127 protein-coding genes, 1 tRNA gene and 3 pseudogenes (2 of these 131 only partly in view) are annotated in these 114,804 nt (G+C 41.8%); 42 read left to right on the forward strand and 89 right to left on the reverse strand.

Annotated features, from left to right (window positions below; translation table 11 throughout):
• Positions 1–262, forward strand: the final stretch of a protein-coding gene (bshB2, locus tag FED51_RS16845; RefSeq protein WP_053430442.1) for a bacillithiol biosynthesis deacetylase BshB2. Its footprint begins 422 nt before the window's first position; the window shows 262 of its 684 coding nt (coding positions 423–684); the start codon falls outside the window, past its left edge; the stop codon is at positions 260–262.
• 99 nt (positions 263–361) lie between these two features.
• Here the strand turns inward: bshB2 and ssuE are convergent, their stop codons facing one another.
• From ssuE to FED51_RS16865, 4 genes are all read right to left on the reverse strand, one after another.
• Positions 362–898, reverse strand: a complete 537-nt coding sequence (ssuE, locus tag FED51_RS16850; protein WP_053430441.1) for an NADPH-dependent FMN reductase — start codon at positions 896–898, stop codon at positions 362–364.
• Positions 899–1,114: 216 nt separating this feature from the next.
• Complete coding sequence (locus FED51_RS21615) at positions 1,115–2,050, reverse strand: peptidoglycan-binding protein (protein WP_053430440.1); 936 nt, start codon at positions 2,048–2,050, stop codon at positions 1,115–1,117.
• A gap of 441 nt (positions 2,051–2,491) precedes the next feature.
• Positions 2,492–2,776 (reverse strand): polysaccharide deacetylase family protein, encoded by a 285-nt coding sequence (locus FED51_RS16860; RefSeq protein ID WP_053430439.1) that lies wholly within the window; start codon positions 2,774–2,776, stop codon positions 2,492–2,494.
• A 140-nt stretch (positions 2,777–2,916) separates the two neighbouring features.
• A complete protein-coding gene (locus FED51_RS16865) occupies positions 2,917–3,630 on the reverse strand; it encodes a GntR family transcriptional regulator (RefSeq protein WP_010899464.1) in 714 nt (237 codons plus the stop codon).
• Between the two features lie 302 nt (positions 3,631–3,932).
• Here FED51_RS16865 and FED51_RS16870 point away from each other — a divergent pair, with 302 nt between their 5' ends.
• Positions 3,933–5,324: a nucleotidyltransferase family protein gene (locus FED51_RS16870; RefSeq protein ID WP_010899465.1), complete on the forward strand. Its 1,392-nt coding sequence runs from the start codon at positions 3,933–3,935 to the stop codon at positions 5,322–5,324.
• 52 nt (positions 5,325–5,376) lie between these two features.
• Positions 5,377–6,105 (forward strand): SIS domain-containing protein, encoded by a 729-nt coding sequence (locus FED51_RS16875; protein ID WP_053430438.1) that lies wholly within the window; start codon positions 5,377–5,379, stop codon positions 6,103–6,105.
• Between the two features lie 178 nt (positions 6,106–6,283).
• On the opposite strand, the gene FED51_RS16880 is transcribed toward FED51_RS16875, so the two are convergent.
• The 6 genes and pseudogenes from FED51_RS16880 to FED51_RS16905 all read right to left on the reverse strand — a co-directional run bounded on the left by FED51_RS16880 (position 6,284) and on the right by FED51_RS16905 (position 10,624).
• Positions 6,284–7,243 (reverse strand): acetylxylan esterase, encoded by a 960-nt coding sequence (locus FED51_RS16880; protein WP_010899467.1) that lies wholly within the window; start codon positions 7,241–7,243, stop codon positions 6,284–6,286.
• Positions 7,244–7,548: 305 nt separating this feature from the next.
• Positions 7,549–7,883 (reverse strand): annotated as a pseudogene (locus FED51_RS16885) (anion permease); the annotation flags it as partial.
• A 24-nt stretch (positions 7,884–7,907) separates the two neighbouring features.
• Positions 7,908–8,570, reverse strand: coding sequence for a molybdate ABC transporter permease subunit (modB, locus tag FED51_RS16890; protein ID WP_053431924.1), 663 nt, complete (start codon positions 8,568–8,570; stop codon positions 7,908–7,910).
• Positions 8,570–9,352 carry a molybdate ABC transporter substrate-binding protein gene (modA, locus tag FED51_RS16895; protein ID WP_053430437.1) on the reverse strand — a complete coding sequence of 261 codons (783 nt, stop codon included), beginning with the start codon at positions 9,350–9,352 and terminating at the stop codon, positions 8,570–8,572. The genes modB and modA overlap by 1 nt, the downstream gene beginning before the upstream one ends.
• 80 nt (positions 9,353–9,432) lie before the next feature.
• On the reverse strand, positions 9,433–10,068 hold the full coding sequence (locus FED51_RS16900; RefSeq protein WP_053430436.1) for an N-acetyltransferase: 636 nt from the start codon (positions 10,066–10,068) through the stop codon (positions 9,433–9,435).
• On the reverse strand, positions 10,061–10,624 hold the full coding sequence (locus FED51_RS16905; RefSeq protein ID WP_053430435.1) for a hypothetical protein: 564 nt from the start codon (positions 10,622–10,624) through the stop codon (positions 10,061–10,063). Before FED51_RS16905 ends, FED51_RS16900 begins: the two co-directional genes overlap by 8 nt.
• A gap of 126 nt (positions 10,625–10,750) precedes the next feature.
• Here FED51_RS16905 and FED51_RS16910 point away from each other — a divergent pair, with 126 nt between their 5' ends.
• The gene (locus tag FED51_RS16910) at positions 10,751–11,341 is read left to right on the forward strand and encodes a TetR/AcrR family transcriptional regulator (RefSeq protein ID WP_083445462.1); all 591 of its coding nucleotides are present in this window, start codon (positions 10,751–10,753) and stop codon (positions 11,339–11,341) included.
• Positions 11,342–11,385: 44 nt separating this feature from the next.
• Here the strand turns inward: FED51_RS16910 and FED51_RS16915 are convergent, their stop codons facing one another.
• Complete coding sequence (locus tag FED51_RS16915; RefSeq protein ID WP_053430433.1) at positions 11,386–12,558, reverse strand: glycoside hydrolase family 55 protein; 1,173 nt, start codon at positions 12,556–12,558, stop codon at positions 11,386–11,388.
• A 292-nt stretch (positions 12,559–12,850) separates the two neighbouring features.
• On the opposite strand from FED51_RS16915, the gene FED51_RS16920 reads away from it, so the two are divergent.
• From FED51_RS16920 to FED51_RS16930, 3 genes are all read left to right on the forward strand, one after another.
• On the forward strand, positions 12,851–13,453 hold the full coding sequence (locus FED51_RS16920; RefSeq protein ID WP_053430432.1) for an SCO family protein: 603 nt from the start codon (positions 12,851–12,853) through the stop codon (positions 13,451–13,453).
• Positions 13,454–13,617: 164 nt separating this feature from the next.
• Positions 13,618–14,085, forward strand: coding sequence for a YndM family protein (locus tag FED51_RS16925; protein ID WP_053430431.1), 468 nt, complete (start codon positions 13,618–13,620; stop codon positions 14,083–14,085).
• 190 nt (positions 14,086–14,275) lie between these two features.
• On the forward strand, positions 14,276–14,584 hold the full coding sequence (locus FED51_RS16930) for a hypothetical protein (RefSeq protein ID WP_053430430.1): 309 nt from the start codon (positions 14,276–14,278) through the stop codon (positions 14,582–14,584).
• 83 nt (positions 14,585–14,667) lie between these two features.
• Here the strand turns inward: FED51_RS16930 and FED51_RS16935 are convergent, their stop codons facing one another.
• The 3 genes from FED51_RS16935 to FED51_RS21210 form a co-directional block, all read right to left on the reverse strand.
• Entirely contained in the window at positions 14,668–15,468 is an 801-nt protein-coding gene (locus FED51_RS16935) for a hypothetical protein (protein WP_053430429.1), read from the reverse strand.
• A gap of 99 nt (positions 15,469–15,567) precedes the next feature.
• Positions 15,568–15,643, reverse strand: a tRNA-Ala gene (locus FED51_RS16940).
• A 52-nt stretch (positions 15,644–15,695) separates the two neighbouring features.
• Complete coding sequence (locus FED51_RS21210) at positions 15,696–15,857, reverse strand: hypothetical protein (RefSeq protein ID WP_010899480.1); 162 nt, start codon at positions 15,855–15,857, stop codon at positions 15,696–15,698.
• A 99-nt stretch (positions 15,858–15,956) separates the two neighbouring features.
• Between FED51_RS21210 and FED51_RS16945 the strand changes: the two genes are divergently transcribed.
• The gene (locus tag FED51_RS16945; protein WP_138090727.1) at positions 15,957–16,973 is read left to right on the forward strand and encodes a potassium channel family protein; all 1,017 of its coding nucleotides are present in this window, start codon (positions 15,957–15,959) and stop codon (positions 16,971–16,973) included.
• Here the strand turns inward: FED51_RS16945 and FED51_RS16950 are convergent.
• Positions 16,947–17,375, reverse strand: coding sequence for a YugN-like family protein (locus FED51_RS16950; protein WP_010899482.1), 429 nt, complete (start codon positions 17,373–17,375; stop codon positions 16,947–16,949). The two genes, FED51_RS16945 and FED51_RS16950, sit on opposite strands and share 27 nt — an antisense overlap.
• 169 nt (positions 17,376–17,544) lie before the next feature.
• Here FED51_RS16950 and FED51_RS16955 point away from each other — a divergent pair, with 169 nt between their 5' ends.
• Complete coding sequence (locus FED51_RS16955) at positions 17,545–17,853, forward strand: hypothetical protein (RefSeq protein ID WP_010899483.1); 309 nt, start codon at positions 17,545–17,547, stop codon at positions 17,851–17,853.
• A 45-nt stretch (positions 17,854–17,898) separates the two neighbouring features.
• Here FED51_RS16955 and FED51_RS16960 read toward each other — a convergent pair whose 3' ends face one another.
• Positions 17,899–19,251 (reverse strand): glucose-6-phosphate isomerase, encoded by a 1,353-nt coding sequence (locus tag FED51_RS16960; protein WP_010899484.1) that lies wholly within the window; start codon positions 19,249–19,251, stop codon positions 17,899–17,901.
• A 135-nt stretch (positions 19,252–19,386) separates the two neighbouring features.
• On the reverse strand, positions 19,387–20,550 hold the full coding sequence (locus FED51_RS16965) for an iron-containing alcohol dehydrogenase (protein WP_010899485.1): 1,164 nt from the start codon (positions 20,548–20,550) through the stop codon (positions 19,387–19,389).
• Positions 20,551–20,732: 182 nt separating this feature from the next.
• On the opposite strand from FED51_RS16965, the gene FED51_RS16970 reads away from it, so the two are divergent.
• Positions 20,733–20,960: a DUF378 domain-containing protein gene (locus tag FED51_RS16970; RefSeq protein WP_010899486.1), complete on the forward strand. Its 228-nt coding sequence runs from the start codon at positions 20,733–20,735 to the stop codon at positions 20,958–20,960.
• Between the two features lie 94 nt (positions 20,961–21,054).
• Here the strand turns inward: FED51_RS16970 and FED51_RS16975 are convergent, their stop codons facing one another.
• The 7 genes from FED51_RS16975 to FED51_RS17005 form a co-directional block, all read right to left on the reverse strand.
• Positions 21,055–21,729, reverse strand: a complete 675-nt coding sequence (locus FED51_RS16975; RefSeq protein ID WP_138090730.1) for a sugar phosphate isomerase/epimerase family protein — start codon at positions 21,727–21,729, stop codon at positions 21,055–21,057.
• Positions 21,730–21,900: 171 nt separating this feature from the next.
• Entirely contained in the window at positions 21,901–23,118 is a 1,218-nt protein-coding gene (locus tag FED51_RS16980) for an ISL3-like element IS651 family transposase (protein ID WP_138090733.1), read from the reverse strand.
• Between the two features lie 183 nt (positions 23,119–23,301).
• Complete coding sequence (gene yugI / locus FED51_RS16985; protein ID WP_010899488.1) at positions 23,302–23,718, reverse strand: S1 domain-containing post-transcriptional regulator GSP13; 417 nt, start codon at positions 23,716–23,718, stop codon at positions 23,302–23,304.
• 98 nt (positions 23,719–23,816) lie between these two features.
• Positions 23,817–24,986, reverse strand: a complete 1,170-nt coding sequence (locus FED51_RS16990) for a DEAD/DEAH box helicase (RefSeq protein ID WP_134230297.1) — start codon at positions 24,984–24,986, stop codon at positions 23,817–23,819.
• A 20-nt stretch (positions 24,987–25,006) separates the two neighbouring features.
• The gene (gene thiM / locus FED51_RS16995) at positions 25,007–25,792 is read right to left on the reverse strand and encodes a hydroxyethylthiazole kinase (protein ID WP_053430425.1); all 786 of its coding nucleotides are present in this window, start codon (positions 25,790–25,792) and stop codon (positions 25,007–25,009) included.
• A gap of 601 nt (positions 25,793–26,393) precedes the next feature.
• Positions 26,394–27,575, reverse strand: coding sequence for an aminotransferase (locus FED51_RS17000; RefSeq protein ID WP_010899491.1), 1,182 nt, complete (start codon positions 27,573–27,575; stop codon positions 26,394–26,396).
• Positions 27,575–28,069, reverse strand: coding sequence for an Lrp/AsnC family transcriptional regulator (locus FED51_RS17005; protein WP_010899492.1), 495 nt, complete (start codon positions 28,067–28,069; stop codon positions 27,575–27,577). Before FED51_RS17005 ends, FED51_RS17000 begins: the two co-directional genes overlap by 1 nt.
• Before the next feature lie 257 nt (positions 28,070–28,326).
• On the opposite strand from FED51_RS17005, the gene FED51_RS17010 reads away from it, so the two are divergent.
• Positions 28,327–28,767, forward strand: a complete 441-nt coding sequence (locus tag FED51_RS17010) for a YueI family protein (protein ID WP_053430424.1) — start codon at positions 28,327–28,329, stop codon at positions 28,765–28,767.
• A 68-nt stretch (positions 28,768–28,835) separates the two neighbouring features.
• Here FED51_RS17010 and FED51_RS17015 read toward each other — a convergent pair whose 3' ends face one another.
• Positions 28,836–29,312, reverse strand: coding sequence for an S-ribosylhomocysteine lyase (locus FED51_RS17015; RefSeq protein ID WP_010899494.1), 477 nt, complete (start codon positions 29,310–29,312; stop codon positions 28,836–28,838).
• A 59-nt stretch (positions 29,313–29,371) separates the two neighbouring features.
• On the reverse strand, positions 29,372–29,812 hold the full coding sequence (locus FED51_RS17020; protein WP_010899495.1) for a hypothetical protein: 441 nt from the start codon (positions 29,810–29,812) through the stop codon (positions 29,372–29,374).
• Positions 29,813–29,967: 155 nt separating this feature from the next.
• On the opposite strand from FED51_RS17020, the gene FED51_RS17025 reads away from it, so the two are divergent.
• From FED51_RS17025 to FED51_RS17035, 3 genes are all read left to right on the forward strand, one after another.
• On the forward strand, positions 29,968–30,786 hold the full coding sequence (locus tag FED51_RS17025; RefSeq protein ID WP_010899496.1) for a YihY/virulence factor BrkB family protein: 819 nt from the start codon (positions 29,968–29,970) through the stop codon (positions 30,784–30,786).
• A 176-nt stretch (positions 30,787–30,962) separates the two neighbouring features.
• Entirely contained in the window at positions 30,963–31,235 is a 273-nt protein-coding gene (locus FED51_RS17030; protein WP_010899497.1) for an HU family DNA-binding protein, read from the forward strand.
• Positions 31,236–31,399: 164 nt separating this feature from the next.
• Positions 31,400–33,037 carry an IS1182 family transposase gene (locus FED51_RS17035; protein WP_138091084.1) on the forward strand — a complete coding sequence of 546 codons (1,638 nt, stop codon included), beginning with the start codon at positions 31,400–31,402 and terminating at the stop codon, positions 33,035–33,037.
• A gap of 68 nt (positions 33,038–33,105) precedes the next feature.
• Here FED51_RS17035 and FED51_RS17040 read toward each other — a convergent pair whose 3' ends face one another.
• Both FED51_RS17040 and FED51_RS17045 read right to left on the reverse strand, forming a co-directional pair.
• Positions 33,106–33,534, reverse strand: a complete 429-nt coding sequence (locus FED51_RS17040) for an RDD family protein (RefSeq protein ID WP_010899498.1) — start codon at positions 33,532–33,534, stop codon at positions 33,106–33,108.
• 171 nt (positions 33,535–33,705) lie between these two features.
• A complete protein-coding gene (locus tag FED51_RS17045; protein ID WP_010896456.1) occupies positions 33,706–35,061 on the reverse strand; it encodes an IS1182-like element IS656 family transposase in 1,356 nt (451 codons plus the stop codon).
• 277 nt (positions 35,062–35,338) lie between these two features.
• Between FED51_RS17045 and FED51_RS17050 the strand changes: the two genes are divergently transcribed.
• On the forward strand, positions 35,339–35,932 hold the full coding sequence (locus FED51_RS17050; RefSeq protein ID WP_010899499.1) for a biotin transporter BioY: 594 nt from the start codon (positions 35,339–35,341) through the stop codon (positions 35,930–35,932).
• A gap of 370 nt (positions 35,933–36,302) precedes the next feature.
• Here the strand turns inward: FED51_RS17050 and FED51_RS17055 are convergent, their stop codons facing one another.
• Entirely contained in the window at positions 36,303–37,625 is a 1,323-nt protein-coding gene (locus FED51_RS17055; protein ID WP_053430423.1) for a Na+/H+ antiporter family protein, read from the reverse strand.
• Between the two features lie 231 nt (positions 37,626–37,856).
• Positions 37,857–37,985 (reverse strand): hypothetical protein, encoded by a 129-nt coding sequence (locus tag FED51_RS21620; RefSeq protein WP_276403781.1) that lies wholly within the window; start codon positions 37,983–37,985, stop codon positions 37,857–37,859.
• 155 nt (positions 37,986–38,140) lie between these two features.
• On the opposite strand from FED51_RS21620, the pseudogene FED51_RS17060 reads away from it, so the two are divergent.
• Positions 38,141–38,434 (forward strand): annotated as a pseudogene (locus FED51_RS17060) (IS5/IS1182 family transposase); the annotation flags it as partial.
• Between the two features lie 55 nt (positions 38,435–38,489).
• On the opposite strand, the gene FED51_RS21625 reads toward FED51_RS17060, so the two are convergent.
• The 12 genes from FED51_RS21625 to FED51_RS17115 form a co-directional block, all read right to left on the reverse strand.
• Positions 38,490–38,618 (reverse strand): hypothetical protein, encoded by a 129-nt coding sequence (locus FED51_RS21625; RefSeq protein ID WP_276403782.1) that lies wholly within the window; start codon positions 38,616–38,618, stop codon positions 38,490–38,492.
• Positions 38,615–39,730: a Rap family tetratricopeptide repeat protein gene (locus FED51_RS17065; RefSeq protein WP_053430422.1), complete on the reverse strand. Its 1,116-nt coding sequence runs from the start codon at positions 39,728–39,730 to the stop codon at positions 38,615–38,617. Before FED51_RS17065 ends, FED51_RS21625 begins: the two co-directional genes overlap by 4 nt.
• A 733-nt stretch (positions 39,731–40,463) precedes the next feature.
• Positions 40,464–40,661 (reverse strand): hypothetical protein, encoded by a 198-nt coding sequence (locus FED51_RS17070; RefSeq protein WP_053430421.1) that lies wholly within the window; start codon positions 40,659–40,661, stop codon positions 40,464–40,466.
• A 158-nt stretch (positions 40,662–40,819) separates the two neighbouring features.
• Positions 40,820–41,389: a hypothetical protein gene (locus tag FED51_RS17075; RefSeq protein ID WP_053430420.1), complete on the reverse strand. Its 570-nt coding sequence runs from the start codon at positions 41,387–41,389 to the stop codon at positions 40,820–40,822.
• A gap of 18 nt (positions 41,390–41,407) precedes the next feature.
• A complete protein-coding gene (locus tag FED51_RS17080) occupies positions 41,408–41,902 on the reverse strand; it encodes a hypothetical protein (protein WP_138090736.1) in 495 nt (164 codons plus the stop codon).
• Positions 41,903–42,073: 171 nt separating this feature from the next.
• Complete coding sequence (locus FED51_RS17085; protein WP_053430418.1) at positions 42,074–42,640, reverse strand: hypothetical protein; 567 nt, start codon at positions 42,638–42,640, stop codon at positions 42,074–42,076.
• A 21-nt stretch (positions 42,641–42,661) separates the two neighbouring features.
• Positions 42,662–43,156: a hypothetical protein gene (locus FED51_RS17090; protein WP_053430417.1), complete on the reverse strand. Its 495-nt coding sequence runs from the start codon at positions 43,154–43,156 to the stop codon at positions 42,662–42,664.
• A gap of 171 nt (positions 43,157–43,327) precedes the next feature.
• Positions 43,328–43,891 carry a hypothetical protein gene (locus FED51_RS17095; protein ID WP_138090739.1) on the reverse strand — a complete coding sequence of 188 codons (564 nt, stop codon included), beginning with the start codon at positions 43,889–43,891 and terminating at the stop codon, positions 43,328–43,330.
• Positions 43,892–43,909: 18 nt separating this feature from the next.
• Positions 43,910–44,401, reverse strand: a complete 492-nt coding sequence (locus FED51_RS17100; protein WP_053430415.1) for a hypothetical protein — start codon at positions 44,399–44,401, stop codon at positions 43,910–43,912.
• 27 nt (positions 44,402–44,428) lie between these two features.
• On the reverse strand, positions 44,429–46,291 hold the full coding sequence (locus FED51_RS17105) for a ribonuclease YeeF family protein (RefSeq protein ID WP_138090742.1): 1,863 nt from the start codon (positions 46,289–46,291) through the stop codon (positions 44,429–44,431).
• A 14-nt stretch (positions 46,292–46,305) separates the two neighbouring features.
• Entirely contained in the window at positions 46,306–46,569 is a 264-nt protein-coding gene (locus FED51_RS17110; RefSeq protein WP_053430413.1) for a DUF5344 family protein, read from the reverse strand.
• Complete coding sequence (locus tag FED51_RS17115; RefSeq protein WP_053430412.1) at positions 46,569–46,979, reverse strand: YwqH-like family protein; 411 nt, start codon at positions 46,977–46,979, stop codon at positions 46,569–46,571. Before FED51_RS17115 ends, FED51_RS17110 begins: the two co-directional genes overlap by 1 nt.
• Positions 46,980–47,211: 232 nt before the next feature.
• Between FED51_RS17115 and FED51_RS17120 the strand changes: the two genes are divergently transcribed.
• Positions 47,212–47,415, forward strand: a complete 204-nt coding sequence (locus FED51_RS17120) for a hypothetical protein (protein ID WP_053430411.1) — start codon at positions 47,212–47,214, stop codon at positions 47,413–47,415.
• A gap of 97 nt (positions 47,416–47,512) precedes the next feature.
• Here FED51_RS17120 and FED51_RS17125 read toward each other — a convergent pair whose 3' ends face one another.
• From FED51_RS17125 to FED51_RS17135, 3 genes are read right to left on the reverse strand one after another with little or no spacing between them, the layout of a single operon-like run.
• Positions 47,513–48,811: an FtsW/RodA/SpoVE family cell cycle protein gene (locus FED51_RS17125; RefSeq protein WP_233443924.1), complete on the reverse strand. Its 1,299-nt coding sequence runs from the start codon at positions 48,809–48,811 to the stop codon at positions 47,513–47,515.
• Positions 48,804–49,232 (reverse strand): PadR family transcriptional regulator, encoded by a 429-nt coding sequence (locus FED51_RS17130; RefSeq protein WP_010899502.1) that lies wholly within the window; start codon positions 49,230–49,232, stop codon positions 48,804–48,806. Before FED51_RS17130 ends, FED51_RS17125 begins: the two co-directional genes overlap by 8 nt.
• Positions 49,229–49,780, reverse strand: a complete 552-nt coding sequence (locus tag FED51_RS17135; protein WP_010899503.1) for a sigma-70 family RNA polymerase sigma factor — start codon at positions 49,778–49,780, stop codon at positions 49,229–49,231. The genes FED51_RS17130 and FED51_RS17135 overlap by 4 nt, the downstream gene beginning before the upstream one ends.
• Before the next feature lie 237 nt (positions 49,781–50,017).
• On the opposite strand from FED51_RS17135, the gene FED51_RS17140 reads away from it, so the two are divergent.
• Genes FED51_RS17140 through FED51_RS17155 form a run of 4 tightly spaced genes read left to right on the forward strand, consistent with a single transcriptional unit; the run spans position 50,018 to position 53,022 of the window.
• Complete coding sequence (locus FED51_RS17140) at positions 50,018–50,761, forward strand: sugar phosphate nucleotidyltransferase (RefSeq protein WP_138090745.1); 744 nt, start codon at positions 50,018–50,020, stop codon at positions 50,759–50,761.
• On the forward strand, positions 50,758–51,723 hold the full coding sequence (rfbB, locus tag FED51_RS17145) for a dTDP-glucose 4,6-dehydratase (protein ID WP_053430406.1): 966 nt from the start codon (positions 50,758–50,760) through the stop codon (positions 51,721–51,723). The genes FED51_RS17140 and rfbB overlap by 4 nt, the downstream gene beginning before the upstream one ends.
• Positions 51,723–52,574 carry a dTDP-4-dehydrorhamnose reductase gene (rfbD, locus tag FED51_RS17150; RefSeq protein ID WP_053430405.1) on the forward strand — a complete coding sequence of 284 codons (852 nt, stop codon included), beginning with the start codon at positions 51,723–51,725 and terminating at the stop codon, positions 52,572–52,574. The genes rfbB and rfbD overlap by 1 nt, the downstream gene beginning before the upstream one ends.
• Entirely contained in the window at positions 52,567–53,022 is a 456-nt protein-coding gene (locus FED51_RS17155; RefSeq protein ID WP_053430404.1) for a dTDP-4-dehydrorhamnose 3,5-epimerase family protein, read from the forward strand. Before rfbD ends, FED51_RS17155 begins: the two co-directional genes overlap by 8 nt.
• A gap of 2 nt (positions 53,023–53,024) precedes the next feature.
• Here the strand turns inward: FED51_RS17155 and FED51_RS17160 are convergent, their stop codons facing one another.
• A complete protein-coding gene (locus tag FED51_RS17160; protein WP_138090748.1) occupies positions 53,025–53,783 on the reverse strand; it encodes a glycosyltransferase family 2 protein in 759 nt (252 codons plus the stop codon).
• Between the two features lie 124 nt (positions 53,784–53,907).
• Between FED51_RS17160 and FED51_RS17165 the strand changes: the two genes are divergently transcribed.
• On the forward strand, positions 53,908–55,032 hold the full coding sequence (locus tag FED51_RS17165; protein ID WP_053430402.1) for a glycosyltransferase family 61 protein: 1,125 nt from the start codon (positions 53,908–53,910) through the stop codon (positions 55,030–55,032).
• Here the strand turns inward: FED51_RS17165 and FED51_RS17170 are convergent.
• The 6 genes from FED51_RS17170 to FED51_RS17195 all read right to left on the reverse strand — a co-directional run bounded on the left by FED51_RS17170 (position 55,029) and on the right by FED51_RS17195 (position 60,704).
• Entirely contained in the window at positions 55,029–55,688 is a 660-nt protein-coding gene (locus FED51_RS17170; protein WP_053430401.1) for a sulfotransferase family protein, read from the reverse strand. The genes FED51_RS17165 and FED51_RS17170 overlap by 4 nt on opposite strands.
• Before the next feature lie 103 nt (positions 55,689–55,791).
• Positions 55,792–56,556, reverse strand: coding sequence for a sulfotransferase family 2 domain-containing protein (locus FED51_RS17175; protein WP_053430400.1), 765 nt, complete (start codon positions 56,554–56,556; stop codon positions 55,792–55,794).
• On the reverse strand, positions 56,549–57,316 hold the full coding sequence (locus FED51_RS17180; protein WP_010899512.1) for a sulfotransferase family 2 domain-containing protein: 768 nt from the start codon (positions 57,314–57,316) through the stop codon (positions 56,549–56,551). Before FED51_RS17180 ends, FED51_RS17175 begins: the two co-directional genes overlap by 8 nt.
• Before the next feature lie 220 nt (positions 57,317–57,536).
• Positions 57,537–58,343, reverse strand: a complete 807-nt coding sequence (locus FED51_RS17185; RefSeq protein ID WP_197525662.1) for a PHP domain-containing protein — start codon at positions 58,341–58,343, stop codon at positions 57,537–57,539.
• Positions 58,344–58,462: 119 nt separating this feature from the next.
• A complete protein-coding gene (locus FED51_RS17190; RefSeq protein WP_138090754.1) occupies positions 58,463–59,773 on the reverse strand; it encodes a glycosyltransferase in 1,311 nt (436 codons plus the stop codon).
• 73 nt (positions 59,774–59,846) lie between these two features.
• Positions 59,847–60,704, reverse strand: coding sequence for a sulfotransferase family protein (locus FED51_RS17195; protein WP_175414334.1), 858 nt, complete (start codon positions 60,702–60,704; stop codon positions 59,847–59,849).
• 160 nt (positions 60,705–60,864) lie between these two features.
• Here FED51_RS17195 and FED51_RS17200 point away from each other — a divergent pair, with 160 nt between their 5' ends.
• The gene (locus FED51_RS17200) at positions 60,865–61,596 is read left to right on the forward strand and encodes a sulfotransferase family 2 domain-containing protein (RefSeq protein WP_053430397.1); all 732 of its coding nucleotides are present in this window, start codon (positions 60,865–60,867) and stop codon (positions 61,594–61,596) included.
• Positions 61,597–61,641: 45 nt separating this feature from the next.
• Complete coding sequence (locus FED51_RS17205; RefSeq protein WP_053430396.1) at positions 61,642–62,754, forward strand: glycosyltransferase family 4 protein; 1,113 nt, start codon at positions 61,642–61,644, stop codon at positions 62,752–62,754.
• A gap of 123 nt (positions 62,755–62,877) precedes the next feature.
• Here the strand turns inward: FED51_RS17205 and FED51_RS17210 are convergent, their stop codons facing one another.
• From FED51_RS17210 to FED51_RS17220, 4 genes are all read right to left on the reverse strand, one after another.
• Positions 62,878–64,095 (reverse strand): glycosyltransferase family 4 protein, encoded by a 1,218-nt coding sequence (locus FED51_RS17210; RefSeq protein ID WP_053430395.1) that lies wholly within the window; start codon positions 64,093–64,095, stop codon positions 62,878–62,880.
• A gap of 76 nt (positions 64,096–64,171) precedes the next feature.
• Positions 64,172–64,294, reverse strand: a complete 123-nt coding sequence (locus tag FED51_RS21630) for a hypothetical protein (protein ID WP_276403783.1) — start codon at positions 64,292–64,294, stop codon at positions 64,172–64,174.
• A gap of 49 nt (positions 64,295–64,343) precedes the next feature.
• Positions 64,344–65,312 (reverse strand): hypothetical protein, encoded by a 969-nt coding sequence (locus tag FED51_RS17215; protein ID WP_053430394.1) that lies wholly within the window; start codon positions 65,310–65,312, stop codon positions 64,344–64,346.
• A 126-nt stretch (positions 65,313–65,438) separates the two neighbouring features.
• Complete coding sequence (locus FED51_RS17220; RefSeq protein ID WP_053430393.1) at positions 65,439–66,149, reverse strand: glycosyltransferase family 2 protein; 711 nt, start codon at positions 66,147–66,149, stop codon at positions 65,439–65,441.
• Between the two features lie 248 nt (positions 66,150–66,397).
• On the opposite strand from FED51_RS17220, the gene FED51_RS17225 reads away from it, so the two are divergent.
• The 3 genes from FED51_RS17225 to FED51_RS17235 all read left to right on the forward strand — a co-directional run bounded on the left by FED51_RS17225 (position 66,398) and on the right by FED51_RS17235 (position 68,209).
• Complete coding sequence (locus tag FED51_RS17225) at positions 66,398–66,655, forward strand: sulfotransferase family 2 domain-containing protein (protein WP_138090760.1); 258 nt, start codon at positions 66,398–66,400, stop codon at positions 66,653–66,655.
• Positions 66,637–67,104: a sulfotransferase family 2 domain-containing protein gene (locus FED51_RS17230; RefSeq protein ID WP_138090763.1), complete on the forward strand. Its 468-nt coding sequence runs from the start codon at positions 66,637–66,639 to the stop codon at positions 67,102–67,104. The genes FED51_RS17225 and FED51_RS17230 overlap by 19 nt, the downstream gene beginning before the upstream one ends.
• Before the next feature lie 193 nt (positions 67,105–67,297).
• A complete protein-coding gene (locus tag FED51_RS17235; RefSeq protein ID WP_053430391.1) occupies positions 67,298–68,209 on the forward strand; it encodes an NAD-dependent epimerase/dehydratase family protein in 912 nt (303 codons plus the stop codon).
• 158 nt (positions 68,210–68,367) lie between these two features.
• On the opposite strand, the gene FED51_RS17240 is transcribed toward FED51_RS17235, so the two are convergent.
• The 5 genes from FED51_RS17240 to wecB are packed head-to-tail and all read right to left on the reverse strand — an operon-like array spanning position 68,368 to position 72,856.
• Positions 68,368–69,054 (reverse strand): glycosyltransferase, encoded by a 687-nt coding sequence (locus FED51_RS17240; protein ID WP_053430390.1) that lies wholly within the window; start codon positions 69,052–69,054, stop codon positions 68,368–68,370.
• A gap of 9 nt (positions 69,055–69,063) precedes the next feature.
• Positions 69,064–69,963, reverse strand: coding sequence for an NAD-dependent epimerase/dehydratase family protein (locus FED51_RS17245; RefSeq protein ID WP_053430389.1), 900 nt, complete (start codon positions 69,961–69,963; stop codon positions 69,064–69,066).
• Entirely contained in the window at positions 69,947–70,786 is an 840-nt protein-coding gene (locus FED51_RS17250; RefSeq protein ID WP_053430388.1) for a dTDP-4-dehydrorhamnose reductase family protein, read from the reverse strand. Before FED51_RS17250 ends, FED51_RS17245 begins: the two co-directional genes overlap by 17 nt.
• Positions 70,786–71,772, reverse strand: coding sequence for a polysaccharide biosynthesis protein (locus FED51_RS17255; RefSeq protein ID WP_053430387.1), 987 nt, complete (start codon positions 71,770–71,772; stop codon positions 70,786–70,788). Before FED51_RS17255 ends, FED51_RS17250 begins: the two co-directional genes overlap by 1 nt.
• Positions 71,765–72,856 carry a non-hydrolyzing UDP-N-acetylglucosamine 2-epimerase gene (gene wecB / locus FED51_RS17260; protein WP_053430386.1) on the reverse strand — a complete coding sequence of 364 codons (1,092 nt, stop codon included), beginning with the start codon at positions 72,854–72,856 and terminating at the stop codon, positions 71,765–71,767. The genes FED51_RS17255 and wecB overlap by 8 nt, the downstream gene beginning before the upstream one ends.
• Before the next feature lie 271 nt (positions 72,857–73,127).
• On the opposite strand from wecB, the gene FED51_RS17265 reads away from it, so the two are divergent.
• The 5 genes from FED51_RS17265 to sat all read left to right on the forward strand — a co-directional run bounded on the left by FED51_RS17265 (position 73,128) and on the right by sat (position 78,416).
• Complete coding sequence (locus tag FED51_RS17265) at positions 73,128–74,189, forward strand: glycosyltransferase family 4 protein (protein ID WP_053430385.1); 1,062 nt, start codon at positions 73,128–73,130, stop codon at positions 74,187–74,189.
• 311 nt (positions 74,190–74,500) lie between these two features.
• A complete protein-coding gene (locus tag FED51_RS21215) occupies positions 74,501–74,674 on the forward strand; it encodes a hypothetical protein (RefSeq protein ID WP_166740094.1) in 174 nt (57 codons plus the stop codon).
• A 186-nt stretch (positions 74,675–74,860) separates the two neighbouring features.
• Positions 74,861–76,630: an SLC13 family permease gene (locus FED51_RS17270; protein ID WP_138090767.1), complete on the forward strand. Its 1,770-nt coding sequence runs from the start codon at positions 74,861–74,863 to the stop codon at positions 76,628–76,630.
• A 23-nt stretch (positions 76,631–76,653) separates the two neighbouring features.
• A complete protein-coding gene (cysC, locus tag FED51_RS17275) occupies positions 76,654–77,280 on the forward strand; it encodes an adenylyl-sulfate kinase (RefSeq protein WP_053430383.1) in 627 nt (208 codons plus the stop codon).
• A complete protein-coding gene (gene sat, locus FED51_RS17280) occupies positions 77,277–78,416 on the forward strand; it encodes a sulfate adenylyltransferase (protein WP_053430382.1) in 1,140 nt (379 codons plus the stop codon). The genes cysC and sat overlap by 4 nt, the downstream gene beginning before the upstream one ends.
• A 28-nt stretch (positions 78,417–78,444) precedes the next feature.
• On the opposite strand, the gene FED51_RS17285 is transcribed toward sat, so the two are convergent.
• On the reverse strand, positions 78,445–80,610 hold the full coding sequence (locus tag FED51_RS17285) for a DNA topoisomerase III (RefSeq protein WP_053430381.1): 2,166 nt from the start codon (positions 80,608–80,610) through the stop codon (positions 78,445–78,447).
• 242 nt (positions 80,611–80,852) lie between these two features.
• Positions 80,853–81,983 carry a saccharopine dehydrogenase family protein gene (locus FED51_RS17290; protein ID WP_053430380.1) on the reverse strand — a complete coding sequence of 377 codons (1,131 nt, stop codon included), beginning with the start codon at positions 81,981–81,983 and terminating at the stop codon, positions 80,853–80,855.
• Between the two features lie 254 nt (positions 81,984–82,237).
• Here FED51_RS17290 and FED51_RS17295 point away from each other — a divergent pair, with 254 nt between their 5' ends.
• On the forward strand, positions 82,238–84,256 hold the full coding sequence (locus FED51_RS17295) for a penicillin-binding transpeptidase domain-containing protein (protein WP_053430379.1): 2,019 nt from the start codon (positions 82,238–82,240) through the stop codon (positions 84,254–84,256).
• 129 nt (positions 84,257–84,385) lie between these two features.
• Here FED51_RS17295 and FED51_RS17300 read toward each other — a convergent pair whose 3' ends face one another.
• The 10 genes from FED51_RS17300 to FED51_RS17345 form a co-directional block, all read right to left on the reverse strand.
• Entirely contained in the window at positions 84,386–85,447 is a 1,062-nt protein-coding gene (locus tag FED51_RS17300; protein ID WP_010899531.1) for a TRAP transporter substrate-binding protein, read from the reverse strand.
• 48 nt (positions 85,448–85,495) lie between these two features.
• The gene (locus FED51_RS17305; protein ID WP_010899532.1) at positions 85,496–86,764 is read right to left on the reverse strand and encodes a TRAP transporter large permease; all 1,269 of its coding nucleotides are present in this window, start codon (positions 86,762–86,764) and stop codon (positions 85,496–85,498) included.
• Between the two features lie 78 nt (positions 86,765–86,842).
• Positions 86,843–87,370: a TRAP transporter small permease gene (locus FED51_RS17310; RefSeq protein ID WP_083445454.1), complete on the reverse strand. Its 528-nt coding sequence runs from the start codon at positions 87,368–87,370 to the stop codon at positions 86,843–86,845.
• Positions 87,371–87,687: 317 nt separating this feature from the next.
• Positions 87,688–88,683, reverse strand: a complete 996-nt coding sequence (gene dhaQ, locus FED51_RS17315; protein WP_053430378.1) for a DhaKLM operon coactivator DhaQ — start codon at positions 88,681–88,683, stop codon at positions 87,688–87,690.
• Complete coding sequence (dhaS, locus tag FED51_RS17320) at positions 88,680–89,240, reverse strand: dihydroxyacetone kinase transcriptional activator DhaS (protein ID WP_053430377.1); 561 nt, start codon at positions 89,238–89,240, stop codon at positions 88,680–88,682. Before dhaS ends, dhaQ begins: the two co-directional genes overlap by 4 nt.
• Positions 89,241–89,341: 101 nt before the next feature.
• Positions 89,342–89,728 carry a dihydroxyacetone kinase phosphoryl donor subunit DhaM gene (dhaM, locus tag FED51_RS17325; RefSeq protein WP_053430376.1) on the reverse strand — a complete coding sequence of 129 codons (387 nt, stop codon included), beginning with the start codon at positions 89,726–89,728 and terminating at the stop codon, positions 89,342–89,344.
• Positions 89,725–90,315, reverse strand: coding sequence for a dihydroxyacetone kinase subunit DhaL (dhaL, locus tag FED51_RS17330; protein WP_053430375.1), 591 nt, complete (start codon positions 90,313–90,315; stop codon positions 89,725–89,727). The genes dhaM and dhaL overlap by 4 nt, the downstream gene beginning before the upstream one ends.
• 17 nt (positions 90,316–90,332) lie before the next feature.
• Complete coding sequence (dhaK, locus tag FED51_RS17335) at positions 90,333–91,325, reverse strand: dihydroxyacetone kinase subunit DhaK (RefSeq protein WP_053430374.1); 993 nt, start codon at positions 91,323–91,325, stop codon at positions 90,333–90,335.
• A 180-nt stretch (positions 91,326–91,505) separates the two neighbouring features.
• On the reverse strand, positions 91,506–92,477 hold the full coding sequence (locus FED51_RS17340; protein ID WP_175414335.1) for a phosphotransferase enzyme family protein: 972 nt from the start codon (positions 92,475–92,477) through the stop codon (positions 91,506–91,508).
• 433 nt (positions 92,478–92,910) lie between these two features.
• The gene (locus FED51_RS17345) at positions 92,911–94,338 is read right to left on the reverse strand and encodes a M17 family peptidase N-terminal domain-containing protein (protein WP_053430371.1); all 1,428 of its coding nucleotides are present in this window, start codon (positions 94,336–94,338) and stop codon (positions 92,911–92,913) included.
• 282 nt (positions 94,339–94,620) lie between these two features.
• Between FED51_RS17345 and FED51_RS17350 the strand changes: the two genes are divergently transcribed.
• Complete coding sequence (locus FED51_RS17350; RefSeq protein WP_010899543.1) at positions 94,621–95,097, forward strand: divergent PAP2 family protein; 477 nt, start codon at positions 94,621–94,623, stop codon at positions 95,095–95,097.
• An 18-nt stretch (positions 95,098–95,115) separates the two neighbouring features.
• On the forward strand, positions 95,116–95,937 hold the full coding sequence (locus FED51_RS17355) for a cobalamin-binding protein (protein WP_053430370.1): 822 nt from the start codon (positions 95,116–95,118) through the stop codon (positions 95,935–95,937).
• A 74-nt stretch (positions 95,938–96,011) separates the two neighbouring features.
• On the opposite strand, the gene FED51_RS17360 is transcribed toward FED51_RS17355, so the two are convergent.
• The 4 genes from FED51_RS17360 to FED51_RS17375 all read right to left on the reverse strand — a co-directional run bounded on the left by FED51_RS17360 (position 96,012) and on the right by FED51_RS17375 (position 99,072).
• Complete coding sequence (locus FED51_RS17360; RefSeq protein WP_053430369.1) at positions 96,012–96,716, reverse strand: 3D domain-containing protein; 705 nt, start codon at positions 96,714–96,716, stop codon at positions 96,012–96,014.
• Positions 96,717–96,906: 190 nt separating this feature from the next.
• Complete coding sequence (locus FED51_RS17365; protein ID WP_010899546.1) at positions 96,907–97,224, reverse strand: YuiB family protein; 318 nt, start codon at positions 97,222–97,224, stop codon at positions 96,907–96,909.
• Between the two features lie 140 nt (positions 97,225–97,364).
• Complete coding sequence (locus FED51_RS17370) at positions 97,365–97,517, reverse strand: YuiA family protein (protein WP_010899547.1); 153 nt, start codon at positions 97,515–97,517, stop codon at positions 97,365–97,367.
• Positions 97,518–97,869: 352 nt separating this feature from the next.
• A complete protein-coding gene (locus FED51_RS17375; protein ID WP_010899548.1) occupies positions 97,870–99,072 on the reverse strand; it encodes an NAD(P)/FAD-dependent oxidoreductase in 1,203 nt (400 codons plus the stop codon).
• A 346-nt stretch (positions 99,073–99,418) separates the two neighbouring features.
• On the opposite strand from FED51_RS17375, the gene FED51_RS17380 reads away from it, so the two are divergent.
• The gene (locus FED51_RS17380) at positions 99,419–100,411 is read left to right on the forward strand and encodes an NAD(P)/FAD-dependent oxidoreductase (RefSeq protein WP_053430368.1); all 993 of its coding nucleotides are present in this window, start codon (positions 99,419–99,421) and stop codon (positions 100,409–100,411) included.
• A 44-nt stretch (positions 100,412–100,455) separates the two neighbouring features.
• Here FED51_RS17380 and FED51_RS17385 read toward each other — a convergent pair whose 3' ends face one another.
• Both FED51_RS17385 and FED51_RS17390 read right to left on the reverse strand, forming a co-directional pair.
• Positions 100,456–100,809: a HesB/IscA family protein gene (locus FED51_RS17385; RefSeq protein ID WP_010899550.1), complete on the reverse strand. Its 354-nt coding sequence runs from the start codon at positions 100,807–100,809 to the stop codon at positions 100,456–100,458.
• 104 nt (positions 100,810–100,913) lie between these two features.
• A complete protein-coding gene (locus FED51_RS17390; RefSeq protein ID WP_233443847.1) occupies positions 100,914–101,120 on the reverse strand; it encodes an aspartyl-phosphate phosphatase Spo0E family protein in 207 nt (68 codons plus the stop codon).
• Positions 101,121–101,494: 374 nt separating this feature from the next.
• Here FED51_RS17390 and mqnE point away from each other — a divergent pair, with 374 nt between their 5' ends.
• Entirely contained in the window at positions 101,495–102,589 is a 1,095-nt protein-coding gene (mqnE, locus tag FED51_RS17395) for an aminofutalosine synthase MqnE (protein ID WP_053430366.1), read from the forward strand.
• Between the two features lie 186 nt (positions 102,590–102,775).
• Here the strand turns inward: mqnE and dapF are convergent, their stop codons facing one another.
• From dapF to FED51_RS17410, 3 genes are all read right to left on the reverse strand, one after another.
• The gene (dapF, locus tag FED51_RS17400; RefSeq protein WP_053430365.1) at positions 102,776–103,636 is read right to left on the reverse strand and encodes a diaminopimelate epimerase; all 861 of its coding nucleotides are present in this window, start codon (positions 103,634–103,636) and stop codon (positions 102,776–102,778) included.
• Between the two features lie 8 nt (positions 103,637–103,644).
• Positions 103,645–103,884, reverse strand: coding sequence for a hypothetical protein (locus tag FED51_RS17405; RefSeq protein WP_053430364.1), 240 nt, complete (start codon positions 103,882–103,884; stop codon positions 103,645–103,647).
• A 102-nt stretch (positions 103,885–103,986) separates the two neighbouring features.
• On the reverse strand, positions 103,987–104,223 hold the full coding sequence (locus FED51_RS17410; protein ID WP_010899554.1) for a YuzB family protein: 237 nt from the start codon (positions 104,221–104,223) through the stop codon (positions 103,987–103,989).
• Positions 104,224–104,413: 190 nt separating this feature from the next.
• Between FED51_RS17410 and FED51_RS21450 the strand changes: the two are divergent.
• Positions 104,414–104,575: pseudogene (locus tag FED51_RS21450) on the forward strand (TetR/AcrR family transcriptional regulator); the annotation flags it as partial.
• A gap of 411 nt (positions 104,576–104,986) precedes the next feature.
• Positions 104,987–106,054, forward strand: a complete 1,068-nt coding sequence (locus FED51_RS17415) for an NAD(P)/FAD-dependent oxidoreductase (RefSeq protein ID WP_041821812.1) — start codon at positions 104,987–104,989, stop codon at positions 106,052–106,054.
• A 69-nt stretch (positions 106,055–106,123) separates the two neighbouring features.
• On the opposite strand, the gene FED51_RS17420 is transcribed toward FED51_RS17415, so the two are convergent.
• Positions 106,124–106,429, reverse strand: a complete 306-nt coding sequence (locus FED51_RS17420) for a YuzD family protein (protein WP_053430363.1) — start codon at positions 106,427–106,429, stop codon at positions 106,124–106,126.
• Between the two features lie 161 nt (positions 106,430–106,590).
• Here FED51_RS17420 and FED51_RS17425 point away from each other — a divergent pair, with 161 nt between their 5' ends.
• Complete coding sequence (locus FED51_RS17425; RefSeq protein ID WP_010899557.1) at positions 106,591–106,830, forward strand: NifU family protein; 240 nt, start codon at positions 106,591–106,593, stop codon at positions 106,828–106,830.
• Positions 106,831–107,278: 448 nt separating this feature from the next.
• On the opposite strand, the gene FED51_RS17430 is transcribed toward FED51_RS17425, so the two are convergent.
• Complete coding sequence (locus tag FED51_RS17430; RefSeq protein ID WP_053430362.1) at positions 107,279–107,770, reverse strand: hypothetical protein; 492 nt, start codon at positions 107,768–107,770, stop codon at positions 107,279–107,281.
• Between the two features lie 184 nt (positions 107,771–107,954).
• On the opposite strand from FED51_RS17430, the gene FED51_RS17435 reads away from it, so the two are divergent.
• The gene (locus FED51_RS17435) at positions 107,955–108,746 is read left to right on the forward strand and encodes a TraX family protein (RefSeq protein WP_053430361.1); all 792 of its coding nucleotides are present in this window, start codon (positions 107,955–107,957) and stop codon (positions 108,744–108,746) included.
• A 204-nt stretch (positions 108,747–108,950) separates the two neighbouring features.
• Here the strand turns inward: FED51_RS17435 and thrB are convergent, their stop codons facing one another.
• The 4 genes from thrB to yutH all read right to left on the reverse strand — a co-directional run bounded on the left by thrB (position 108,951) and on the right by yutH (position 113,497).
• On the reverse strand, positions 108,951–109,880 hold the full coding sequence (thrB, locus tag FED51_RS17440; protein WP_053430360.1) for a homoserine kinase: 930 nt from the start codon (positions 109,878–109,880) through the stop codon (positions 108,951–108,953).
• Entirely contained in the window at positions 109,877–110,941 is a 1,065-nt protein-coding gene (gene thrC / locus FED51_RS17445) for a threonine synthase (RefSeq protein ID WP_053430359.1), read from the reverse strand. The genes thrB and thrC overlap by 4 nt, the downstream gene beginning before the upstream one ends.
• 1 nt (position 110,942) lies before the next feature.
• Entirely contained in the window at positions 110,943–112,238 is a 1,296-nt protein-coding gene (locus tag FED51_RS17450; RefSeq protein WP_053430358.1) for a homoserine dehydrogenase, read from the reverse strand.
• A 200-nt stretch (positions 112,239–112,438) separates the two neighbouring features.
• The gene (gene yutH / locus FED51_RS17455; RefSeq protein WP_053430357.1) at positions 112,439–113,497 is read right to left on the reverse strand and encodes a spore coat putative kinase YutH; all 1,059 of its coding nucleotides are present in this window, start codon (positions 113,495–113,497) and stop codon (positions 112,439–112,441) included.
• A gap of 129 nt (positions 113,498–113,626) precedes the next feature.
• On the opposite strand from yutH, the gene FED51_RS17460 reads away from it, so the two are divergent.
• Positions 113,627–114,136 carry a phosphatidylglycerophosphatase A family protein gene (locus tag FED51_RS17460; protein WP_053430356.1) on the forward strand — a complete coding sequence of 170 codons (510 nt, stop codon included), beginning with the start codon at positions 113,627–113,629 and terminating at the stop codon, positions 114,134–114,136.
• A 135-nt stretch (positions 114,137–114,271) separates the two neighbouring features.
• Here FED51_RS17460 and FED51_RS17465 read toward each other — a convergent pair whose 3' ends face one another.
• Positions 114,272–114,804 carry the end of a sensor histidine kinase gene (locus FED51_RS17465; protein ID WP_053430355.1) on the reverse strand. Its footprint extends 1,231 nt past the window's final position, so only the last 533 of its 1,764 coding nucleotides appear in the window; its start codon lies beyond the right edge, outside the window — the gene reads right to left on this strand; its stop codon occupies positions 114,272–114,274.

Genomic DNA, 114,804 nt, shown 5'->3' on the forward strand with positions numbered 1-114,804 from the left:
AGAGAAAAGCATGCGTCCGAAACTATATGGTGTTGCCTTTTCTAATGGACATCAGGAAGAGCTAGGAGATCCTGATATTGTGTTTGACATTTCTCCTGTAGCCGAGCAGAAAAAAGCAGCGATCCGTGCCCATATTTCACAGACGGCTTGGATGCTAAAAGACATGGAACCGAAGTGGACAGCGCAAGATCCCGAAGCATTAAAATGGTTGCATTTGGAGCAGTTTTACTCCTATCAATGGGAATCGGATCATGTGACATGATGCCCTCTAGAAAGCCATCGTTCTTATACGTTAATCCCTTATAGCTTTTTAAAAGCGAGACCTTTTGTAAAAGGCCTCGCTTCTGTTTGAAAAGAAGCACTATCCTTTCATTGCAGTCATTAAGTCCTTCGTTGCCTTGTCTAGCCGAAGCTTAATTTCTTCCGCGATTCGGAATGTCCCAGCATCTTTATCTTGCCATTCAAGCTGTGTGTCCAAAGCGTACACACCACCTAAAATGTGACGGGCTCCTAATGAATTTAGCACCGGTTTCATTCCATAATCAATCGCTAACAAGTGACCGAATGTTCCACCACTCATCAGCGGCAAAACCGCTTTATTTCGCAAACCATCTTGCGGTAACAAATCTAAATAGGTTTTCAAAATCCCTGTGTAGGAAGCCTTATAGACAGGAGAAGCGACAATCACACCGTCTGCTGCAGCTACCATACTATGGGTACGCTTTAACGGTTCACTTTGAAAATTGACATGAAGTAAATCCTCTGGCGGGAGATCGCGAACATAGATCGTCTCAACGTCAACGCCCGCTCCCCGTAATGCTTTCTCTACATATCGAGTCAAAATTGAGGTTCTTGATGTAATGGCTGGACTTCCAACAATGCTGACGACTTTTTTCATGTTCACCACCACTTTCTTCATTTGTTGTCAAATGTTCCTTTGACTTTGACTCTACTCCCTTATCATACGTCTGTCAAATTCACTAATGCGCTTAACTTGTTAAAAATCCTGAAAGAGCGTTGACTATTTTTACTCTTTCGTTTCTATTTCCTTTTTGATCCGTCATTAAACGTAGCAAAAAGACCCTCCACCCGAAGGGAGAGAGCCTTTATATGATTAATCCAAAATGGTAACTGTTACGTTTTGGCGACCAAAGTTAATCGCATCTTCTTTTGTTGCCATATGCAAATCGATTTTATTTCCTTGAATGCTTCCACCCACATCAGCGGCTACTGCTTCTCCATAGCCTTCTACATGGACCCGCGTACCGAGCGGAATGACAGACGGATCTACAGCAACTACTTTGGCCTCACGATTATTACGTAAATCCATCCCTGTAGCGGTTACGCCTGAGCAGCCTTCACAATCGGCCGTATATGCTGTTGCTTCCATTTCGATGACAGTATCTCCTGATGTGCTTGCGGCCTCCTCTTCATGAGCCACTTGTTCGACTGTTTCCGTTCCTTCTTCTGTTTCCCGCGCTTCTTCACCGGCTGGCTCTGTTGACACTGGTGGTTCTGTCGTAATCTCATCATCTTTCAAGTAAGAATAGAACAACTGTCCAAATGTCTCAGGACCAGCGACCCCATCCACTTGAAGGTCCAGCTTTTCTTGGAACTCGCGAACCGCTTCAGTTGTATCCTCATCATATTGTTGATCCAACGTTCCTTCAAAAAGCTTTAACTCTTCTAGCTTCGCCTTCAAATCGACGACAACTTCATGTTCATCCCCTTCTCGAAGGACGAGAAGCGCTCCGAGAGTTTGCGGCCCAGCAATTCCATCAACGACCAATTCATGGTCCTTTTGAAATTGCTTAACGGCTTCTTCCGTTTCTGTATGGAAAACCCCTTTTTCGAAATCGTCTAAGTATCCTTCTGTTTCTAATAGTTTCTGAAGCTCCGTTACGCTCTCTGATTCTACACCTTCATGCAGTAAGACCGGTCCTTTTTCTGCTGCACTCGAGACGTGAGGCGCAGCAAACAAGACAAAACCTGCTGTAGCGACAGTCACTCCCATTGTTCGTAAAACACTCGATGAACGTTTATTGTTCATGTTGAAAAACCTCCTTTGTGTTTCCACGCTTTGAATCGTATCAGCCTACAACCTACGATTCAATGGAAACAGAGGCGTTTTAAACGAACCCTTATCAATTTGAAACAGTAGTAATGTGAGTGTAATAAAAAACGAGAGAATGAGACAAAAATGCAGGGGTTGTCAGAGACTATCACACAACGATCAACAGTTCTTCACATTGTCAATCGTTGCATCTTTTAGGAGAACGTTGCGCGTTTTTAAGGATTTTTGTTAATAAATCAAGATTATTAGAGGACTTGCTATGATTTAGCACTCTATTATCATATCGAAAACAGGAGTAGTATGTAAAGAATAACAAGCTGAACAAACCAAAAAAATTTAAGCTCGTTCATTCCCTCTACTAGGGTAAAGGTTGCCTTCGTCGTTTTCGGGTCCATCTGTCCAATAAACGGAAGATGATTATAATAATATCTTGAAGAATTTCAACTGAATTTCGTACTCATAAACTGCAGCTATTTTCTTGCGGTCAATTATGATAGAAAATTCTCGGATTCGTAGAAAATTATATGAACTAAGACCTAACAGTTGTTCGTTAACGAAACCTGGCTCACACATCATTTCTATTGGGCTCTTTCTTGCACGTTTGAATATACCCAATAGGGTTTCGTATGAAGCATCATCTTGATGAAAGGCGGAATAAAACTCTGGAATTGGTTTTGATTTATTAAATAATTGCTCTTTCATTAGTCATATGAACTCACCTCCAAAATTAACGAGTATACCAATATAAAAATTGGTATTTATCAATTTGTGATAAGTCTATATACTGCTGTTTTGTCAAAAAACAGACGGATTAAACAATGAATCCGTCTATTAAAAGAGGCTCAGCGATAGATTTCCGTCTCTATTTCATATCGGTCCCCCCTATAAACTGAATGGGCAACCTCAAAAATAGTATCATTTTGATCAAAAGTTACCTGTTTAAAATGAAAAACTGGTATCGTGTAATTTATATCAAGTAATTCTGATTCCTGAGGTGTCGGCATTCTCACTTCAATTTTTTGTTGAGCCTTTGTCATTTTAATATTGTATTCTTCCTCTAATATTTCATAGAGTGACTCATTTTCAAAATTTCTATTTTCAAGGCTAGGGAATCTATTAATTGGAAGCAAACTTGTCTCTATCGCCATAGGCTCGAGATCTGCTAACCGTAAACGTTTTAACATGAATAGCTTTCCCTCTGATTTTAGTTCAGCCGCCATATTCGCTGAAGGACTTAAAACAATTTTTTTCTCACAAAGTTTAGACCCAGGCAACATTCCTCTTAAACGCATCTCTTCACTAAAGCTTTTTAATTTTTTCCCTTGTGGAATTTTATGTTCAGCCACATATGTTCCACTACCATGTCGCCTAATAAGAACGTATTCATTAACAAGTTCAGAAATCGCTTGTCTAACCGTCATACGACTCATATTAAATATCTTTGCAAGTTCTCTTTCAGGAGGTAATACATCACCTGGTTTTAACTCTCCTCTTTCAATTTTTTGAATTAATTCCTGTTTAAGCTGTTTATATAAAGGTCTTTTTTTAACATTCAATTCATTCACATTCCTTTAATTTAAACTTATTCTATTGACATTATAACCAAAAGTTTATAATATTTAAAGCGAATTGGTATATATCAATTATAAAAGGAGGTATGTACATATTTGGCATAGTCATGAAACGGAATAGACTTCGTCAAAAATTTCTAAGTTTTGATTGTAATGATTTCCATATCATTGTGAATGGTCGTTAAAATGTTTGATAATCCGAAATATAAAATAAAAGTTATTCTGATCAGTTATTATGGACGGTTACTATTGCTATACGCTAACGAATCGAACATGGAGTGATTAATGTGAAAACAGCCATTATACTAGCAGCTGGTAAAGGCAAAAAAATGTGGCCATATAACGATTATTGGCCAAAAGCTGCTTTACCAATAGGAAACCAAGGAAACATTGTTCATTTAGTAAATCATCTTAAAAGTTTGGCATTTGAACGAATTATTATTACCACATGTTATTTAAGTCGGAGAATTAAATCTCTTATATACGATGTTGAAGGTGTTGAAATCATTGAACTTTCTGCTACAGAAGGAACAGCAGACACATTAGAAAAGGTTGTGTATGACCTTCAAGATAGTAACCTTTTTATTTTATATGGAGACATATTTATTACCCGAGAACGATTAAGCAGTTTTATTGAAGCTTATGAAAAACAACGTGAAACGATGGATGCCGTTATTTTATCTAAGCCAATAGAAAACGAGCACGCCCAAGATTGGTTTGGAATCAAAGTTGGGAAGGATAACCGTGTAGAAAATATTTTTGGTCATCCTCGTCCCCATTATGTACAGGAAAGAGTGATGGGGGCATTTGCTTTAAATACTAACGTCTTAAAAAAAATGCTGAACCATAATCCAGGATTCATGAAAAGTGTACCTACTGGGGTTATGCCACAGCAAGAAGTTGAGTTAGAGCAATGTTTGCAATGGTTAGTTGAAGTCGGATATAATGTTTCGTCTTATCCAGTTACCGACGGAGTAATCGATATGGACAAACCATGGCACCTTATGCAGGCAAATCATCTAGCCGTATCTGAGATGACACATGCACTTAATAATAATGAAATACATGAGACTTGTGAAATTGATCCGACCGCCGACATCCAAGGACATGTTAAGCTTGGCAAGCATGTAAAGATAGGAAAATATGTAACGATTAAAGGAAATGCCGTTATTGGTGATTACACCAAAATTGATAACGGTGTGATCATTGAAGGAAATGTCGTTATTGGTTCCGATTGTCGTATAGAAAATTATTGTAGAATTGGACCAGATAGCGTCATTGGAAATAAAAATCGGATTGGACATTGTGCTGAATTCAGAGGTGTTACTTTTGATAACGTTAGTTTCATACATTTCGGTGAAGTTTTCGGAATCATTGGGGAATCAACGGATATAGCTGCTGGAGTCACTGTAGGCATTACTCGTTTTGATGATCAGCCTCAAACCCAAATTGTTAACAATCGTAAAGAATTTCCCGAAGAATTTGGAAATGCCGTTTACCTTGGGGATTTTACCCGTACAGGTATTTTGAGCCTATATATGCCTGGAATTAAAGTAGGTAGTAATTGTGTCATTGGATCTGGAGTTGCAGTAGAGAAAGATGTACCATCCAAAACCTTATTGTATAACAAACAAACCCTTATTGAAAAAAATTGGGGCCCCCACCGTTATGGATGGTAATTAAGGATAAAACAAAAAGTTGAAAGAAAAACTCTAAAGGAGGAAGGTTGCAATGACATCATCATTTACTGATTATTGTAAGTTCTTTAACCGTATTCTGTCTGAAGTGCAAGAAACTCAAGAACAGGCCATTATAAAGGGAGCTCACCTTGTATCCGAGGCTGTTATGAATGGTGGAAGGTTTTATGTTTTTGGATCAGGGCACTCCCATATGATTGCAGAAGAAATCTATAATCGTGCGGGTGGACTCGCGTTAGTTACAGCTATTTTACCTCCTGAACTGATGCTTCATGAACGTCCCAATAAAAGCACCTACCTCGAGAGAATCGAGGGACTGAGTAAATCATATCTAAAATTGCACCAAGTGACCAACAAGGATGTAATCATGATTATTTCAAACTCAGGGAGAAATACCGTTCCTGTAGAGATGGCCATTGAATCCCGTAATATTGGTGCAAAGATTATTGCCATGACCAGTATGAAGCATTCTCAAAAGGTTACGTCAAGACATAAAAGTGGCAAAAAACTTTATGAATACGCTGATGTTGTATTAGATAATGGAGCTCCAGTCGGGGATGCAGGCTTCCAAATTGCAAACTCCGAAATCTATTCTGGAGCTACTTCTGATTCTATTGGATGTTTTTTAGCACAGGCTCTCATTGTTGAAACGTTGCATCTATTAGTCCAACAAGGTTTTGAACCTCCCGTTTTTAAAAGTTCCAATGTAGATGGTGCTGACTTATATAATGATAAAATCTTTAATGAGTATGTTAAATGGTAAATGACCCTCAATAGATTGATAATAAAGCTAGGTTAAGTAAAGGTTAAAATATGAAACTACTAATGATGAATGGTCATTCTTGGCAAGAGGAACATAAAAAAATACAAAAAAAGGCCTAGCTTAGAGGCTCAAAAGGCACCTCATGTATGTAGAAGGTGCCTTCGTTCTTTATAGAGATTTAGAGATCAGATAAAAATTGAAAAATCCGATCACGATGGCCTGGCAAATCTTCGTGAGCAAAGTCTGGATATAACTCGATACTTTTTGTCGTCGTGAGTTTGTTATACATGGCAAATTGTGTAGACGGCGGGCAAACCGTATCCATTAACCCAACAGCAAGTAAGACTTCTCCCTTTACGAGTGGAGCAAGATGCTGAATATCAATATAGCCTAGCTTCGTAAAGATTTCAGCCTCACGTCGGTGCTGTGGATCAAAGCGACGAAAATACGTTTGCAATTCGTCATAAGCTTTCTCGGCTAAATCCATCTCCCATACGCGTTGGTAATCGCTAAGGAAAGGATAAACAGGAGCTACCTTTTTAATTTTCGGTTCCAAAGCCGCACAAGCAATCGCTAAGGCCCCTCCTTGTGACCAACCTGTCACTGCCACGCGCTCTTCATCGACTTCAGGAAGGTTCATCACAATGTTGGCAAGCTGAGCCGTATCAAGAAACACATGACGGAACAATAATTGATCAGCATTATCATCGAGTCCGCGTATTATATGACCGGAATGAGTATTCCCCTTCACGCCTCCTGTGTCTTCAGACAAGCCTCCTTGCCCGCGAACGTCCATTGCAAGAACAGAATATCCGAGGGCTGCGTAATGAAGTAAACCCGTCCATTCCCCCGCATTCATCGTATATCCGTGAAAATGAATAACCGCCGGGTGTGTCCCGCTCGTGTGTCTTGGGCGCACGTATTTTGCGTGAATTCTAGCACCCCTAACCCCTGTAAAATATAGGTGGAAGCATTCTGCATACGTGGTTTGAAAATCACTCGGTATGAGCTCTACGTTTGGATTTACCTTTCTCATCTCTTGTAAAGCACGATCCCAATACTCAGTAAAGTCATCTGGCTTTGGATTACGTCCCATGTACTCTTTTAATTCGGTTAACGGCATGTCTATTAGTGGCATTGCTCAGTCCTCCATTCTGTCAGTGTCCCTCAAGGTTTATTTTACTAAAAACGCTTTCAAAGTACAGTGAATTATCGCGATGCATCGCTTAATCTTTTATTACTAGATTTCCTTAATGAACAAAAACCGTTTCTTTAAAGCGCCTCGTAGGAGAATCTAACCGGTCTCGGTAAGCCATCGCCGCATTGATTCCCCCTTGAGCTGCACCAGTATGCGTACGTGTAGGAAAACTCGACTTATTGCCAAACCCTAGAGCGAACGTCTTTCTTCTTCAGACCGTAACGTGCGGAAAACTCAATTTGCTTTTACCAAAGGCCTAACACTTTCCACCACGCGCCACCAATCCCTAACCAGACGACGATATGAATGATTGAGATGAAGAATCCAATTGACCACCATTTTTTCTGGTCTACATAGCCCGTCCCGAAAAAAACAGGTGCTGGACCTGAACCATAATGGATAGTACAAGAGAACAAATTGCTGAAGAAACCGAGGAGCAAGGCGGATAGCAACGGTGGTGCTCCAGCAGCGACAGCTAATATGTTGAGCGCCATTACCCATGACATACCCGCGACAGTGTCTTCCATCATCGTACTGAACCAAGGGATTAACCTAACTCGTTAAAAAAAGTAGCCATCACAAAAGAGCAAGAGCTTTTCCGCCCTCACCCTTGTTTTTTAAATACATTTAACACGAGTAGCATCGTAAAGGAAATCACGAGAATCGTGAGGACCCAAAGCCAAGCAAGCTCCATATTTCCAGCATCCATAGCGATATAAATGGCAGTTGGGATCGTCTGCGTCCGACCAGGGATATTCCCTGCAAACATTAAAGTAGCACCAAATTCCCCCAAGGCACGAGCAAAGCTTAAAATCGCACCTGTCACAATTGCTCGAGAGGCTAAAGGAACCGTTACGAGCAAAAATACTTGCCGTTCATTTGCCCCGTCTACCCGGGAGGCATCCTCAATCTCTCGGTCGATCGTTTCAAATCCTGACTTAGCGGACTGGTACATAAGGGGAAAGGCGACAACGGTTGCGGCGATCACCGCCGCCCACCAAGTGAACATGATAGGCTGGTGAAACACCCATTCGATCCCTTGGCCGATAGGTGATTGCCTGCCGAATATGATGATCAATAAAAAGCCTACAACAGAGGGCGGTAGCACAAGAGGCAACAACAAAACGGTGTCCATGAGCGACTGACCTTTAAAACGTCGATTTGCTGTCAGTCTTGCAATGCCAATCCCAAGAACGAAAACAATTAGTAAGGAGAGTGAAGCAACTTCTATTGAAAGCTTGACCGGGCTCCAAAACTGCTCGTTCATCATGGAACCAAATCCGTAAAACCGTATTTTGTTAAAATCGCTGTCGCCTCTTCTGTTTGTAGGAAATCATAGTAAAGCATCGCTTCCTCTCGCTGCGAGCTTCCATTTACTATTCCTAATGGATACTTAACTGGAGTATGCATCCCTTCCTCGGCCGTGTCTACAATCGTTACAGCTGATGAGCTAAGAGCGTCTGTATAAAAAACAATGCCCGCCTCCGCATTTCCTGTCTCCACATATGTCAACACTTGTCGCACATCTTGAGCAAAAACAAGCTGATTCTCTAGCTCCTCCCATACACCGGCCGCCTGAAGCCACTCTTTTGCATACATACCTGCTGGAACGGTTTCCGGTGTACCAATGGCAACTGTACCTACACGATGTAAGTCTTCTATTGAATTGAGGTGATTCCCCGATGCAATCAATACGAGCTGATTGCCTACAACATTGACGTACTCTGTCACTAAGCCTCGATCAAGCAATTCAGCGAACTTATCCTCTGCTGCTGAAAAAAATAAATCGACAGGAGCCCCCTGTATAATTTGTTGTTGGAGCGAGCCCGAGCTACCAAAGTTATAAACGACTTCAACCTGTGGGTGCGCCCCTTCAAACACATCTTTTATCTCTGCGAGAGCATCTGTTAAACTAGCAGCAGCCGAAACGGTAATCACGTTTTTTTCGTCTTCACCTAATGGCTGTTCTTCTTGAACGGGTGAACAGCCCCCAACCAAGAGAAACAAAAGAACGACGTACAACAGCTGCTGAAATTTTACATAATCCATGACCCCAGCTCCTTTAACCATCCTTCGACCATAACATTACTCATTATAAATCGTTCGTACAACCGATACTACATCTTTGGTCAGTTTTTCTGCCGAGGCCGAATCGTTTTCCTCATACAATAAACGTTGATAGGGCCACACTTCACCACATCTGTTAGCACAAAACCAAATTTTTTATAGAGCGTAACGTTTTCTTTCTTTTCCGTATCTAAAGAAAGTTCCACAGAGCCAATGGTGCCAAAAATATGTTCGAGTAAGTTTCTTCCTCTCCCAGCCCCTTGAGCTTCTTTTCTAACTCCTATTATGGTCAAGTAATGGTGGGGAATGCCTGGTGCGTGGGCGCGAGTCACCCTCATGTAACGATTTAATTGCCAAGTCATTTTCGGTGGCAATTGTAAACTAAGTCGAAAAATGAGAATCATTAAGCGATACAACTCAGCGAATGAATGGTTCGTTTCTGCTGGACACGATTCAACTACATAGGTACCGAGCAATGTATCCTTGTCAAATAATCCCCATACTGCCTCCGCCTGACGCTCCATGCTTTTATCAAAAATAAAGCCCATGAATGTACGCGCTCTTCGTTGTGCACGGTGATCATTATACAAATCCCCAAAGATAAAGAGAAACAACGGGTCCTTGGCGAAGACTTTCGTCATGACCGTGACAAATTGCTGGCGATCATTTTTTGTTAATGGACGAATGGACTCAGCCATAGCGATGGTTTTCCTTCGTCTCTCCGTAATGATCAACGCTGAATGAGAGTAATACTTTGACCATAAATAAAACACTCACCACGAGCATATATGTCTCCAACGGTAAAAATAGTGGAATCCCCCCAAGCCCAGCAGCTGTTAAGCTACCAGCGACAAATAATTGATGTCTCTTGTCTAGCCCATTGACTATAAATGCACCACCTATCGTGTAAGCCCATACGACGACCGCTGGCCAGAGTGGGACATCAATTAAAAGGGCGACAACAATTAAATGTACATGAATCACAAGAAACACTATACGTTTCTTGTGATCGATTGCATAATAGTTACTTGTTGATCGCGTAAAATTGGCAATGCATCCTGAGAAAATATCGAACATTAGAAGAAAGGCAACGAAGCTACGCCAAAATGGAAGGCCCTCATAAATATCTGGATAAGCTAAAAATAAAGCGGTCGTAAGGACTCCCCCAAACGCTAACGTGAAGATGATTTCACCGCGCTGTGGCTTTTCTCCAAACACATCGTGTAAAAATGTAGGTACGTTCACATGCCCCATTCCTTCACCTCATTTATAGTTTTATATCATAATTATATAATTACTATAAAATTAACCGCAATAGTTTTATACTTATTTTATTGAAACACTATAAAATTAATTTTATACTTAAGTGTAGAGGTGACGATGATGGATGGGTTTGAACGAAGAAAACAGAAGAAAATGGAGCAAATTTTCACAGCAGCCTTTTCGCTCATGGCGACATACGGCTATGCCAAAGTGAGCATCAATGAAATTGCAACAGAGGCTCGTGTTTCCCCTGCGACCATTTTTAACTACTTTGGAACAAAAGAGAAGCTTTATAAGGCCACATTGGACCATTGGATAGAGCAACAGCTTTCCGCCTACGAGGAAGTGTTATACTCTGACCGACCTTTCCCTGAAAAAGTAGCGGACATTTTCGTTCGAGAAGCAAAGCAGTTAAAAGCATTTGCTCATCATACGTCCGCGAAAAATGGAGTCGATGCTAGCCCTTGGCAAATGATATTGGAGAGCAGCGAAGAGAAAGTTCAAACGTTTTTCTTGAAGGTGATTGAAATAGGGAAACAAGAAGGCTATATTGCAACAGCTTATTCCGTTTCCACGATGCAGCGCTACTTTTCCATGTATATGAACGAGCTTACTCGATGCTTTCAGGAAGAAGATAATGACGACATTTCCCGGCAAATCGACGAGCTTCTGCACCTCTTTTTTTATGGACTAGTGGAAAAACAGTAAAGATTCCAAAAGCAACAGCCTTTGGAATCTTTTTGACGTGCAGGTTATTGTCGTACGTTCCCTTCATTCACATTGTTACGCCCACCTTCTATACTTACGAGTGTGCCTTGGGTGCCGATTCGGTTATTGCGAATCACATTGTTGTTCGAATCCCCCGTCACCCGAATGCCGATATTTCGAAAGTTGGAATGGGTTTGGATGTTGTTATTGAGAATGGAATTATTGCTTCCCGGGGCGATGCGAATCACCGCCTCCGGATTTAACGAGCTGTTAAGCTGCTGAATCCGGTTTTCACGAAGCGTGTTATGATCAGCCTGGATCAACACTCCATGAATTCTCGAATCAATGACGGTGTTATGATTGATTTGGTTATGCCTTGCACCGCTTAATACAAAGATTCCTCGTGGATAGTTTCGAATCGTATTATATTCAACCGTATTATGCTCCCCACCATTTGGAATTCGAATGCCACCATACGAGTCATCCTGTTGTCGATCATTTATCACTTGGTTATGGGTAACAGTCGTATACGTGGCCCGTGACAGGTTAATCCCACTACCGCCAGTAGAATTTGTAACTCGGTTTCCTGTAATAAGGTTGTTGCGAACATCTCCAATCGGATGATTTTCATGACCAAATGCGATCCCATGACCAGTCGTATTGTCGATCACACTATCTCTAACAACCGAGTTTTTTAACCGTCTTAATAAAAGCCCGATCGTGGCATCACGTACTTCGACACGCTCTAACGTTAAATTGCTCACATCCGCATCAAGATTCATGCCCCCGACTTGCCCTAATCCCCGCTGCGCCCGGTTCGTTCGATCGGCATCAATCGTTAAATTAGAAACCGTCACATTGAGGTTGTTCGATCCTCTCATAATGGGATTGCCAATCACATAATTGTTACTGTTTCCTGTCTTCTTTAAAATCGTCCTTCCCATCCCATCACCAACAATGTTAACACCTGAGTGAAACCTGAGCGCTTCGTCAATTGAATAAGTTCCCGCCGGAATATAGACGGTTCCTTGCACGCCGCGATCATAAAAATGACGCATCGCCGCATGAAGCGCATTTGTTTGTGAGGTTGCTACCCCTGGAGTCGCGCCAAAATCCCTTGCATTCACCACTTCATTTGCTTTCGCTTCGTTCCCTCCAACCAATAGACTAACTACTAAGATCAATCCAGCGAACCACATCCCTAACTTGTTCAACAACAGTCTACCCACTCCCTTGGTAAAGTAATTTAATTTAGAAAGGCTGATGTAGGAAATGATAAAACGTTCTCTCTACAGTCGCCATAATCACTATAGTTCGGATGCTCTCTTTTTATGACAATAAATTCAAATAAATTGTTGACCAATCAATAAAAATGTTTTGCTTCTGAACAATCATTGACAAATTCAAATGTTCAGCCTCTCTTCACCTCGATTTCACATTTTGTTTGTAAGCTAATGGTGCACACGCATTAAGGTCTGTACTAAGATAAAAATAGAAAGGTTGAGAGAGATGAAACAAATGTTAGGAATCGTCCTATTTATGTTCATTCTCAGCGGCTGTAACTGGATGTATTCAACGGGAAATAGCTCAAACGCTAACGATTTTGATCTTTCAAGTGCTGGTCTCACCGTACCGGATTTTGAGTTTACAAACCAGCTTGGCGAGCGTTTCGGCAGTCCACAGTTGGACGGGCAATACTGGCTTGCGACCATGGCGTTTACGAACTGCCCCTCCGTTTGTCCAACTATGATTCCAAATATGAAAAACCTTCAAGATGAGATGATCGCAAAGGGGATCGAGATGAAATTCGTTATGTTTACTGTTGACCCTGAAACAGACACTCCTGACCACCTGAAGACCTACAGTGAAAATGTCGGAGCAGATCATTCATACTGGCATTTTCTCACGGGCTATGAGTTTGAAGAGATTCAAGAGCTGTCGCTAGAAGCCTTCAAATCACCTGTTGAACAAGTGGAGGAAAGCAACGATATCATGCACAGTACTCGCTTTTTTCTCGTCAATCCAGAAGGCTTAGTCATTCGTGCCTATGACGGATTAGAATCCAATCAAAAAGAGATCATTCGTGATTTACTTGAAGTGGTAAAAGAGTAAAACAAATCTTGTTCCGGTCCCATCCTCCCTTTAGAGGATAGGGCCATTTTTTAATTTAACGAATTGGAGGTGCTCCTGAAACACACGCTTGTTTATGGTTTCAGTAACATTAGTGGATAAGAAGCTGAAAAAAGAAAAAGCTAACGATGAAAAGGAGGATGAGCATGAGGGATTATGCCGTAGCTTTGCTCATTAAGTTTATCATGATCACCGCCATTCTATCGTTCGTTTTAGGTGCTTTTTATGGAATTCCTTTTAGCCATGTTTTTACGATCGGCATCCTTATTACAGGCTTCTCATTCATTGGCGATGTGTTCCTATTGCCATTCGTCAGTAATGCATTGGCAACGATCGCTGATTTTGGACTCGCATGGTTTGGGGTTTGGGCGCTAAGCACTTACTTGTTTCCACAGCTGTTACCAATCGGAACGGCTTCGATTCTTTCAGCTGGTCTCATAGCCTTTGGCGAACTGTTCTTCCATCGCTACATGCAACGAAAAATTTTTGACCCACGCGCTGAAGAACAAGTAGAGCGAAAACCGCTTTCCCAAAACCAATTACAGACAGAATTTAGTTCTGAATTAGATTCGGTGCCTGAAGATGAGCAATCAAAAGATGGACGAAATGACTAGACATTCGAGACAATATTAGAGACACTCGTATTCCCCTATTCCTACCTGAGAACAGCCCATGACGAGTCCACTTTATTCGTCACGGGCCTTTGATTTTCAACAAGAAACCCACGGGATCATTTCACGTTCATAATCTCGCCCAAGGAAAGCATACTAAGGGCAAGAAATTTGACAAAAAGGTGGCTGAACGATGAGCGAGAAAAATAAACAAAAATATACTGACTTTTCAAACGTAGAAACGCAACGAGATTTTTTAGCAGCTGAGGAGTACCCAGAAGGTCCTTATGGCTCTCCTCGCGGGAAAACAAAGCCCGTGGAAAATAAAAGTACCCCTTGGGAAGAGGGGCAACAATTTTATAGCAATTTGGCGTACGAAAACCGCAACCTTCATCAAGACCTACCAAGACATGACCCTGCTGCCCATGAGACACATGATGAGCTAGATAAGGAAAGAGACAACAAATATAAAGATGCTCCAGAGGAAAGTGGCACGAGTTGACGTAATTTAGCCACTCAAGCCTTGAATAGACCAATTCCTTAACGTAGATCATTCATCTTAGAGACTTGAGGATTTGTTATGGTTTAGACGATTATCCAATTCGCCAAGGCCCATTTGACGACAACAAATAGACAGCCCCCTATTGTCCCAAGTCTTACCACCCATTTCATACTCGCATCTATTTTGGAAAAAGCGTTCACATAAAATACGAAAACGAAGCCTATAAAAATTTTGAAAAAGAGCAAAAGAAACACTTCATGACCTTTCATTTCAGTATACTTATCACGACTTGTTGAGTCTGTCTCTAATCCGTGTTCTAAAGAAACATCCGAAGAATCTGTCGTACGGATGCCTACATTACCTTTTTCGTTCAGAGTAAACGTGATCTTTCCTGTCCAGCTTTCGCCGCCATCATCACTAATGAATACAGCCAATTGTTTTGTTCCTCTGCCATAAATCAATGTACCAACAATTTTTTGCCAAATTGATAGTTCAGCTTTTCCCCAAGTTTCTTTTCCGCTCGTAATCTCATGCGTATAATACGCAAGATCTGGATGATCACGGAACACTATAATGTCCCCATTATCATTAGCGTAGTTTATTTCATAGCCATTTAGAGGAATGGTGCCACTACTTTGCACCTCTAACCCTTCATAATAAACAGCATCTCCGCTCATTTGCGTATGTTCAACATGCCGCGTTTCCCAGTGATCTTTCACAAAAGGAATGAGCCCTTCAGTTATGAGGGTAAGTGCTGTAACCAAGATAGTGAAATGGAAAGAGACCTTCAATAAATCTTTCCATTTCTTTTCGTGTTTCCCTAAAAATTTTACTATTAGATAATATGTAGTAGCCCCAAAAACCAACCCTAGAAAATTTTCCATACTCTTTTCTCTCATCCTTTGTCGGTCAACTAAAAAAATTAAAAAACGACACAACCCCTCGCTTGCTGCGAAAGACCGTGTCGTTGCTAACAATATGTATGGTGGAGCATAGCGGGCTCGAACCGCTGACCTCTTCGCTGCCAGCGAAGCGCTCTCCCAGCTGAGCTAATGCCCCTGAATTCGACATTCTTTATTATAACGAAAAGTCACACTTTTGACAATATGATTTAAAAAAGAAGGTCGAGAAGAAACCAACCAACTCCCGCAATCGCTCCTAAAATAAGAGAACTCATCACGGTTTCCATGGTGATTTTTTTCTGTTTAACGGTGTCGAAAATGAGCCAGCCACAAAAGATGGCGACTGCAAAAAGGACGGCATCGGCGATCACACAGCATCCCCCTTTATGATCATCCTCCTCATCTTACCAAGCCCTGATTGTTTCGGCAAGGGTTTGTCTATACTGAGGTTAAAGAGGAGGAAGATGCGGATGGTGAATCCTTTAGCCATTAAGGGAATCGTCGGAAAAACCCCATTGCTCGTTCGGCTCTTATTCATTATTTTTGTTATTGTGTTCGTGATTGGGATTGTCATTCATGCGCTGGAACCAGAGGTTTTTCCAACTCTATTTGATGGTATTTGGTGGGCGATCGTCACGATATCAACGGTTGGTTACGGGGACTTTGTTCCCTATACTCTCATCGGACGACTCTTAGGAATTGTGTTAATTATGTCAGGCGTTGGTTTTATGACATTTTATGTGACTACTTTAGCAGCAACGACCATTAAATCGCGAAATGCCTACTTAGAGGGGAAGCTTCATATGACAGATAAGGACCATCATATCATTATTGGCTGGAACGAGCGAAGCCGTCATGCGATTGACCGGCTGCTTGAAGCAAATGAGAATACAACGATCGTATTGATCGATGAAACGCTGGAAGAATTGCCGTCCACTTATCGCCGTGTTCACTTTGTCCGCGGCAATAGCACAGAGGATGCTATTTTGCAGCAAGCAAATGTACGGGAGGCTGCTAGTGTTCTCATTACAGCCAAGCATCAAGGAAGTGAGTTTTCCGCAGATTCTCGATCGATTTTAACGACGTTAGCCGTCAAAAGTATCAACCCTCATGTTTATACGGTCGTTGAAATATTAACCGAAGGGCAGATCGTCAACGCCACTCGAGCAGGTGCGGATGAAGTAGTTGAATCCACCGCCTTAACGGGTGCCGTTCTCACCAACGGTTTGCTTCACCATAACATGAGTAAAATTTTAGATCGGCTATTGACGGAAGGTGAGAAAAAGCAGCTTTTCTTCTATCCCATACCTGAAGGGATGATCGGAAAAACATTTGATGACTACTTTCAATCACTTTATGAAAGCGATGAAGGTTTAGCGATTGGGTTAAAACGCGTCGATCGCATTCACCTTTATCCCCCTAAAAATATGCTACTACTGAGCGGAGATGAGGTGGCTCTCCTAGTTCGAACTGAGAGCCATCTCTAGCTCTTGAATGAGGTTTTGTGCGACAGGGAAAAACTTGGCATCTACTTGGGCATCTTTATCGACAGGCTTTGTAAACTGATTAAACAAGCCCGCTGTATTCATCCCGACTAAACCATTGAACGGATTCGGCTCTTCATCAAAACCTTCCTCATATTTATGGTTAAGTAAAAATGGTCGCCCTAAGCGCACTTGTACGCGGCGCTGTTCCAAGTCACCGTCCACCGCTTGAAACGGTACTCGTAAAAATGTGTAGCCGCCGCCATCTTCGTCGATTTTATAATCAAAATATCCGTGGTCATACTCCCACCCGCCACCGATGGAATATCCGAGGGGCTCCAATTTGTTTTTCAGCTCTTTCAATGAAATGATCTTGTTTTCCACTTGTGATTGTAGTTCAATCATGTACGGTCGTCCTTTCAACAGTGCCATTTGTTTGTAGTTTGACCACATACAAGGCAATTATGTGAGCTTAAACAAACGTTTGATTAGTATATTCCCCCATACATACTCCTTTCATTTCCGGCCATACTAGGATATGGATTTTTTCTGTTTATGAAAAGGAGGAATTTAAATGAACCAACCGGAAGCACATCAAGCGATAGAGCAAGCGCGCGAAGCTGTCGCCCAAGGCTCTGGACGAAACCAAGACCCTCAAGCGGCTTACCGTCATTTTGAACAGGCGCAGAGTCAGCTTCAGGAGGCATATCAACACATTCAACAGCAAGATGCCCATTCTACCCTCCTCAAGCAAATTGAAGATGCTCAGCATGCCCTTGAACATGCAAAGCATGCGGTCCAGCAAAATGTTCATACAGCTGATACGCAAGAATCGATTGATCAAGTGATGCGAACGATCGGGCAAATTCAAATCCATATTTAATCGTTCAACGATAAAAAACGTCCCCTACAAAGGAGACGTTTTTTGTTATTTTAACCGTTTTTCTAGCGCTGCCTTTTGTTCTTCAAACCCTGGCTTGCCAAGAAGAGCAAACATGTTTTTCTTGTAAGCTTCAACCCCTGGTTGATCAAACGGATTCACTCCTAATAAATATCCGCTTAATCCACAAGCCTTCTCGAAGAAATACATTAAGTAACCCATATAATATTCGTCAAGCTCTGGGACACTAACAACAAGGTTTGGAACGCCGCCGTCCACATGGGCAAGCAATGTTCCTTCAAATGCCTTTTTGTTGACAAAATCCATTGTTTCGCCAGCTAAATAATTCAATCCGTCAAGGTCTTGATCCGCTTTCTCAATCGTCATGTTCTTCTTCGGCTTTTCGACTTGAATGATCGTTTCAAACAAGTCACGTCGCCCATCTTGTACATATTGCCCCATGGAATGAAGATCTGTAGAGAAGTTAACTGAAGCTGGGAAAATTCCTTTGCCATCTTTCCCTTCACTCTCACCATAAAGCTGTTTCCACCACTCTGAAAAATATTGAAGCGCTGGTTCATAATTGACCATAAGTTCAATGGTTTTTCCTTTGTTGTAGAGAGCGTTACGAACAACAGCATACTGGTACGCTGGATTTTCTTTTAGATCTGAGTTACGAAATGCGTCTCGGGCGTCTGCAGCTCCTTTCATCATCGCTTCGATGTCAAGACCGCTTGCAGCGATCGGCAATAAGCCTACTGCTGTTAACACAGAGAAGCGTCCACCGACATCGTCTGGAATAATGAACGACTCATAGCCTTCCTCATTGGCAAGTGTTTTTAGAGCGCCGCGCTCTCGGTCGGTCGTTGCATAAATCCGTTTGCGTGACTCTTCTTTTCCGTATTTCTTTTCTAAATAATCTCGGAAAATACGGAACGCGATCGCTGGCTCGGTCGTTGTACCTGATTTCGAAATGACATTGATCGACACATCTTTTCCTTCCAAAACGTCAAACAATTCTTGTACGTATGTAGAGCTAATGTGGTGACCAACAAAGAAAATTTGTGGACCTTTCCGTTCGCTTTTATCCACTATGTTGTAAAACGAATGGTTAAGCGCTTCAAGCGTCGCTTTTGCTCCAAGGTATGAGCCACCAATTCCAATCACTAATAACACGTCGGAATCGTTTCGAATTTTCTCTGCTGCTTTTTGAATCCGGCTGAACTCTTCACGATCATAGTTCACCGGCAGGTCAATCCAGCCTAAAAAATCGTTACCCGCCCCTGTTCCATCATGTAGGGCACGATGTGCTGCATGAACTTGATCTTGAAGATTGTCGAGTTCATGTTCTTGTATAAAATCGAGTGCCTTTGAATAATCAAAGCAAACCTTTCCACTCATACTTTTCAGCCTCCTTCTAATTCTTCTTCTTCACTTTATTAAATTCCCGACTGAGAATCAAGACGCGGTCTAATTGTAAACGCTACAAAAAAGAAAAAGCCCTCAAGTTGTCAAACTTAAGAGCTTATTTTTGGCTTAAAGGGCCGCCGTCAAAATGTTCGCCACATCTTGTTTCTTTAACAATTTAAAATTGCCTAGTTCTCCTTGTTCAGTCGCAATTTCAGCCATCCGCTCCACTTGACTGTCATCGATGTCATAGTCGGCTAGACGGTTTGGCGCACCAAGTTCGGTCCAAAAGGCAGAAAGGCGCTCAATGCCTTCGTGAGCAATCGCTTCCTCGCTTTTCCCTGATGGATCAACGCCAAAGACACGCGTCGCTAATTGGACATGACGATCAATTTTTTGATCAAGGCTGTATGTCAGCCAGTGAGGGAAAAGGATGGCAAGTCCCCCCGCATGAGGAATATCATAAACAGCAGAAACTGCGTGTTCAATATTGTGAGTCGCCCAATCACCACGCGCACCCATGGATAACACACCGTTGAGTGCCATCGTACCGCAATACAAGATCGTTTCACGATACTCAAGGCTCTCTAAATCATTTACAAGCTTCGGACCTGTTTCGATCACTGTTTGCAGGACAGCTTCACACATGCGATCTTGTAGCGGTGTGTTGCTGACGGGATGAAAGTATGATTCTAGGACATGACTCATCATATCAACGATCCCATAGATCGTTTGATCTTTCGGCACGGTTACCGTATTTTTCGGATCGAGAATTGAAAACATCGGATAAACATGAGAACTACTCCAGCCGATCTTCTGGTTTGTCTCCCAGTTTGTGATGACCGAATTGGCATTCATTTCCGATCCTGTCGCTGCTAGCGTTAAAATCGTCCCAAACGGCAATGCATCTTCCGCGGTTGTTTTTTTCGTAATAATATCCCAGACATCACCATCATATTTAGCCCCAGCAGCAATCGCTTTTGTCGCATCAATCACACTTCCGCCACCGACTGCTAAAATAAACTCAATATTTTGTGCTTTGCAGAGATCAATTCCCTTTTGTACCGTCGTTAACCGTGGGTTCGGTTCAACTCCAGAAAGCTCTATCACTGCTTTCCCTGCACGCTCAAGCTGTTCCAACACTCGGTCGTATAGACCGTTCCGTTTTATACTTCCTCCGCCGTACACGAGCAATACGTTTTTCCCAACATGAGTTAATTCATGTTCTAATTGGTTCGTTTGATCAACACCAAACACGAGCTTTGTTGGATTTTTAAACATAAACGGATTCATACTATGTACAGCCTCCCTTTTCTTTTTCCTCTTTCAGTATGAACGATGGAAAATCAATTTGTAAATCAATCTGCTTACGTACCTGTTCATGTATAATTCAGCCGCTCTCTTCTCAATCTAAACAAGAAGCACACTCTTTCAACAAAAAGAATGTGTGATTCCAGAGAACGGAGGTGATAGGTGTGAGCGGTATTCAACGTACTGCCCTTGTCCTAGCGATCATTGGTGCAATTAACTGGGGACTAATCGGATTTTTCCGTTTTGACCTCATTGCAGCAATCTTCGGCGGTCAAGCAGCAGCCTTCTCACGTGTCATTTATGCACTAGTTGGTCTTGCTGGATTATATTGTATCTCTATCTTGTTTAAACCAGATGAAGAGCTTCAACGTTCTCCAGAGCCACAACGTTAGAAGCATGATAATCGATGGCTTTACAAAGGGAATGATTCGGCATCATTCCCTTTTTCCTTTTATAACCTTTCGTTGACATACGTATAGCTTTTCTCTATCCAAACAAGTGGGTCACCTTCTCCGTCATCCTGTTCGACAATCCACCATTCAACAAACGAGGTACTTGATTCCAAAATGGCATCAATGTTGATTTTCCCTGTGCCGACCGATCATCGTTTGTCATATCCTTTAAATGAACATGTCGGACTTTATGTTTGTAACGAGACACCCACTCTACAGGGTCTTGACCGGCTTTTTGCAGCCAATAAACATCAAGCTCAGCAAGTAACGATGGAATGGATAATATCGCCTCTAGCTGATTGCTGTACAGCTCAAAATCATGATGATGATAACCGAACGAGATCCCTTTCTTTTCTAGTTTTTTCTGAATTTCCTTTAATGACGTGATAAGTTCCTTATAACCTGTAGCTGTTTGTCGCTCTTCCTCAAGGTACGGGCAATAAATGGTGTGACACCCTAACCGTAAATGCTGATCAATGACGTCATCAAGCTGGTTTTCTAACCGTTCTAAAGCAACATGACTGCTAACAGGCACTAAGCCAACCGATTGTAAAATGGCCTTTAGCGCTTCTGGGGATTTCCCTCCCCAATCATCGGCTAGTTCCACACCTTGAAAGCCAATGCTCGCCACTTTCCGTAACGTCCCTTCAAAATCTTCCTCTAATGGCTTTCGAACCGTATAAAGCTGTAAAGCGATTTGATTTTTCATCTATCTCCCCCCTATCCATTCATTCCATATCGGTGATGGATCTCCTGCTTTTACTCGTAACTCACCGATTGATAATTCTTCTTTTCCGAAATGAATTTAAAAAAGGGTTTACCGCCAAATATTAATGGTTCTTAGTCAAATGTTGGGGTGGCATAGGAGGGCGAGCCCCTCTTATCCTACCCCGAATGTTTGATGTTTGAATTGATGATGCAAGAGAATACGGCTTCGCAAGCGATCATAACGCCGAAAACCAAAGGCATTTCTCTTAATCACCTTCGTTTGATTATTCAGTCCTTCAATAAAACCATTGTTTAAGCCAAACGCGAAGCTATTCAAGATCTCGGTCTGCCAGTTCTTCAGCGTCTGAATGGCTCGGTGGAACTCCTTTAACGGGCTCGCCTCCACTCTTCGGTAAAAGGCGTAGAGCCCTTGTTTCACCTCGCTCATTCGTCCTTCCCTTCCTTGCATCTTCGCTTCTTGATACCACTGACGAAAATGTTCTTTTAGCTCATACGCTTCCCTTAAATCAGGGGATAGCTCTAAGTACCGCTCCACCTTCTTCTTTTGCTTATCATCCAGTCCTTCTCTCTCTTTCTGAAACAGATGTTTGATCCGTTTACATCGTTTTCGATGATACGGATGGAACGCTTTTTGCACTCGGCGGCGAACCCCTTCCAGAGCCCAGTAGATGTAACGACAGAAATGGAACGGATCCCCAATGATGAGCGGGTGGCCTAAGGCCTTTTGAACAGCCGACTTGAAGGTATAACTGAGATCCATCACGACTGTTTTCACATGATGACCCTTCTCTTGAAGATATCGTTTAAGCGTATCGGCTTTACGATCCGGTAAGATATCCAGTGGCTTCCGTGTATCTGCATCCGCAATGATCACTTGATATTTCCCCGCATTCGTATCCCCTTTGTAATCATCAATCGTAATCCGAGGAGGAAGGTGATCCACCTTCTTCACGAGGGGGGCCGCCAATTGATCAAACCGGCGCATGGCAGTTGTCACGGACGTTTGGAATTGATTCGCTGTGTCCGTAAAGTTCTTCCCTTGAATGAGCCGTAAGCGAAACGCTTGATTCCATTCTACTGTCTGACGCTGATATCGCTCTACAAAACAGGCTTTCTCCGCAAACCGCTTCCCGCATCTGCACGCGTACCGGCGCTTTCGATAGAATAGATACACCCACCGTTCAAAGAGCTTGAGATGTTGAACTTTTTGGATGCGGTAATCATGGGTTCTCTCGGTTCTCTCCCCGCAGGATGGGCAACGATGAGGCGTTCGCGGCATTTCTACATGGAGCGCGATAAAGCCCTCTCGTTCCTCCATCTTTGTGACCTTCACACCTTTTAATCCGGGCAAATCCATGGTAAAATTCATCGTACACGCAGCTCCTATCCTTTCTTTGTTTCTGGACAATTCAAGGATAATGGATAAAGGAGCCTGCGTGCATTTTTTTTGCCCTCTTTTGTGCAAAAACCCCAACATTTATTGTAGAGCCATATTAATAGACGAATGTAAAAAAGAAGCCCCCTTCACTTAGGGAGCTTCCTTTGATCGTTACTATTTTTTGGCACGTTTGTTTAGGTCTGCTTGAATTTCGTTTGATTGCTTTAACCATTCTTTTAGTTTATCTTCTAATGTATTAAAGCCTTGTCCTTGGCTTTGCCCTTTTTGTGGTTTACGTCCACCACCACCAGCTGGGCGTGGTTTTGGCGCGCGAGCTGGACGCTCAGGAGCCTCTTGTGTTGCACGGATGGAAAGAGAAATTTTTCCACTTTCTTCGTCTACAGATAAAATTTTCACCTTCACTTCGTCACCTACGGAAAGAACATCATTGATGTCTTTCACAAAACCATGCGCTACTTCAGAAATGTGAACCAATCCTTGCTTCTGATCGTCGATCGCAACGAATGCACCGAAGGGCTTGATTCCTGTGACTTTTCCTTCTACAATGCTGCCTACTTCATAATTTGACATCCAAAAACATCTCCTAACTATTTATTAACTTGTTAATTTTAACACAGGTTGTCGTAATACGCAAAGCACATTTCGACTAGAAGGAGATGGTGATGTTGTCATTTTTTCCTTTTGTTATGCCCTTTTAAACCATTATTCTTAGCATGGAGTTTACCATGGGACAGTACCCGCTCTTCAAAGGAAAGATTTAGGCCTTTTTCGATTTTTTCCAGCTTATACATTTCCCGTTCACTCGTTAATGTGATCACGGTCCCTTCTTTACCCATTCGTCCAGTTCGTCCTGCGCGATGAACGTACGCTTCACTCGTCGTAGGTGGCTCCAGTTGGATCACATGGCTGACATCATCCACATCAAGACCGCGAGCTGCTACATCGGAAGCAATGAGCACTTGCGCTTCACTTGTTTTCAATTGGTGCAATGCTCGCTCTCTTTCCTGTTTTGTTTGGTCAGATGACAAGGCGACTGCTTTAATTCCTTTGAATTGTAACTTGGCTGTTGTTTCAGCTACATGTTCTAAACGGTTCACAAACACAATGCCGCGCTGAATGTTCTCATGGTGAATCAGCTTTCGTACCACATCCATACGCTCTCGTTTTTCACAGCGAATGAACCAATGGTTTACTGCCTGCTGAACAGTGTTTCCTTGGGCTGACACCGTTTCTATAAAAGGGACATACGGAGCAACAAGCTCGGTAAACCGAGAAGCAAAGGTAGCAGAAACAAACAGATATTGCGCTTCATTCCCGATCCGTTTTGCCACATTCTCAAAGGCGTTCCATGCGCTCGTTTCTTCCATCATTCGGTCTGCCTCATCGACTACGATCATTTTGACATGGGTCACTTTTAGCTTTTTCATCTCCATTAATTCGAGAATACGTCCGGGTGTCCCAACCGCCACATGAGGTTTTTTCTTTTTTAATTTCTCGACCTGACGTTTTATATTTGCTCCACCGATGAGCGGGAGCACCGTGATTGAAGTGGTAGCGGTTAGTTGTTTTGCCACCTCGACGATTTGCATGGCGAGCTCCTGTGTCGGTGCCAATATAAGTGCTTGCGTCTGCTCTGGTAGTTCTTCCGTTTTCGTTAGCAACGGAAGCAAATACGCTAACGTTTTCCCTGTCCCTGTTTGTGAATGGACGATTAGATTTTGCCCATCCAATGCTTCCGGAATTACTTGTTGCTGAATTTCCGTAGGTTCTGTAATCCCTTGGTTTGTAAGAGCCTCTAGAAATGGTTCTCCAATTGGCCACTGCTGAAACTGATTCATTTCGTCGTTTCTCCTATCTTTTATGATCGTTCAAAGCGTCCATGCTGTTTTACATCTTCATCGGTCAAACGACCTAGCTGATTGAGAAAAGCCGTTTGGAACGATCCGTATCCTTTGGCTTTCGTCTCTTCATAAGCTTTTTCGGCTGCGACCCCATAAGCGACGAGCCCATAACCGATCACTTCCAAAAGGTCATCCGTTTTTAGGCTAGCAAACGCCGCGACGATTGCCCCAGATAAGCAGCCTGTACCGACGACTTTCGTTAGCCATGGATGGCCATTGTAGCCACGAACCGTTCCCGTACCATCGGTAACAACATCCACTTCGCCGGTTACAACAACTGCGCTATTCAGTACGTTTGCCGCATGCTTTGCCAATTCAACTGGGTCTGAATCAATGGAACCGTCGACCCCTTTGACCGTTCCTGCTTGATCGGATAGAGCTGCAATTTCGCCCCCGTTTCCCCGTACGATCGTAACGTCTACTTCCTTCAAGATTCGCTTACAACTCTCGGTACGAAACGCTGTTGCCCCTGCCCCTACAGGATCTAACACGACAGGAGTACCAGCTTTATTAGCTGCTTTTCCTGCGATAATCATATTGTCAATGCTTTCTGCCGATAGTGTGCCTATGTTCAGAAGGAGTGCATTTGCTACCTTCGCCATGTCCGCTACTTCTTCTTTCGCATAAGCCATGACTGGAGACGCGCCAACGGCAAGTAGTCCGTTCGCTGTAAAATTTGTTACGACCACATTCGTCATACAATGAATGAGAGGATTACTTTTGCGTAGCATCTCAATGCTCATTCAATCACCGATCCTTTCCTCACCCTTCATTTGTTGAAAATTTTACTCGTTTTTTCTTCGAATGACAAACGTCACTTTTTTCAGAAAGTTATGTATAGCTTTAGAACAACTTGGGCATTCTATTGGTAGATGTATTCCCCCTTTTTTAATCAACGTAGCATTAGCTGCGTTGATTTTTTTATTTTAGTCACCAAACGTTTTCATAAAAAAGCGCTTGGGACAAAGCACAGTACGGAGTTGATTGTTTCAAAAACTTGCTGCGGGCAAGGCTTCAGCTAGTCGGGGAAAATCGCCCCGATGGCTTTTCAGCCCTTGCTTTCCCCGCAGGCGTCTCGTGATTTTGACAATTTGCTTGGAAACGTCCGTCTAGTTATGCGTATGAAAGGGGGACGTATACTACCTGAAGGCTCATTTACGTTTTACTCGACTGCCGTAAGGGGTAACGAGAATACCAGAAATGAATGAGGATTTGCCTTCATGACTGTGAACTTACGAAAATCAAACAACAGACGCCCCCATGAATCACCAGAAAAAAGGTTCGGATCCTTTTATTTTGATGGTCCGAACCTTTTTATTACGTTGGGCTAGTTTTTCCCAGCCTCTATTGTTTGCATTTTTGCACAAAACGGCCAATTCGTTCGAGTGCCGTTTCTAAATGTTCCATAGATGTGGCATATGAACAACGGATGTGCCCTTCGCCACCTTCTCCGAACACATTCCCCGGAACAACCGCCACATGCTCCTCCATGAGAAGTCGTTCCGCAAATTCCTCAGAGGTAAGTCCGGTTTCTTTAACAGACGGAAACGCATAGAAAGCTCCGCCAGGCATTGGACAAGTTAAGCCAATTTCGGTGAATGTTTTGACGACAAAATTGCGTCGTTGTCTGTAGGATTGAACCATGCGATGCACATCGTCCATTCCTGTTTCTAATGCTTCCAACGCACCGTGCTGCGCCATTGTCGGTGCACACATAAGGCTGTATTGATGGATTTTTAGCATCGCGCTCAAAATATCATCTGGTGCACAGACATACCCAAGCCGCCAACCCGTCATCGCAAAAGCCTTCGAAAAACCAGAGATAAGAACGGTTCGTTCTCGCATTCCGTCCATCGAAGCTAATGAAACATGGGTCCCATCATACGTAAGTTCTGCATAGATTTCATCCGAAAACACAATGAGGTCGTTTCCAGAAATCACCTTAGCCACTGCCTCTAACTCTTCTTTCCCCATAATCGACCCCGTCGGATTATTTGGAAAACAAAGAATAATCGCTTTTGTTCTTGGGGTAATCGCAGCCTCTATTTGCGCCGGTGTTACTTGGAAATCGGTATCGATATGCGTACCAACCGGAACCGGGACGCCTCCTGCCATCGTAACAAGTGGCGCATACGAAACAAAGCTTGGTTCGACAACGATCACTTCATCCCCTTCGTCGATGATCGCGCGCATCCCGATGTCAATCGCTTCACTCGCACCAACCGTCACAAGAATTTCCGATTCAGGATCGTAACCTATGTGAAACCGCTCGTACAAATAACGGGAGATCGCTTCCCGAAGCTCAATGATTCCAGCATTTGCTGAATACGCAGTAAAACCACGCTCCATCGAAGAGATGCTCGCTTCCCTGACATTCCACGGCGTGACAAAATCAGGTTCACCAACACCAAGAGAAATAATATTTTCCATTTTTGAAGCGAGATCAAAAAAACGGCGAATACCCGAAGGTTGAATCGATTGTACTCTCGTCGATAACCGTGTCCGTTGAGATGTAGAAGAAGTCATTATGGCGTCACCACAATTCGTTTATCGTCTTCGTCCTTTTTAAAAACAACCCCATCATGCTTATATTTTTTTAGTTGAAAGTGGGTCGTTGTTGAAAGAACCGTATCAATCGTTGATAGTTTTTCTGAGACAAACCGAGCGACCTCCGACATGGTCTTCCCTTCAATGACGACGGAGAGGTCATAAGCCCCCGACATTAAATAAAGCGCTTTTACTTCTGGGAAGCGGTAAATACGTTCAGCTACCTCATCAAAGCCAACCCCGCGCTGTGGCGTAACTTTAACATCAATCATGGCAGTTACCGTCTCGACTTCCTTCACTTTGCTCCAGTCAATCACCGCTGAGTAGGATAAAATCACATGGTCATTTTCAAGCTTTTTAATGATCGCTGTCACTTCTTCTTCAGTGGCATCAATCATTTTTGCTAAAGTCGGTATTGGCACACGGCCGTTTTCCTCAAGAATGTGCAGCACATCAAGCTCTTTTCTCTCCACGATGTGTCTTCCCCTTTCGTCAACAAAACCATCAAATTCGTTTCGTATATCATACCACAATCCACTGTCCCTTTCCGTGAAAAATGTTACTTTTTTATTCACGAAAATGACCTGTTCTGTTCATTGCTTTTCCCAGTAAAAGATTGATACAATTCATGGTAATACTAAACGACGAGCCTCTTCATTTAATGGAATCGGTTCTTAAAGCATCGACTAGTCTAGCTGCGCAAATAACATGAGAGAAAGGGTCGATTACGTTGGAAAAACCTACTGTTGATGATTACCTCAAAAAAGGAATTTACGGTCAGAAGGAAATTAATCCAGAAGAAAAGCGAACATTCCTTGGAACGTTTCGAGAACGGATCATTGTCGCCCTTACCCAATCACAAGTAAGAGAACAAGGAACGTACAAAGAAGTGGAGGAGCTTATGAGTCGTAATCGGGAGGCCAAGCTCTATTTAAACGGCTCCCTCGATTTTAAATATTTACGGGATTACATTCAAATAGCAGACCAACTCTCCATTGACTATCTTGTGGTCTCAAATCAAGAGAAAGAGACAGATATTGGTCTCGTTCTTGCCCATGATCATGCGATCGACAAAGAGGATATTTTTATCGAGGAACACACGGAGAAAGACGATTTGGAAAAAGATGAGAAGGGGCTGTCCGCATTCTTGAACCGTCTGTTTCGTCCATAGCCATCGTTTCACCTCAGTCTTGTATTTCCATCGAAAATGTAAAAAGCGAGCTGGATCACTCGCTTTTTTTACGATTCAAATACTTTTGTTAACGAATCTTTCTCATGAGACAACCAGTAGGTCATGAGTTTTTTTGCGCCGTCTAAATCGTGGAGCTTTGCTTGCCCACACTGCTTCTCGTTAGCAGCCGGTACTTCCTCTAGCTCAAGAGAATACTTCATCGTTTGTTCGAGAACATCGATGATTTCCTCCACCGTTGGCTTACCGCTCATAATTAAATAAAAGCCTGTTTGGCATCCCATCGGGGAAAGATCAATGACATCAAAGTGATCATATGCTTCAGCAAATTTGCGAATATTCAAGGCAAGTAAATGCTCTAGTGTATGAATCACATCAGGCTTCATCGCCTGTTTATTTGGTTGAAAAAAACGAATGTCAAACTTGTTCACCTCTCCGTTAGTCCCGACTTTGTGTGTACCACACGGACGGACGAATGGCGCTTTTACAATCGTATGGTCAAGCTCAAAGCTTTCAACTGTTGGCATACTACTTCCTCCTCCTCTTTCCTTTTGTCCTTTCAGTATAAAGGAACAATCGTACTCTGTTAAGATTCATCTTCTTTTTTGATTGAAGATGGCTCATAATGGTTAAGATGTTTAATCAAGATCTCCTGCCTCTCGGCGAATGCATACAGATCTTCATGAAACGATTCGGGTTGAAAGCGACTGAACTTCAAACGAAACCCTTTTTTTAAGAAAAACACGACCACATGACTACGAGTTGTTTTGATGAAATACGCTTCTTTTATTTGTTCGGCTCTTATCTCACGAGATAACAACTGAGCAGAAGAGAGGGAAATCGTAAATGAAATCACATCCCCTTTGATCTGAAACCGATAACGGATAAAAGAGAGCAATACAAACAGCAAAAACGGAAGATACAGGAGGAACGTCCACCTTCCTTCCAGAATGATACTATTTAAAAGTGTCAGCAAAGCGAGAGCTAGCCAAATCATCTTTCCTTCCGATGCAGTATATACGTTCATTGATCAATCGTCCCTTTCCATATGCTAGCCTACCGTCCTATAGGAAGCGTGCCTGTGGACAAAAGCATCTACACCCTTGGCAATCAACTACCATTATACACAAGTTTAACGGCTTGTTGGACCAAAAACTTGTGGAAAGGAAGGGAGAAGCACACATGGGCAAAAACACATTTTTCTATCAATTCTTTAAACAATTGAAAACCGATCCAATCCCGGACTGGTCAGCAACCCTTGCGTACTATTTTATGCTATCCATCTTTCCACTCATCATTTTTATCCTAGCGCTCATTCCATATTTTTCAATTGATCAACAGTACCTCTACCAAATCATTGTCGATTATTTGCCTGAGGATTTGGCAGACGTCTTTACCTCAGTGATTTTAGATGTTGTAAGCAGACCTCAAGGTGGCCTAGTATCATTCGGTGCTCTTGCCGCCATATGGACGGCTTCTAACGGCATGAATGCCCTCATTCGAGCCGTAAATCGTTGCTATGCGGTCGAAGAAACGCGAAGTCTTTATAATTTGCGGTTTCTTTCCATCATGTTAACAATCGGCATGATGCTCGTTTTTGTTACAACGCTGTTACTCCCTGTTTTCGGACATTTAATCATCCAATTGCTAGATTGGTTATTTATTGTTCCTGAAGGGACCGCTTCGGTGCTAAATGCCTTGCGCTGGATCGTTGGTATTTGTTTAATGACCATTATCCTCATTGTTATCTATCTCCTCGCACCGAACACGTCTTTAAAATTAAAAGATGTCGTAACAGGTGCGGTTGTCGCAACAATTGGCTGGCAGCTTATTTCATACGGCTTCTCTGCTTATGTAAGCAATTTCGGGAATTTCTCTGCCACGTATGGAAGTCTAGGAGGGGTGATCGTGCTCATGCTTTGGTTTTTTCTCAGCAGCCTTATGCTCATCATTGGTGGTGAGGTCAACGCTGCCACCTATCGATTGAAGCAGCAACAGTAAAGATAGAAAACTTGAAGTTTTAATAATCGAAACAATCGTTTTCTTATAGTTTGATCCTTTCTAGTGGATAAACGTCTAAAATTGCAAAAATTCTCCGCTTTCTGTGTATAAACTTAATAAAACTGGCAATGATGGTACCAGCACTCGTAAAACATGCGAGATTAGGAGGAGTAAACATGAATAAAACAGAACTTATCCATCAAGTGGCAGAACGTACACAGATGTCAAAAAAAGATGCTGGTGAAGTTGTTAACACTGTATTTGATGTCATTGCTGAATCCCTTGCCCAAGGTGACTCTGTACAACTGATCGGGTTCGGAAACTTTGAAGTGCGTGAACGTGCCGCACGAAAAGGTAGAAATCCACAGACTGGAGAGGAAATTGACATTGCCGCAACAAAAACACCAGCGTTCAAAGCGGGAAAGCAGCTGAAAGATGCAGTGAAGTAACAGAAGGGGCTGTCCCATAAGTCAAAATGATTGACTTATGGGCAGCCCTTTTGAATACAAAAAAATCGCCCCGTTCGTTATAATGTAAGTACCCACACAAACAAAATAAGAAAACGGAGGCGATTCTTTTGAGTAACTCTATAGCTACTTTCATTCATTATAACATGGACCAATTAGTCCTTCCAATGGATTTTAGCGATCTCATCCCCGAAGACCATGTGGCGCGTGTGGTGAATGACATGGTGGAAATGGTGGATGAAGATCTCTTCTACGCCCCATATAAAGGTGGCGGCCGGAGTGCCTACCACCCAAAGATGATGACGAAAATCATTTTGTATGCCTACACGCAAAAATTATATTCGTGTCGCGACATTGCCAAGTCCCTGCGTGAACATCTTCCGATGATGTGGTTGGCCGCTCGTCAAACACCAGATTTCCGCACCATTAATCGTTTTCGCTCGGAACGAATGAAAGACATCATTGAGCCATTGTTTACGTCCCTCATTCAGTTACTGCTCGACCAAAACTACATCACCATGGACAACTACTTTCTCGATGGAACCAAAATCGAGGCGAATGCCAATCGATATACGTTTGTTTGGAAAAAGTCCGTCCAGAAGTATAAGGAGCGGCTACAGGACAAGCTCGAAGAATTATTCGCCCACATTGAAGAGACGATTGATTCCGATAACCAGCAGGTAGAGAATGATCAAGGGGAAAACAAGCGTGTGACTTCTGAACAGTTACGTGAAGCTGTCACTCAAGTGGAAAAACAGGCGAATCAAGCGGAACAAGCCCTTCATGACGAACAAGATCCGGTTCTGAAAAAAGAGAAAAAAGCGGAAGCTCGTCACTGGCGCCAATTACATAAGAAGTTAAACACAGACTATCTGCCACGCTTAGAAAGATACGAAGATCAATTAGCGACATTCGGTGATCGAAATAGTTTCTCCAAAACCGATCGAGATGCCACATTTATGCGTATGAAGGAAGATCATATGAAAAACGGTCAACTGAAACCCGGATATAATGTACAGGCAGGGACCGAAAATCAATTCATTGTCGGTTATTCCATTCATCAACGCCCAACAGATACTCGTTGTTTGATTCCACACCTTCGTATGCTTGAAGAACGCCAACTCCCCTTTCCAAAGAAGCTAATCGCAGACGCTGGTTATGGAAGTGAGCCCAACTATTTATATATCGCTGAAAACGAATGGGATGCCCTCATCCCTTATCATACGATGAGAAAAGAAGAAAGCCGGGTCTATCGGAACGACCCATGGAAGGTACAGAACTGGACGTATTTGGAACATGATGATACCTATATATGCCCAAATAACCGGAGAGTGACTTTTCGATACTACCGCAAACGAACGGATGCCTACGGATACGAACGAGACTTCAAAATATATGAATGTGAAGACTGTACCGGGTGTCCATTCAAGACGGATTGTACAAAAGCGAAAGGCAATCGCCAGATTCACTATAATCCGGTATATGAAGAAGGAAAATCAAAAATGAAACGAGCCCTTGATACGGAAGAAGGCGCAAAGACCTATCGAAAACGGAAAACAGAGGTCGAAAGCGTGTTCGGTCATATCAAGGGCAATCGGTCGTTCCGTCGTTTTCACCTTCGTGGCCTTGACAAGGTGAACATTGAGTTTGGGCTGATCGCAATCGCCCACAACTTCCTGAAACAGGCGAAGACCATCCGCCTGTTTCAGGAAGAGATAAACCGATCATCGGAGACAAAAAGCCTGAAGCGACTTATAAATGTCACTTCAGGCTTTTCTTTTTAAGGGCTTTTGAGACAGCCCCTTCTTGGTCTACGAGTAGGATCAATGAAATAAGTTCTGTCTTCTTTAACCTATTCAGCCTCAGGTGTTTGCCCTGGTGCGTCATACGTAACATAGGTTCCAGCAATTAAATCATGCAAGCTTCTCTTGTCTTCGCGCAATCCAACCATAAAGGCGCTGACAATGACGGCAATACCAAAAGTAATAAGATAAACAAAACCTGCCACAATCGTTCGCAGCAACATTGTTCCGATCCCTACATTTTCTCCGTCCATTTTTACAATTCGTACACCACAAATCTTTTTTCCAATCGTGTAGCCTAGCCATAAAACAGGCAGTAATAATCCATAGACTAGGTTGACCCCGCCTTGAAAAATAGAAGTCATCGGCTCTTCCAAACCTAAAATAAGCGTAATGATCGCGAGAGGAATACCTATAATGATGCCATCTAGGAGACCAGCTCCTAAGCGAATCCAAAATCCTGCTGGGTTACTAACCACATTTGATCATCCTTTCTTGGTTTTACGTTCATTCCCATTTTAGTGTTTAATCATGCAATCGACAATCTTTTTTCTTGAAATCCCCTTTTCTACTACTTGAATCAATTTCATAATTGCTTAATTTATAAATTTTGAGACGGGCAGAATTTATAAAATTTCATTTTTAAAAATTTAAGCAGCTTGTTGTTGCTGATGGCTAGTACGAATACGATCAACAGCGAGTTTAGAAGCATTGTAAACTAAGGTGACGAGATCAAAGTGAACTTTGGCTCGTTTCCCTGAGCGATGTCGAACATTGTTCAGTTGAAAAAGCTCTTTTAAATAAGCATTAACTCGTTCAACTGCGGTGCGTTGTTTAAAGATGGATTTCCAAACATTTGAACCTCTCGCAGGTGCTGTGTATTTGCGAAGGTCGGTCGTGATTTTGACTTTATATACCTTTTGACAGAGTCCATCATTGGCTAAAGGACAGTCGTGACACTCTTTCGGTCGTGTATATTTTAACGTTTCGTACTTGGGGTCAAAGCTATCGTACCGATAAGAATGTTCCCTGACACAGGTCGGCGCGAAATGCTCGTCAAAACCAACTCTTTCTCTCTCATTACGCTTATTGTAGGCAATGACGGACTGTTGTCCCATACGATAGACCTGTTCATAAATGGGTTCAAAATCATAACCAGCATCCATCGTTTGATAACGAAGAGAGTTCAAAGGTAGTCGTTCATGGATTCCTTTTAATAGAGGAATCGCGGCTTTGCCATCGTTTAAGTTTCCCGATGAAAAAAGCGATTGGAGAATATATTGGCTCGAGGTTCCAACGGCTAAATGGCCCTTGTAGCCATACCAGAAGACGTTCTTTCCTTCGCTGTTCTTTTTTATACCCCATTTAGGATCTTGCGGGATCTCCCGACGTAATTGGGCTAATGAGACTTCTAATTGTGCTTCGATTTTCTTTTCGAATAACGGGAGATTCGCTTCTTTTTCTGCCTGTTCGATGAGCCATTGTTCACGTTCTTTCTTTGTTTTACGACCACGTTTTTGAGGTTCTTCTTTTGGTTTTTCTTCCTTTGGTGGAGCCTGATCACGCGCTTCAAAATGTGTGGCATCAATCGCTACCGTGTCATCGGTAATAAACCCTTCAGCGATCGCTTGGAGGATCACTTTTTCCTGAACTTCAGCTAAAATGTTAGAGTTCTCAAGCTTCGTTAAAAGTCGAGAATAGGATGCTTCAGATGGAACTGAATCGGATACAAGAAAACCACAATTTCTCTTAAAGGCTAGGTCTTCGTTCAAACGCTTAATTAGGTGCTTCATCGTTGGAATTCCTTCGACAAGACGGATCAATATAGAAATAACCATCGCTGGATAATTCAATGCTTCTGGTGCCCCAAGGTGAGATTTTTTCGTCACCTCGTGGACAATGGAAGACAGATCAATAGCGGAAAAAATCGCGTCATAACGTTGGGTAGGTTCCATCTCATATAATTCTTGCATGCTAAATAAACTCATTTGTCGTATAATGGTCATAGGAAGTACTCCTCCAGTCTTTTTGGGATGTTTTCGTCGACTACCATTATACTGGATTTGGGGAGGTACTTCCTTTTTTGTGCCTAGGAACCCTTGAAACAAAAGGTCTGAGATTTATGAAATTTACTCACTTAATTATCGATTGAAGACAAAAAGAGTTTTCACAGACTCATGCCTTTTGACTCTTATTATGTCAACATATTTATGTAGACAGTTGACAAAGTCACCTCATTTACTTACGATTATGTTAACTAATTCACTTCGGAGGTAAACATTCATGGCAACAAAATCGTTTCGCACCATAGATCTTGTGTTAGTACCAATGTTTGCAGCCTTGATGGGCATCGGTGCTAACGTTACATCTTTTCTTGTCATTGGCGGCGTACCCATCACCCTACAAACGCTGTTTTCCATCCTCGCAGGCGCACTTCTAGGAAGTCGACTTGGCGCGTTTGCTATGTCCCTCTATTTACTTGTCGGGCTCGTTGGCTTTCCAGTCTTTGCCCAATTCAAGGGAGGCTTGAGCACATTTGTTAGCCCAACATTCGGGTTCCTAATTTCCTTCATTCTCGTTGCGTATGTGACAGGGAAAATCATCGAAAAGAGTGAAAGTAAATCTTTCTTCACATTCGTTATTGCATGCTTTATCGGACTTATTATTAACTATGTCGTTGGGACGAATTATATGTATTTTGCTTATATCACCATTGCAGAAGCCCCTGAAGGCTTCACCTATTCAATGGCCTGGGCTTGGATGATCGCGCCTTTCATAAAGGATGTCATCGTCACAATCGCTGCTGCGGTAGTTGCCCACCGTATTTACGGCACTGTCCGGAAACACCGACCGAATCATTTACAGCAAGCAAGTTAATCCTTTATGCAAGAAAAAGGTCTGCTCTCTAATGGAGAAGCGACCTTTTATTTTTCATTGAAAGATGGTCCTGATTGGGTTAGAGGGGTGTAACATAAAATCGACTTCTGCCTTTTCTTCACCGTTAACGATAATGGTCAGTTTATGCATTCCAGGATAGAGAGTTCTTGTTGATAAATGGTTAAACGTATGTTTACGGACGAATTGTATCGTACCTTTAGAACAAGTTTTCTCAGATAAGTAAAAGACTTTGCGATTTTGTCGTCCATTCGCTTTCACGAAATAAATCCTGTATTCGATCCTTACCTTAGGAGGTAATGTTTTTCAAGCAAAAAAAGAACGAGGACTCGCTCCTCGTTCGATCATTTATTTACAGCATCATCGCCGCAATCCAACCAAAAAGTAAGAGTGGAATATTAAAGTGAAGAAAGGTCGGCACACATGTATCCCAAATGTGATTATGTTGACCATCTGCGTTCAATCCTGCCGTCGGCCCAAGCGTACTGTCTGAAGCGGGAGCTCCGGCATCCCCTAACGCTCCAGCAGTTCCAATTAGGACGATAATCGCCATTGGACTAAAACCAACAGCCAACCCTAACGGAACGAACAATGTAGCGATAATCGGAATCGTCGAAAAGGACGAGCCGATCCCCATCGTAATAAACAAGCCAACGACGAGCATGAGCATAGCCGCCAGCCCTCGTTGCTGCCCAATGACAGCGGCCACTTGTTCAACAAGTAGCTCCACATGACCTGTTTCACGGATGACGGCGGCAAAGCCTGCAGCTGTGAGCATGACAAAGCCGATGAACGCCATCATCTTCATCCCTTCTGTCACCGCTTGATCCGCTTCCCTACGATTAAAAGATCCTGACAAAAATAAAATCATCAACCCGGCCAAACCAGCAATAATCATCGATTCAGAATAATATTGTACGACCAATGTGACAACAATGGCCACTACGGCACAGGCGATGGTCCAGTTCGAATAGCTGGTCTCTTCCTGCTTAAATTCTGCATTAATTTCACGATTTTCATAGCTTCTTGGTCTTCGGTATGTTACAAATACGGCAAAAAGCAACCCTACGACTAAGCCTATCGTTGGCAGTGCCATCGCCGTCGGAATCTCTGCCATCGTCACCTCAAGACCATTATCGGCAATGTTCGACTGAATAATCCCGTGGAAGATTTGCCCGAACCCATATGGCAAGAAAATGTAAGGCGCTGTTAAGCCAAACGTTAAAATCGTCGCGATTAACCGACGATCCACTTCTAATTCATTTAAAATTTTTAAAATCGGTGGAATTAAAATTGGGATAAACGCAATGTGAATGGGAATTACATTTTGAGAAAAACAAGAAATGATGAGAATAACGAAAAATAATAATGCCTTTGATAACGTTTTTCTTCGATTTTCCCCTTCTTTCCCTACTAGCCGAAGCACGACATTCACCATGACATCCGGCAACCCCGTCTTTGAAATCGCCACCGCAAAGGCACCGAGCAACGCATAGCTCAATGCAACAGTCGCATTCCCTCCAAGCCCTTCACTGAACACTTCGATCGTCTCTAAAAACCCGAGACCGCCTACTACTCCACCGACGATAGCCCCAATCGAAAGGGCAAGGACAACGTGAACACGAAGTAAGCTTAAAACTAACATAACAATGACCGCAAGCAAGACGGCATTCATAAAAAACATCCTCTCCACGACAACAAATACTTTAGTTTATTAAATCACTAATATACTAAAATATGAAACTCTGGTTGTCAAGATAACCGATGTCAGGTAAAAAACACCATCGGACATGCTGCTTTTCGAGCTTCTCTTACCTTTTAATCATTTAGTGAAGTTAACTTTCCTAGAATGCAAAACGAAGCTGTCTCAAAAGTCTATCTTTTGAGGCAGCTTTTCTGATTTGTTCTAAATCGCGACTTGGCGGACGCTTTCCGCGGGCAACGCTCCAGCTTCCTCGAGAACCCCACTCTCGGCGACCTTCCGCTGTTGCTTTTCCCGCAGGAGTCGCCGCCTTGTCGCTCGTTCGACTCCCATTAACGCGAAAGAACATATGAAAAAAGTCGGCCGATCGTTTAACAGGAAGGTACCACTACCAAAATTCAAACGAAAGAAGGCGATTTTTTTCCGTAACCAAACTGCTACATATCAGCCGTATACCATGAATCAACTCGACTACGTCGATGGATTAATCCAATTACGCCACGATGGTAGACGAACCGTTTTAGACGTTCATTCCCTCCCATACGTTCCGTCAAGAATGAAACGTCTTTTGCAAAGAAACGCTTTCCTCCCTACATCTGGAGGTATGATGAGACGGACGATTTGTATTGGTGTCCAAATCAGCGGAAAGTCTCTTTTAAACGATACACCAAGCGGACCGATCCGTACGGGTGCACACGGGATTTTAAAGCAATGAGTGTGAGTCGCCCGTTCCGGAGTGTACGAAGGCCCGGGGAAATCGACAAGTACACTACAACCCGGTGAGGGCTTTTGTCGTACATTAAGACAACCCCGTAAAAATATACGGGGTCACTGTTACTATGCTCCGGTGCGCTGCTTCTCTTGAATTGTGAATCCATCTCCTGAACTGTGCTGATTCAATTCTTGAGGATTAACAAAACCAAAGATTAAACCTGCTGCAATGAGTGATAGCATAACACTCTTCATGTTCTCTCAGCCTCCTCATGTAATGATGGAATATTTTCTTTTGCCAACAAAGCCTCGTTAAAGTACTTCGTCGCCAACTTATACATCTCCTTCTTTTTGAAATGTCTCGCTGCATTTGCTGTGGAATCGGAGACGTCATGCCATAGCTTTCTTATCCTCAATGTTTCAATCTCTTCGTCGAGAAGTGAGTCGTTCGCTTCTAGGTAGATGTAGTTGAGGATTGATATCTTAGTTTTGTAAGTCTCTTCGCTCGTCTCTTCTGCAAGAGACTTAGCAGCTTCCATCCACTCTTTCCCCTCTTCTAGGAGGTCCATTTTAAATAGAACTCTTGCCAACATATACTTAATCGCTAAGTAGGTATCTTTTTTGTCATCTTGATTGCAGTCGATATCGAGGGCAGACTCGAAGTGCTCTCTTGCTACATCGAGGTTATCTAAATACTCGTGACAGACGCCTAAATTGAAATGTCCTATCACTTCTGAAAAGGTGTGATTATTTTTAGACGCTAACTCAATAGCTTCTTGATGTAGAGAAATAGCCGATTCGTGCTGATTGAGCTCAAATTTATTTGCGGCAATCAGCATGGTTGAGGAGACCTGGCGGTTAACGTAGTTCTCGTGCCTTTTATAAATATCAAGAGACTTATCAGCATGACTTAACGAGAAAAAGTGCTGATCGATTCCATAGTATGCGCTAGCAATCTGAAGGTGAAATTCCGCATGTTCAATTTCATCTGGAATACTATCAAGGAAAGTTTCTGCCTGACGATAGAAGCGGATGGCCTTTATGTAGTTCCGTCTGTAGTACTCATAAAGACCACTAAAGAAGTAATAGTAGTATTTAAGCAATTGATCCGTTTCAGTATGCTCGGTTTGTTCTTTGACACTTTCTAGTATGTTTTTTGACTCATCAAATTGCTCGATTACTTGTCTGTACCTTGAGTCAATAAGGTTATAGTACAGCAATACATTTTGGTTTTCCTCCATATCATCGAGGGCTTTTCGGACTTCGGTCTTCAGTTTGGTAGATGCATTTATGTCGTGTCTCTTGATGGCGTCATACCATTCATTTAGCCTATTGGCTACTTCGCTACTAGCTAATTTTTCAGTCATCGGTACCCCTCCCTTTATTCGACAATAGTTTTTCCTACTTTTATCATAATTGGTACACAACATTTCCATCAATCCTCAACATTGATCGTTTTTGTAAAAGAATACTAACATAACACCTACAATCCTAGTAAAATATTCAAAATGCTCCGTCATTAATAAAGATATTTATTTTTACAGAGAAAAATAAGACACTGGACTGTATGCCAGTGTCTATCATTTGCTTGAAAATTTACCTATAATTTAAAGCGCTAAACCAAATACAAATTTAATTAGACGCCACACCAACATTAATCCAAGCAGAAATACAGAAGCATAGAAAAAAGTTTAATTGAAAATTTGTTTTTATCGAAAATCACATAGCATAAGGCAATACCGAGGCAGACTAAAATATCTCTGACTAGGTCACTCATTCGCTAAACAGTCCCTTCATAAAGAGTTACGACTCTCATCTCCAATATTTGTTTAAAACCCATACCCATAGTTCCAACCTGTAAATTGAGCAAACAAAAAAGCAGCTCCTTCAAGAAAGCCGCCTTTCTAAGATAACAAACTTTTTACATATCCAAAAAGCAACAGTACAAAAAACATGAATGAGAAATTGATTAGGAACACCTTTAATTTGAGGTCTTTTTTATAGAAATAAAGTATTATGAAAGTCATTATGAGCGATACAAAGAAAAGTTTTGCAATATCGATAAAATCCAACAGAGCAGAACACCTCCCTATACATAAATTACGGCTTTTTACCTTCTCTAACCTTTATCTCCACCGCATCCGAAGGTAAAGTTATCATGACTTTGTGAACATTTCTCCAGTCTTCGTCTGCTTCTTGGTCAGCATTTTTCTTTTCGTTATGCAAATGAATCCCAAGAATAACACCTGCGATGACTAGGATGATGACGATTAGTCGCTTTTTAATTGATCTTTTCATCGTTCTCCACCTGCCTGAGTTTACTAATTTCCAAACACTAGCGTTTCTATAAGATAAACGCCAGAGCTATTATAAAGGCCTTAGCCCACCAATACGAGGAGCTAAGGCTATTTGAATCTAACTGTAACTACAGACACACCAAATCTTCATCTCACTTTTCAATACAACGGATCATTGTCAGGTTTCTCGATCTCCTCAATCACTTCTCCATCTTCTGTTACTGTGTACACAGCAGCATCGTTTATTTCTTCAAATTTACTCTCTTCTTCCACTACATAGAACCAATATAATTTTATGCCTCCATCGCCTTCAATAATCGTAGCTGTATGGGCATCACCATTTGCCGTCTCAATTTTAATTTCGTGAAAATCATCATAATGGAATGCTGGACCAGTCATGACTGCAAGTTCATTTGATACGGAGTAACGTCGTTTTTTATCTCTTGTACTTAATGAAAATCCATTCTCATACCTCCAACTGAGTAAGGTTTTCTTTAATTCAGCAACCGCAAACCTTCTCTTTCCTAGATCTGATTCATAGAAAACCAGAATTCGATCACGATCTACCTTTTCGACATGAAGGATCATTACAGTCGCAAATTCTCCATGTACACGGTTTACTTCTCTTTCTATCACCTGTGCCTCGTCCTGTGTTATATTCGTCATGACATAACCACCGATGAACAACACAGCAACTAGACCTAAAATAATCTTCCACTTCTTCGACATAGATCCACCACCCAATGACTAATGATCCTCTTCTTCAAGCCCTAACTCCACCAAGACAGGTCCTAAACTATAGAGACTCCTATGAATAATATAATCCTCTAGGCTACTTTCAGGTATCCTCTCCCCCTCTGGTAAAGCACCGGTATCTTCAATCATGTCCTCTTGTATTTCATGAAAAGCGGTCCCCAAAAAAATTCGACTTACTTCTAACCAATCTTCTCGCTCTACCACTTCGTCAGGATAACCTGCCTCTGGATATAGCTCTGTGACCGCCTTCCACCGCTCCATCATCCGATATGTATCCTCGGTCGGAAAAAATTCAGCATCATTCGGGTCTGTGCTCGCATACTTCACATCGAGCCAAAAGTCACTTACAATGAAGTCAATCCTTCTCCAGTCCATCTCCGCCTCTTGGTCGGCATGTTTCTTTTCGTTATGCAAATGAATCCCAAGAATAACACCTGCGATGACCAGGATGATGACGATTAATCGCTTTTTATTTGATCTTTTCATCGTTCTCCACCTGCCTGAGCTTTCTAATTTCCAAACACTAGCGTTTCTAATGCATTCAGAATATAAGATAAACGCTAGAACAATCATAAAGGCCTTAGCCCACCGAACGAGGAGCTAAGGCTATTTGAATCTAACTGTAACTACAGACCCACTCTATCTTCATCTCACTTTTCAATACAACGGATCATTGTCAGGTTTCTCGATCTCCTCAATCACTTCTCCATCTTCTGTTACCATATAAACCGCCGCATTAAATATCTCTTCAGATTCTTCTTCACTTGCTATATAGAACCAATAGCGTCCACGGCTATCTTCATTTTCGATGATCCTGGCTGTATGTATCTCACCATCTGCTGTTTCAATTTTGATTTCATGAAAATCTATAGAATAGAGCGCCAGACCAACTATTACAGCATACTCATTAAAAACTAAGGATCGTCTCTCTTCTCTACCACCTATTGAAAGGCTGCTCTCAAAAGTCCAACCTAGCAAGTTCTTCTTTAATTCAGCAACTGCAAGTTTTCCTCCCCTCTCCCAAGCACCACCCCACTCATAAAACACGAGAACATGGTTTTGATCTATCTTTTCAATATGAATGAGTGTCACAGAGTCTGTGTGTACGCTATTCACTTCCTCTTCTATTTTCTGTGCTTCATCCGTGGTTATGTTTGTCATCACATAACCACCGACTGATAGCAAAACGATCAAACCTAAAATAACCTTCCATTTATTTGACATAGATCCACCCCCATCCAATGACTAATGATCCTCTTCTTCAAGCCCTAACTCCACTAAGACTGGGCCTAAACTATAGAGACTTCTATGAATAATATAATCCCTTAGGCTACTTTCGCCTATCCTCTGTCCTTCTGGTAAAACACCAATATCTTCGATCATTTTCTGTTGTATTTCACGAAAATTTATCCCCCAGAAAATTTGTCTTACTTCGAACCAATCATCTCGTTCTACTGCTTCTTCTGGATAGCCTGCCTCTGGGTATAGCTCGGTCACCGCCTTCCACCGTTCCATCATCCGCTCTGTATCCTGGCTTGGAAAAAATTCAACATCATTCGGGTTTTTACCTGTATGTTTAACATCAAGCCAGAACATTTTTGCAGTTTCCTCAATCCTGTACCATGCTAGATTCAACTCTTGATCAGCACTTTTCTTTTCGTTATGCAAATAAATACCAAGAATACTCCCTGCGATGACCAGGATGATGACGATTAGCCTCTTTTTCGTTGATCCTTTCATTGTTCTCCACCTGCCTGAGCTTTCTAATTTCCAAACACTAGCGTTTCTAATGCATTCAGAATATAAGATAAACGCTAGAACAATCATAAAGGCCTTAGCCCACCGAACGAGGAGCTAAGGCTATTTAAATCTAACTATAACTACGAACCTTCCAAATTTTCATCTCGCTTTTCAATACAACGGCTCATTGTCAGGTTTCTCGATCTCTTCAATCACTTCTCCATCTTCTGTTACCATATAAACCGACGCATTAAATATCTCTTCAAATTCACTTTCTTCTTCCACTACATAGAACCAATATGTTTTCTTACCACTTTCATTTACAATAATACTGGCTGCATGAATATCACCACTTGCTGTTTCAATCTTTATTTCATGAAAATCATCGGAGTACACACGGCCAACCATTACTCCAAGCTCATTTAATGCAGAGTAACGTCTTTTATTTCTGAAGTCTATTGAAAACCCACTTTTATAGTTCCAACTGAATAAGGTTTTCTTTAATTCTGCCACTCCAAACCTTTGTGCTCCTTTTCCCCAATGATAAAATATCAGAATTTGGCCAGAACCTATATCTTCAACATGGTATATTTCTACTCTCGCATAATCGCCATGTACTCGATTTACTTCCTTTTCTATCTCCTGTGCCTCGTCCTGTGTTATATTCGCCATGACATAACCACCGACGAACAACACAACAACTAGAACGAAAACGATTTTCCACTTCTTCGACATAGATCCACCACCCAATGACTAATGATCCTCTTCTTCAAGCCCTAACTCAATTAAAACTGGCTCTAATTCGAACCCTCTAGACATAATATAATTCTCTAAGCTTCCGTAAGATACCCTCTGCCCCTCAGGTAAAGCACCGGTGTCTTCAATCATTTTCTGTTGTATTTCACTAAAATCTACTTCATTAAAAATTCGGCTTACCTCGAACCAATCTTCTCGTTCTACTGCTTCTTCTGGGTAGTTTGCTTCTGGATACAGCTCGGTCACCGCTTTCCACCTTTCCATCATCCGATCTGTGTCCTCGGTTGGAAAAAATTCAGCATCATTCAGGTCTGCGCTCGCATACTTAACATCAAGCCAAAAGTCACTTACAATGAAGTCAATCCTTCTCCAGTCCATCTCCGCCTCTTGATCAGCATGTTTCTTTTCGTTATGTAAATGAATCCCAAAGATAGCCCCTGCGATAACCAGTATGATGACGATTAGTCGTTTTTTATTTGATCTTTTCATCGCTTTCACTCCGATCTAGTATCGACTCTACTCATGTCCATTGGCGATATCTTCCACTGTTTGAAAGTCTCTCTTTGATCCACCAGTTATATAGTTGTATAAATCAGTATGGATATTTTTAATCTCTTCGCCATGGGTACTAAGGTATTCACTAATCTCATACCAGTCCTGTTGAATAATTGCTTGTTCAGGATAAGGAATATTTGGATTAATGCTGTATACTTTTTTCCATCGGTTCACAAGGTTATAAGTATCTACGGTAGGGAACACCTCTGCTTCAAAGCGATTGTTATTGTACCGTTTTGGTCGTTCAACTACTAGAAATTCTGCAATTAACCTATCTGAAACCCCCTCTATTTGAGACTTTGATAACCTTCTTTCTAAATCCTCTTTTCCTTTATGATACTTCCGACCTAAATCGGCTATCCCAACAACTTTTCCAAGCGCACTAGTACTTTTGATAGGGGATTGAACATTGATCACTTCTTTTTTTAAAAAATCAAAAGTATAATTATTGTATTTCTCTTGTAATTTCTCTTCCTCAATTTTTCTTAACTGTGAAGCGATATCTCGTCCTGCAAAATACGTCACCTTTGAAACGTCAGCCCATCCGTCTAATTGATGAGTCTCCTGTGCCAAAAACTCTTTTCGTGTTTGAGGGCTATACTCATTCACTATAGGTGTCATTTGTATAGCTGTTTGAAGTGTATAAGTTTGGAAATCTCCATTATATGGAGTGTATTTATAAGAAATCCATTCGACTCGTGCCCAGACGTTCGTCGTGCCATGTAGACGTTTACTTTCCCCAAAAGCGATCTTATAATTATCGAGCAATGCTGAATACGCCCGAAGCTTTTTTAGTGGAACCTCTTCTTCCAGACTTAGTTGCATCTCAGTTTGATGATTCCCACTAAACAAATAAGCCTGTATAAGGGCGATTTCGTCATCAAGGGTAGTTTCAGATGTAAGTACGGTATGATTGAGGCGATAAACTAATTCATCGATCCGATCTTCACTGATCTTTTCGGCAATGCTTTCAATTTCTTTCCGCTTTTCAGCACCGAGGAAAATGTGCTGTAAGAAGAAATAGAGAAGTTCCCTTTCTGTATACGTTAAAGCTTCGCCGGCAGCAAATTTTTGTACAATCGGTTTGATAAGGGCTCCATCTTGAAGAATGTCTCGAAGCGCATGAGCATCCAAAGTCTCCAAATCAATTTCCGATGCTTTGGTATGTAGGGTCATATCTTGAAAGTATGATCTCACATCCTGAATATTAACACCGTTTAGAAGAGGGCCTCCGTTAGTAGTCCACTCGATTACTTGCTTTAATATGGCTTTTAGTTCGTTCATTTCTCTTTGAAGCTCTCGCATCAAGGTCATGCCTTCATGATCAAGTTCATACAGCCCTTCGACTACATCCTTTGCATGTTTTCGGGCATCATCAACTCGGTCTTGGACATGGCTGATGTCTAACTTCCCAAGATCAATGATATGGCTGACAGATGCTGCGATGGAATCAATCTCTGATTTGTTTTGTTCCATGAAGTTTTCAAAACGATCGTAACCTCTAGGGATTTGATTTGCATAAAAATCCTCAGAAACCATTCCATTTTCTGATGGTTCAAACGCCAAGATCAATGACTGTAGCTTCTCACCCTTATCCATCATACTGCTTATAAGTGCACGTCCAGCACGGATGGCAGGCAATTGCAGCTCTTGATAATTTCGCAATAGAGCTTCGCCACCTTTCCCTTTGAGGGAGCCTTCTAATTCAAGCACACGAGAAATGGCCGCTTCCATAAGATCGAAGTGGTCCATATAAGATTTTAATGCTGTGTTCGTGCCGTCGATGATCTGCAGGCATTGTGCTACGTCAAGATGTTTCGTCAAGTTCCTTCCCCTCCTTAATTACTGCCTATTTTAGTGGCCAAGGCTTGGTCCACTTTGTCATACGTTTGGATTTGGCTTTGCAATAGTTCCTGCATGCCTGCTGCCGCACGCATATAAGTGGTGAGACAATCATCTAGCTCGTTTTTTATATCACCAAACGTAGCCATCATGTCTAGGTCTTCAGTCTCTTTAGTCGGTTGAGTGTTAAAACTTCCTGCAACTTCACCAACCACTTGAAGCAGGGCAGAGACTTCTGCCACGTTAACCTTAATTTCCATCAGACCATCCCCCTTTGATCATGTAATCGCTGTTTTGCTTTTAGAGTTGTGATGCGATCTCTTCTTGATGCGACAGAGGTTCGAGCCGAACTAACTTCTCTACTGAGACGGCTTCTTTCTTCATCGATCGCCTCAATCATCTCTTGGACTTGTTTAGGCATTTCGTCGTAAACCCCATCAATCGAATCACGAGCATCGTCATGTTCAGATGCATTAGTACTTCGTGACAAGTCATGATCGTTCTCTGGTTCGTGGACCCACCTGGCATCAGACGATACATCTGATTTTTTGTTTAATAGACGGTTTCGAGCATAAACAAGTTCTTCCCAACTGCTCGCAGCTTCGCTGATAACGCCGTTCAAACGATTGATTTCACTGTTCAGCTCTCTGATTTTGGATGAATAGTCCATGACTCATTTTCCTATTCTTTTAAACTCCTGCCCTACAAGTCATTCCTCTAAATTTATTTCTCTGTAGTGGGGATGATGTTCCACCTTCTTAATATTTTAACAATTTTTATAATATCACAGATGAAAATAATGGTTAACCGCGATTCAGTAATGCTTTTTACAATCTCTAAAACATGTTGCAACAAAACCCCCACATAGCGCAATCCCTGAAGTGAAGACAAAAGAGGAGGGTGTGCAAGGGGAGTTTTCTGTTATCCTTGATTTTACCAGAAGGTGTCCTTTAGGTTTCAACAAATTAGTTGATTGTAGCGAAAGGAGCGAGACGCCTTCGGGAAAAGCATTCGGCGAAGACCCGCAGGGCGGTTTTCCCGAGGAAGCTGAGGCAATGCCCGAGGCAAGCGAGCATCCTGTAGCGAAAATCAACAACAAAGTTTAGCAGAGCATAAAAAGGAAAGAGAGACACCCACCCAAACATTGGGATGAGTGCCTCTCTATTTTTTTACCGGGTTTTGTCCCCGCCTCGATTTTATGTTTTAAGGTGCTTTTGTCCCAGCCCCCTTCAAACCACGATCGATCACAACATATTGATGGCGATAAACATTTAAAATGATCCCTATTAATCCACTGTAATACATTTGCTGTCCTATACCGAAGCTCAGCATTGGTACGGAATGTTTGATAATGGGGAGCCAGCCAATGTTCATAAATACCCCCATCATGAGCGGCACTACTATGAGTGTCGTTGCCCCGATCACAAGAACGCTTCCTTTCAGGTCAGGGGTTCGGCGGCTTGTGCGAACAAAGCGAACGATAGCATAGACAAACAGAGCTAAAATGCTCAATGCAGGAACCCAACCAATTTCATGTATCAAAAACAAAAGCACTAAATCCGTATTGTAGCGAAGCTCTACCATCGTTTGTGCAAATTGTGAGCTTCCTCTCCCGAAAAATACCGAATGCTGTAGCAAATCTTGATTGATGAACGGTATATAACCAAAGCTAGAAGAATATTGCTCGGTTCGAAGCCAACCGAGAACCCGGTCAATCTGATGCTGCGGCGCTATCGAGATGTAAAACGTTACCGCGATTACGAGGAGACAGACATTCACCAAAAGAAAGGTTATTTTTTCCCTCTGTTTACTGCTTTTCAAAAAATACGTAAAAAGACTTAATGAAAAATACGCAAATGCAGCAATATAATGTGTTAAAAACGTTAAAAACATGACAGGAAGCCATACGAGTAGGATTGTCAACGGAAGAGGCTTTCGTTTTGCAATCAATAAGTAGCCAATCCAGCCGAGTAAGAGAAGAAAGTTGACGACCATCATATCCATCGTTCCACCTAGTGGAGAAAAATACACTTTCCCGTTAACTGTTAGCGAAAATATCGGCATTAACGTGAGTAGCAATATCCCCATTCCCATTGCCAGCCATATTTTCCACCATGAAAGCAGTTTTTCATAAGGAAAGAGCATGCATCCAACGAGAACAATACTAGAAGCAAATAAAGATAGCCATTGGTATGTCATGATTCCTCCGATTTCGTTCTTTACGAGAAACACCGGTAGCATACTAATGGCTAGCAGCAGCCCAGCAACGATCAAAAGTGGCCAATCCATCACAGGACGGTGCAAGCGGTTCATTTTCAATCCTAAATCGTCAGGATCCCCCATGTCTTGGACCGCTTTTGCACTCGCCTCTTCCTCCGTATAACCTGCTTTTTTATAGGCTTTCGAGCTCTCATTCAGATGATGACGAAGCTCTTTTTCCACTAGTTCTCGCCCTGCTTTTGATTTCATTTGACCTAAAACCCTTGCAAGAAAGTCATCCATTTTCAAAGCCCAACACCCCCTTAAACGTTAGCTTCGCCTCTTGTTCTACTGTTCTTGTTAGTACATCCCGCCCCTTGGATGTTGTTTGATAAATCTTTACTTCTTCTCCATCCCTCATCACCCACCGACTTTTCACAAAACATTCCATTTCTAGCCTGTGTAAGTATGGATAAAGGACTCCCTCCTGACCATAAAAGGTATGACACCCTTTTTGCTCTAGGTTCGTGAGCAATTGATATCCCGTCTTTTCTTCATGCTGCAAAGAGGCCAGGATCTCGAGCAAGTCATTTGGTCGCACGAGCGTTTGCAGCTTTAGCTTTTTACGGACAGCGTCCTGTCCACGTTCTGTGAAAGACCAGTTTTGAAACATCGATGTATCGAGTGACTGTTTCATTTTTTTCCGAAGCTCATCGTCCATCATGTTTCGTCCTCCTTTTCGAGCAAATTTTTCAAAAGCAACCGTCCTTTTCTTAACCGTGTCTTAACTGTATTTTCGTTAAGTCCTGTAAAGCTTGCCACTTCCTTAACCGACAGTTCCTCGTAATAGTAGAAATAAATGACTTCTCGGTACGAAAGGGGCAACGAAAAAACAGCAGCTGCTAATCGCTCTTCATCACTTTTCAACAAAACTTCGTATTCTGGTGTTTGTTCTGTTGTTTCGATTTCCTCCGCCACTTCCGACGGATAAACATGCTTTGCGTGCCAGCTTTTCAAAAAGTCCTTACTTCGATTAATGGCGATTCGGTACAGCCACGCTTTGGCAGAGGATCGCGTTTGATATGTATGGTAAGACTGAAACGCTCTAACAAAAACCTCTTGCGTTAAGTCTTCCGCTATTTGTTTATCTTTAACGTAAGAATAAACAACACGGAGAATCGCTGTGCCGTACTCTTCCATCCAAGCAATTAGTTGATGTTCCCGCATTTCTGCCGTTTCGATTTCTCCTATTTTCCCTGGTAACGACTCCACATCTTCACCTCCTTACTTTATAAACGATGCACACACGAAAATGGTTTTCTTTTTTAGCTTTATCTTTATTGAAAGATCTCGATCACCAAAAATGTACCAAATGAACATCGTTTACATAATGTATAAAGACTTTTGCGGAAATCACAAACATCCAAACGGCCACATTTGGAACAAAAATGATTGACAACGTATAGGATAATTTAGCATCTTCTCTATCGTCCACAAGGGGGTGAAAACATGAGGAAGGCAGTCATCTTAGCTGGAGGGACGGGGTCACGTCTATCTCCAATCACCCGAGTGATTAATAAGCACCTACTCCCCGTTGGCTCCTATCCGATGATTTATTGGTCGATTTTAAAAGCAAAGGAAGCCGGCCTTCACGAAATCCTGATCTTAACTTCACGAGAACATTTAGCCGCCTTCATTCAACTATTAGGTGATGGAAAAGATTTAGGGGTGCATCTCCATTATACGATCCAAGATCAAGCGGATGGAATTGCAAGTGCCCTTTCTTTAGCTGAACATTTCGTTGGAGATGAAAAATTTCTCGTATTATTAGGAGATAACCTGTTTGCTGATCCACTCACCGCCTATGTTCAACAATACGAGAGGCAAAAGGAGGGTGCTTTCGTTCTTTTAAAAGAAGTCCGCGATCCAACAAGATACGGGATTGCGTTTCTTGATAAAACGAAACAAAAAATAAAGAAGATCGTTGAAAAACCAAATATGCAAGGGTCTGCCTATTGTGTCACAGGCATTTATATGTATGACCGAACCGTTTTTTCATTTATTGAGCAGATTGCTCCTTCAGCCAGAGGTGAATTAGAAATTACAGACGTGAACAATTTTTATATTGATCAAGGAACGATGGGATTTAACATTTTGCCCGACTGGTGGATTGACGCCGGTACTCACGAATCGTTATTTAAAGCAAATTGCTATATGAATCAAACATTAGATTTAGCGGGAGGAGAGTCATGAGTAAGCAAATACTCGTAACCGGAGGCGCTGGGTTTATCGGTTCACATTTTATCGAGGCATTGTTGCAGCATAAACCAACGTATCACATCACAAATGTCGATGTTTTGACGTACGCTGGAAAGCTGGAAAATATGGCGGGATTTACTGATCATCCGAATTACCGTTTTATTTCAGCTGACATCGGGGATGCCGACCAGCTCCTTGAGGCATTTGATCGCACCTATGATGTGATTGTTCACTTTGCTGCAGAAACCCATGTGGATCGAAGCATTCACAATCCAATGGTTTTCTTAGAAACGAATATTCTTGGAACGCACAATTTACTCCTCGCCGTTTTAAAAGGCTACGCTAAGAAAATCCTTTACATTTCTACCGATGAAGTCTACGGTTCATTAGGTATGAAGGACGTCCCTTTCACAGAACAGTCTCCGTTAGCAGCAAATAATCCGTATTCGGCTAGTAAAGCAGGAGGAGACTTATTGGCTCGTTCCTTTTACAAAACGTACCAAGCTCCTGTGATCATTACCCGCTGTAGCAACAACTACGGACCGAGGCAGGACAAGGAAAAACTCATTCCAAAAATTATCGCGAACGCTCTCACCAATAAAAAAATCCCCCTATACGGAGACGGCTTGCAAATCCGCGATTGGCTTTACGTCACCGATCACTGTCGGGCCTTAACCACCATTATGGAACATGGTGAAATTGGTGAGATATACAACATTGGTGGTGGAAACGAACGCACAAACCTTGAAATCACCAAACAGATCCTCAATATTCTCGGAAAGGATCACGACCTAATTAACCATGTGGAGGATCGTAAAGGTCATGACAGGCGTTATGCGATTAATTGGGGAAAGATTCATAAACAGCTCGGGTGGAGACCGATGGTTGCCTTTGAGGATGGGCTAGCCGAAACCGTTCAATGGTACAAATCTCGATTGGCACAAGGAGGTCATTAATGACACATCTTCTCATCACGGGAGCCAATGGCCAAGTAGGCATGGAATTAAGCAAACAGGGGAAGCAGCATTTTCAAGTAACGGCTCTTACGAAGCAAGAGTTAAATATACTTGATCGAAACACGGTGATGAACAAGATTAAAGGCGTGAACCCGGATTGGATTATTCATGCAGCGGCTTTTACCGCTGTTGACCAATGTGAGGACGAACAACGCAAAGCCTATCACGTGAACGGGCTAGGTGCTGCGAATGTGGCCAGAGCTGCACGGGAAACGGGAGCGAAATTAATTTATATTAGCACCGACTACGTCTTTGACGGGAACAAAAACAGTCCCTATGAAACGTGTGACCTGCCAAACCCATTGAATGTGTATGGAAATAGTAAGTGGCTAGGGGAACGGCTCATCCAAAAATATGTAAAAACGTGTACAATCGCCCGAACCTCTTGGTTATATGGCCACTACGGAGGCAATTTCGTCAAAACCATGCTTCGCCTCTTACGTAAAGGAGAACCGATCGAAGTCGTAGCAGACCAAGTCGGCTGTCCAACCTATGTGAACGATCTTGTTTATTATTTATTTGCGTTAATGGAAAAACCTAGCGGAATCTATCATATTAGTAACCGCGGGTCATGCAGTTGGTTTGAGTTTGCTAGAGCGATTGCTAAAAATGCAGGTTATGATCCAAGCTTAATTAGGGCGACAACAACGAAAGCCTTTGCAGCAAAAGCCCGCCGTCCGAAATATTCGGTCATGAGCCATCAACAGCTGGAGTTAGCAGGTTTGCAACCCCCAAGGGAATGGGAGCTGGCTCTAAAAGAGTTTATACAGGAGGAGACATGTCATGATTGAAGGTGTCAAAGTAAAAAGACTAACAAAGTATTGTGACGATCGCGGTTTTTTTGCTGAGCTTGTACGTGATGATGAACATTTGCTTGAACACTTTGGGCAAGCCTCGGTTTCAATGAGCTACCCTGGTGTGATTAAAGCCTTCCATTATCACGACGAGCAAGATGATCTTTGGTATTTTCCTTCTGGAAATGCCCAAGTCGTCCTTCACGATTTGCGCCCCAACTCGAAAACAGCTGGGATTACAGATGTCTATTATATGGGGGAGGAAAATCCGATCCTATTGCTCATACCGAAGGGAGTAGCCCATGGGTACCGCGTGTTAGGTGGGAAGCCCGCGACGATTATTTATTTTACAACAAAATCTTATAATCGTGAGTCACCTGACGAAAAAAGACTGGCATGGGATGATCCATCGATTAACTTCGATTGGACGACAAAGCATCGGTAACGTTATTCTGTATCTTTTTCAACCCATGGTTTTTTTCCACTAGCCATTTTCGCTTGAACGCCTTTCGGATGGATTCGATGCTCATCTGTAATCACATTAACCGGATGAAAGCTCCAATATTTCACTAGCTTTCTAAAAAACCCAGCATCAGCATTCGGCCAAAGCGACGGATGGTCATCCCAATTTTTTACTTTTTTTTTGGCGAGGATATAGGTGTCAAGCAATCCAGCGCTCAGCTGACCGAGCGATATACGCCTGAGAGACGCTCGATGCATAAAAGAATTGTGGTCGACTTTTCCCATAGGATGCTTTGTTACTCCTACAAGAGGTCGTACGAATGTCTTGATCACTTGCCCACGTTTATTGTACTTGAACACGCGTTGCCGTCCATAGACGACATGAATGCGCGGATTCCGTTTAAATACTTTGACCATACTTTGAAAGCGTGCAGGATAATACAAATCATCATCGGTTAAGTAGGTGACAAGATCACCAGTAATCTGGGGGATTGCTAAGTTAATACAGGTTGCGTAGCGTGCCGTTTTATAACGGTCTTTATCGCTCACGCTTGATTGAATGAGGGTAATCCGTGGATCATGATTGGCGATTTGCCTTAACAGTTGCCGCGTTTGTTCGTTCGAGTGATCATCGACAATGATGAGTTCCCAGTGAGGGTATGTTTGTTTCTGTACACTGGAAATGGCCTCCTTTACGCCGTTAGGACGATTATAACTTGTTAGAATACAGCTTATTTTTAACATGGTTCCCCTACTTTCTTCGATCTTTTCTGTCACAGCTATTCATATGGTATGAAAACAATGTGAATCGGTATAGGGATCTGTACGAGTTTTCGGAAGATTTCATCACAAAAAGTCAGGTGATAACATGGTAAGCCTATCTCAAGGAACAGCGTTAAGCATAACGGCTTATGAAAACATTTGCGAACAAAAAGAAATACAAGATTTTACCCTCGGTCCTATTCAAAGGAATTATCTCTATTTCGCCGGCTCCCCAGAGACAGTGAAAATCAAGCCTCCAATACGCCCTTTCCCCAATCAAAGCATACCGTCACATTGTGAAACGAAACCTTTTTATCTCGCAAGTATTAAACAGCCAATGTGTGTCAAACACCAAGTGATCCTATACAAACAAACATCTTTATTACCTGATAGCTTCCGGCATGAAACACGAGATGACTTCCATCAAGCCCTTCACTATGATCTAAAAACTAAGCAGTATCGGATCAAAAGGTTGGAGGAGACGACTCGCTGGCTTCCGGGGGATAGCCTTTTCCTTAGCGGCGAATTTTCAGGGGAGTATGGTCATTTTCTTTTAGAAATTCTCTCGAGATTATGGATTACAGACTTTATTCAGATTCAATCGCTTCCCATTTTAATGAACCCAACCGATCGAAAGCAATGGCAGCTTGATTTATTGAAACCTTTTGGCATTAAGAAGCCGCAAATCGTTCCTTTGCATCAACCTACCGTTTGTGAACGGCTTCATATTCCGGTTCAATCTTTTTCTCTACGCCGTTATACATCTTCTTTTGCACACAAAGTTTGGAAAACAATCGGTGACTATTATGATACAGGTAGCCAACAGGTACCCGACAAAATTTATGTGTCAAGGTCCCGGCTTAAATCAAACCGAAGACGCTTGATAAATGAGACCGATGTTGAGCGTCTCTTTAGCCGCAATGGATTTCAGATCATTCATCCTCAGGAGCTGACAATCAAAGAACAAATCAATCTTTTTCGTCATGCTCAAGTGATCGCTGGTCCCCTCGGTTCAGCGATGTACAATTGTGTTTTTCAAACAAAACCAACAAAAAAATTGCTACTGACCTATGAAAAATTCATCAAAATGAGCGATCTGTTGATCAACACGTCTACAAATGGGTTGCTTTATTATTTTGCAGGAACTGAACATAAACAAAACAAATCTCCTAGTAACACTGAATGGTCCATTAATCTTAATCAGCTCGCAGCTTATCTTGAAAACTTTTAAAAATGCTTTAACGAATGATCCAAAAACAGACGTACATCATCTAGACGCTTCTTTGGCGCTCGCCCTAACCGTTGATTCACTGCTGCTACCAACTCGTCTGGATGCTGCAATAGATCGCTGAAGTGAACGTCAATGATATCCGCTCCTTCCTCTACAAGCTGCTCGCGAATGCGCTGTTTATTTCCTAGGTATGGTAGCAAAATTTGTTGCGCCTCTAATTCTGTCATATCATTTCGTCTAACCAACGATGCAATCGATTCTTTTATTGGACGATGGACAATAATATATGTGATGTCAGCCACTCTTTCCATTGGCCCTTTCCACAGGTCAAAAGTTAACAACATCCGTGGATCTTTTATGCCCCATGCAGGTTTGGCATGCTGTAATAAAAAAGTCTTTACCTGCCTTCTCGGTATTTTTAATTGTTTAATAAGTTCAGGAGAAGGCGGTTTTTTCCAACTCCCACCGATAGTGTGTAAAATCCGATCATTTACCGCAACAAATTCTTCGTTCTCAAAATGCCCCTTAGGGTTCCATTCATTTTCCTTTAGTAGGTGTTGTCCCATATGAACACCTAAATGATACAAAACCCCTGCAGTTGCACTTGAGCCTGATCGATGCAGCGTCAAAATAAGGAACAGTTTTGATCGTATCATCTCTCCCCCCTTTCCTCTTTTTATACCTTTATGTGAAGCGAATGTTTTTCGTGTGTACATGTTGTTCCCGATTTCTAAGAGAAAAGCAAAAAAGCGAAATAGATTATCTATCCCGCTTTCCATGGAATCCTTGTTGATGTTTACGCTCAAAACGTTTTAATCGATAGGCAGACAATGGGTCCAACGCTCGAATCCGTTTGGCCAATAATTCCTTTGCGAACGCGTAAAGTTCAAGGTCAGCTTCATTATTTTTAGCGATTTTCTCCAGTAGCTTAGGGGAGATTTCCTCCTTTGATCGCCGTTTTTTCGTCACGTTGTATTTTTGATAAGCGACCTGCTTCCAGTTGAACATCTCCTTCATTAAAAAGAGCGAAGTGTCAAACTTTTCGGTTAAGCCTACAACGGCAAAGTGATTTTTTAAAATGTTCTTTGCCCGATTAACTTCCGTCACGGACGTCAGCTGCCCCCCTAAAATATATCGCGTTTGCAAATTACGATTCTTCGGAAGTCCCTGATATTCTTCTAAACTCATCTTCATGACCGACTCATGTAAATTATGCCATTCGATATTGCGAATAAAATAGTACTCTGAAATGACTCGATCGACCGGATCACGCAACATTGTAATATAGGTCGTGGGACGGTTGAAATATTCATGTACCCCGAACGGCAAATGTCCCTGAACACATTCAATGTTTTGTTTTGATAAACCTTTGAAAATCCCAGGTAATTTATGATGCTCCTCGTAGACATCCACACTTTTGCGGCTATCATAATTTCTCTTGATAATTTTTTTTAAAGTTGTTCCACCTGTTTTCGGCATATGGAGATGGATGAGTACGTTTGCTGAATGATTTCGGTTATCCATGTGGACCAAATCCATTTTGATCTTGTAAAAACTGTTGCAGTTCTTTCCTTGCACCTGAATCTAATCGTTTGATGTGTTCCTGTAGCTTTTCCTTTGCTGTTTCATAAAGATGAAGGTCCAATGGATTCTTTCGTTTAATGATTTCGATGGTATCTAATCCTATGTCTGTTTGTCGTTTCCTTTTCTTCGTTACATTCTTTTTTTGATAGGAAATATGATCCCATCCTAATTTCTTCTTCATGATAAATAATGATTCATTATAAAGCTCTGTGATTCCGACGACAGAAAAGTGTGTGTCCATATGTTGTAACGCTTTGTTTAAATTAGGCTTCCTTTCACCAGATAGATACCTCGTTTGATGATTTGTTAGTGGCACTTGCAAGTCTGGATCTGTCGACTGCACAAACTGTTCAAAGGTGAGTGGTTTCACTTTTTGATGCATCCGATTTCTCTCATTTTGTAAGATGAAATAATAAGTCGATATGATCCGTTCAACTGGATGTCGAAGCATCGTGATATACGTGAAGGGCTGTTGAAAATATTCGTGTACCCCAAAGCGATGATGACCATACACACATTGGAGCTTCTTTATGTTTGCGCCTTTTTTCTGTAGTAAATTGTCCAGCTTATTCTTTTGAGGCAGCCTTAAAATGTGCTCAGATCGGTATTGTTGATCAAGAATATTCCGTAACGTGATCCCACCCGTTTTTGGTATGTGCATAAAAATAACAAGTGGGATTTTGGTTGATTCGTGTTTCATAAGAACACTCCAATCAGCAGTCTTTACCATTAGTATATTGTTCAAAAAACAAGATCGTTCTAGGCATACCGATTAATGATCTGCTTCAACGTTATGAATGGGTATCAGCGGGAAGAGAGGCGTTAGCGACTAACGTTGAAATACAAAATACCCCAAGTGTTAGATTTATGCTCTAACACTTGGGGTGCAGCACCGTTTCAACAAGAACGGTTCTCTCCTGTCATTCTTCATCCGCCTTCCATCCAAACTGTCCTAACGAATGTTCATCCGTATGGAAATCAGATCCACCTGTCTTTATAAGTGCAAATTCTGTCGCTAACATTTTATACTTCTCCTGGTCGGTCTCGTCATGATTCCGATGCCACACTTCGATACCATCAAAATCAAGGGCTAACAATTCCCGGACTAGCGTATCTTCTAAATAAACCGGATGGGCCAATATAGCTTTTCCACCTGCTTCGTGTATCAGCTTGATCCCTTCTTCTGGAGTCAAGATCATTTTGTCGATAGCACATGGCTTACCATCTGCCAAATACTCATCAAAAACAGTCTGATAATCTAGAACATACCCTTTTTTGACGATTGCTTTCGCAATGTGAGGTCTTGCGATGACTCCATCCTCACTAAATTGTTTCACTTCATCGAGGGTAATTGTAAACCCAATGTCATTAAATTTTTCAATGATTTGCATCGCCCGTCCTTCTCGATGCTTTTTTAACTGGACAAGGATTGCTTGTAATTTCTCACTCGCTTTAACGTTATACCCGAGAATGTCAACATTTGTTCCTTTGTATTTTGTAGTGAGTTCAATCGCAGGAATGACGTTAATACCGTGGCGCTTGCCAGCAATAACCGCTTCCTCAATCCCATCAAGTGTATCATGGTCTGTAATCGCGATTGTCCGTAACCCGATCTCCTTGGCTTTCTTTACGATAGCTGTCGGCGAATATTCCCCATCGGAGGCTGTCGTATGAATATGCAAATCAAACGCGCCAGCTTGCACAATTTCTTTTAAATCCATGTTCATTCCTCATTTCTCCTTCGGCAGCTAAGAACAGCAAACGCATCATCCCACGGATGTTGTTCATCTTCCTTTTTTATTAAATTAACATAAATCGCTAGGGTTCATGAACAAAAAGAAAAATCTTATGATGAAGTGTTAAATCGTGGCTGACACTTGTTCGTTTTCCATTCAATGGTCTCGCCTTGCTCGTACCTACCGATGGCACGGCTATCTAAAAAGACGGCGTTCTTTATTTGCAAATTTAGCTTCTTCATTACTCTTGATTTAATCGGGTATAGCCGGTTGTTTCCACTAAGATAGAACTTAAAGCCACAGCGAACAAGAAGACCTTCAGGTAACGGATGCTGATTGTTAACATGAGCTGAAATGGGGGGGCCTGTAGGAATAGAATCTAAAAAGGAACGGCTTACCTCCACCACCTCACTCGTACGGAATTTATACAACCGAAACTCTTTATGGGTCAAAATGTGACGCTTCCGATGGTTTTCAACGTAATAGATGTGAGGCTCTTGGGAGGCTTTGATTAATCGATGGTTCGGAAAAAGCTTCCCCTGCTCCCAAATGTGCTCGTCAATAGCTGGCCCTTCCTTATATTTGAACAAAACAGGATCAGGAATATGAACAACATTTTCTTCACGATAGTGTAATTGTTGAAACATAGTAGGTGTAATGGCTCGTCGGTGGTTATCTTCTATTAAGTAAACATCCGCTCCTAATCCTTTCACTAACGTACCAGAAGGTAGGTACTCAGGAAGAAATGCGTTTAATGCTTGAAAAGATGTTGGGCTTTTTAAACATACATCGAGAACCTCATTGATCGGATAAAATAATGCGAATGCCGAAAGTCGGTTCCAGAAGAATGCATCTCCATTATGCCAACAGATCGGATCATCATTCCAATAACTTCCGTACGTTTCGTACACCTTCTCGGCCAAACTTCGCCTGTGCATGACCGAACAGTGATCCACTATATTTTCTGCATACCGAATTGTTCCTTTCGTCGGACGAATACGTTCCGCTTGGGTGATCAACTGATTATCTACCGTTCTCACCAGCTGCTTTGAGTAAACGACATCGACACTCGGATACCGGTCTAAATATTGAACCATTTTCTGCAAGCGCTCTGGCAAATAGTAATTATCATCAGTTAAATAGCAAAGATAGTCACCTGTAGAGCGTGGAATGGCTTCATTAATCAATGTAGCATACCGAGTCGACTTGTGCCGTTCTTCATCCTTAACTTGGCTGTTATAATAATAAACGTTCGGATAGAGCATATAAGAGTCGATCACTTGCTGCGTCTCTTCATTTGAAGCATCATCCATAATCCACAGTTCCCAATCTTGAAAAGACTGAGACAGCACGCTTTCAATCGCAGCGCCGACTGTATTTGGCTTATTGTAACTCGTCAAAATAACCGTAACTTTTGCCATGTGAGGACACCTTCTTTAAGCGATGATTGTTCATACCTTTATCGTATGATTTTCACCGCTCCACGTGTATCGGTTAGATCGCTTTAAAGCCCAACGTCCGTACCTTTTCTAAATCGTTTGGATGAAACTTCCTTAAATCAGCTTCTTTATATTTCAACGTCGCTGCTGCCGGATCGATTTTCTCGCTCCATTCATCGAATGCGCCATCGTCTACTGCTAAAAATTCAGCCAATTTCTGCAACTGTGGTGTTGGATTGACACAAAGCTGGTCAAAATGAATAAGCAAAAACCGGTCTTTCATCTGTTTCGTTCCATACATAACCGCTCGTTCGTTTGCCTTAATCCAATACGTTAGTGATGCATTAGGGATCATCATAGGATTGTTTGGAATCGTTACACCAAATAATGGCCCCCAATTGAATAACTGCTGTTGATTTTTACTAAAAGCCATATTTAATCCATTTCGGATCACATGAATGTACCTTACATTGGGAAAATAGCGATGAATGTAAGGCAAATATAGGTGAGCATTTGGCTCTTTCCACCCCCATCCCTGATAGAGTTGCCTGTTTATCGGGTTCGGGGATAGCATGGTATTTTTTATTTTTTGTGCTAACAAATCTCCATTCCGATAAGTCTGTGCAACCTTTTCAATAAATTTAATGTCGTTACCGGTTAATTTTTTTTGAGTGGTTAGCCTGTTTTCTAAAACTTTAAGTCCGCGAAAAATTTCATGTTCATTCGAGTTTACAACCTTCGAAAACCAAATCGGTCGCTTAAATAACAAACTAAAATACAACAAATCCTTTGATTGATTTAGCATGTCCCCGAGATAAAAACCCATATCCATTACAATTTCGGCAATGAGCCTCGTCCCGCTCCCACCAACACCACCAATGACAATAGGACCTTGCTTTGCAAAATCAGGCACAATCACACCTCCACTACTTCACTCGATTATTTTATGAAGAAAGCTAGATACTTGCGAACGGCAGACGTGGATCATTTGTGCCGCACCACAAAATAAGAAAACTAACTAGATCGGAAGTCATATGAGAGGAATAGCTTGGTTAAGAGGAGGTGTTACCACCGTGCCATCAAACTTAGAAACGGTTCTTTTTTTGCACATCCCAAAAACAGGCGGTCTCACGCTACGGGGGATTATTGAGGATCAATACTCTAAAGATGAGCGATTGAAGTACCCGAGGTTACAACCAGCACGCTTCCATTCACTCCCTAAAAGAAAATTAACATCCTTAAGATGCGTGTACGGTCATTTTGGCTATGGCATTCATTCCACACTTCACCAACCGTTTACTTACATTACCATGCTGCGTAACCCCGTGGAACGAGTTATCTCCACGTACTATTTTGTTTTACAAAACCCGCAAAATCGCCTGCACCATCAGGTGAAGCAGATGAGCTTCGAACAATTTGTTGCTAGTGATCTCCCGGTCGTTAGTAACCATCAAACCCGTCTCATTTCAGGGAAACCAATCCCGCATCTAGCCCTTGCCAAAAAGCATTTAAACCAACATTTTTCTATCGTCGGGATTACGGACATGTACGCACAATCCATTTTCTTAATGAGCCAACGATTCGGTTGGAAAAACGTCCAGTACACAAAGAAAAACAAGACAAAACACCGATTAAAACAAGAGGACTTTTCACAAGAAACCATTGCCACCATTCGTAAACGAAATGAGCTGGACCTTGCGCTGTATGATTACGCAAAAGACCGATTGCAGAGGCAGCTTCATTCCCTAGATTCTGTGAGTAAAAAAGAGTTAGAACGATTCACCTTACAACAGCATATAACTTAATATAAATGCCTAATAAAATTTACAATTTAGGAAAGAAGGGGAAACATGAATGTACTATTTGTTTATTACGTTCCTAGTGGAGGAGTTGAGACTCTAAATCGACAAAGAAGCCTTGCACTTAAAAAGTGGAATATCCATTCTCACTTCCTTTATTACGAAAAGCGCAGACAACTAATTAACGAACACCACGCACCTGTATTTATAACAAACGAAGATGATGAAATTAAAAAAATACTAGAGCAGGGAAATTATAGCGCTATTATTGTTGTTTCTGACTTTTCTGCTGCTCCCAGGCTAAGATCATTGGGATACCAAGGGAAAATAATTATTGAAATCCAGGGCTACGGCCCAAAGGATGTGGCAAGGACAGTATTACAAAAAGCGGTTCCGACTGTCACCAAATACGCAGATGGCCTATTAAACCCAAAGACTCCCCATATTGAGCAGTTTTTTTCCGAATTCTATCTGTCAATTCCTAAATTTAGTTTTAATAATTGTTTTGATTCAAATAAATTCACTTACCGATCATTACCATGTAGCAAACACCCTATTATTGCTTGGATTGGTAGAATTGAAGATAATAAAAATTGGCGTGAATTTATTAGAATAGGAAATCAACTTATAACAAAGCATAACCCAGATATTCAATTACTCATGTTTGAAGATCCGACGATCAGTATTCCAGAAGAAAGAAATAAATTCAATCGTTTAATACAGCATTTAAATTTAGAGAAGAACCTTTCTCTTAAAGCAAATGTCTCTAATGATGAAATGGCTAAACACATGTCCATTATTGGGGATTCAGGCGGATTTCTCTGCTCTACCTCTAAAGTAGAAGGGGCTCCGTACTCAATACTAGAAGCAATGAGCTGTAAATGTCCAGTATTAACCACCGACTCTGATGGTGTTCGAAGTTCAATTATCCATAATCAGACCGGAAAATACTATCCTATAGGAAATATTGCTACAGCCGTCAAAGAAGCGAATGAATTAATGAACAATCAATCCCTAAGAGATCATATTCGTACAAATGCACTTAAACATGTGAAAGAACATTTTTCTCCAGATCAATATGCCCATAATTTTATAAACATGCTTGCCTCTCTTGGAATTGACATGAATGAAATCACTAATTCAAACACTCGGGATAAGGAATGAGCTCGACGACATTGTCGAAAATTTTTGGGGCCTACACATCATTTCAAGAAAAAGTCTATTCATCAGCAGTAAGAGGGTTGATCAACAATTCCGTTTGACCAACCCCTTTTCAATACTTTCATTCTATTTGTTTTTCTCCAGAACTTGGTTATACATATCCAAGTATTTATTTCGCATTTTATTCACTTGCCACTGCTCAATAGCCCATTCTTTTGCATGTTTTGCCATCTCTTTTCTTTTTTCTTCATTTTCCAAAAGGTACTTAATTTTATTATAAATTTGTTCGCTATTCCCAGAAGGAATAATGAAACCCGTTTTTCCATCTATAACCATTTCCGGCAACCCGGAAGCGTCACTTACTATAACAGGTACCCCTAAAAGCTCTGCCTCCATTACCGAATACGGCTGATTATCCTGTAAGCTCGGATGGATGAAGAGATCTGCTTGTTTAAGGTAATCAACCACATTATGAGCGACTCCTAAAAATTTAACATCATCTGTTAAATATAACCTCTTGCACTTTTCTTGAAGCTCTTTTTGAAGTGGACCTTCCCCAAGTATCCAACATTCCCAATCACTTCTTTCTTGCCTTAATTTCGCTAATGCATCAATGAGTAATTCTACTCCTTTAAGATAAACAAGCCTCCCAGTAAACAAAATAACTTTTTTATTTTTAGTTACCGTCACCTCTCCAGTCTGACTTGTAAACTGGTCGACATCCATCCCATACGGAAACGTAAAAATCTTTTGAGGAGAAACTCCATATTGATCAATCAATAGGTTTCGCATCCACTTAGAGTCTGTATGAATAAAATCGCTCGAGTGAATTCCAATATGCTCCAAAGCTCGATGATATTTATACTCCACTAGCTTTTTAATTTGCTCTTCCGTTTTCTGTCGATGCATAGTTTTCAAATGATAAAATATGGCTCCTGAAAGATACCCATGTATACTAGTTATCAACGGGATGTGCTTTGGCTTAATCCTATTAATTGAACGGGCAGCTATTACATCTTGGGTGTGTATTAAATCATAGTGGTCAATAGTGTAATACAAAGCAGACAACTCTAAACAATACCGATTGATTTCTGCATTAAACAACCAAGAGTTTGACTGTAAAACAGGATAGCTCTTTAATACTTTTTCGATCATAGGAGATAGTTCAGATTTTGAAACTTCAAGCTTCCGTCCAAAAATTCGATACTTAGTAACATTAGGATCTTGGCTAAGAATATCCACTTCATGCCCTAAATCCTCTAGCATCACCTTTAGCTGTGAAACAATTCTCCAAACTCCGCCAAGAGCAGGGTTCGGATAATATGAAACAATTAGGATTTTCATATATAAGAACTCCTTGTGAAAATAGTCAAACCTTTTGTTTGCATCGCCAAGAAATCATTGCTTTTCAACCAAATGCCTAGTCTTCTTTTTTGTTATATTTTAAAACTTTCACTATTTTTGGATCTGGAATGGAATAATCTCGAGGAATTTTTTGTTTTATCTTATTTATAATTTCATTAAATTTCTGTTGTTCGGACAATCAACCCTGCCCCCCTTCCTCACCAGAGATATTAAAAGGTGATTATCTGTTAGTTAGAAATACTATGAATAGAGTAAATTGCATTTAAACCTACATCCTCAAGTTCTTGTTCCCACAACTTTTCTTCTCTCTTTAAATCAAAGCAAGCAATTCTTGTAGGTAAAACTCCATACTGACCTTCCCATTTAGTTTTCCCATTAGGTAACACCTTTTTAGATGGTCGAATTCTTGTAAAACCGACTATGACTTTATCATGACTTATTACTTTTATTCCTCTACACCAACCTAATGGCGAATTAGTACGTGTTAACTTGTTTAAATTGTGCACTTTTTTCACTTTGTAATTCTGGCTATCGACAATCACAATCGAACCATCAACTTGGGTAAAGTATATGGAATCACCGAAAACCACACCATCGTGAACAAGCTGTCTACCGATATCAATTCTTTTATTGTTTGATAAACATATCGCATCCTTTTGTAAGCAACGGGTAACCCAAAGATCTTCACCTACCGTAAATGCATAGTTTGGATGCGAATGGTGGGGCTTGGTTGTCGGGACTTTTCGATAATCCGTCTTACGTGAAAATCTATCCCATGGTTGTTCACCCATGACATTCCACTCATTTAACACTTCTCCGTTTTCAGACAGTTTAATGACCATATCTAAACCAGTATTTACAACTAGCAGGTTTCCATCATCTAATGGCTTAACGTGATGAATATCATTAAAACAAGGAAGGCTGATGGTTTTTTCAATCACAAATTCAGGAAGTCTATACTTTATGACCTCTGTGTGAGTACCTACGTATAAATGATTATTTCTTATTGACCCAGCTGTAAATGAGTGAGAGGGATTTACAGCTGGACAAACTTCAGGGGGTGATTGATAATCCACACACTTTTTCACTAATTTTTTTTCTGGAAAAACGTCTAGAATTAAACCTCTTTCATACTGTTCCCAATCTTTTAGAACTTGATTTTTTTGTTTTGCTCCAATAACATAATAACGCTCCATACCGACCACCTTCGCTCCACTTTTTCCATCTATTTTATGCTCTTTTGCCGCTTTGGATTGTACAGGAAACCATTATCAACTTTTCATTTTTAATCATAATTGCCGTTAAAATATAGTCTATTTCACTCAATCTATATTAAACTTTCGTTTGAATTTTGGAAGATAGTAGTTTCTAACAATCTTTATTTCCCTTTTTAATTCAGGTTGATTTTTATTCGTGCCTGAATTTTCATGAGCTCTGTATTTGGTTAAAACTTCGTCTAAATATAATACCTTATACCCATGAAGTAATAAGCGAAACCACATGTCATAATCTTGAGTGTATCGTAGGTTAGGGTTAAAATAGCCAATATTATTAAATATTGATTTTTTCATCATCACAGTACACCCATTGATTGGATTCATTTCTAGCATAGCTTTATACAATTCATTTATGTCAGAAAATCTCTTCCCTATAAATGGGAGTAATACATGATTATCTTTATCTACATAATCATAGTTAGTAAAGCTGGCATCTGCATGATTTTCTAACATAAACGTTAGTTGCTTAGATATCTTTTCGGAAAGAAAATAATCATCTGAGCTTAGCCAAGCAATATACTCTCCTGAGGCATTCTGAATCCCAAGATTTAAAGCTGTAGCAGTTCCTCCGTTTTCTTTTTCAATGTACCTAATGTTTTTTAGGAAAGGCTCTAACCTCTCAACATGAAGTGTCGATCCATCATCAACTACAATAATTTCTATATTTGTATATGTTTGATTTAAAGCACTATTAAGTGCTTGATCTATAAATGAACAGTTAAAAAACGGAACAATAATCGAAACTTTTGGATTCATTAGACAATCTCCCTACATTTTTTCTTAAATCGCTAAAAACGCGTCCAATTTTGTAGAAAAAACAATGCTTGTGCAACTATCTAAGCAAAATTCCTTTTACTTTCATAACATATATATGTACTTGAAAGTGGTTTGTTTGGGGGATTTTGAAAAAAAGCAAAAGTATTTTAAGAATACTTTTTGTTTTGGATTCATGTTAACGAAACATCCACAAAAAGCTTAAACCTAACTATTATAAGGAGGGAACTATGAATAATCATCATTTGACCATATTTCTTCACATTCCAAAAACCGGAGGAACAACCTTAAGTTCAATATTAAGAAAACAATATGACAGCGAAAAAATTTACGATCATGGGCTATTGAAAGGAACAAAGCGAAGTTTTCAGGAAATAACAGAAGAAGAAAAAAGACAGCTTAAAGCAGTGTGTGGCCATCATTCTTATGGGATTCATCAGCTTTTCCACAGCCTTCAAAATATATTACGATGTTACGTGAGCCTGTAGATCGTGTTATCTCATCCTATTACTTTCTAAGAGATTTCAAGGGCTATGAATATGTAAAAGAAATGACATTAGAACAATTCGTACAAACACATCCAGAGGCCCAGAATTTACAAACTTTCTTATTGAGCGGTCTCCCGCCAGAAAAGAGTCTCAAGAAAGCAAAAGAAAATTTGAAAAATTGTAAGGTGGTTGGGTTAACAGAAAGGTTTGATGAATCTGTTTTTTTAATAAAGCAAGAACTGCAATGGACTAATTTAGGGTATAAAAGATTGAATGTGACACAGAAACGACTAATAAAACAAGAGTTACCACTTAGCACAATTTGTTTAATTGAAAAGTACAACCAATTAGATATAGAACTATATAAGTTAGCCAAACAACTTTTTAATGAGAAAATAAACGCACTATCTAAATGTGAACAGAAACAGCTTCAGCGCTATTTAAGTTAAGTTATTTAAAATGTGTAACTCGTTGCTGTCATTATTTAAAGCTGAAATAAACTCTTACCACGAAAACCAAAAGAACCACTAAGAACACCGAGAAACTTCCTAACCTCTAAAAACTTTTACACTCTTTTTTGTTAGAATCCTATCTAGATAATTTTATGTAACACCATAATAAAAATGAAAAAGGAGAATGAGTATGAAAGTTGTTGTAACAGGAGGTGCTGGTTTTATTGGCTCTCACCTTGTTGATGCACTTATTGTTAACGGTGCAAAAGTACATGTACTCGATAACCTCGTTTCTGGTAATCCAAAATATGTAAACCCTCAATCATCTCTCCATACTGTCGATATATGTAGCCACCAGGCAAAAGAGATTATTTTACAAGTGACTCCTGATTATGTCTTTCATTTGGCCGCTCAAGCAGACGTCAATCGCTCAATTCAACGTCCTGAATATGATGCAGATGTTAATATTAATGGCACAATCAATATCCTTCAAGCTTGCAGCGAAGCTAAAGTTAAAAAACTAATTTTTTCTTCGACCTCAGGGGTTTATGGAAATCTTCAAAAAGCGTTGATCTCAGAAGAAGATCCTGCCATCCCAATCTCCTATTACGGTTTATCAAAACTAACAGCCGAGTCATACATTCGTTTGTTTTATCAGCTTCATAACCTCCCATATACAATTCTTCGTTATGGTAATGTATATGGCCCAAGACAAACAGCCAAAGGGGAAGGTGGCGTTATAGCGGTATTTTTAGATAAAATAAAGAATCAGTTGCCTTTAAGCATTCACGGTGATGGCGAACAAACAAGGGATTTTGTTTACGTTAAAGATGTTGTTCAGGCAAATATAGCAGCAATAGAGCAAGGGCATCAGGAAACTTTTAATGTTAGTACCGGGATACGGACATCGGTAAACCAAATTTTAAACACTTTATCCAAGATTCATAAAAGTAAATTTAAAACGATTTATACAAAAGAACGAACTGGTGACATTAAACACAGTTGCCTGAATAATCATAAAGCTAAGCAGTTATTAAAGTGGCATCCGAAAACGGATATAATTGATGGGTTAGCTGAAACGTATACCTTCTCCATGGAATAAATTTCAATTAATTCCCGGCTATAGATTGGACCCCTCTACTGAAGCTTTTTTTAAGAAACCCTCCCTTTACTCTTAATGAACTCATATTTATTAAAATAAACACCTCTCCTCCGAAGCTAAACTCGGTGGAGAGGTGTTTTTCAGTTATAATATTATACTTAATAATTCTTGTATTTTTTCTTAATTTTTGAGAACTCCTTGACCAATAACCTCCAGTTTCTTTTTGTCCCCATTTCCTGATGAATTCTGTATGATACAAGAGGCTGATCAATATAGAGGAATTGGTATCGCTGGCTTATCCGTAACCATAAATCATAATCATGCGCGTATTTTAATTCTTCGTTAAATAGCCCTATTTTTTTAAAAATTTCCTTTTCAATCATGACCGTAGAACCATTTATAAAACAGTCTTTTTTAAGCTTTTTATAAAATGTTGCTCGATCCTTAAAATGAAATCTGCCATCAATATCATCTGTTAATAGTGTTCCATTTTTATTTATTTTTTTATAAGAGCTATAAGAAATACTTGAGTCATGTTCTTTCATCAAGTTAATTTGTGTAGAAATTTTTTCAGGATGATATACATCATCAGAACTTAGCCATGATATATATTGTCCTGAAGCATGACTTATTCCCTTGTTTAAGGCAGAAGCTGTACCTCCATTTACTTTCTCAATATATATAACCTGATCTATATATGGTTGTAACTTTTGAACGAATTTTGTTGATCCATCATTTACTACTATGATTTCTAAATTAGAGTATGTTTGATTAAAAGCACTCTCAATTGCTTCAGAGATATAGCGACAATTATAAAATGGAATAATAATTGAAACTTTATCCATTTTACACCTCTATTCTCTTTTACGGTAATACATCAAAATATCGTTAATCGATGTTTTAAATGAAATCGTTGGCTTCCAACCAAGAGCAGCTATTTTATCGATAGAGATATTAAATGGTTTTTCAACTTGATGCTGACCATCAGATTTCACTTCAAAGTCGATTACAGTTAAAGATTTCATTACATGAATAACTTCTTCCAAACTTCGACTAATCCCTGAAGCTATTTCATATACCTCTCCAGAATGTCCCTTTAGTAAGGCCAATTCATAAGCTCGAACTGCATCTCTCACATCAATGTAGTCACGTTGTGCATATAAGTTGTTAATTTCAAGAACTTTATCTAATTTATTTTTTTCCATATGAACAATTTTTCTCGCAAAAATTGAACATACCCCGTTTGCTGGGCCTGGTCCAATTAAATTTGAAGGTTTAACAATAACAATATTTAAACCGTACAAATGAACCCATGCTTTTGCTATTAGCACTTGGAGTGTTTTTTCCAAACTATACGGGTTTGTAAGGGACACGAGATCCCCTAAATTGCATTCTAATGCAGAACCAACAATTACGATTTTACAATTAGGCGCTGCATAACGTACAGCTTCAATTAAATGTAAGGATGATAAGACATTTGCTTTAAAAGAAGAAGTAGGATTATGCCATGAAGTCCCTACGTGGTTCTGTCCTGCTAAATGGAGGAGAAAATGTGGTTTCGTAAGATTTATTAAATTTATAACTGCTTTCTGGTCCGTCAAATCACAAGCTTCCATCTCAACATTTTTAGTCGATAATGGACTTTTTCGAGTTACTGCTATTACATCGTACCCTTTTTCATTAAAGTAATTACATGCATGTTGACCTGTAAAACCACCTGCTCCAGTTATTAAGATTTTACGCCTCTCTCTCATTGTGAAACATCCAATCTTTTAATTCTTCTAGCATTTTTTTATAACTTGGAACATAGTATTGAAAATCAGTCCTAGTACTCATAATCGTTCGATCAAGTTTAACCTTGTGATCTGGAATAATCGTTACATCCTGCTTATTAAAAATATCTTGTATCAATTTTAATAAATCATATTTTGATGTCTTCACTTGTGCCCCTAAATGATAAAGACCTGTTACGTCTTTCCTAATCATTACCTCAATGGCTTTTGCGAGCTCTAGCGTTGTAACACCATTCCATAGTGCATGTTTGTAACCTTTTATTTCTCCCTGTTGTTTCATAAACCATGAAAATAAACCAATTCCATTCTCTTTTAGTTCTGGACCAATAATAGAGGTCCTAATAGTTAAATGTTGGGTGCTGATAATCTCCCCTAGTTGTTTCGATTGTGAATAGACTGAAGAACCATCAGGAATATCGAATTCCGTGTAATCACCCTTTTTTCCTGAAAAGACACAGTCTGTACTAATCTGAATTAACTTCCCTTGATAACGCTTTGTTAATTTATCTAATTGGTGAGGTAAAACACTATTCACTTGGAACGCCTGCAGGGGATTATTCGCAGCATGTTGATTCAAAATCCCCGTACAATTAATTGTAACGTCCGGTTTCATTCGCTCTATGAGCTCTTCAACTTTTGTGCCCTCCCTAACATCTAAAAAAATTCCGTTTTCATCTTCTTTATCTCTACTTGTATAAAATACTTGAAACCCTTTCTTTTCTGTAAAGTACTTCGTTATTACGTGTCCTGCCATCCCCTTTCCCCCAAGGATAAGCAACCTCATTAAATAAACCCACCTTTCTTAAGCATCTCTCTAATCTCTGATCTACTCATAAGTTCCTTATTAGAGTTATAGTTAAATAAATTGGCAGGTTTATATTCCAAATAATGCTCTTTTAATCCTTCTATATGAATTGTTGGTAAAATAACAAAGTATTGCTCATCATATATGATGGTATTTTTACTTTCATATTCTGATAAAAGTAATTCATGAATTTTTTCACCTGGTCGTACCCCTAAAGTTTTTATTTCTATGTTTTTCATATTTGCGGCCTCAGCCAATACATAAGCAAAATCAACAATTTTTACGGATGGCATTTTCATAACAAACGTTTCACCACCTCTGCTTTCTGTTGTTGCTTTAAATACTAGCTTAATTGCATCCTCAATCGTTAAAAAGAATCTTGTCATATTTAAATCAGTTATTCCAATCGTTCCTTTATCTCTTATTTGCTTTTTAAATACGTGGATGACACTCCCATTCGTGCCCAGCACATTTCCCCCACGTATACAAACAAATCTTGTTTTCGTCTTTAATGTGTTTGCATGGATGATTAGCTTTTCCCCCATTGCTTTAGTCAAACCATAAAAGTTTGAAGGGCTAGATGCCTTGTCTGTTGAAATGTAAATGACTTTGTGAACATTAAATTTAATAGCTGCATCAATGACATTCTGTGTTCCAATAACATTTGTTTTTAAAGCCTCGATCGGTTGATCCTCGCAAACCGGTACATGCTTTAGCGCTGCTAAATGGTAAATGTACTCTACCTCATGGCAAGCCTCAAGTAGCGAGTCTTTTTCTTTAATATCACCTATAATAAATTTTAACTTTGGGTGATTGTCAAATTCTTGACGCATAACAAATTGATTCGATTCATTTCGAGAAAAGATGCGAATTTCTTTTGGTTCCTGCTTTAGCAACTGACGAACTAATTCATACCCCCATGATCCAGTTCCACCAGTAACTAACACCGTTTTATCTTTAAACAAACTGCATTCCTCCCAATACTATTTTCAATACTTTATCAGAGACGTTTTTTTGATCATATCCATCAGGGAAAGACCAATTTTTTTCTTGATTAACCATGACCTGTACAGCATTCAAAATTTGTTTTGCATTAATTCCTGATAACATATTGCTTCCACATTCAATCGTTTCTGGTCTTTCTGTTGTTTTACGGATCGTAACAGTTGGGACATGAAATAAACAGCATTCTTCTTGTACTGTTCCACTATCTGTTAAAACACAAAAGGCATTTCGCTCTAATTTCACAAAATCAAAAAAACCAAAAGGTTCGTAAAATTCGACGAGCGAATGAACCCTTATTTTAGAATTTGCCTCTATCTTTGACCGTGTCCGTGGATGGATGCTACATATTACTCTCCTTTTAAAGGTTTCTGCAACCTGGTTTATTCCTTTTATAATCTCCATTAACCGTTCGTTATGATCTACATTTTCCGCGCGATGTACAGTTAATAAGAAATAGTTTTTGGGCTTCAAGTTCAACTTACTTAGAATCTCACTTTTGTTAATGTCTGTCTTATAATGTTCCAATACTTCATAAATCGGATTTCCAGAAATAATGATACGATTTGAGGGGATTCCCTCTTTCACTAAGTTTTCTTTGCTTTGTGGTGTGTAAGGTAAATTGATACTTGAAATGGTATCAATAATTCGACGGTTTTTTTCTTCAGGCACTTCTAAATCAAAACATCGATTTCCAGCTTCCATATGAAAAACTGGGATTCCCATTCTTTCAGCTAAAATTGCACTCAAACCACTATTTGTATCACCTAAAACTAATACTCTATCCGGGTTCTCCGACATAATAATGTCCTCTAGTTTTTTAAACATGGTTGAAAGTTGTTGCCCTAAGGTTTGTTGTTCATTAAATAAAACATAGTCAGGTGCCCTTACCCGTAATTGTTCAAAAAAAATATGACTTAAAGATGGTGTGAAATTTTGACCAGTGTGTACTAATAGATGTTTTTCTGCATACTTATCCAATTGTTTTATAAGCAGGCTTAGTCGGATAATCTCTGGTCTCGTTCCTAAAATAGTCATTACTTTCATCATGATCCCTCTTTTTGGTGTAATATAGATAATCCTTTGACACTCATTTATTTTTACACTATGCATGGAACATTTAATTGCTTAGGCCAACCTATATTATTGAAATAATTAGTTATTTGTAAGGGGATTACATAGGCTTAATTCACTTCAAGTACACTATCAACCCCTAGTTAATTTCCTCCACTTAGAAAATCTTAAGCAGTTAACAAACAATTCCACAGGCATATGATGATTTATAGATGTTTCTAAACTCCAATTGGAGGTAAGCCATATGAAAATCCTATTCACCTTTTACCTCGCAACCGGTGGTGTCGTTACTTTAAACCGCCATCGATATCATGCTTTACAAAGTGATGATTGTGAGTGTCATTTTTTATATTTAAAAAACGGCTCAGGACTAAATACAATGGGCGATGCGAGAACTTATGTAACAAATGATGATGAAGACATTAAGGCACTCCTCTATGGGAAACAATACGATGTCATTGTCGTTACGTTAGATTTTTTGTTTGTGAACAGATTACGTCGCCTCGGATATAAAGGGAAAATTATTTTCGATGTGCAAGGGTTTGGCACGGGCATCAAAGAATTATTCGATAAAGCGAACGATCATATTACAGGGGAAGTAGATGCGATCTTGTCACCTAAAACACCCCATTTAGAGCAGTTAATCGCAAACCACTTTCCCTCAATCCCAGCCTTTCATTTTCACAACTGCATGACATTCTCTATGTTTACCTATAAGCCACAGCCACAGCCAAAACGAACGATTATCGGTTGGGTAGGCCGAATCGAAGAAAATAAAAACTGGAGATACTTCTTACAAATCGGTGAGAAATTGCTTAAAGAGGATCCATCGCTAGAGCTTTGGATATTTGAAGATCCTAAAGCAGCAAACCCGAGCGAAAAAAAGCATTTTCACAGTGTGGTGAAAAAATTAAAGCTAAGAAGTCATATGCGTTCACTACAGAATGTTCCTTATGAACGAATGGCTGAATTTTATTCTTTAATCGGTCGTTCCGGTGGCTTTCTTTGTTCTACCTCCAAAAAAGAAGGCTTTGGGTATGCCGTTCTTGAAGCAATGTGCTGCAAATGCCCAGTAGTATGTACCGATTCAGATGGAATTAAAAGCTTCGTCATCGATGAACAAACAGGTTTAATTATTCCTCACAACAACGTTCCCGCCTCTGTCAATAAAGCACTGCGATTGTTAAGGGATAAACAATTTCAAAATCAATTAACATCCAATGCACGAAATTATGTCCATGAACATTTTAGCCCTGAGTTGTATCGGGATCATTTTCAGCAGATGCTTCAGTTCATTGGACTATAGCACTAAATTAATTTTTTTGTCCTGATCTCCTATACGAGTCCACCCCTTTTATTTAAAGGATGAATATAAAAAGTGAAGAAGGATCTAATTTCCTTTTTATCTCTGTATAAAAGGGGGGAGATCATTTTTATGGCTCATACGAGACTACATGCATGTCGACAAAATATCCGACGCACTGCACAAAGCATCAGATTATGTCGCACGTTACGTGCCGAAGTTCGTGCTGATTTAAGACAATGTCGTGAAGCCTTAAGCGAATGTCGACAACAAACACAATCTTCATAATCCTTTTTCAGGAAAGGAGGAACTTCATGAATCCAGAATTACGTGAATGCCGTGAACAGTTGAGACAACGAAGAAACCAATTACGTCAGTGTCGTCAAGGGCTTGCGGACGCGCGTGCGGCAAGAGCAGAGTGTCGTGAGAACTTAAGAGAGTGCCGCGAGCCGTATAATGTTGCAACGATTTTTAATATCAATGTGTAATCATTTTCTTAAGAGGGGAAACATCACATCCCCTCTTTCTTTTTTTATGTACCTCTCCTTTCTCTTCGGTATCTTCTACTGACGCCCAAAAGGGTGAAAACAAGGCGACTATTATGTACAAACCACCATGTTTTTCATAGACTAGTATGACTTTTATTAGGTGAATGCTAACCAGGAGAGAGGCCCGTGCTAAATGTTGACATTCTTTTGCTCTGTTGTGTCATTATCACGATGTTTGTTGCGTTAATTAAAGAGTGGTTCGTACCGGAATTAACGGTTTTTTTTGCTTTATCCTCTTTAGTGTTGTTCAATGTTTTAACTCCTGGAGAAGCGCTGAATGGATTTGCGAATACCGGGGTTCATACGGTGGCGTTGCTGTTCGTCATTGCTGCCGCTGTTTCCAAAAGTGATGTACTTCATCAGTTAATGAAGTGTGTGTTGCATCAAACAACGAACCTTTCAACGATTCTGTGCCGATTGATGATTCCCGTCAGTAGTCTATCAGCGTTTATGAACAACACACCGATCGTGACCATGCTTATTCCGACCGTACAACAGTGGGCGATTTCCAATAAGATTCAGCCATCAAAGCTTCTTATCCCCTTGTCCTATGCCGCCATCTTAGGGGGAACAATCACATTAATTGGGACCTCAGGTAACCTAGTAATCCACGGACTCATGCTCGATAAAGGGATTGACGGCTTTTCCATGTTTGATTTTGCTTATTTCGGCATTCCTTTAACGATCGTAGGCATTCTTTACATGGTGCTACTGGGGCATCGCTTTTTACCAGATCGAGAGCACCATGTCGCCGAACTTCAGGATACGGAACGAAGCTACATGTTCCAATTCATCGTTGAAACGTCGTCACCATTAATCGGGAAAACAATCAAAGAAGGCATGTTACGAAACCTCGATCAGCTCTTTCTTATTCAGGTTATTCGCGAAGGAAAACGGATCGTTCCTGCCCCTAATGACGAACCGATCCATCCCGAAGATATTCTAATTTTTTCAGGAAGTGCCGACGGGTTAATCCAATTAAAAATGATTCCTGGCTTATCGTTATTATCCGATGGGAAATACCCGTCGTTACCGGAAAACCATGCCCTAGTGGAGGTTGTGGTCTCCAGCACATCATCCCTTGTCTCGAAAAAAATCAATGAGACGAATTTCCGTGAAAAATATGAGGCAGCCATTGTGGCCGTACAACGAAAACATAAAAAAATCCGCTCAAGAATCGGTGATGTTGTCATCAAACCTGGAGATACTCTTTTACTTCTGACAGGCAAACACTTCTTATCCAGGTGGTCCGATTCAGATGATTTTTATGTCTTATCGCCAATAAAAAAAATAGCCGTTCGTCCCGTTTATGAGCGCAGGATCGTGATCGGAGTGTTGCTAATGATCGTCCTTGGCTCTGCCTTTCAATTGCTGTCCATTTTCAAACTATGTCTCATCGGTGTCGCGATCTTAATCTTCTCTAACGTTTTAACAATGGCTGATGTTAAAAAAGCGATCAATTGGAACGTTATCATTCTTATGGGCAGCTCCATCGGTATCGGAACCGCCGTCGAAAAAACAGGCTTGGCAACGCTCCTTGCCGGGGGTATTTCTTTCGTGCAAACAGCGGTAGGTTTAGCAGGAATCCTTGTCATGTTCTTTATTGTTACGCTCATTTTGACAGAAATCATTAGTAACTTAGCCACAGCAGCGTTTATGTTTCCAATTGGCTACTCTATTTCCTTACAGCTACAGCTTGATCCGAGCATGCTTGCCATGGTGACCGCGATTGCTGCTTCATGCAGCTTTCTTTCTCCGATCGGCTATCAAACTAACCTTCTCGTCTATGGTCCTGGAGGGTATAAATTTACAGACTATGTAAAGGTCGGCTTGCCCCTCACCATTTTATGTATGATCGTGACGATCGGATTAAGTATGTATAAATGGCTGATGTAACATGATCAAAAGGAGTGACTTACATGAAATCAAACAGCCAAGATGCTGCCAATATCGTTTGGCATCCACAGCTCGTGACGAAAAAAGCTCGAAACCAATCAAATGGTCATAAAAGTATGATGATTTGGTTTACCGGATTATCCGGATCAGGTAAATCAACAATTGCCAATGCCCTACAATCTGAGCTATTTAAACGAGGCATTCAAGTGTATGTGTTGGACGGAGACAATCTCCGTCACGGAATAAATGCCAACCTTTCCTTCTCTATGGAAGATCGAAAAGAAAATATTCGCCGAACAGCAGAAGTAGGCAAACTTTTCGTTGATGCGGGTCTGGTCGTTCTGGCCGCGCTCATTTCACCAGTAGAAGAGGAGCGGCAACGGGCACGATCACGTTTTGCAGAGGACGAATTCCTTGAAGTGTATGTCAGCTGTACATTGCAAGAGTGTGAAAAGCGTGATCCTAAAGGACTTTACAAAAAGGCGCGTAAAGGGGAAATCCCTCAATTTACAGGGATTCATCAGCCATATGAAGAACCGAAAAACCCTGACATTTGTATCGATACGACAGATCGTACGGTGGAACAATCAATGCAAATCATTCTGCCGATTATATTAGAAAAAATCGCGTGGAAGGAGGGAAAGCAGTGACACTGAGCATTCCCCACGGTGGATCATTAATTGATCGCACGGTAACGTCCCTTGATTTGTCTTCACTTTCAGCAGAGATTGAATTAGATTCGATCGCTTTCTCCGATTTAGAGCTCCTCGCAAACGGAGCCTATAGCCCGCTAACAGGGTTTATGAATAAAAAAGATTACGAGTCTGTGGTGAAGACTATGCGCTTAGCCGATGGAACTGTTTGGAGCCTACCGATCACATTACCAATAACGGAAGAAACGGCTGAGTCCTTACGTATCGGCGATCAGGTAAAGCTTACCTACAATCAGGCTGACTACGGAGTCTTATACCTAAAGGAGCTTTATGTTCCAGATAAAACATCGGAAGCCATGCACGTATTTCAAACGACCGATCACGACCATCCTGGTGTTCAACGGTTGTTTAAACGCGGAGATGTTTACGCTGCTGGACCGATTCACCTTATCCAACATCCAGCGCGAAACGATCAATGGGCACATTATTATCGTTCCCCAAAAGAGACACGAGCTGAGTTTTCAAGACGTCAATGGAACACCGTCGTTGGCTTTCAAACGCGAAATCCGGTCCATAGAGCCCATGAATATATTCAAAAATGTGCCCTTGAAAGCGTCGATGGTCTCTTGTTGCATCCACTTGTCGGTGATACGAAAAAGGATGACATCCCTGCTGCCATTCGGATGGAAAGCTATGACGTGTTGTTGAAACATTATTATGCGAAAGATCGCGTTTATTTATCGGTGTTCCCGGCAGCCATGCGATATGCGGGGCCGAGAGAAGCTGTTTTTCATGCCATTGTCCGAAAAAATTACGGCTGCACCCACTTTATTGTTGGACGCGATCACGCCGGGGTTGGTGATTATTATGGCACCTATGATGCTCAACAAGTTTTCACTCAATTTCCTCAAGCTGAACTTGGGATTCACATTCTTCCGTTCGAGCATAGCTTCTACTGTAAAAAGTGTGGAAGCATGGCGAGCGCGAAAACGTGTCCGCACAAAAAAGAACATCACCTCCATTTATCAGGGACAAAGGTTCGTGAAATGCTGAGATCCGGAGTAAAGCCACCACCGGAATTTAGTCGCCCTGAGGTCATTGACGTATTAATGAAAGGATTAAGGAACACGTAAAAGCATCCTCCTCCAAGGGGGATGCTTTTTATGACTCCACAGGCTGAAACCCTAGTTTCTTCTTTTCTTTATCCCAATACAGCTTCGCATCAAAGGTATCACTCCCCTTTTTCAGTCCTTTGATCACGTTCGTCGTTTCACCTTGGAGCAGCTTTTTGACATTGGCTTGTGATAGACGTTTGCCTAGGATTGTTTTACTAATCGTGAACCGGCAGCTCTTTGCCTCATAATTCGTACAGCCATAAAACTCTCCCCGATCTAGAAGTTTTCCATCGCAGGCAAGGCATGATCCTACATATGTCGGTCCCCTTTTTTTCCTCTTTTTCGTTTTCTCCGCGAGCGCTTCTTGATCAAAGGATGAAAAATCCCACGTATTCGCGCGCTGATGCGCCTCTTTAACCAAATGATCGGAAAGCTTTTTTACTTGCTCCATAAAGGCGTGAGCATCTGCTTGACCACGGCCGATCTCAAAAAGGCGCTGTTCCCATTTTGCTGTCATTTCTGGTGACGCAAGCAGGCTAGGGCCCAAAGCTTCGATGAGTAGCTTCCCTTTCTCTGTTGCATAGACGACATTTTTTTTGATTTCAATGTACTGCCGGTCTTTGAGCAATGTAATAATCCCTGCCCTTGTCGCCTCTGTCCCGAGTCCTTCTGTTCGCATCAACACTTTCTCAAGTTCATCATCTTCCACATGCTTTCCGACCGTCTTCATTAATGTGATCAGCTGACCTTCCGTATACCGGCTCGGTGGCTTCGTTTTGCCCTCACGTACGTCAGCGTGCTTCACATCACCCGTCCACCCTTCCTCTAATGGGGGAATATCCTCATCCTTGTCATGCTTTGATAAACCGATGATTTGTTTCCATCCTTGGTCGAGGAGTTGCTTTCCTTTCGTTAAAAAGGTCGCTCTCTCGTCAACGAGGGTTTCCACTTCCGTGTATGCGATCTTCGCTTCTCGCATGTGGGCTGCAAGAAATTGGCGAACGATCAAATCATAGAGGAGTTGTTCATCCTTGGCTAACGTTTGAACTTTTGGGACATCATCTGTCGGTATGATCGCATAGTGATCCGTCACTTTACTCTGGTTCACGTACCGCCGATCTTGAAGCAAGTTATCCCGATCGAGTGGGAATAGGGAGGCGTATGCGTCCTCCTGTTTGAGTAGCTGCACAATTCGCTTAGCTGCCTTCCCTTCTTCGGCTGTTAAAAAGCTAGAGTCGGTCCGGGGATAGGAAATATGACCTTTAACATATAATTTTTGCGCCACATCGAGGGTTTTTTTCGGAGAAAAGGTAAATCGTTTATTTGCTGTTGCTTGCAAACTTGAAAGATTGAACAAGTAAGGTGGTTTGAGCGTTTTCGTTTCCTTTTTAACCTTTGTTACCTTTCCCTGTTTTCCACGACAGAAGGCGGCAATTGCCTCAGCCATTGGCTGATCAAATAAACGCGTCTCCCTGTCTTTATGCCAAATGCCTTCATACTCATGTCCTTGGACGCGAAACGTCGCTTTCACTTCCCAAAACGGCTTTGACTCGAACGCTTCAATTTCTTTCTCCCGTTTAACAATCAGCGCAAGGGTCGGTGTCTGTACACGCCCTGTTGAAAAAAGACTATCGACGCCTTTTTTCTTTAATAAAAGGGTATAAGCACGCGTCACATTCATCCCAATTAACCAATCTGCGCACGAACGACTAAGGGCTTCATGATAAAGTGGTTCTGTTGATTCAGCTGATTTTAATTGGTGAAATCCACTAACCACAGCCTGCTTCGTTAACGATGACAGCCACAAACGGCTCGTCTTCTTCTTTACCCTGCATTGTTTTAAGATGAGACGAACGATCAGTTCCCCTTCACGCCCCGCATCACCAGCCATAACAATTTCTGTTACCTCCTTGCGATGGACGAGGGAGCGAATCACCTGAAATTGATCTTTTTTCCCTCTAGAGACCCTGTGGACAAATGATTGCGGAATCAATGGCAGCGCCTCAAGCGTCCACTTTTTCCAAGACGGATCGTACTGTTCTGGGGGACAAAGCTCACACAAATGACCCACCGCCCACGTAAAAAAAGCGCCTGCTGGAAACTGATCACATGGGGCGACCTCTACATAGCCACGCTTATTACGATGAGGAAATGGAGCCGCTAGCTTCATTCCTTGATCTGGCTTTTCTGCAATGACAACAACCGCTCCCATAACCAATCTCCTTTTCCAAATCATTAGAAAAACTTGGCATACCGCCAAGTCCTATAGCGAAAATCATTGTTTTGCTTATCTTTTATTCCTGAAATCGAAGTTAAGCACTCTATAGTGGAAAGAAACTCGGCAATAGCCAAGGCTTTAAGTGTCAGCCGAGTCTTAGTTCATTTATATAACTTCTAAACATTTTGTCTACTGCAAAAACGTTATCATTTCTTAATGTGGAACATACATTCCTATTATGAATGATTCTGCGAACAGATGCTAGTCTCATTTTGCACAAATTGCTTAGGAGTAGGTAGTGGATAGGAAAATTCCGTTCCTTTTAACGTTAATGAGATATGCTGATCGATAAATACTAGCTCAAAAAGTTCCTCAATATGAAACACCCCTTTCGGACAAGGGTGTTCGTAAAGAGCAAAAGCTACGGCTGATGCTACATGCGCTGTCATTAACGCTTCATTTTCCCCTGTGAACAGCGAGTAAACTTCCTCCTTCTCATCCTTTCGTACACCTTTTACCTCGACCCTTACTCCATACTGTTCAGAGCCATAGGGAAAGACGTTAAGCAAGGTGGTTAATACCTTCCGAACGGCTGGCAACGATAATAGCTTCGTAATGTGTAGTCGTCGCATCGTTGCCACGACAGCTGTCACCAGCCGCGAATCAAAACATAACCGTGTTGAAACGGTCGGCAGGTGTAATGTTCTTGCAAGAGTTTGCTGATCGGAGAATGGGAATCGATAGACCGAATGATTGCCGATCGCCTTACCGAACGAAACCTGTTTACGGTCTGTAAAGCTTTTAACTTGACGCCAGTCGTTTTGGACCATCACGTCAAATGATTGATTAATCTGTTGAAACGTCCATTCCATCGCACCCTCTCCATGCTCATCACCAAGACCGAGTAATATGGAGATGTCCACTTGATGCACCTGTTCAAACATACGAACCGCTTGCTCCACCAATAAGTTAGTTATCCCAGGTGCGAGCCCGACACTAATAACACCTGTATGCTTCACAGCGCCTCGATTTAACCCTCCTAGCTCTTTCAAGAACTTTCCATTAGCCGTAATGTCCAAATAATCAATTCCGTTTTTGGCACACAATCTAGCAAACTCTGTATGGTCTTGATCGATGCAAACGATCACTAATTTTGGTTGGTTCAGCGCTTCAAATGCTTTCTTCGGCTGATGGATGTCCACTTGGAGCGGCTGTACCTCCCCATCTGTCTCTAGTGAAAAACGATTCGCCTTTTCAAAATTTCTCCCCGCAGCATACACCCGGCCTGCATACCGCCTTGCAAGTAGGCGACAAATTGCGCGACCCACTTGACCATATCCCCCAATGACTACGATGTCCTCTCTCATTGATTTTCCTCCTTACACTTTTCCTTTCTCCATTATCTATCAGCCTTGAAGCGAATCCTATCCCTAGAAGTTGGGGGTACTAAAACAATTAAATCTCACACACAAAAACTTTAATGCTGCACGGTTTCTTAAAAAATCAAAAATCCCTTTTCTATCGTTTAACATTTTTGGCTCCGTCCTCTCAATTCTAGTATAATGGGAAATAAAGCCTAGCTTTTAGCTTGATAACGTAACACATGCGAAAGGGGATGACAATGAAACAAGCAAATTGGTTTTTTGCAACGATCTTACTAACATTACTTTACCTTTCCGGATGTGCTCAAAATGAGCCAAGTCCTGAAGAAGCATTTACTACATTTGCTGACCATTGGAAAAATGAAGACTACGGGCAAATGTATCATATGCTTAGTGAACAAGTGAAAGAGGAGTTATCAGAAGAGACATTCGTTGAGCGCTATGAAACGATCTATGGCGGAATTTCAGCCAACAACCTTGTGATTGAAATGATCATTGATGAAAATGAGGAAGAAGCTGCTACCGATGAATCGAGTGATGAGCTGACGGCGGAGATCGACTACCGTTTTTCGCTAGACACCTTTGCCGGAACGATAACGGAAGAGCGAATGACAGCATCGCTTACATATGTGGAGGACGAGGAAGAGCCGTTTTGGTCGATCGAATGGGAACCTTCGATGATTCTTCCTTCGCTTGAAGAAGGAGACACGGTTCACTATGAAACGTTGGCACCGGCACGGGGAGAAATCGTCGACCGTAACGGTGTCGAACTGGCGATCAACGGTGTTGCCTATGAAATCGGTCTTGTCCCAGAGCGTATTGAAGATCACGACGATACGTTTGCACGCGTGAGTGAGGATCTTGGTGTAAGTGAAGAGCGACTTGACGAATTGTTAAATCAATCTTGGGTACAGGATGACACATTTGTTCCAGTGCGCACCATTTCAAGTAGTGATACTTCCTTTCGCGATGCCCTGATGGACATCCCAGGTGTAACCTATCGGGAAATTGGAGCGAGGGAATATCCATTTGCTGAAAGCTTTGCCCATTTAATTGGATACGTCGGGGCGATCACAGCAGAAGAATTAGAAGAACGGAAAGAGGAAGGCTATCATGCACAATCCACCATCGGGAAAACAGGGCTCGAAAGCATTCTCGAACCACGGTTGCGAGGAGAAACGGGCGGACGCATTTTTATCCGTACAGCCGATGGGGAGCTGAAAGAGACCCTTTTAGAAAAAGAAGCAGTTGATGGGGAGACGGTTCAGCTGACGATCGATGCCGACGTCCAGCGCTCGATCTATGATTCGCTGGCGGACGAAGGGGGCTTAGGTGTTAGCTTGCATCCAACGTCTGGTGAAGTTCTTGCCCTTGTGAGCTCACCCTCTTATGATCCAAACGAATTTGTCGTCGGGATTACGTCGACCCGTTACGAAGAGCTGCAAGAGGATGAACGAAATCCACTACTGAATCGCTTTACGAAGCGATTTGCACCAGGGTCTTCCATAAAGCCGATTACGGCAGCGGTTGCCCTTGAACACGGTCTTGATCCCACTGAGGGCCGAACGATCACGGGAGACCGCTGGCAGCCAGATGATGATTCTTGGGGCAATTATACCGTCAAACGTGTAAACGTCACCGATGGCCCAGTTGATTTGCGGGATGCCCTTATTTATTCAGATAATATTTATTTTGCCCAAATCGCATTAGAGATCGGAGCTGATGTACTGACAGAAGGCTTTGAAGCATTCGGGTTCGGGGAGGACATTCCTTTCGCTTATGGCATGCCTGCCTCTTCCCTTGCCAATGACGGATTGGACTCTAGTGTTCTGCTCGCGAACACGGCCTACGGACAAGGGGAAATGCTCGTCACCCCCCTCCATCTTTCCCTTATGTATGCAAGTATTATGAACAACGGTACTATACCTACCCCATTGTTACTTGCAGGCGATGAACCTGACATGTGGAAAGAGAACCTCATAAGTGAAGAACATGCCAAGCTTCTTTTAGATGACTTAAAGGAAGTCGTTCGAGATTCAAGTGGAACTGGGCATGGAGCCTATATGGACGATCGCCCGTTAGCCGGGAAAACAGGAACGACAGAATATAAAGAAAGTCAAGAAGAGGAAGGCAAAGAAGATGGATGGTTTGTGGCGATGGATGAAGACATGCTCGTTCTTATGATGATAGAAGACGTTGAAGATCGCGGGGGCAGTAAATATGTTGTTCCTAAAGTGCGTTCGGTTTTTGAAGACTAAAAAAGAGTGCGGGATTCGCACTCTCAGGCTAGAAAGCATGGAAAACAATCTCCAAAAAAAGGTTCCAATCATCAAAAACAGATGATCGGAACCTTTATAATTTGTTTGGCTAGTTCTGTCCTCGCCTTTTTATTCTTGATATTCAGCAATTTCCTCTACGAGAAGATCAAACATTTCTCGACCTTCGTCCCCAACAATTTCATCACGGAAAAATTGATGGATCGGCTCTTGAATTTCACGGAAAGCTGCTCGCTCTTCTTCCGTTAATTCGTAAACCTCGGTCGGGTTCGCCTCATCATTTTTGATCTCATCTAGTAAATCGGCATTCAACTGTTGTTGGATTTCAAAGCCGCGCGGACGCATTTCATCAATGGTTTCGTGAATTGCTGCTTGAATATCTTCCGGTAAGCTTTCATATAAGTCGTTATTTACCGTCACCATCGCCACATACGTATTGTGATTGGAGATCGTCATATGATCTTGCACTTCATGGAATGAAGCGTCTTGAATAAAGAAAATTGGATTTTCCTGTCCGTCAACCACGCTCCGGTCCAGAGATGTATACAGCTCACTCCAGCTAAGCGCCTGTGGATCTGCGCCATAAGCACCGTACGTTTGTAGCATGAGCGGTGACTCTTGGGTGCGCATCTTAAATCCATTGAAATCATCTGGTGAGCGGAGCGGTGAATTTCCTGTCCACTGCATTGCCCCTTCCGACATAAAGGCTAACGGTTTAATGTTTTGCGCTTCATAGAAGGCCGCTAATTTTTCATTTAGTGCTACACTTTCATTCAAAATTTGCTGGGTGACCTCTTGATCATCTGGGAAGAAAAATTGCAAAGAAAACACTTGTCCTTCAGGTACAAGTCCTCCTGTAAACCCTGGAGAAATAATGCCGAACTCAAGGATGCCTTGTTGAAGCTGTTCGACCTGATCAACTTCACTTCCGAGAGATCCGAAGTCACGAACGTTCATCGATACACGTCCATCCGTCTTTTCTTCCAAAAGCTCTGCGAACTCGACGGCGTACTCATACTGTACTTGGCCTGGTGTTTCCTCCGTGACAAACTGCCAACTGTACTCCTCTTCCCCATTGGCAGATCCTGTCTCTTCACTTCCACAAGCCGTAAGTGCCATGGCTAGTGCTCCCGTTACTGCAAGAGCCTTCCACGGTTTTGTTTTAAAAAACATCTAATACCCCCTATACTTTTTTGAAACATCTATTGTTTTAAGGATTCCTTACAACAAAAATAAGGAAATCTCCTCAAACACGATAATTAATATTGAAGCAATAATCAGCATCACAATATACGGTGGTGTTCCCCGAATAACGTCTAAGTACGATTTATTAAACACCGCGCTTGCAGTAAAAATATCAACTCCAAATGGTGGTGTCGCAGAGCCGAGCGCCGCTTGGAAAACGATGACGACCCCTAAGTGAATTGGATCGACCCCTGCTTGCATAGCCACCGGATAAAAAATCGGTGTCAATATTAAGATGACGACGATGGGATCGACAAACATACAACCGATAAAGAAAAACAGGGCAACAATCAACAGAACATACAAGGCTGATGGGTCATTGCTGAAGACAACGTCCGTGAACGTGCGCGGAATGTCAGCAAAGGAAATGAGCCAAGAGAACGCTTGACCTGCGGCGACAAGAATAAAAACAGCCGCCGTCACAAGTCCTGTCGATAGAGCGATGCTCGGGATTTCTTTTAGTTTAATCGAGCGATAAATGATAACCTCAAGAATTAGTGCATAGAGCACGGATATCCCAGCCGCTTCAGTTGGGCTAAAGATCCCCGCATAAATACCTCCGATAATAATGATCGGAAATCCGAGGGGTAACAGCGCTTTTGCCGTTGCCCGTCCTCGTGCTGCCCACGAAAACCGTTCGGCAAGGGGAATGTTATTCTTTTTCGCATGGTAGTAACTATACGCAGCAAACATGAACATGACGAGAAGCCCTGGACCAATGCCGGCAATAAACAAGTCACCAACCGATACGTTAGGTGCTGCAAGTCCATAGATAATCATGCCGATGCTCGGTGGAATGAGTAAGGCAACGTCACTAGCATTTATGATTAGCGCAATCGCTTTTGAGTCTTTATAACCTAATGATAAGAGCCGCTCCCGCATCGGTTTCCCGATGGCAACAACCGTCGCCTGCGTCGAACCAGAAATGGAGCCGAACAGGGCGCAAGTAATCGCGGTCGTCACCGCATAGCCCCCGCGGATATGACCGACGAAAGCTCCAACAAAGTCTAATAGCCGTTTCGATGTTTTTCCTTTTGACATAATGTCAGCTGCAAAGATAAACAGCGGAACCGCTAATAGCACAAACGATGAGATCCCTTCCATCATTTGCTGGATCAAGATCATCGGATCCACGTGAGAAAAAAAGAGAAAGAGCACGATCGCCGAAGCTGCCAGCATAGGAATCATCATCGGGAAACCAAGCGCAAGTAAAACAAACATGATGACTAACATCACTGCAATCATTTTCGGTTCCTCACAGTCTTATGAATTTTTCGTTTTTTTTCGTGAATGTTCCCCATCTCCTATTAGGATACTTACTCTCTATGTATAATCCTTCCGATCCATTGCTAAATAGACATCCTTTTCCTTTATGTTGATCCACATGTTCCGTAAAAATTGAATCCCACCAAGAGTGAAGCCAACAGGAATAAATACAGACATCAGGTAAGCTGGAACTTGTAATGCTGTCGTTACTCGGCTCGTATGATAAACCGATATCATATAGTGATAAGCAAAATAGGCGAAAGTGAACAAGATAATAGCCGTTAAGGCCGGAATAAAAATGGATAAGGCCTTGCGAATTTTAAATGGAGCTAGATCATAGAAAGCAGACATGCTTATGTGTCTCCCTTTCCGAGCGGCATAGCTGATTCCCATAAATGTTGCAATAATGACGGCAAACTGGCTCACTTCCTGATGAAACGACCAGCTTGTGCCAAAAAACGTCCGACTTAGCACATTACCGACAATCATGACGGCAATCATAATAATCGACCAGCTCAAAATGATCTCTTCTAGCTTCATAATCGCGCGATCAAGCAATTTTAGTGAGCGAGAAACGAATGTCACAAGCGTTTCCTCCTTTCTATGAAGTTGTCAGTAAAAACTATAAAATTACAAGAATATACAATTTTATCAAAAACCTCGTAAAATAATATGAGATCATACGGATATTAAAAGCATACTGGAAAAATACTGGCGCCTCAAACGGCATAATATTGGCTAATAGTGGTTCAGCCCTCCTATTCTTATATGAGAAACTATCACATAACATTCCTAACGTTATCCTCGCAGATCGTCTCATATCCTCCTCAATCCGACGAAATCGCTAGTGCATTTTCCGAAAAAAGAACCACCCCTCGTGTTGGAGGAGTGGTTAATAGAAATTAGGCCCAGTGGGCAACATCAACTGGCGCGTACAGCCATTTTACCCACTGCTCGTCACAGATTTTCAGCATAGTCAATGAAATACCTTTCATATTCAGGGAAGTCAGTTGAGTTCCTACCTTCACAAAGGAAACGTGTAAATTTTCAATCGCTAATAACCGGCGAACGTCATTAGCAAACACATATTGTTCAATTAACGGGGTGCCACCAAGGCCATTAATGAGAACTGCATATTGATCATTTTTATCCCAGCGATAAAGGCTCTTTAACTTATTCACTAGTTCGACGGCCAGCAGTTCAGACGACACAAGCTTTTCTTTCCGGTACCCTTGCTCACCGTGAATTCCAACCCCGAAGTACACTTCCCCCTCCTCCAACAGAAATTGGGGCTCACGTCTCTCCGGTAAATCTGCATGGGTGAGAGCCACACCTAAAGTGGCAAGATTTTTTACAACCTGTTCACCAATCTCTTGTAACGCTTCTAGTGAATAGCCTTCCTTGGCTGCAGCTCCGATAATTTTATGGACGAGAACGGCTCCTGCCACTCCACGCCTCCGTTTCTCAAAGGATGCATCGCTTTCCACGGATACATCGTCGTTTACGATCACATGCGCAACATCTCTTCCCTCGGCTCGGGCTTGAACTTCTGCTGACAAAAACGTCGCTAAATCTGCAACAAAATTTTTGATAATCAACAGAACACCTTTCCCTTGATCCATTTGACGAATCGCAGCGAGAACTTGTTGAGCTGACGGCGGAACGAACACGTCTCCTTGAACAGCGGCCGCAAGCATCCCTTCCCCTACATACCCTAAATGTCCAGGTTCGTGTCCGCTACCGCCTCCACTGATAATTGGCACACTTTTGGGATCGAAGGTTTTTTGATAGATGACGCGATGCAACGGATCGTACTCGACTTTGTCCGCTCGAGCAAAAGCAAAGCCCTGAAGCATTTGATCAACGATCTTTTCTGGTCCGTTCATGATTTTTTTCATGATTCCTCACCTGAGCTTTCTGACTCTTGTTGAATCGACCATTGCCATGGTTTGTGTATCAAATGATACAAATGGTCAGCGATCACATCTGGTTCTTGTGGGCAGTGTGCTTGTAGCCATTGATGAATTATACCGACAACACCATAGCTATAAAACGACGAAATAAATTCGCGATCTTTTTGCGAAAGTCTATCGATTTCATTGAGATAAAGGGTTTGGATATGTTCGTACAAATAGTCGGAAAACCCATTTTGCCCGTTCACGTCCATCGCCCTTTGATAAAATGTTTGGTTTTCATAAAAGTAATGCAGCAGATGGCGAAAAATGGTTTGGATATCATCATAGGCTAAAAAATCAATACTGTGTTCTTTCGTCTCTTGCTTATAAATCCAGTGTAAAAGTTCAAATTTATCTTGGAAATGATAGTAGAACGTTTGCCTTCGCATGTTAGCACGGCTCATAATATCACTGACCGAGATTTTTGAAAACGGCTGTACTTCCATCAAATCTTTGAACGCTTTGGCAATCACTTTTTTCGTAATGATCGAATTTGTCATGCCGTTGCTCCTTTAGCTGACCGAAACGTAAAAATCGGAAATGGATAATGGGCACGATGAAGCACCGTGCCCGTAAAATGATGAGTTACTGCCTGAAAGATTCAGCCACGTGATTTGATCGTAAGCGGCTGTAGTTGCTCCGTGATGGTCTCAAAAGAAGCACCACCTTGCGTAAGAGCAGCGGCCGTATAAGCGCCTTCTACAAGGGCCACATCCATGAGATGAATCGTCTTTTCGCTTAGCTCAATCACCATCTCGACATTCATTTTTGCACTACCTAAATCATAAAACACAAACAGTTCATCAGCCTCGTTGTCCATGACCGCCTGCTGAATTTTCTCAAAGCTGGCTCCCACCTGATCGTCGTCCGTTCCACCCGCATAAGTGATGGACACATCCTTGGCCACCTCTTTTAATAGCGTGACGATTCCTTCCGCTAATGCAGGAACGTGGGAGGAGATGACAATGCCAAACGGCTTTGTTGTCATGACAGAATCCCTCCATCGATCATCGCTTCAAACAAATACCCGCTCGATACAGCTCCAGGATCAAGATGACCGAGAGAACGTTCACCTAGATAGGAGGCACGACCTTTTGTCGCTTTCATCTCTTTCGTTTCGCTCACAAATTGGTGAATCCTCTCTTTGCTTAGCTGCTGCTCCGCCATGAGGCTTTCAACTACTGGCTTCCATACGTCTACCATCGTTTTTTCCCCCGTTGTCGCCTTGCCCCTCTTTAAAATTCCGTTTAATCCTGCTTCGACTGTCTTACCAATATGATCGGGATCGATCGCCACTTGCTTTGACATTTCTAACAACGCTGTCCCGTAGAGCGGGCCTGAAGCACCACCCGTTTTACTAATGAGCGCCATTGCTGCCATCTTCAGCACTTCCTGTGGAGATTCAAAAGAATTCTCCTTTAGCTTTCGCTCGACTTCTGCTAGCCCACGAGCCATGTTTGTCCCATGGTCCCCATCTCCGATCGCGCTGTCTAATTCACTTAAATACGATTGATTCGCCTGAACCTTTTCGTGAAAAGCATGTAGCCATTTCGTTGTATTTTCCACTGTAAACATCCCAGCCTACCTCCTCTTTACGCCCAGTCCACCGTTTTCACTTCATGATTCCAATAATCAAGCCATTTTTCTTCCACGATTTTTATAAGAGTAAGAGAAACACCGGCCATGTCGATAGACGTCATAAAAGAGCCCACTTTTTTAAATTGGATGTTAAGCCCTTCCTCTGTTAGCTTGTTCGCTACATCATTCATAAACACATACTGCTCCATAAGAGGTGTAGCTCCAAGCCCATTGACTAACACACCGTATTTATCTCCTTTGCTCCAGCCAAACGCTTCTTTTAATTTGAGGATCAACTCTTCGGCTATTTCCTTGGACGATTTCAGCTTTTCTTTACGATAACCTGGCTCCCCGTGAATCCCAACACCATATTCCATTTCGTCGTCTCCCAGTTCAAATCCTGGCTTCCCAACAGCTGGCACGGTTGCAGGCAAGATCGACACACCGATCGTCTTCGTGTTCTCAATGACTGTTTCACCTAGCACTTTTAAGCTTTGTAGCGATAGACCAGCTTCAGCGGCAGCTCCTACAATTTTGTGGACAATAATCGTCCCTGCGACCCCGCGTCTTCCAGCTGTAAATGAGCTATCCTCCACCGCAATATCATCATTCACAATGATGTGATCAACAGTTATTCCTTCTGCTTCAGCCATTTCTCCTGCCATTTCAAAATTCATCACATCACCTGTGTAGTTTTTGATGATCAGAAGAACGCCGCCTCCTTGATCTGCCGCTTTAATTCCTTCAAAAATTTGATCCGGCGTTGGCGACGTAAACACTTCTCCGCAAACGGCGGCCGCCAGCATTCCTTGTCCGACAAAACCAGCATGACTCGGTTCATGTCCGCTACCGCCTCCACTAACTAACGCCACTTTGCCTTTGTCTACATATGTCCGGCGAATCACACCTGTCTCCGCTACTCGTTCGACAAGATGTCCATTGGCATATACAAATCCATCGAGCATTTCATCCAAAACGTTTTGCGGATCGTTGAGAATTTTCTTCATCGTCCAAACGCCTCCTTCGTTTTGCTTCGTTTTCCACCTCTAGTGTATAATGAAAGCGCTTCATAGGAAACGGACAAAAAAAGCAACATGTCAAAGAAACAGTCATTCAAAAGCCCCCGCTTTGCGGAGGCTCCATCATTCGTAAGGTATAGTTGTATCTCGCCATTATGGGATTTACGTTTATTTATGATTCTGTTCAAAAGATAAGCGATAGTTATTTATGAGAGAAACTAAATTTTTGCTAAGATCCATCTGATAACCCGGTTCCTCTTTCGAGTAATCCTTGTCAACTGAGCGTAGTAATCGTGCAAAGGAGACTAAATGATGCAATCGCTCAAAGCCATTCGCTTCTTCGAGTAACTCCTCGTCTAAAAAAGTTGATGATTTGTACCCTTTCATGAACGTCTTTATAGCAGGGGTTGTTACACGGAATTTCCCAGCGTCCCTAAGCGCATAAACGATATCTGCTACATACCAATAATAGGCGCAATCATCAAAATCAAGAGCACTTATGGTTATCTCGTTAAATCGTACATTGTCCAGTTCAAAATCGTAATGGATGATTCCAAAGTTCTCTTTTGTAATGGGCAATTGATTAGCCCATTCAGAAATCATCTCTAGCTCTTTCATTGCCGCTATTTCGTTAGGTGGGAGCCATTCTTTTACTTTTTCTAAATCATCTTTCCAGCTAGGCCTTTTTATGGCCAAATCATTCGGTACATTCTTTAGATTCTCATGTATCGTGCCTAGCATTTCTCCCCATACAAAAAGTTGCTCTTCATTCATTTCCTCAAACGAAAGATGCTCCCCGTCAAGAGCTTCAAAAACGACAGCATAGAATGTACCTATAGGAGTTATTACAACCTCTACTAAGTTGTTATTTTTTGATAAAACTGGCTGAGCGACTGCTAAAGCTTGACTCCCAAGGTATTGAACTAGTTTTAGCTCTTCTTTAATCATTGTAAGATTTCTTTCACAAGAATCATTAAACCGTAAATAATACTTTTTCCCATGATGTTGAAACATAAATATGAAGTTGGCGCTTGCTCTCCAGTAAAAAACAGAATGACGGTCAAAACCCCATCGCTCTAAAATGAACTCAGCTAACGGACTTCTCCATTTTTTATCAACGGTAGCAACTACTTTTTTCATGGTGCTTAGCTTCATCATAAACATTCCCCCATTTAATGTTTTGAAGCATTAAATGGAAAATAATAATGGTCAGCGCACCCATGAAGAGTGCGACCCGATAAGGCTTTCTTTAAGGAAAAATTCGAAATAATTTCAATCCACGCACCCATCAGATAAGAACGGAATAAAGAAACTGTAGAATTGTTAAATGATCCATCGTACTTCCTTTAAATCTTGATGAGCGAGAGGCATCATTTTATTTTCCAATGTTTGCTTCACTAAAATTAAAAATTGCATTCTCTCACTCCTTCCCTTCATTATTCGGATCATGAATCCTAAAGAAAATTATACCATTTTATGATCATCATAAACCAAAAAAGATTCGCCATTTTTCGAGGAATTCCTAATACATTCGGTTAATGATTTTCACGTGAAAAAGGAAACCCCCGCTTCGTTAGCGGAGTTCCCTCTCCCCATTATTCAATACAAAAGTGGCAAGAGTCCGTGCCATGACGCCGCGGGCTCGCGCCACTGTGCCGGCAATATCAAGATGAACCCATGGATCATTTTCTGCAAACTCGCCAACAAATAGGGCAGTAGCCATACAATTAGCAAAGCGACCAATTGTTAGCCTTAAATCAGCAACCGATTCTTCCTGTAGCCGTTTCGTATAAGGTCGATAATACGGGAGTGCCCAGATTGGTTCTCCTGTTTTCAGAGACGCTTCTTGCATTTTCTTCCACCAGGACTTGTCGTTTGTAACAGCGGCCGTGATTTCATCACCTAGTATACTCCGTAGCTCTTCTGCTAACGGGGCAACTGTCACGAGTGAATGGACTCCTAACTCTTTTGCATATGTGATACCGTCGGCTAATAGCAATGCCCCTATTGCTTCTATATGATCCGCTTCAATGGTTTTCCCTGAATACGAACGAATGACATCTCCAGGTGCCGGATTCTGCTGACCATGTTCTTGTTCCACGATCGGCAGAATTGCTAATACATTCTTTTGACTATGTAAGCTCCCGATAATGTCCATCGCGCCAAGTACAGCAGCAGCCCCGCCCATCCATGGGCTAAAAATTCCGTTTCCCCCTGCGCCAACTAAGCCAATAGCCTCCTGTTCTTCACGCTTCCCTTTGTTCTTAAGCACGAGCATCGTTGCATTTTCAGCAGGGCCACTTGCAGCTAGAAGTCCACCCATGCCTAGCTTTTCCATCTCTTTTTGTCCTAACGTCTCCATGTCAAATCCATGGCGGCTCGCTAATGCCTGCGCCTCTGTCACGAGCTCTGTCGGTGATAACAACGTACGCGGTATACTCATGAGCCGCTCCGCATAAACAGACCCATTTCCATATGTTATTCCTTCACGTACCGATGTCTCGATAGGACGATGTCCATGAAAAACCGTCACTGAGTCCAGCGATTTATCGACGAGGTTCGTTCTTTCTTTGTAGTCGTCAATAGTTGAATAGCCCATCGTGAATGACTCGCCGAACAACCGAGCAACCTCTTGTTCACTTACCCTCTCTGATACGAACGAAGGTAGCACCACCGCTACATTCGTCATTCGTTTTTCCTTTACTCTTTCTCCGACCGCTGCAAATCCTGCGCGAAGGGTATCGGCACTTGCAACCGACCGCTTTCCAAGTCCTACGGCTAGCACCCATTTGACTTCAATTAAACCAAACGTATAAAACTCGGTTATCTTTCCTGCTTCCGTTTTTAACTGCTTTTGTTTCACAAGCGTTGATAAATGGCCATTTAGTGTTTCATCTAATTGTTTTAGTTCTGCGACAAAAGGCTCATGACCTTCAAATACTGCGACAATGATCGCATCGTGAGTTCCCCTTAAACTGAAAGTATTTTGAAAATACAGCATACGCTCCTCCTTACCCAGCGTCTTTTTTCTTGGATAGGTTTTTCAGACTAGACAAGCGATTAACAGAATAGAATATAGGGAAAGAGAAAAACAGATAACCGCAATGGTTTCATGGTAAGAAATCGCCTTCTTATGGTATAATTGACAAGCATCTTTACACAATCGAACGATGATTTTCCCTACTATATCATGTGATGAGGTGAACTTCACACCATTTTATTTTATATAGTCCCATGAAGCTGTTCGCATTTGTATGTAGATGGAGAAAGGACGTTGAACAACATGGAATTGTTTCATAATTTCCCGCTATGGGCAGCGTTGATTGCGATCGGTGTTGCTCAGTTTGTTAAAGTACCACTTGCTTATCTTCCAGACCGAAAAATGGATTGGACTCTGTTAACGAGTACGGGGGGAATGCCGAGTTCCCACTCCGCTGCCGTCACCGCTTTGGCAACAGCCATCGCTCTTGAAGATGGACTAGATTCCCCGTTGTTCGCAATCTCAGCTGTTTTTGGTATTATTGTCATGTTTGACGCGACAGGTGTCAGACGCCATGCCGGGTACCATGCGACTGTTTTGAATCAACTTGTCGGTGATTTTAACAAACTTGTTTCTGAATTGAAAAGCTGGCCGAAGAAAGAAGAAATGGAAAAACGGAAGGAACTGAAAGAACTTCTTGGGCATCAACCAATCGAGGTGTTTTTTGGCGCCTTGCTTGGCATTCTTCTTGCCTTCATACTGTACGTCGTCATTTATTAGTAAAGGAGGCTCTTTCCCATGAGACTCGTCTCCATCTGTCCTAGCAATACCGAAAAAATAGCCTACCTTGGACTTGCCGATCAGCTCGTTGGCGTGGATGATTTTTCCGACTGGCCGACAGTCACTCGCTCTCTTCCCCGGCTAGGACCCGATTTACGAATTGACATGGATAAAGTTGAAGCGCTACAGCCTGATCTTGTCGTCGCTTCCCTCAGCGTTCCAGGAATGGAGCGAAATGTAGAGGAATTGCAAAAAAGAGACATTCCCCACGTCGTGTATAACCCACATTCCTTAAAAGAAATTGGCGAATGCTTAAAAGACTTAGCCAAACGTACAGGTGCGACAGCAGAAGCTACTGTAGCAATCGAGCGGTACGAGGGAATCATTGAGCACTATCGTTCTTTGGCAGCCAAAGTGGAGCCTGTCCGCCTTTATTGGGAATGGTGGCCTAAGCCAGTTTTCACTCCTGGGGGAACGAATTGGTTAACCGAGATTAGCGCATTAGCCGGGGGTATAAATGTCTACGGTGATACATCCATTCCTAGTGTGAAGACCGACTGGGACGATGTCCTTAACAAGCAACCGGATCATATTTGCCTTGCTTGGGTCGGCATTGCCGCTGATAAAGTTAAGCCTGAACTGCTTTGGAAGCGACCAAACTGGGAGCAGATGGCGGCTCTTCAAGAAGGAAAGGTGCACGCATTAGAAGAGCCCCTCTATTGTCGCCCTTCTCCTCGGTTACTCCTCGGTTTGAAAAAGCTTGCTGCTCTGCTTCACCCTTCTCACTTCCCTGCAAATGATGGGAAGGATCCGTTATGGGATCATAACCTGGACGACTAAAGTCAATTAAAAAAGTGTCCTTTGTAACGTGAAAAAAATCGAACCCGCAACAAATGTGGTTCGATTTTTTTCAGCTAACGATTGATTTGTTCTCGGAAGACCTGTACAGCTTCATTTTCATTTAAAGCTTTTAGCTCTTCATCTGTAAATGTGCCGTCTCCCTCTTCCACGATGTACACTTCCACTTCTTTTCGGCCCCACTGATTAAACACATCTTCTACGGTTTCATAGTACAAATCAATTTTATTGCCTTTTATCGCTGATCCCGTATCGGTTACAACACCGTACCCGTACCCTGGTATGAATAAAACTGTTCCTATTGGGAACACACGGGGATCTGCCGCAATCGTGGAATAGAGATCACGTCTTACTTCAACACCAGAGAACGTAATCCCATAGGATGCATCTCCAGGCCGTTTTCCTGTCGATTCCACCCCTGCCGTGTAGCCCGTAGCCACTACTTTTTTCGATGGGTACTGACTCCAATCAACCGCTTCTTCCAATGGAACAGGATCTGATTCGACAGCCTGTAAGGACTTCGCTTTTTCTTCCGTTTTAATCGTTGGCAAGCTGCGTTTTTCCCTATCAAATAACGAATAGCTTGCATTATCGTTCGCTTCTAAAGGTTCCACTGTATCCGAGGATTCCCTTTGATCCAATAACCATCGCTCAATGTGTTGAGCGTTAACTCCTGAAACCGTGTGAAAAGTTGACAAAAAGGCAGCAAGTACGAGGATCGTCATCAATGAACGACGTCCATATTTTTTAGCTGCTTCCATCCTCTCACTCCTCTCAGAAGTCATCATCTCCAAAGAGAAGTAAGATTATACAAAAAAACGCGGGAAAATTTAGAAAGTTATCGACAACAATTCAAATTCACTTTTAGCATGACCGGCTTTCCTACCTTTTATCCTACACATACAAGCAAAAAAAAAACACCCAACCCGAAGGAAGAGCGTTTCATGATCGTTAAAACATTTGGTATCCGCGGACACGTAACATTCGTATGACAATCCCTGAAATAATTGCACCGATAAAACCGCTCGTAAGGATCAAATGGTCCACAAGCTGCAACGCCATCAGATCGTCCCACAACCTAGAGAATGAGGTAGCAGGCGATGTGAAATATTGATAAAACGGGACATGATCAACTATAAAAATAACAATAAGCGGATAAAAAACGGCCATAATCCAAGTAGACCGTAACACCATATTTAACAGAAAGCCTATGCCGAAAAATAAAATTAAAAATAATAGCATCGAAATGAGCAATTGCGGTAAACTCATCTGTGCACCCCCATGTTCACTTGCTAGTTTACTCAATGGAAGCAGCACAGTCAAGCAAGTCATCTTGACAGCTTTGTGTCAGCATCTGACTGCCACCTTAATTGCTACAAAATAAATGTTCTTAAAAGTAGAAAGCACCGTCATGAGACGATGCTTTCCGGCTTCACTTCTTGTAAAGTTCCTGCTCCACTACAATAATCACATGTTTCCGTACCGCCTAGGATTAATTGAAAATAGCCACGACCCTTGCAGTACGGACAACTCGTTGTTTTTGTCTGTTCTCTCTTTCTCACGAGCGTTCTCCCCCTAGCAATCATTTCATTTATATTATCAGAATTTTCAATACAAATAAACATGACAATTGCGAGGTATTCTCACATGTAAGCGTAATCAATTGACTCTATCTACGAATTCTTTGAATTTTCTAACGTTTTCATCGATACAATGTCAATAAAAGTGAAGTTTAAAATAGTAAGTGAAACTTCAGCAGTTGTGGTTCCCTTTGGTCTCCCATTCAATGTTTTTCCGGTTCACACTGTGGAATCTTAGCCCCAGTTAAACAGGATAAAAAAAGGCTAGCTCTCATATTTGAGCTAACCTTTTCTCTATCGTTAGGGTTGTGTTGTATGCATGCGCTCTTTCGGCTTATAGCGGGTTTTTACCTTTCTTCAATAGAAGCCCAGGACCACCAATTAAGAAGAGAGAGCGATTATCAATAACCTTTTTCATGAAGCTTGCTGAGCTCCCAAACAATTTTCGGGTGCCAACAACACCAATCGCTTCTTTTCCTCCAAGGGAAGCAACAGTACCTTTAATCTCTGGCTTGAAGTTTTTCAACTCACTACCGCCTTTTACGAGCGTTGCCAAGTTATGTGCACAGGTTTCTGCCATTTGAATCGCAATTTGTGCAGTTGGCGGATACGGACGATTAATTTCTTCGTTGATGATCAATGCGCAGTCACCGATGACAAAAATTTCCTCATGACCTGGTGCACGGAGATCAGATTCAACTTTGATACGACCTCGCATCGCTTCAAATCCAGATTTTTCAATAATTTCCGGTCCACGAACACCTGTCGCCCAAACGACTGTGTTGGATTTAATTTCATCACCATTCGCTAAAATGACGCCATCTTTAACGACTTCTTTGATTGGGCAATTGATCTTGAATTCAACTCCGCGGCTTTCAAGAAGGTTCATCGCGTACTCTACAAGCTCTGGATCAAAACCAGGAAGAGCTGTTGGTGCAGCTTCAATGACGTACATTTTCACTTTTTCACGAGGTACGTCATACGTTGCGCAAAGTTCAGGAACACGTTTCGAAAGCTCTCCTACAAATTCAATCCCTGTAAAACCAGCACCAGCCACGATAAATGTTAAGAGCTCGTCCTTCTTCTCTTCTAGGTTGTTGTATGTTGCAAACATATACTCAATATGCTCTTTTACTTGGCGAGCACCATTGACAGTCCACTTGCTAAATGCGTGCTCAAACACGCCCGGTACGCCAAATGTTTCAGCGACAGAGCCTAGAGCAACGACTAAATAATCATACTCCAATTCTCCATTTTCAAGGACGACTTTCTTCGCATCTCTGTCAATTTCTACTGCTGTGTCTTGAACAAAGTTGACCTTATTCAAGTCGAGTACATCTTTGATCGGCACTCTTGCTTTTTCTGCAGGAATCGTCCCTGCTGCCGGTTCGTGCAACCAAGTGGTTTGATAATGATAACTGTGCTTATTCACAAGCGTAATGTTCGCGTCATTGTGTCCAAGCTGCTTTGACAAGCGGGATGCGGTGATTATTCCACCATAACCTGCTCCGAGAATAACGATGTTTGGCTTATTCAAAATCATCACTTCCATTTCAAGATTTTCGACACCATTTGACAAAAAGATTGTGATTCATTTCACGTATAATGGCAAAAAAAGTGACATTGTATGATATCTGTAGATTGTCGTAAAATTGTCGCAAAATACATCTATAATAATAGAAGTTTTGCCTTTAATTTTCAAGCATTTTTTAAAAAATGATTACCGATCTTAGAAAACGCTTACCGAAACCGTTGGTATGACAGATTTATTTACACTCCCTTTGTGAAATTCTAAATTTTCCGATAATAAAAGCGCCTTTTCCTTTCATTTTCATTTGTGTAAATCTATAATGAAATGGAAAATGTGTCGCGGAGGTGCCAAGATGTCAAGAAAAGAAGAATTGTATGATATTACGATTATCGGCGGGGGACCGACAGGATTATTTGCTGCATTTTATGGCGGAATGAGGCAGGCGAAGGTGAAGATTATCGAGAGCATGCCTCAGCTAGGTGGTCAGCTTGCTGCTCTTTATCCGGAAAAGTACATATACGATGTAGCCGGTTTTCCAAAAGTAAAAGCACAGGACCTCGTAAATGACTTAAAAAGACAAGCAGAACAATTTAATCCAACCATTGCTCTTGAGCAGTCCGTTCAGAATGTGACGAAAGAAACCGACGATACTTTCACAATCAAAACAGACAAAGAAACACATTACTCGAAAGCGATTATCATTACAGCAGGGGCAGGGGCTTTCCAACCACGAAGACTGGAGGTGGAAGGTGCCAAGCAATATGAAGGAAAGAATCTTCAATACTTTGTAAATGATTTAAATGCATATGCAGGTAAAAACGTGCTCATTTCTGGTGGTGGCGACTCAGCCGTAGACTGGGCTCTCATGCTTGAACCTGTCGCGAAAAATGTGACACTAATTCACAGACGCGATAAATTCCGTGCACATGAGCATAGCGTCGAACTCCTGCAAAAATCTTCCGTCAACATTTTAACCCCTTTTGCTATTTCTGAGCTCTCAGGTGACGGCGAAAAGATTCATCACGTGACGATTCAAGAAGTAAAAGGTGATGCTGTTGAAACACTCGATGTTGATGAGGTCATTGTCAATTTCGGTTTCGTTTCCTCATTGGGCCCAATTAAAGGATGGGGCTTAGAAATCGAAAAGAACTCCATCGTTGTCAACACAAAAATGGAGACAAACATTCCGGGTATTTATGCAGCTGGTGATATATGCACGTATCCTGGGAAAGTAAAGCTGATTGCGACCGGCTTTGGAGAAGCACCTACCGCCATCAACAATGCTAAAGCCTTTATTGATCCAACCGCCCGTGTTTTCCCTGGTCACAGCACAAGCTTGTTTTAATAAGACAAAAATCCCCTTTCCCATTGAAGGAAGGGGGATTTTATTTAGCAATCTTCAGGCGTTCCTGCGTTGGTAGCTGTTCGGAATGATGTGCCACAACCACATGTAGCAATGGCGTTCGGATTATCAATCGTAAATCCGCCACCCATCATGTTTTGTTTGTAATCAATGACAACATCTTTTAATATGGGTCCACTTTCATTATCAATTAAAACAGACAAGCCATTAATTTCGTGGAGCGTGTCATCTTCTGTCTGTTCATTATCAAACCCCATGCCATAGGAAAGACCGCTACAGCCTCCACCTTTTACACCTACACGTAGCTTAAGGCCTTCTTCGCCTTCTTCTTTCATCATTTCTTTAATGCGATTGACTGCCGCATCAGTAATTTTAATCATCACGTTCCCTCCTAACGAAACAGGATGAATCATTCAATGAAGTTGCATCACAGTCAGTATACCCTCTTTTTAGCTCGCCTCACAAGAAACCTGCTCATAAACGATTATAATGAATGGGATTCCCAATAATCTATATTCTTTCCATCAAGTCGTAACATAATGTTATGGGCTTGGTCTAACTCCTGACTATATTGTAACACAAGGGGGTGATTGAGCCCATACTTCTTAGCTGCATCCATCATCTTCTCCCGCAGATATTCTATTTTCTGAATACAGGCATCTGCTGTTAAAGTTCTTGACACATCCCTCACCCCCTATTTCTCCACCAAATGTTTTCCAATGTCTGTATATATAAAATATTTTACCCAATATTGTTTGTACATGCAATCCTTATGCCTGCATTTCATTAACGGATAAAAAAGTCGTTTATTATGTAAAGAGGCTAAATTACGCACTCTCAGTTTAACATTATACTGTTATTCGGTTTTTTTTGGCAAGTGATACAGTTTTTCGGCCGATCGACCATTCATCTCCTTATCTTTTTTATAGGTGGAAAGATAGCATCCTCTTTCTTTTTTTCTCTTTTCTCTGATAGTATAATAGGAGAATGCCTTTTCCTATGTTATGGAAAGCGATGTTTGAATAGATAGAAGTACAGAACGAGTTTTCGTCATGGAGGTGCAAGATGGGAATTATATTAACGGATACGAAGCTCCAGGAAATCCAAGAGAAAGTAGAGCACGGTGAACGGTTAACGATTGAGGATGGTCTATACTTATATGAAACCTCAGACCTGCTAGGAGTAGCCCAGCTAGCCAATAAGGTAAACAGTGAAAAAAACGGCGATCATGTGTACTTTATTGAAAATATGTACATCAACCCGACAAATGTCTGTGAAGCAAACTGTTCATTCTGTGGATTTAAGCGCAAACCCGGCCAAGAAGGTGCTTACACGATGGATAGCGAAACCCTGTTACGCTATGTAGAAGAGCGCTGGAACGATAACATTCGCGAGTTTCACATTGTCGGCGGCCATAACACAGATGTTCCGTTCGATTATTATTTGGATACGATTCGCACTCTAAAAAAGAATTTTCCACAAGTAACAGTTAAAGCGTATACAGGGGCAGAAATTGAATTTTTCTCACGCTTGGCGGGAATTAGTATGAAGGAAGTGCTAGAAGAGTTAATCAAAGCCGGTCTTGATACTCTGCCTGGCGGGGGAGCGGAAATTTTAACCGAGCGATACCGAGCAAAAATGAGCCCTGATAAAGCTTCAACTGACCAATGGCTAGAAGCTCACGAAATTGCCCATGGGCTAGGGTTAAAAACCCATGCCACGATGCTGTATGGATCGATCGAATCGAATGAAGAGCGCTTGATCCATATGGACCGCGTTCGTCAGCTTCAAGATAAGACAAACGGCTACATGGTCTTCATCCCATTAGCGATGCAACCACGTAGTGTCAAGGCTGGACTTAAACGACGCACCTCTGCATTTGATGATATGCGCACGATTGCCATTAGTCGTCTAATGCTTGACAATATCGATCACATTAAAGCGTATTGGATTAACATTGGCGTGCAACTGACACAAATGGCGCTCACCTTCGGATCTGATGACATTCACGGTACCCTTATCGAGGAACGCATTTCTCACTCTGTTGGTGCATTAACGTCACAGGGGATTACCCGTGATGAGCTGATCCACTTAATCAAAAGCGCGAATAAAACTCCTGTCGAACGGGATACATTTTATAATATCATTAAGACGTATTAATTATAAAAAGCGCAAACCATTGTTAAAAACGTAGCGACCGTACTAATGCATTCGTAGGCGCTCTCGACAAGTCGCCTCATTTTTGGCAGATTGCGCTAGACATTTCTAGTTATGCTTTCTTTACATGTTATTAGTCTTTTGCAAAAAAAAAGCCGATCCTTTAAGGAAATCGGCTTTTCTAATTTTCTAATATGATAAACCTTTTACATACGTGCCTTCACAGATTGTTTCCGCTGCACCAGTCATAAGCACATCGCCATTTTCTAACCAACTGATCGTTAAATCACCGCCTAACAAATGAACGATGACCTCTTTGCCTTTCTGCGTAAATCCATTGAGTACGCTTGCCACTACGGCAGCGCACGCCCCCGTTCCACATGCTTGAGTAATACCAGATCCCCGTTCCCAAACACGAAAATGAATTTCTGTAGGACTAACCACTTGAACAAATTCTACGTTTACCCAATCCGGGAAAGCTTCATGCTTCTCTAAGAGCGGCCCTACTTGTTCCACTGGAGCGTCTTCAATCGTATCGACAAACAGGATCGCGTGCGGATTGCCCATCGATACAGCGGTCAATCTGTATTCCCTTTCACCAATTGTAAATGGTTCAGCCACAACTTCTGCCGCCTCTTCACCAAGCATTGGGATTTGAGCACGGCGTAGCCTTGGCTCCCCCATATTCACGGTCACCGTGTCTACCAACCCGTTGTCATTCGGATGCACAATGGCTTTCACGAGACCTCCTAATGTTTCCACGTCGAAGGACGTTTCCTTTACATACCCGTGTTCAAATGCAAATTTTGCGACACATCTAAGACCATTTCCGCAATTTTTTGCTTCTGAACCATCATTGTTAAAGACTCTCATTTTCACAGGGGCACGGTCTGAGGGGCAAATGAGGATCATTCCGTCAGAGCCAATTCCTTTATTTTTATCGGCAACAGCCACCGCTAAAGCGGGAAGCTCTTCTTCTTTTAACGTCTCTTTAAAGCAATCAACGTAAATGTAACTATTTCCAAGCCCGTGCATTTTCGTAAATTTCATCGTCTTCCTCACTTTCGCAACGCTTGATTCGTCCACAAGTAATCGTCATCAGCTTCCAATACTGTTAATCTCCCCCGACAACAAGGAAGATTGATCGATACTTTTACACCTTCTTTTGCAAGCTCTAACGCCTCAAGGCTCATCGACGTTAGGACATGCCTTTCGCCACAAAACGGGCACTCATCGAAATAAATATCACCTGACATCCGCTCATACGGCCATGTGTTTTCAAATGGGATTACATCCATAACGTCCACCACTTTTTTCTGTGATTTACCGTCATTATACACCGTTTACCGATAAAGAACAGTAGAAAAGCAGATACTAATCTTTAGCATCTGCTTACACGATTAAAACATTGGGTTTTCATCCAAATAATGATAAATATTTTCCACCAATTGTTCATTGGTTTCGCCGGACACATATTCCCCATTTACAAGCGCAAATTTATCGTTGGCACAGCTACCGCAATGGCTTAAACATCCGTACTCAATAATATCAAGATTCGGATCTTTTTCTAACTCTTCCATCGCTTTCTGTGTACCGCTTGCTAAATTGCTTAAACAAAACTCAATAATTGGGCGCATGGTTTCTCACCTCTCTATGTTGATATCCTAATCGTTGCGAGCAAAGAAGTCAATTTTAATTCAGAAACGTCATTTGTTCAGAAACCTTTCGAAAAATTGTTGTGATTTTGCCACATTATCGTTATAATCAGAACTGGAATATGACCGTGGTCATTTTTTGACTGAGTTCAGGTATGGAGAGGAGCCGAATATGAAAGGACAGTCGAAGAAAGCGTTAACAAAAAAGCGCATTGAAGAGGCGGCGCTCTCTCTGTTTCGTGAGCAAGGGTACGATTCGACCACCGTCCAAGAAATTACGGCAAAGGCCCAAGTGGCAAAAGGCACTTTTTTTAATTATTTCCCTACGAAAGAGTCGATTATGAGATCTCTTGCCGAAGATCGCCTTCACTCTGTTTCCGTTTATATGGAACAGAGGCATATTCAATCGCTGCCAATTCTAAAAAAGATTCGCACCTATTTGTCCTATTTGCTTGAAGAATACGATTCCCATCCGAAACTGACAGTGCAAATTTGGCGGCATGTGGTTGAATTCGAGGAAATGATTCTTTCCCATTGGGTTGTGCTCTTAGAGGAGGCCAAAGAGCGCGGAGAACTTAGCGAAGATTTTCCGATTCACGTATGGAGCCACATTATTCACAGCCATGTTTGCTATGGATTGCAGATGTCTCATCTTGCACCGACAAAGGCACAGCTCCTAGCGAAAGTCATGCCTTTATTAGAAGAAAGCTTATCAGCCATTATTCAGAAAAGGGGAAATTCTGCTATGAAAAAACTTGTTGTTTTAGGAGGGGGCTACGGCGGTATGCGGATTTTACAGCGCCTCCTTCCAAATGACTTACCGTCTGATTGGGAAATTACACTCGTAGACAGGCTGCCGTACCACTGTTTAAAAACAGAATATTACGCACTGGCGGCAGGAACTGCATCTGACCATCATTTGCGTGTGAGCTTTCCTGAAGACCCGCGCTTATCGACTAGGTACGGTTCCGTATCCTCCATCGATCTCGCTTCAAAGACCGTTCTTTTTGAAGAAGGAGAACCGCTCACTTACGACACACTCATTATTGGACTTGGCTGTGAAGACAAATATCACGGGGTACCAGGGGCAAAAGAGCATACGTACAGCATTCAAAGCATGGAAGCCACACGGAGAACGTACGAGGCGCTCAACAACGTCCGTCCAGAAGGAGTTGTGACAATCGTCGGGGCTGGATTAAGTGGGGTCGAATTGGCGAGTGAACTACGGGAAAGCCGACCAGATTTAACAATCAAGCTGCTTGACCGTGGCGACATCATCCTTTCGATGTTCCCACGTCGCTTGAGCAATTACGTGCAAAACTGGTTCATTGACCACGGGGTCGACATTATTAACAAGTCGAATGTAACAAAGGTGGAGGAAGGCGCTGTCTACAATCATGATGAACGGATAGAATCGGACGCGATTATTTGGACGGCCGGAATCCAACCAAATGTCGTCGTTCGCAATCTTGATGTGGAAAAAGACCAACAAGGTCGGGTCGTACTCACACCTCATCATCATTTGCCAACAGACGAAGATGTGTTTGTTGTTGGTGACTGTGCGAGCTTGCCTCATGCTCCAAGCGCACAGCTAGCAGAGGGGCAAGCAGAGCAAATTGTCACCGTTCTTAAAAAGCGGTGGAACAATGAATCGCTTCCGGACGAGTTTCCGCGTATTAAATTAAAAGGAGTTCTAGGCTCCCTTGGGAAAAAGCATGGCTTCGGGTTAATGGGCGAGCGTACGTTGATCGGTCGTGTCCCACGCGTCTTAAAAAGCGGTGTCCTTTGGATGTATAAGTATCATTCAGGATGATCGATTACACCAAAACCCGTATCACCTTAACAAAGGCGGTACGGGTTTATTTCTTAATTATGGAACCTTTTACATGGCGTCAATTTTCGCGTATACGTCCTTCAGACGAGGGTTCCCCTCCGCTACAACTTCATCCTCTATAACCACGAGGGGATACATATATTCATCGCTTAAAATGGCATCCGCATAAGCTTGATCCTTCTTCTCGACCACTTTGTTAATATCCACATAACGAAATCGAAAATTGTGCTCAGGATACTTACGCTTAACCGCTGCTTCCAGCCACTCCATCGTTTCTTTCGCACTTGGTAAATGTATGCAGCTGCCACACTTTTCTTCTGCTCCAAACACGGTCACTTCAATTAATTGTCCCACAGCTCTTCCCTCTCCTCACGTGTTGTCCTAGTTTGATCTTACAAGGTAGCGCCCTTTTCCTCAAGAGTTAGCGCCTTAAATCATTGAAAATTGAGGCACATTCATGGATTTTTTGCGTAATGGATATTATAATGAGAGGTAAAGAAAGGAGTTGTTTTCACATGGAAACAAGCACTGAAATGCATGAGCAAGTAAAAGAAGTGTTAGATAAACTTCGTCCGTTCTTACTCCGTGATGGAGGAGACGTTGAACTTGTTGACGTTGAAGATGGTATCGTAAAAGTACGCCTTCTTGGTGCATGCGGCTCTTGCCCAAGTTCAACGATTACGTTAAAAGCTGGTATCGAACGCGCGCTTCTTGAGGAAGTTCCAGGCGTAAAAGAAATCGAACAAGTCTTTTAATTTCATCTTAAAAAGTACGGAGCTCTTGTCTTGAGCTCCGTTTTCTTTTTTGGCTCTATAAAATGTTTGGGGACAAAAGAGGACAAAAAATGCACACAGACTCCTTTCTCCATTATTCTCGATTTGTCTAGGAGTAAAGAAAGGATTGCTGCGATGGGATCTGTGAATTTGATATTCAAGTTATTATTTCATTCTTGATTGAAAGGCATTTTTAATCATAACGGGGATGGGACATAGCTTAAACTTCCTGTCCTAAAGACGAACAATTATATGATAAGGAAGTTACTAAAAGGAAAAACCCGAACTGATTCGAATTCTTGAATCATAGATCGAATTATTCTTTGACTAACATACTGTTATCCCAGCATCGTTTTATATCTATTATCTAGATTAGCATATTCCAAGAATAAAATCTTTTACAACTGTTATCCTCTTAGTAAATGATATATTAGTATAGTCTTCCTGAGAAATCACTTGGGGCTGAAAAACTGAGATAATATAATGCAGAAGCATCTAAATTACCACTTGGATATAGGTCCCCAGTCTTTGTAGTGCCTGGACTTACTGTAAATGACCTCAGACTGAATAGAGAACCTTTTTTGTGGAGCGTTACTGTTAAAGTACTTGAACTAGAATTTTTGATAGAATATGTTACTCTTTTCTTTCCTTTAAAATTACTATTAGTATAAAGGGTAGAAACCTCTGCTTTCCCTGCAAAAGTTAAGTTACTACTAGTTAAGTCAACCACTGCACTTTTAGGCGGTGCATAAAGACCTAAAATAGTAATTTCATCTTCAACGCTCTTTACCAAAGATACAACTTCCTTTTCATCAATGTTATTTGATACGGTAACCTCTTCTAAGTCTTTGGCATCTGCTGATCCAATTGTAATAAGAATACTTAAAACAATTGCACTAATATAACTCAATATTTTTCTCAAATTAAAAACCCCTTTATAGTTTATTTGGAATCTTTACACAACTAGAGAATGTATTAAAAACAACCCATTGTCAATATTTTCTTAATTTTATAATTATATGTATATAATATATATTCTTGTTGATAATAGAAATTTTATGTAGTATAAAGTTAATATAATGACTTCACCACTAGGAGATAAAACGATGTCGAATACGAAACTAAAAATGATCGCTTTATGTGCAATGTTCATTGATCACATCGGACAATTCTTTCCCGAAATGCCGGAATGGTTTAATTGGATTGGAAGAATAGCCGCTCCTATTTTTATCTACTGTGTTGTTCTCGGACTTAAACATACTACCGATAAAAGGAAATATATTATTCGTATATACTTTTTTTCATTAGGTATGGCGGTTGTAAATATGTCACTTAACCAGCTATTCAATCATACCTATTTTTATCTTTGGAATAACTTTTTCAGTTCTTTATTTGTGGTTGCCACAGTGATATTATTACTAGATAACTTTAAAGCAAAACATTTATTTTTCTTTATTACTTGGCAAGTATCCACCCTTATTTTATGTTTCATTTTAGTAGAAAAATATGAGATATTAGGGCTAAATTATTTAGAAGGAACATATTATTTTTGGGGTTCAGTATTTGGTAATATCCTTTTTATAGAGGGAAGTTTTTTAGGAGTTTTTCTCGGGGTAATCTTTTACCTTACGATCTCTAATCGAACTGGCCTAATCATTTTATATAGTTCATTCTCCTTCTGCTTTTACATACTTTCTTTAAAGTTAAACGGCTATTCAAATCCAGTCATTCATACCTATTTTTTCCCTTTTGCAGGATATCAATGGATGATGATTTTTGCACTCCCATTTTTATTGCTCTACAACGGTAGTAGAGGGGTTGGTTTGAAATATTTTTTCTATATTTTCTATCCTGCCCATCTAATTGTCTTATATTTATTGGCTTTATCTCGAATGTAGCAGCCACAAATCTCCAATTTAAACATATCGATAGATTTAGCCTTGTTCCATCCAATTTGGTAAAGTATCTACTCAACAGTCGACTGAATGCACTAAAAAGAAGTGTAGTGCTTAAAAAAAGTGCCTCTCCTTTATTGACTTACCAGCATCTATTTAATTTTTCACAAAAGAAAAGCCACCTCTGTGCATGAGATGGCTTCATTTTTATCCGATCGGTAGCTGTTGTTGATTGGACAAGACGCGATGAACCTGAATTCCTTGATCATCTGGCTTTAGGACGTCTACCTCGAACTGAGGGTACTGTTTTTGCAACTGCTTTTGAACCCAATCGCCTCTTCCTTTTGGCGAAAGGCAGAGCATGGTCGGCCCAGCACCACTAAGTGCTGCCCCATAAGCCTCTGTCTCCTCTTTTACGTATCGGATCACCTCTTGTAAATGAGGGACTAACCCTAGGCGATAAGGGTGGTGGAACACATCGCGCACCATCATTTCACCAACCATCTCCCAATTTTCCTTTAATAAGGCTGCCACTAATACGTTGCTGACACTGCTCCCACGGACCGCTTCCTTATAGCTCAAGGACTCTGGTAAGATGCCACGAGCTTTTTTTGTTAGTAACTCCTCCTTTGGCACGAGAAGGACTAAATCAAGGTCTGGCACACCTCCATGAATGACATGGGTTTCTGTCGATAAATGGGTCCCAATGACCAGTCCACCATAGACGGATGGGGCAATGTTATCTGGATGACCTTCCCACAGACTCCCAAACCGCACTTTATCTTCGGCAGCTAACGGCTGACCTAACAGTTGATTGGCTAGTTCAATTCCTGCTACAATCGCTGCGGCACTGCTCCCAAGTCCACGGGCTAATGGGATGTTGCTCTTCATTTGCACATGGCAAGGCGGAAGAGTTTTCTCAAGCTTTGATGCCACATGCTCAGCCACTTGGTAAACGAGATTCTCTTTGCCTGATGGAATTCCAACAAGATCCGCTGACTGAGTCGAAAAGTGCCATTCGCTCCCTTCCGCCACAGTGAGCGTCAAATAACGGTTGACGGCAAGACCAACCGAATCAAACCCTGGCCCTAAGTTGGCGGAGCTTCCAGGAACGGTAATCTGGAAGGGGAGGGTCATTTAGGAACGCCTCCTTTAATATGATCCAAGAATGCCTGTTCATCATTTGGCAAGACGGCAGGATTGACGTCAATTGTGCTCATAGCCGTATTTGGATCTTTCAAACCGTTTCCTGTTAACACACAAACGACGGTACTTCCTTTTTTTATTTCTCCTGATGCAATCTGTTTTTTTAGACCAGCGATGGAAGCACATGATGCAGGCTCAGCGAACACACCTTCTTTTTGCGCTAATAACTGATAGGCTCCCAAGATTTCATCGTCTGTTACCTCATCGATTTTCCCGTTTGATTCGGCAGCCGCCTCTACTGCATAGGTCCAGCTCGCTGGATTCCCAATGCGAATGGCGGTTGCAATGGTTTCTGGCTCTTCAATCACTTGATTGCGGACGATGGCTGCAGCACCTTCCGCTTCAAATCCGCGCATTTGCGGGAGTCCAGTCCCTTTCTTCTCGTGGTATTCTTTAAAGCCTTTCCAGTAGGCTGTAATGTTCCCAGCATTTCCTACAGGAATCGCGAGCACATCAGGTGCTTGCCCGAGGGCGTCACAGATTTCAAATGCGGATGTTTTTTGGCCTTCGATTCGATAAGGATTCACAGAGTTTACGAGGGTAATCGGTTCTTTTTCGCTAATGGAACGGACGATATCAAGGGCATGATCAAAGTTCCCTTTAATCTCTAACACTTCCGCTCCATACATAACCGCCTGCGCCAGCTTTCCGAGGGCGATTTTCCCTTCTGGAATCACGACGATGCAACGTAACCCTGCACGAGCACCGTAAGCAGCAGCGGCTGCCGACGTATTTCCTGTTGAGGCGCAAATGATCGTTTGACTGCCTTCTTCTTTGGCTTTAGCAACCGCCATGACCATTCCACGATCTTTAAAGGAACCCGTTGGATTGGCGCCTTCGTACTTGACGTACGCTTTGACTCCCCATTCCTTTGAAAGGTTCTCCAACGGAATTAAAGGTGTATTTCCTTCCCCTAGAGTAAGTAATGGGGTTTCTTCTGTTACTGGTAAAAATTCTTTATATTCTTGTAGTAAGCCTCTCCACTGACTCATCTTATTTTCCTCCCTCTACTCGGTAGCTGCTTTCTACCGATTGAACGACATCAAGGGCTGCAAGTGTGCGATGCAAATACTCGTACGTTTCCTTGTCCGTCGTGTGCGTAATGATGATAATTTCTGCTGCTGCCTCCCCTTTAATCGGAAGCTGAAGTAATTTCTCAAAGCTTACATCCTTTTCAGCAAAAAGAGATGTAATCGCTGAGAATGTCCCCGCTTTATCTAATACTTTTAAGCGAAAAAAGTATTTCGCAAACACTTCATTGTCTGCTTTTAACGTCTTCTTGTGTAGCGGCTTCGCGCCGCGATGACCGTTTACGCGATATCGCATATTTTTTAAAACGGAAACAAGATCTGACACGACCGCTGTTGCGGTTGGCAATGACCCTGCTCCTGGCCCATAAAACATCGTCTCACCTACAGCTTCCCCATAGACATAAACCGCATTATATTCATCGTTCACAGCAGCTAAAGGGTGCTCCTTTGGAAGCAATGTCGGTTGGACGCTCACTTCCACGCGATTCCCATCTCGGTCTGCTAAGCCGATCAGCTTCATCGTGTAGCCAAGCTGTTCACAATATTCTAAGTCCGTTTTTGTCACCGACGAGATCCCACGAACGACCACATCATCTAGCTCCACATCCATCGAAAACCCAAGTGTAGCAAGGATCGCCATTTTCCGCGCCGCATCCAATCCTTCTACATCAGCCGTCGGATCACTCTCAGCAAATCCTAACGCTTGTGCTTGTGCGAGCACTTCTTCATAGTCTAGGCCTTCTTTTGTCATTTTCGTTAGGATGTAATTTGTTGTTCCATTCACAATCCCCATCATTTTCGTAATCCGATCAGCTGCAAGACCATCCGTTAAACTGCGAATGATTGGAATCCCTCCAGCTACGCTCGCCTCATAAAACAAATCACAGCCGTTCTCTGCAGCAAGAGATAAAAGCTCTGCTCCGTGAACAGCCATTAAATCTTTGTTTGCCGTTACGACGTGCTTTCCGTTCTTAAGGGCACGTACAATATATTCCTTCGCTAACGTAATGCCGCCCATGACCTCTATGACAACATCAATGTTAGCATTCTCTACAATCTCTTCTCCGTAAAGCGTTACCGACTCCTCTGAGAGGACTACATCTCGAGCTTTCGATCGATCACGAACAAGTACCTTTTCGACTTGAACAGGCAAGCCAATTTGATGCCTAAGCTCTTGTTGGTGATTTTCAATCAGTTTCACCACACCACTGCCAACCGTCCCAAGCCCTAATAGGCCTACCTTCAAGACCTCGCTCATTCTCTCCACTCCTAACCATACCACAGGTGATCATGTTCTTTTAATAAAAACAAATGTTTACCTATAAAGGACATTATAACGTTCTTCTTTTTCCATGACAAGGGAAAAATTTGATTTTTCTTAACCTTTCACACCCATCTTTCCACTGCGATGCTCTACAGGCTTGTCCCCTGCATTCCCTTGCTAAAAACTCCCTTCGCTTAACGGGTGGCAAAGGGAGTTGGAAGAGGCTCTGCCAAAAGCCAATCGACCATCGGTAGCTCATGAGGATTTGGAAACAATTGTTGTTGAACCATTCGTAAAAATTGTTCGTGGGTAGTCTCTTTTTCAAATAAGTGCAACACCTCTTTTTCAAGCGTGCGACGTTTTTCTTCGATTTGACAGGAATAGTAGTCTTCAATGGTTTGGAAATAGTGAACAGGAAAAAGCAACCGAGCAAAAATGAATCGCCGGCAAAGACGAGATAATGGAGCGTGCTGTCCATACGCATGCAAAAAGGATTGAATCGCCAGGGCACGATCTTCAGGACGTGCGATCTCTAATTCTTTTGAGCGGAGCCATTCCGCTAAATCTCGGCTCGGATGGTCGTACACAAATTCAGTCGGTACCTTTAATCTTCCATTTTCAAGGCGAATCCATGTATCGTTATGAAATCGTTTATGGCAAATAGTCCCTCGCTCACGTTCGATTCCACCTTCATCGTAATGAGCATCCACGGCAAACTGAATAGCATTTTCCGTCATCCCCAAATAGTAAGGAAACGTAAACAAAAACTGCTCATCCACAAGTGTCCTCGGTCCTTGTGCCAATAACCGTTGGTGCCATTCCTCTAACTGCTCCAATCGTTTTTCCCACAATTGCGGCCACTTACCATAGGCCCCCTTCTGATAAGCCGTGCCTACATACTGCGCACCTGCCTGATGAAACGTCGCTAAGTGCCGGCCAATGTCCTCGTCTGTTTGCAGCATTCCAAATCGTTCATATTCATAGGGAATTTGAAATAGGTAGACATCTTGCCCGTCAATTTTAGCGTGCAGCGGTCCAGTTTTTGCCTTAATTAATTTTAGTACTGTTCCATCACCAGCCCGTTGTAAGTACTCCCCCATCTCCAATATGGCGGCTTCTTCATCAGGCTCAATCTGCTCCCGAGGCACGAGTAAATACGGCTGACCCTGTGCATAGAATCCTTGAAACCGCCCCGTTCGAAACCGTGAATCACAATAAAGCTGAAATGAGTCATACACGTTTCGTTCAAACATGGAATCACTCCCTCACGTACCAGTTCATAACATAGTCTATGACCCATTCGCATAAAAAGTGTTCTTCGCTCGTAGACTAAACAAAGCAAAGAGCTTGACCAATTCGTTAAGCAATGGAGAGGTGACAGAATGAAACGTGATAACGTGGTTGAACGCAAAGCCCTGGAATGGTTAAAGCAGCGCGGGGTAACGGTTGATGATATTGCTGAATTAGTTCATTTTTTACAAGGCCCGTACCACTCTGATTTGAAGTTATCGGTTTGCAAAGAAAATGTAGAGCGTGTCCTGAAAAAGCGAGAAGTGCAAAATGCTATATTAACTGGGATTCAAATTGATGTGCTTGCTGAAAAAAATGCGTTAGAAGAACCGTTAGCCAACATGGTGAGACGAGATGAAGGTCTATACGGAATCGATGAAATCATCGCCCTTTCGATCGTCAACATCTATGGGTCTATCGGATTTACTAATTATGGTTATATTGACAAACAAAAACCAGGTATTTTGAAAGACCTTAATGACAAATCAAATGGTCAGTGCCATACTTTTTTAGATGATATTGTAGGTGCAATCGCTGCCGCCGCGTCCAGTCGTTTAGCCCATTCATTCGCTCATGAGGATGAAGACTTTGATGATGATTAAAACGATCAGTAGAAAACGCACCTCACTGCTGCAAGCCTTGGATGATGAAAGCTATCGATTTTAGAAAGTTGACTTCCAAATAATGAAAAAGGACGAGGGGAAACAATTCCTACTCGTCCTGCTTTTACGAAATGTTTAAGACACACGGTCAGTTTCTGAAACATCTTGGCTGTCTAACGGAAAATGAATCGTGATTTTCGTTCCATTTTGATGTGACGACTGAACATCAATCGTCCCTTTATGAACGTCCACAATCGCTTTGGCAATGCTCATGCCAAGGCCCGATCCATCTGTTCTCTCCTCTGTATTGGTTCCGCGATAGTAGCGCTCAAATAAATTTGCCCGCGTTTCCTCATCCATCCCTACACCATTATCCACTACACACAACCTTAATTGGTCTAATCGCTGTTCGACGGATACTGCTATATGTGTACCGACGGGATTATGATTGATTGCATTGATAAGTAAATTATCCAGCAATCGCTCAAGGAAACGACTGTTTCCGTACAAGTGTGTTGGCTTCTCACCTTTGATTTCAAATGCAAACACCGCTTCTTTTAAGGTCGCATCGTGGCGAAACTTCAAAACTGTGCGTTCAGCTAAATCCGCGAGATCGACCTTAGTAAACGTATGAGTAAAATCTCGGTTCTTGAGCTCAAACGTGAGCG

Source organism: Halalkalibacterium halodurans, from assembly GCF_005671335.1.
GTDB lineage: Bacteria > Bacillota > Bacilli > Bacillales > Bacillaceae_D > Halalkalibacterium > Halalkalibacterium halodurans.

Bases quoted from the DNA above. Each gene is read 5' to 3' on its own strand.
- ssuE (WP_053430441.1), bottom strand. From the start codon at position 898: ATGAAAAAAGTCGTCAGCATTGTTGGAAGTCCAGCCATTACATCAAGA.
- FED51_RS21615 (WP_053430440.1), bottom strand. From the start codon at position 2,050: ATGAACAATAAACGTTCATCGAGTGTTTTACGAACAATGGGAGTGACT.
- FED51_RS16860 (WP_053430439.1), bottom strand. From the start codon at position 2,776: ATGAAAGAGCAATTATTTAATAAATCAAAACCAATTCCAGAGTTTTAT.
- FED51_RS16875 (WP_053430438.1), top strand. From the start codon at position 5,377: ATGACATCATCATTTACTGATTATTGTAAGTTCTTTAACCGTATTCTG.
- FED51_RS16880 (WP_010899467.1), bottom strand. From the start codon at position 7,243: ATGCCACTAATAGACATGCCGTTAACCGAATTAAAAGAGTACATGGGA.
- modB (WP_053431924.1), bottom strand. From the start codon at position 8,570: ATGAACGAGCAGTTTTGGAGCCCGGTCAAGCTTTCAATAGAAGTTGCT.
- modA (WP_053430437.1), bottom strand. From the start codon at position 9,352: ATGGATTATGTAAAATTTCAGCAGCTGTTGTACGTCGTTCTTTTGTTT.
- FED51_RS16900 (WP_053430436.1), bottom strand. From the start codon at position 10,068: ATGGCTGAGTCCATTCGTCCATTAACAAAAAATGATCGCCAGCAATTT.
- FED51_RS16905 (WP_053430435.1), bottom strand. From the start codon at position 10,624: ATGGGGCATGTGAACGTACCTACATTTTTACACGATGTGTTTGGAGAA.
- FED51_RS16910 (WP_083445462.1), top strand. From the start codon at position 10,751: ATGATGGATGGGTTTGAACGAAGAAAACAGAAGAAAATGGAGCAAATT.
- FED51_RS16920 (WP_053430432.1), top strand. From the start codon at position 12,851: ATGAAACAAATGTTAGGAATCGTCCTATTTATGTTCATTCTCAGCGGC.
- FED51_RS16925 (WP_053430431.1), top strand. From the start codon at position 13,618: ATGAGGGATTATGCCGTAGCTTTGCTCATTAAGTTTATCATGATCACC.
- FED51_RS16930 (WP_053430430.1), top strand. From the start codon at position 14,276: ATGAGCGAGAAAAATAAACAAAAATATACTGACTTTTCAAACGTAGAA.
- FED51_RS16935 (WP_053430429.1), bottom strand. From the start codon at position 15,468: ATGGAAAATTTTCTAGGGTTGGTTTTTGGGGCTACTACATATTATCTA.
- FED51_RS16945 (WP_138090727.1), top strand. From the start codon at position 15,957: ATGGTGAATCCTTTAGCCATTAAGGGAATCGTCGGAAAAACCCCATTG.
- FED51_RS16950 (WP_010899482.1), bottom strand. From the start codon at position 17,375: ATGATTGAACTACAATCACAAGTGGAAAACAAGATCATTTCATTGAAA.
- FED51_RS16955 (WP_010899483.1), top strand. From the start codon at position 17,545: ATGAACCAACCGGAAGCACATCAAGCGATAGAGCAAGCGCGCGAAGCT.
- FED51_RS16960 (WP_010899484.1), bottom strand. From the start codon at position 19,251: ATGAGTGGAAAGGTTTGCTTTGATTATTCAAAGGCACTCGATTTTATA.
- FED51_RS16965 (WP_010899485.1), bottom strand. From the start codon at position 20,550: ATGAATCCGTTTATGTTTAAAAATCCAACAAAGCTCGTGTTTGGTGTT.
- FED51_RS16975 (WP_138090730.1), bottom strand. From the start codon at position 21,729: ATGAAAAATCAAATCGCTTTACAGCTTTATACGGTTCGAAAGCCATTA.
- FED51_RS16980 (WP_138090733.1), bottom strand. From the start codon at position 23,118: ATGAATTTTACCATGGATTTGCCCGGATTAAAAGGTGTGAAGGTCACA.
- yugI (WP_010899488.1), bottom strand. From the start codon at position 23,718: ATGTCAAATTATGAAGTAGGCAGCATTGTAGAAGGAAAAGTCACAGGA.
- FED51_RS16990 (WP_134230297.1), bottom strand. From the start codon at position 24,986: ATGAATCAGTTTCAGCAGTGGCCAATTGGAGAACCATTTCTAGAGGCT.
- thiM (WP_053430425.1), bottom strand. From the start codon at position 25,792: ATGAGCATTGAGATGCTACGCAAAAGTAATCCTCTCATTCATTGTATG.
- FED51_RS17000 (WP_010899491.1), bottom strand. From the start codon at position 27,575: ATGACTTCTTCTACATCTCAACGGACACGGTTATCGACGAGAGTACAA.
- FED51_RS17015 (WP_010899494.1), bottom strand. From the start codon at position 29,312: ATGCCAACAGTTGAAAGCTTTGAGCTTGACCATACGATTGTAAAAGCG.
- FED51_RS17020 (WP_010899495.1), bottom strand. From the start codon at position 29,812: ATGAACGTATATACTGCATCGGAAGGAAAGATGATTTGGCTAGCTCTC.
- FED51_RS17025 (WP_010899496.1), top strand. From the start codon at position 29,968: ATGGGCAAAAACACATTTTTCTATCAATTCTTTAAACAATTGAAAACC.
- FED51_RS17030 (WP_010899497.1), top strand. From the start codon at position 30,963: ATGAATAAAACAGAACTTATCCATCAAGTGGCAGAACGTACACAGATG.
- FED51_RS17035 (WP_138091084.1), top strand. From the start codon at position 31,400: ATGGACCAATTAGTCCTTCCAATGGATTTTAGCGATCTCATCCCCGAA.
- FED51_RS17045 (WP_010896456.1), bottom strand. From the start codon at position 35,061: ATGACCATTATACGACAAATGAGTTTATTTAGCATGCAAGAATTATAT.
- FED51_RS17050 (WP_010899499.1), top strand. From the start codon at position 35,339: ATGGCAACAAAATCGTTTCGCACCATAGATCTTGTGTTAGTACCAATG.
- FED51_RS17055 (WP_053430423.1), bottom strand. From the start codon at position 37,625: ATGAATGCCGTCTTGCTTGCGGTCATTGTTATGTTAGTTTTAAGCTTA.
- FED51_RS21620 (WP_276403781.1), bottom strand. From the start codon at position 37,985: ATGGGAGTCGAACGAGCGACAAGGCGGCGACTCCTGCGGGAAAAGCAA.
- FED51_RS21625 (WP_276403782.1), bottom strand. From the start codon at position 38,618: ATGAAGAGTGTTATGCTATCACTCATTGCAGCAGGTTTAATCTTTGGT.
- FED51_RS17065 (WP_053430422.1), bottom strand. From the start codon at position 39,730: ATGACTGAAAAATTAGCTAGTAGCGAAGTAGCCAATAGGCTAAATGAA.
- FED51_RS17070 (WP_053430421.1), bottom strand. From the start codon at position 40,661: ATGAAAAGATCAATTAAAAAGCGACTAATCGTCATCATCCTAGTCATC.
- FED51_RS17075 (WP_053430420.1), bottom strand. From the start codon at position 41,389: ATGTCGAAGAAGTGGAAGATTATTTTAGGTCTAGTTGCTGTGTTGTTC.
- FED51_RS17080 (WP_138090736.1), bottom strand. From the start codon at position 41,902: ATGAAAAGATCAAATAAAAAGCGATTAATCGTCATCATCCTGGTCATC.
- FED51_RS17085 (WP_053430418.1), bottom strand. From the start codon at position 42,640: ATGTCAAATAAATGGAAGGTTATTTTAGGTTTGATCGTTTTGCTATCA.
- FED51_RS17090 (WP_053430417.1), bottom strand. From the start codon at position 43,156: ATGAAAGGATCAACGAAAAAGAGGCTAATCGTCATCATCCTGGTCATC.
- FED51_RS17095 (WP_138090739.1), bottom strand. From the start codon at position 43,891: ATGTCGAAGAAGTGGAAAATCGTTTTCGTTCTAGTTGTTGTGTTGTTC.
- FED51_RS17100 (WP_053430415.1), bottom strand. From the start codon at position 44,401: ATGAAAAGATCAAATAAAAAACGACTAATCGTCATCATACTGGTTATC.
- FED51_RS17110 (WP_053430413.1), bottom strand. From the start codon at position 46,569: ATGGAAATTAAGGTTAACGTGGCAGAAGTCTCTGCCCTGCTTCAAGTG.
- FED51_RS17115 (WP_053430412.1), bottom strand. From the start codon at position 46,979: ATGGACTATTCATCCAAAATCAGAGAGCTGAACAGTGAAATCAATCGT.
- FED51_RS17125 (WP_233443924.1), bottom strand. From the start codon at position 48,811: ATGGATGACTTTCTTGCAAGGGTTTTAGGTCAAATGAAATCAAAAGCA.
- FED51_RS17130 (WP_010899502.1), bottom strand. From the start codon at position 49,232: ATGATGGACGATGAGCTTCGGAAAAAAATGAAACAGTCACTCGATACA.
- FED51_RS17140 (WP_138090745.1), top strand. From the start codon at position 50,018: ATGAGGAAGGCAGTCATCTTAGCTGGAGGGACGGGGTCACGTCTATCT.
- rfbB (WP_053430406.1), top strand. From the start codon at position 50,758: ATGAGTAAGCAAATACTCGTAACCGGAGGCGCTGGGTTTATCGGTTCA.
- rfbD (WP_053430405.1), top strand. From the start codon at position 51,723: ATGACACATCTTCTCATCACGGGAGCCAATGGCCAAGTAGGCATGGAA.
- FED51_RS17155 (WP_053430404.1), top strand. From the start codon at position 52,567: ATGATTGAAGGTGTCAAAGTAAAAAGACTAACAAAGTATTGTGACGAT.
- FED51_RS17160 (WP_138090748.1), bottom strand. From the start codon at position 53,783: ATGTTAAAAATAAGCTGTATTCTAACAAGTTATAATCGTCCTAACGGC.
- FED51_RS17165 (WP_053430402.1), top strand. From the start codon at position 53,908: ATGGTAAGCCTATCTCAAGGAACAGCGTTAAGCATAACGGCTTATGAA.
- FED51_RS17170 (WP_053430401.1), bottom strand. From the start codon at position 55,688: ATGATACGATCAAAACTGTTCCTTATTTTGACGCTGCATCGATCAGGC.
- FED51_RS17175 (WP_053430400.1), bottom strand. From the start codon at position 56,556: ATGGATAACCGAAATCATTCAGCAAACGTACTCATCCATCTCCATATG.
- FED51_RS17180 (WP_010899512.1), bottom strand. From the start codon at position 57,316: ATGAAACACGAATCAACCAAAATCCCACTTGTTATTTTTATGCACATA.
- FED51_RS17185 (WP_197525662.1), bottom strand. From the start codon at position 58,343: ATGAACATGGATTTAAAAGAAATTGTGCAAGCTGGCGCGTTTGATTTG.
- FED51_RS17190 (WP_138090754.1), bottom strand. From the start codon at position 59,773: ATGGCAAAAGTTACGGTTATTTTGACGAGTTACAATAAGCCAAATACA.
- FED51_RS17205 (WP_053430396.1), top strand. From the start codon at position 61,642: ATGAATGTACTATTTGTTTATTACGTTCCTAGTGGAGGAGTTGAGACT.
- FED51_RS17210 (WP_053430395.1), bottom strand. From the start codon at position 64,095: ATGAAAATCCTAATTGTTTCATATTATCCGAACCCTGCTCTTGGCGGA.
- FED51_RS17215 (WP_053430394.1), bottom strand. From the start codon at position 65,312: ATGGAGCGTTATTATGTTATTGGAGCAAAACAAAAAAATCAAGTTCTA.
- FED51_RS17220 (WP_053430393.1), bottom strand. From the start codon at position 66,149: ATGAATCCAAAAGTTTCGATTATTGTTCCGTTTTTTAACTGTTCATTT.
- FED51_RS17225 (WP_138090760.1), top strand. From the start codon at position 66,398: ATGAATAATCATCATTTGACCATATTTCTTCACATTCCAAAAACCGGA.
- FED51_RS17230 (WP_138090763.1), top strand. From the start codon at position 66,637: ATGTTACGTGAGCCTGTAGATCGTGTTATCTCATCCTATTACTTTCTA.
- FED51_RS17235 (WP_053430391.1), top strand. From the start codon at position 67,298: ATGAAAGTTGTTGTAACAGGAGGTGCTGGTTTTATTGGCTCTCACCTT.
- FED51_RS17240 (WP_053430390.1), bottom strand. From the start codon at position 69,054: ATGGATAAAGTTTCAATTATTATTCCATTTTATAATTGTCGCTATATC.
- FED51_RS17245 (WP_053430389.1), bottom strand. From the start codon at position 69,963: ATGAGAGAGAGGCGTAAAATCTTAATAACTGGAGCAGGTGGTTTTACA.
- FED51_RS17250 (WP_053430388.1), bottom strand. From the start codon at position 70,786: ATGAGGTTGCTTATCCTTGGGGGAAAGGGGATGGCAGGACACGTAATA.
- wecB (WP_053430386.1), bottom strand. From the start codon at position 72,856: ATGAAAGTAATGACTATTTTAGGAACGAGACCAGAGATTATCCGACTA.
- FED51_RS17265 (WP_053430385.1), top strand. From the start codon at position 73,128: ATGAAAATCCTATTCACCTTTTACCTCGCAACCGGTGGTGTCGTTACT.
- FED51_RS21215 (WP_166740094.1), top strand. From the start codon at position 74,501: ATGAATCCAGAATTACGTGAATGCCGTGAACAGTTGAGACAACGAAGA.
- cysC (WP_053430383.1), top strand. From the start codon at position 76,654: ATGAAATCAAACAGCCAAGATGCTGCCAATATCGTTTGGCATCCACAG.
- FED51_RS17285 (WP_053430381.1), bottom strand. From the start codon at position 80,610: ATGGGAGCGGTTGTTGTCATTGCAGAAAAGCCAGATCAAGGAATGAAG.
- FED51_RS17290 (WP_053430380.1), bottom strand. From the start codon at position 81,983: ATGAGAGAGGACATCGTAGTCATTGGGGGATATGGTCAAGTGGGTCGC.
- FED51_RS17295 (WP_053430379.1), top strand. From the start codon at position 82,238: ATGAAACAAGCAAATTGGTTTTTTGCAACGATCTTACTAACATTACTT.
- FED51_RS17300 (WP_010899531.1), bottom strand. From the start codon at position 85,447: ATGTTTTTTAAAACAAAACCGTGGAAGGCTCTTGCAGTAACGGGAGCA.
- FED51_RS17305 (WP_010899532.1), bottom strand. From the start codon at position 86,764: ATGATTGCAGTGATGTTAGTCATCATGTTTGTTTTACTTGCGCTTGGT.
- dhaQ (WP_053430378.1), bottom strand. From the start codon at position 88,683: ATGAAAAAAATCATGAACGGACCAGAAAAGATCGTTGATCAAATGCTT.
- dhaS (WP_053430377.1), bottom strand. From the start codon at position 89,240: ATGACAAATTCGATCATTACGAAAAAAGTGATTGCCAAAGCGTTCAAA.
- dhaM (WP_053430376.1), bottom strand. From the start codon at position 89,728: ATGACAACAAAGCCGTTTGGCATTGTCATCTCCTCCCACGTTCCTGCA.
- dhaL (WP_053430375.1), bottom strand. From the start codon at position 90,315: ATGTTTACAGTGGAAAATACAACGAAATGGCTACATGCTTTTCACGAA.
- dhaK (WP_053430374.1), bottom strand. From the start codon at position 91,325: ATGAAGAAAATTCTCAACGATCCGCAAAACGTTTTGGATGAAATGCTC.
- FED51_RS17340 (WP_175414335.1), bottom strand. From the start codon at position 92,477: ATGAAAAAAGTAGTTGCTACCGTTGATAAAAAATGGAGAAGTCCGTTA.
- FED51_RS17345 (WP_053430371.1), bottom strand. From the start codon at position 94,338: ATGCTGTATTTTCAAAATACTTTCAGTTTAAGGGGAACTCACGATGCG.
- FED51_RS17350 (WP_010899543.1), top strand. From the start codon at position 94,621: ATGGAATTGTTTCATAATTTCCCGCTATGGGCAGCGTTGATTGCGATC.
- FED51_RS17355 (WP_053430370.1), top strand. From the start codon at position 95,116: ATGAGACTCGTCTCCATCTGTCCTAGCAATACCGAAAAAATAGCCTAC.
- FED51_RS17360 (WP_053430369.1), bottom strand. From the start codon at position 96,716: ATGGAAGCAGCTAAAAAATATGGACGTCGTTCATTGATGACGATCCTC.
- FED51_RS17365 (WP_010899546.1), bottom strand. From the start codon at position 97,224: ATGAGTTTACCGCAATTGCTCATTTCGATGCTATTATTTTTAATTTTA.
- FED51_RS17380 (WP_053430368.1), top strand. From the start codon at position 99,419: ATGTCAAGAAAAGAAGAATTGTATGATATTACGATTATCGGCGGGGGA.
- FED51_RS17385 (WP_010899550.1), bottom strand. From the start codon at position 100,809: ATGATTAAAATTACTGATGCGGCAGTCAATCGCATTAAAGAAATGATG.
- mqnE (WP_053430366.1), top strand. From the start codon at position 101,495: ATGGGAATTATATTAACGGATACGAAGCTCCAGGAAATCCAAGAGAAA.
- dapF (WP_053430365.1), bottom strand. From the start codon at position 103,636: ATGAAATTTACGAAAATGCACGGGCTTGGAAATAGTTACATTTACGTT.
- FED51_RS17405 (WP_053430364.1), bottom strand. From the start codon at position 103,884: ATGGATGTAATCCCATTTGAAAACACATGGCCGTATGAGCGGATGTCA.
- FED51_RS17410 (WP_010899554.1), bottom strand. From the start codon at position 104,223: ATGCGCCCAATTATTGAGTTTTGTTTAAGCAATTTAGCAAGCGGTACA.
- FED51_RS17415 (WP_041821812.1), top strand. From the start codon at position 104,987: ATGAAAAAACTTGTTGTTTTAGGAGGGGGCTACGGCGGTATGCGGATT.
- FED51_RS17425 (WP_010899557.1), top strand. From the start codon at position 106,591: ATGGAAACAAGCACTGAAATGCATGAGCAAGTAAAAGAAGTGTTAGAT.
- FED51_RS17435 (WP_053430361.1), top strand. From the start codon at position 107,955: ATGTCGAATACGAAACTAAAAATGATCGCTTTATGTGCAATGTTCATT.
- thrB (WP_053430360.1), bottom strand. From the start codon at position 109,880: ATGACCCTCCCCTTCCAGATTACCGTTCCTGGAAGCTCCGCCAACTTA.
- thrC (WP_053430359.1), bottom strand. From the start codon at position 110,941: ATGAGTCAGTGGAGAGGCTTACTACAAGAATATAAAGAATTTTTACCA.
- FED51_RS17450 (WP_053430358.1), bottom strand. From the start codon at position 112,238: ATGAGCGAGGTCTTGAAGGTAGGCCTATTAGGGCTTGGGACGGTTGGC.
- yutH (WP_053430357.1), bottom strand. From the start codon at position 113,497: ATGTTTGAACGAAACGTGTATGACTCATTTCAGCTTTATTGTGATTCA.
- FED51_RS17460 (WP_053430356.1), top strand. From the start codon at position 113,627: ATGAAACGTGATAACGTGGTTGAACGCAAAGCCCTGGAATGGTTAAAG.